The organism is Enterococcus mundtii, assembly GCF_002947535.1.
GTDB lineage: Bacteria > Bacillota > Bacilli > Lactobacillales > Enterococcaceae > Enterococcus_B > Enterococcus_B mundtii_B.
On record NZ_PUAP01000021.1, the window covers coordinates 1 to 115,343 of the forward strand.

Below are 115,343 nucleotides of genomic sequence, written 5' to 3' on the forward strand. Positions count from 1 at the left end.
TTTTATAGGTTTTCCCTGTGGAAAGAATCGCAAAATCTTTTAATCCTAAGTCGATACCCACGCCTTCGGTAGGAGTATCGTTCAGTACTTGAGCGGTACAGTCCTGTTCCACGATGACCGACAGGTAGTAGCGGTTTGCTTGTTGGCTGATGGTGCCACTCTTTATGATATGTTTGTCATCATGTTTTGGAATATAACCTTTTTCTTTCAGTTTTACCCAATCCAAAGAGGGAACTTTTATCCGATGACGCTCACAACGGATGATTGTCTTTTTATCGTTCTTCACGAAATACATCGATACATCTTGGTGCTTCTTCTTTTTAAATTTAGGAAAATTAGCTCTTCCTTGAAAAAACTTTCTAAAGGCTTTTTCTGTCTCCATAATCGCGTGTTTCGTTGACTTCGCATAAACAGCTTTGATCCACAGCTTATCTGGATGGTTCGGAATGTAGTCGTTATTTAACCACTTTGAAAAATCCATACCTGATACAAACTTTCCGTTTGCTTTGTAAACTTCTTGGTTGTGGTAAATGTAAAAGTTCTTTACAAAACGTGCAACGCCAATGGTTCGATTAATAATTTCTTTTTGTTCTTCTGTTGGAAGAATTTCCGTTTTGTATGCCACTAACAACTTAATCACCTTCAATCTCATCTTTATACTTACGTAGTTCCATAAATACGGAAACTAAAAACGTGAATGATTGAAATTAAATCTTCAACTAATTCCTGTTGTGGCTATAATCTGGGTTATAACATACAATAATCGTCATACGAAACTTTGCCCATGTTTTTAACCCGTACAAATCTATCTTTGGATGTGATATAAATGGTGTCTATGTTTCCCGCCATTACTTCGTCTAACAACAGACTCTATTTTTTGCGCTTGTAATTAAGACCACTGCCAATATCCACAAATACATCATCTAAATTTATGCCTTTTCCATTTACATAATTTCTCAAAAACTCCACTTGATTGTTCAAGTCATCTTTTTGTCCGACACTAGACACTTGAGCGTAAGCAATGTTCTTTTTGCCACTTGTTTTATCGCCTTTGATGTAAGTTAAATACTGGTCTTCTGTATACTATCTTCGATTTTTTGGTGTCCGATATGCTTTTAACATGCCATCGTTAGCCCAACGTTGTAGCGTTTGCACAGAACCCCCTAATCTTTCTGCCATATGCTTTGGTGCTCCATCATTATTTCTCCTCTCATAAAAACCACAGCACATAAAACTACTTTTGTGGATATTTGTATATAAAAATTACTGCTGTTTAGTTTCTCCTTATTCGCTCAATTTCTCTGGCATTTCTGGATTGTTGTCTTGAATAATGACATGAAAAGATACTGTCGTTTCTGTAAATGTATCTTTGACCGTCAAATAAACAGGATAGATTCCAGGTGTATCCCAAGCGATTTCTTCTATGATCTCAACATCTTCTATGCCTATTCTCTCTTCACGATCCGACACGGCAATCCCTGCTAATAAATCTGGCTTTTCTTCGCCTACAATGATTCTCTTATCCTCTATCCCAGAAAATACAGGTGGCTCATTGACTACTCGGATGCTCCCAAAAGTTTTTGTGATTTCTCCATGTGTATCTTGGACTTGAAGAGGAAAACGATAGATATTTAATCGGGAAGTGTCGATTTTCTCCCAAAAAGGCAGATCGATTGCCACATGTAATTGATCAACCGGATCTTCACGATCTGCAAGAACTAGTTTTGCCAGATAGCTTTCTTTATTCAGTTCACTAAATACAGGAAGAGTCATGTGCGTATTTGTAACAGTCGGCGCTTCATTCGTTAGGTGAACATAAATCGTGCGCTCTGCCGCTCGTTTGCCATAACGGTCACTGACATTCCCAATTCTTACGAAGTAGTTTCCTGGTACATAGGGGACAAGATCGGATGCCAAAATGTTTTCTGAAGTAAGATTGATCGCACCATCTTCTTGATCATTTGCAGAGAAATAATCAAATAAAGAGAATGATTGATCAACAGGTAAAACGAGCTGGTTCGGCCCCGCGATTATTGGTGCTTCATTGGTGATCGTCATATTACTTATCAGGTTGGCACTTGCTCCAAATTGATCAGTCACAGAATAAATCACTTCATAACTTCCTTCTTTTTCTGTCTGGAGTGTGGTTTTCACTTGAATCTCTGCCGTCAATTCACCATCTTCTTCATCGTGAGCGGAAATGCCAGCCAACAAGTCAATACTTGAACCGATCGTGGCGTGATGACTTTGTCTTGCTTGTTGAATGGTCGGGGAGTGATTAAACAGAAAGGTGACCGTCGCAACACTCACTTTTCCTTTTGAATCAGTTGCTGTGATCTGCATGTCTTGATAGCCAGATTCGTTAGGATCGACGGGCGTATAGTGGATCACTGGAACGGGATCACTTCCTTGAACTATAGTAAAATAGGCAAAAGGATCAATCACTGTTCCTCTGGGTAAGATCTGCAATGGGTCGTTTACATGCACGTAGGGACCTTGCCATTGATTGTCGCTCTCTGGAATTGCTACAACATCCGGTAACGTAACTTTTTGTTCGTCTTCTGCGAAGCGATGCATGAGATTGCCTCTTGATACTGAATTTTCCAGACTTTGAGGTACTGTTGTTGCTTCAAGGTAAGCGATCCTCAGCTGGTTGGTTTCATCCTTGATCATTGCTTCAGTGGGGAGAGCCAATGGTTTTCGAAATTGAGAAGCAAACTCAAACAACTGAGAATAGTTCTCTTCTTTTTTCAGATGACTCTCCTCTGGTGTTTTCACTTTGATTGCCTGTTTCGTTTTGTTTGAAACGGGCCCAACTGTTGGTGGAACTTCTGTTTGTTGCGGTTTACAGCCGCTAACTAATAAAACAACTGAACAACTGAATATGAACAAGCCAAATCTCATGTATTTTTTCTTTTTAGTCATTCAACCCACCCCTTTTTTGTTGATAGATCAAAACGCCGCTCACTCCTAGAAATAAACTACCTAGCCCTACTAGAGAGACAGAAGTACGACTATTCGTTTTAGGTAAATTCCGAGTATTTTCCTGCTTTTTCGTTTCGTCTTTTTGCCCTTCTTTTGGTGTATTGAAATGGACAGTCTGTTCTTGATTCGTCAAGTCATCTTCACGTGCTACCTCATTTTCTTGCTCAGACTCGTAGTATAAAATGTGAGTGGCAGTCAACTGCTCCTTGTCTTTTAGCGTATTGGCTTTCAGTTCAAGAAAAACTTCAAATTGATCTTCTTTACTCTTTGCTGTGTAGGTTGAGATTGCTTCGTTCATGAGTTCTCCGGTGTCACCTTTTCGGTACTGCGTCACTACGGTATACACATGACCGATTTCAATAGCTGCTCCTTTGATCCAAACTACATCTTTCAATTGATTGTCTTTGGTTGGATCAAGCTCCTTACTTCCGTCGATTGCTGTGAACAAACTCGTCAATGTTAATTTTTCGCGTTCGTTATAGGCTTCTAATACGATCAACTCACCGTCTTTTTCAACAGTTACTGAAAAATCTAAAGGTTCTTCTAAAGGTAAATACCCTTCCAAAGGCTTTCCTTCGATAAATTGATAGATGCCATAAGGCAAATCGCTTACTTCGATTCGTCCCTCATCATCCGTGAGATATTCTTCAATAAATTGAAGGTTCTGCTCGCCATTTTCTGCTTTTTCTACCTGATATAAGCCAAATGGTACTTGCGCTAAAGGTTGTTCATTCAAGCGATCTCGTTTGATCAATTCAATGGATTGTCTTGCTAAACGGTTAGGGACTTCTAAGCGAATCAATGCACCATGATTTTCCGCTGTTACACTGAAAATCAATGGTTCTTCTAACGGGAGATAGCCTTCTGGCGCTTTGACCTCATGAAGCTCATAGCGATCCACGCCCCAAGGTAAGCTCTCTGTTGTCACTAATTCCCCTTTTTGATTCGTTTCAAAAATCTCGGTTTTTTCTGTATCATTCGGACGGGTCATTGCTACAAATGCTCCTTGTCCATCATTCGCCCAAGTATCAAAAATCTTGAATTGGGCACCAGCGTAAGGAATTTGTTGTCCTGTTTCTTGATCGATCTTGATGAGATGTACGCGTGATTCGATGATTTCATCTTCTAATAAAAAGAAATGTGTGTAGCCTTCCTCACTGATCGTCACTTCAAATGGTTCAATGATCAAATAGCCATCCGTTCCTTTTGTTTCAGCGATCGTATATGTGTCATAGGGTAAATCTATAAATTTAAAGTAGCCGTTTTTTTCAGTGACATGGACATATTCTTTTCCTGTGTTATGAGCGGTGGCTGTTAGTTCGATTCCTTCGAGTGGTGGTTTATAGTTCGTTGAATCTGTCGTTAACGCGTGTAAAACTTCGAAGATAGAAGTGGGAACAAGAGGTTTTGAACCAAATTTATACCCTTCGACATGACCTTTGATAACGCGATCAGTGACTGTTTTGCTATGGATAGCCACCGTTTCATTTTGTCCTGCATAGGTCAAATGTATAGGGTAGATCGTTGGATCTAAGTTATACCCTTTCGGTGGAATGATTTCTTGTAAATAATAGGTTCCTAGTTTTAACCCTCTTAGCTCAGCTGATACTCTTCCATCCACCTCTTCCATCGTCAATTCCGCCACTTTTTCTCCGTCTTTATCCGTTAATTGATACACAGCTCCAATCAATTGGGCACCTCCTTGAGGCTGACTGCCTGTTTCTTCATCTTCTTTGATGACAATCAAATCAGCTGTCTGTTCTTGATTAGCTAACGTGATACTCGTCAATTCATTCACTTTTACAATGATGGTCTGAGGATCTGGATTTAAAACATAGCCATCTGGCGCTTTGATTTCTTGAATCGTAACGACCGTATCAACGAGTAGATCATGCCAAATAGCAACACCATCAGAATCTGTCGTCAACTCTTTTATCTGTCCATCCGTAGTCGTGAAACGAAAAACGGCGCCTACTAATGGTTGTTTTGTTTGTTGATCGACTTTGCGGATACCTGCGTGTCCATATTTTTGCACGCGTAACTGAAATAAGGTTCTTGTCAGCTGCGGCACTCTACCGACTACCATATTTTGTGTATAAGGATGTTGGTACACGACGATTGCTCCTTGATAGCTACTGGGGATATGATAATCAAATGCGATCTCACTTGTCGCTGGCGCCTCTTTCGATGCAGTGACAGTTACTTGATTCCCTTGCTTTTCAATGGTTATTCCATTGATTTGTTGAACAGGTGATGAGCCATAATTTGAAAATGCTCCTGTTGTGTCGGTCAATGTTTGGCTTTCGCCGACTTTTAGATCCATTATTTGTCCATGAAAACTCGGTTGGGTATAGAACCGTTCCACTTGTTCCATCACTGTTCGTTTGAATATTTGGTAATCGTTCATTGTCAAAACACCAGAAATACTGGTGGGGATGATTCCTTGTTGCTCCCAAGCAAGGAGTTGCGTCATCAATTCTTTTTCCATCGTGTAGTTTGTCGCAATCACCCCATAGTATTTGATCAAAGAGATTTTCTTTAGTAATTCTGTGTTTTGAATGCTTGAAGTATAGCCGTTATTTTCTCCGATATTCAGCGCTACTCCTTGTTCCAGACATAGTGCAATCTCACCCTTCACTCGCTTGCCATACCAGCCAAATTCCCTGCCACCATTGGATAGATGGATATCGATATTAGGGATATGGATCGCTGGATCAACGACCACACTTTCATTCGCAAACGGGTCAGGCAATTTGGGCGATTGCTCATGGATCGCCGCGTCAACATAATTCGTTGAGCCGATAGTAGACAATTTTCCGTTGCGGTCTTGGATCAATTGGTAGTTTTTTTTGAAGTTCGCCCAACTATTTTCTTGTAGGATTGATTGTTCGGTCGTGTGGATCATTTGATTGGAGACAGATGTAGTGATTTGTTGGTACGAGGGTAGGTTGGTCAATGTTGTTGCCGAAACTGGTCTTACATTCATTTGAAAAAAAATCGTAATTAAAATAATGATCGGTAGAATCAAAAATAGTGATTCAGAGGATTTCTTCATTCTTTGACTCCTTTCATTCGTGGAATAAATCAACTGGGAACATGTGCCCTTCTCGTCGCACCTCCTTCACTATATAATTACGATTTTGTCGGAATTCTCTCAAAAAAAATAGAAAAAAAACGACCAATCAATTGATTGGTCGTTGCGTATTTTACGTCAAAACTCCTCAGCTTGTTTTAAGATTTGTTGGATTTCCTCTACTGTTTGGGCATCGCTCAATGCCATCACTTGATCGACATCGGAACAAAAAAAGGCGAGTTCTTGTAAACTTGTTAGTTGCTGGTTTTCTCGCATGATCACTGCAAATAAAATCGTTGCGATTTTCTTTTCTTCGTCGATACCAAAGTCAACGCCATCAGGTACTTGGAACAAAAAAATACCTTCTTCAACGATCTGTTCATCTTTTGCTTTTCCATGAGGAAGTGCCACAAAGTTGCCGATATAGACACTTGCTGCTTCTTGGCGAGCAACCATCGCATCGATATATTCCTTTTGGATGACTCCTTTTTCAAGTAGTTGTTCACCAATCTGCTGAATGGCTTCTTTCCAGCTACCAAACTGTTGGTTCAACCAAATATGTTCAGATGGAATCTCAAGCATCAATAGAGCCCCCTTTATTTTTTTATTTCATCGATCAAAATTTTAGATAACAATTGATAGATGATTGCCTCATTTCCTGATCGAAAAATCTCAGTATTCAAATCATTCATGATCAATGCACCACTTATTTTCCCAAGTAATTTTCCAGTAGCTTCATCAATTGGAGACGGGGCTAGCATCACTAACATTCTTGATAAATCGACTTTCGTTTTGTCCATTCCTTCGATCTCCAATACTTGCTTCAATTGAAAAATACAGAAGAAGGGTTCTGTAACCTCAGAACTAGAAGTATGGAAAAGCCCCATGTTGGTATGAGGTAAACCGATCGGTGCTTGTTGATATCTTTTCATTAAACGCTGATAGACTTTTTCTTTATCTTGGACCACCCCTGTAGGTAAATAGTCGAAAATATCCTTCAACGTAGCTTCTACTGTTTCTGGATTGTCTAATTCTTGAATGAAGAAGTGCTGAAGTAATCGATTGATTTTGCTCATCATCAACACCGTTTCCTCATAAGTATCTTCGATAACAGAAGGTTGATCAGCTAACCGGATATGTTCCGTTCGATGGGCTGTCAAACGAGCAAATTCTACTTTTAATTGTTTGATTTCTTCATCAAGAAGTAATGGTGAAACTAATAGATATTTCCCCTCATAGCCACTTAAGATCGAAGTAGAAATGACGAGATCATACTCTTCTTCTAAATTGATTTTCTTTAGATCAGCGATTCGATAAAAATGGATATGTTGAATGAATGGGAAATATCTTTTTAGTTTTAATTCAAGCATACTTGTCGAAGCTAAGCCACTAGGGGAAAACCCGGCGATCTTGATCGTGCTGTCCTTTGGTGTTTTTTCTAATGAGTTCGCAAAGTGTAGAACCATATAAGCAATTTCTTCTTCGGATAGTTTCTTTTCTTGAAAAATCTGCTCGATTCCTTGACGGATGGCTTGGGCGATCTCTCGATACTGGACCATGATTTTTTCCAAGATCGGATTAGTCAATTGTTCTTCTTGAAGTACCGCTCGAGAAAATACTCCTGATAAATGGGTCAACAACATTTTGTAGAGTGTTTCATCTTGGTAGAATGGATTATTTGTTGCTTCACTGACTACTTGGATCAACTGTTTCACAAGATAAGCGAGTTGCGTATCAAATGTTTCTTCAAAGAAATCCTGATCGAAGGAATTCGAGAAGTCATTTAATAGACTAGCAAAAAAGACGATCTCATTGACTGGATAAAGTTGTTGCGTTTCCTTAGCGATTTTAGAAAATAAAGCTTTGGCGATACGTAATAACTCTTTATTCACTAGTCCAGTGTAGGTTTCATTCGTCAGCACTTGATTTTTTTTGACACGGTCGATCGTAATGCTGAGTATCAAAACTAAATGTTCCAGTTTCCGGTCACTTAATTCTTTCTTTTGCTGGATCAACTCTTCTCGTACCACTTGACGCGCCAGTAATAAACTATCTGTCGTGATAAATTGAAAAAAGAAATTCGTTGTCGTATCAAATTCCAGCAAGTGAAATATTTCATACGCATTGATCTCCAACTCTAAGATATTCGCTATCAGCAATCTGCGGTATTTTTCCGGTCCAGTGATTTCATAGCCACGGTTACGCGTGATCGACAATGGCAGTTGTTTCATACTGGTTTCAAGTTGCTTGATATCAGCATAAAAAGTCGTATTACTAATCAAATACTTTTCTAAAAAATAACTTAAAGACAACGGTTCTTTCGTAAGTAATAGTTCTAATAAAATCGCATGTTGCCTTTCGGTTGTCGATAGTTCCATCTCTTTTTCGTTCAATAGTTGGCGCAATTGTGTCATTGTTTCAGGTGTTGCTTCAATCGTAAATGACCCTCGAGCTATTTTTTTCAGCGAAGCATTTACTTCCTCGAGCGATCGTTCTAATTGCTCCAACTCGCGGTATACAGTCCGTTTGCTGACACGTAAAACATTGACCATTTTTTGTATAGATACAGGTGCTGGACTATTGATGAGTTCTGTCAATAACTCTTTTTCCCTTGGTGACAAATACATCTTAGTCCACTTCCTTTACTAATGATAGATAGGCTTTGGTACTGACAAAATGATCAATGATCAACAAATGCTCCACTTGTTGTTCCAGTTGATACGCCTTTGCCATACTTTCATTCGCAAGATATACCACTTCTTTTTCGGGTACTAGGTCTTCGACGGCTGCTTTTTCTACAGATAGATCGACCTGATATTCCTTGGCTAGATTCATTAAAATCGTCATTCCCATCGTTTGTGAGCCTCGTCGATTTCCTTGGTATAAAAACACAACTCTGGTTCTAGGTTGTTCAACTTCTTGTTGCTTTTTGATTTGGGGTTCAATGTTTCTTTCATGAAGTTGCTGCTTGATCAATGGCAGATACGACTCAACTTCTAAAAAATGTTCAACAGCGATGATCTGACTCTCTTTGGCTTTTTCTTGCGCCAAAGATTGAAAGGCGCTTTGCACGATCACCAATTGTTTCTTGTGATTCGGCAGATCGTAAATCGATGTATAGCTGACAGGTATTGTTATCCCTTGTGCGTTCAGCTTTTTCTTCAGTATTGCTGCACCCATTGCACTAGAACCCATCCCAGCATCGCATGCAAAGATGATTTGGTTGACTATTTCTTGATTCATCGGTTGGCTCCTTTCCGGGATGATCGATGTTACAGGTTTTGTCTTTTTCATTAACAAAATGGCACAAATAAACGTAGTAAGCGCACTGAGAATAATGCCTAAAATGACACCTACTAATTGTGAAGGTGGTGTATTCCCTAAAATAATCACCAATGAACCTGGGGAAACCGGAGCATTCACCCCACTAGCAAACAGTTGGAACACAAACGTTCCTGTTGCTCCTCCAATCATAACTGCAAAAAAAAGAGCGGGCTGCATCAAGACAAAAGGAAAATAAATCTCATGGATTCCTCCGACAGCTTGGATCATCAATGCTCCACCTGCTTTGACACTTTTTTCTCGATCGGCAGCAAACAAGAACGCACTTAAAATCCCTATTCCTGGCCCAGGATTGGCTTCCATCAAAAATAAGATCGAATGCCCCGCATGTTGTGCCATCTCCATTCCTAAAGGTGTCAAGATACCGTGATTGATGACATTATTCAAAAATAAGACCTTTAACGGTTCCAACACTAAACTGACCACTGGTAACAGATGTTGCTCGATGAGCCAATAAACAAAGCGACCAACATAAGACAAACTACCTTCAACAAGTGGCTGTATGACCAGTATGCCTAACAGACAGACAAAGCCACCGATTAGACCGATCATCAAGTTATTCAGCAACATCTCATAGCCAGGCTTGATTTTCGGCGCCAACCAACGATCTACCCAATGAAAAATACCTCCCGTGATCAAACCGATGATCATCGCTCCGAATAGTTGTGGAAGATCAGAAACTACTATAATACCGATGACAGCAATCCCACCTGCTACAGCTGCTTTTTGATCAAAAATCTTTGCTCCAGAGTAACTGATCAAAATAGGCAATAACAAATAAATCAGCCAGTCAGTGACATGTACAAGCGTTTGGCGCAAATCACCTGATACGATATTTGATACAATCGATAACAAACCCCAAGCAATAAAAATACTTAGATTTGGCATGATCATTTGTTTGAAATAATGTAGTAATTGACGAAACCAGGTTAATTTCGCCGCTGCATTAGCAGGAAGCGCATTCAAATTCTCCCCCACATTGATCACCTGCCCTTTCTCATCCAGCAGACTGCGCTTATGCTTTTTTTCAGATAGCTCTATTCTAACAGTTACCGTTATCTATTTTCCACAAAAAAAATTGGGCAAGTAACCGCAGTTACTTCCCAATTCTTTAAAAATAACACTTATATCAAAACAGTCATCGTTGCAGCCGCTAAGATTAGGACCAACCCAACGATCGTGACAGTCATTTCTTTTTTCGTTTTCTTTTGTCCTAAGAACCAGATTCCAGTCAAGGTTGCTAGAACAACAGAAGTTTGCGATAAGATGAAGCCAGTTGCCAAACCATTCATATTTGGTTGCGCAGAAATCAAATAGGTCAATGCAGCAAAGGCAAAAAAGAAGCCAGAAAAAATTTGTTTATAAGAAACAACTTCCGTAAATGCTGATTTTTCATGCCCTTTCATACTTAATACAGCGGTATAGATGATCGCCACTAAAACCATCCCCATTGCTTGTGGCAAGAAAGCGTGCATCCCGTCGATGGATGTTGCTTGAGGTGCTGCTGAATATGCCCAATAACCAATCTCTCCGACTGCTAATAATAAAACCGCTTTTTTCAGTAAACTGCTATTTTCTTTGGTTTTTTTCTCAGTCCAAACAGTCATCCATGCGCCTAAAATAATCAAGATCAATGCTAATCCACCAAGAATCTTCGCTGTCGTTCCTGGCCAGTTACCTAGCGCAAAAACACCCCATAATGAAGCCCCAAGTAATTGGAAAGCTGTGGTGATGGGCATCGCACGCGATGAGCCAATTAGTGTGAAGGATTGAAACGTAATGATTTGAGCAGTTGCCCAACCCACACCGGAAAGAATAGAAAAGACAAGATCCATTCCAGATGGCAGTCCCATACCATTGATCAGGGCAAAAATAAGTGCGAATATCAAAGTTCCTATTGTTGATCCTAAAATCTGGTTAACAGGACGTCCACCGATCTTCGAAGCAATCGTTGGATAAAGTCCCCAACCTAGTAATGGTCCTAATCCGATCAATAATGCTGTTGCATTCATTTATTACATCTCCTTTTTTAGAATACGACGCCACTTTCTAACAAGATATTCGCATAAGGAGTCATCTCACCTGTGCGAATAAATGCGTGACAATTGTTCAACTCGGTTTTCATTTCACTATGCGGAATAAACGTAATCGGTGTATCCGGCATTTCTTTTTGGATTTCTAGAAGAATGTCAGGATTCTCTTTTTTGATTTCCTCTGCTAAATAAATACGTTGTACCTCTAATTCTGACAACACATTGCGTAAGACTTCCATAAAGCTAGGAACCCCTTGTGTAACTGCTAAATCAATTTTTTCAGTGGTCATAGGTACAGGCATTCCTGCATCTCCAATACTTAATTTATCAAAATGTCCCATTTGTGCAATCACTCGTGAGATATCTGAATTGATTACTTTCGTTTTTTTCATTATCTGTTCATCCTTTCCTCAATCAAATTAATTCATGTTTATATGGAATAGACGGTTGAGCACCAAAACGTTGAACGGTCACAGAAGAGGCTTTATTTCCATAACGGATTGCTTCTTCTAGGTTGCTGAAGTCTTTGGCTAATACACTGCTCATCGCACCAATAAAGGTATCCCCAGCAGCCGTTGTATCCACTGCATGCACTTTAAAAGCTAGTACGATCCCACTAGCGCCGTCAGCAATATCATAATACGCGCCTTTACTTCCGATCGTGATGATCACCGCTTCAATACCTAACCCATGAAAGACTTGTGCCGCCTCTTTTAGACTTTTTTCATCGGTAATAGTAATGCCTGTTAAGATCTCCGTTTCTGTTTCATTTGGAATGATCATGTCTGTTACTGCTAATAGCTCGTCTGGAACATTTTCTAGCGCAGGTGCTGGATTCAAGATCGTTTTCACGCCAGCTTCTCGAGCGATTTGGAATGCTTCGATTGTTGGTTCTATAGCGCTTTCAAACTGAGCTATAATAAAATCACTTTTTTGGATGATGGTTTTATTTTCTTGTACTTGTGCTACGGTAAACGCATTGTTTGCACCAGCATGGATCATGATACTATTTTCACCTTGGTCATCAACAATGATATACGCTTGTCCAGTCGCTTGATTTTCTAATGTCGCTACACCAGATAAATCGATTTCTTCTTGTTCAAGTAATTCTGACATTGTTTTTCCTGCTTCATCTTTACCCACGCCACCAATAAAGTAAGTTTTTGCCTCCGAACGTCTAGCAGCAACCGCTTGGTTGGCTCCCTTACCTCCACCAGCTGAAAAAGTTTCTTTCGTATGGATCGTTTCTCCAGGTTTTGGCATATAGGTCACACGGATTGTTCGATCTAAATTGATACTTCCGATAACTGTAACAGTATTCATCGTTTTCCCTCTCCTTTAACAAGAAAATCATTTTAACGTTCTATTAAAACGTTTTAACTCTACGAGAAGAATATAACATATTTTGTAAGTGATTTCAACAAGCAACTTTTCCACTATAAAATAAGCGGAAATTTGTGTTATCTTTGCTCTTATAAATTAGCCAAGTGGTAGCCGATCACGCATCCTAAAAAAGCGCACCAACCAAAAATAGAGAGTCCATTTTCGGCTGGTACGCTTTATTGTTTTAGCTGAACCTATCAGCAACAGTTTATCTTAATTATTTAACTCCTGGCTCAGAAGCGATGATCGAAAGTTCTCCTTGAACTTTCCACTCCGTGATATCGCTTGGTAAGATCGCACTTGTTCCTTTTTCTAATGGGTACGTTTGGTTGTCTATCACCAATTCTCCCGCACCATCAATGACTGTCATCAATGTATACGGTGCTTGTTTTTTAAAGGATGTGATTCCTTTGATGTCCCATTCGTAGACGTTGAAAAACTCCGTTTCTAGGTAAGTGACGATCGAAGAATTTCCTTGACGGATCTCTTTGATCTGTAATTCAGGAGCTTTTGCTGGGACTGTTGTTACATCGATCGATTGTTGGATGTGTAATTCTCGTGCGTTTCCTTGATCGTCTTTACGATCATAATCATAGACACGATAAGTCGTATCTGAACTTTGTTGTGTTTCTAAAATCATGATTCCTTTACCGATTGCATGGATCGTTCCACTTGGTACGTAGAAAAAATCACCTTTTTTGACAGGAACTTTTTTCAATAAATCATCCCAGCGACTATCTTTGATCATTTCGGCTAACTCTTCACGTGTTTTTGCATGATGACCATAGATGATCTCTGCCCCTGGTTCGGCATCAATGATGTACCAGCATTCTGTTTTACCTAGTTCTCCTTCATGTGCCATACCATAAGCATCATCCGGATGAACTTGGACAGATAGATCATCTTCTGCATCTAAGATTTTGATCAATAGCGGAAAAACTGGTTCTGATGGATGACCGAATAATTCTTTATGTTCTTTCCATAGATCATCTAGTTTCCAACCTTTGAATGGACCATTTTCAACGACACTCACGCCATGAGGATGCGCACTGATCGCCCAATCTTCGCCAATTTTATCATTAGGGATATCAAAGCCAAACACACTACGTAAGCGACTGCCTCCCCAGATTTTTTCTTGAAAAACAGGTTTTAAAAATAATGGTTCTTGCATACGTCAAACTCCTCTCGATTTTCAATTGCTATTATAGCATTATTTTCAGTGTAACGCTTTCTCTTGTAAATAAATTTCAATGATTTCATCACGACATTTTAGATATTCTTCACGATGATCGTTTGGATGTAGGCGATTGGACAGAAAAATGAACGCTTCTTGATCGATTGGGTCGATCAATAGAAATGTCCCTGTATAGCCTGTATGGAATAGTAATGGATGCCCGTCCTTTTTATCTTGTTTTAAATCCCATCCGAGTGAGCGACCACCTTTACCAGTTGGCGTATGATCAGCCAATAAGGAACGAATGGTTGTTTCTTCCAAAAAATGACCAGAATCCAGCTTTCCATATTGAAGATACATCTGAACAAATTTCTCACAATCCGCAAGATCAATAAATAGACCAGCATTACCTGCATGTTCTGCTAACACTCGTGCTTTTGGATCATGGGTCAAGCCATGGATCACCTCACCAGAAGGGAGTTGTTCAGTCGGAACGATCCGTTCTGAAGGATATGGTAAGAACAAGCTATTCATCATCCCTAACGGTGCTAGTACTTGCTCTTCAAAAAGCACGACTGCCTCTTCTTGGAAAACCTCCTCTAGCATCAATCCTAAGAGAATCGTGCCTGCATCCGTATAGCGAACTTCGATTCCCAATTGATTGCCTGGTTGAAGTTTCAAATAAGCTTCAATCAACTCTGTTTGTGATAGACGATCTCGATCAGGAATAAATGTCTGGATGTCTGAGGTATGTGTCAACAAATGGCGAATCGTGATCGTTTGATTCTCAAAAGCCGGCAAGTACGTATGCAAAGGTTCATCTAATTCCACTTTCCCGTCTTCGATCAATCGCAAGACAAGGCTTGTCGTTGCAATCACTTTTGTCAGGGAGGCTGCATCAAAGAGCAGATCTTCTGTCATTGGTCTAATCGTTGGAACGATCTGCGCATCACCTGCGACCACTTTTTCAATCTGATCCCCTTTCATAAAAGCAGCGACGATCCCTGGGTAATATCCCTCATTCATTTTTTTTAGTATATGTTCTTTCGTTTTAGCGTACATAGTTTCTCCTTATTTATCTTTGGATGTGCCTGTTTGCTCCCCAAGCATAATTCTTTCTTCCATAAGAATCAATTATTTTTCTCATTTACGCCACTATTTAATGGCTGACATAAAAAAGCAGGAAACACTCAGCATCAGCTGAACTTTTCCTGCTTTTTCCAACGGTCGAGTAATCGACAAATCCTAGCCACTGTTCATTGGACAACATTTGTTGCTTTTGTTTCGTCCACAAACCACCATTCAATGCCAATCGCATCATACAACGTCAAAACTTTCTGTTTTTTGTCAATGTAAAAATCGATCGCTTCTGTGTTCAAATGTGTGATCAGACGTTGCATACTCTCTGGATCAACAACAAATTTCAAAAAGTCTAATCCTAAGATTTCATCCGTCGGTAAGGCAATCACTGGACTCTCGGATTGAGTCAGTCCTACATGAAAATCACCTTTGTTCAAGATAAATTCTTTCTCTTCCTCTTTATGCACAGTCAAGCCTAAAAGCTCTGATAAAAATTCTCGTTCCTTTTCCATATCTAGTACATTTAGATGGACTTTTTGGAAATAAGTACCCGCGGATAATTTCGTAAAGCGTTCATTCGATTCTCTTAATAGTGCTTCTTGGTCTAATTGTTCCACCGCTTGTTGCTGAGAAGTATGAGCCGCTTCATGATAGATCTCTAACATATTGCCTTCTGGATCTTTTAATAAAATACCGATTCTTCCATCACTTTCTAGTGCTTCTTCGATCGTTTGGTTCGTTTGGCGAATACGATAAAGCACATCAGCCATTTCTTCTAACGTTGGAATGATCAAAGAAAAGCGATTGAGCTTTTTGATTTCCCCAAAGTGATCATTTGCTCGTGGACTTTCCTCTAATAATAACATCTCGCTGTCATTTTCTACTGTACCGAAAATCGCTAATTCATTTTCTTCTCTCTTTAAATCGAAACCGATCGTGTCTTTATAAAATTCGATCATTTTGTCACGGTCTTTTACACGTATTGCAATACTTTTCAAATAAGTAGTAGACCCCAAATCAAAAACTTTCATAATTTCTTGCTCCCCTCTACGTTAAGCTTTATTTTAACGATGCTTCTCTTTTCTTTCAAGCAATATCTTAGTTTTTGTTGAATTAATTCTCAGATTGTCTTATTTTTTAGCTAATTATCATAATGAGAAGGGAAATTCATTCTATATGTAAAAAAAGCGGCGAGTCTTTGATAAACCATTTTTATCTTTTAAACGCCGCTTTCAAATAATCCAATAAAGATTATTATAACTTATTTTATCTTATCATGAAGCTTCTTCTGTAAACTGACTATTATATAGATCAGCATAAAATCCATCTTTTTCCATCAGTGTATCATGGTTTCCTGTTTCAACGATCGATCCTTGGTTCATCACGATAATATTATCCGCATCGCGAATTGTTGATAAGCGATGAGCAACTACAAAACTTGTACGATTTTTCAATAAACGATTCATCGCTTTTTGGATCAAGATCTCCGTACGAGTATCGACACTTGAGGTTGCTTCATCCAAGATCAAGACATCTGGATTTGCTAAGAATGCTCGGGCAATCGTGATCAATTGACGTTGACCTTGTGAGATATTACTTGCATCTTCATTTAAGATCGTATCATACCCATCAGGTAATTTGCGGACAAATTCATCGACATGGGCAGCTTTCGCAGCTTCGATCACTTGTTCATCCGTCGCATCATCATTTCCATACTTGATATTGTCATAGATCGTTCCAGTAAATAACCATGTATCTTGAAGTACCATTGAAAATTGTGCACGTAATACATCACGAGAAACATCTCTCGTATCAACACCGTCATAGCGGATGCTTCCGCCTGAAACATCATAAAAACGCTCCAATAGATTGATCAAAGTCGTTTTCCCAGCCCCAGTCGGACCAACAATAGCGACCATTTCACCTGGCTTCACATCCAAATTGAAATCTTTCATCAATAAGTGACCTGGCGTATAACCAAACTGCACATTTTCAAAACGAACTTTGTACGGTGTATTTTCTTCGACTGGTAAACCAGATTTTTCATTTGTCATCTCTTCTTCGTCTAAGACTTCAAAGACACGTTCAGCCGAAGCGACTGTTGATTGGATCGTATTCATCAAACTTGCCAATTGCGTGATTGGTTGAGAAAATTGCGTCGTATATTGTAAGAATGCTTGCACATCCCCTAATGCCATGTTCCCATTGGCTACTTTGATCCCACCAAGAACAGCCACGAAGACGTATCCTAGATTTTTGACGAAGTTCATCAATGGCATGATGATTGCAGAAATAAACTGTGCTTTCCAACCAGAGGCATATAAATTTTGGTTTTCAATCTCAAAAACTGCTTGGTCTTTTGCTGTATGGTTGAACGTTTGGACGATCGTATGTCCAGCATAGGTTTCTTCTACTTGGTTGTTCAATAATCCTAAACTCTTTTGTTGATCCGCAAAGAAAACCTGTGATTTCGGTGCAATGATCATCACGATGATCAAGCTCAATGGAATCATCAACAACGCCACTAATGTCAGTTGCCAGCTGATAGATAGCATCATGACGATGACCCCGATCAGTGTGACCGCACTTGTGACAAATTGAGTCAAGTTTTGTTGTAACGTGCTGGCGATATTGTCCATGTCGTTGATTGCTCGAGACATGATATCCCCATTCGTATGTGTATCATAATAAGAGATCGGCACACGATTCATTTTTGTCTCTAAATCATGTCTTAACTCGTATACCGTACGTTGAGATACGCGAGTCATAATGAATTGTTGCAAGAAGTTGAATACGGCAGAGATCAAGTACATCACAATCACTGTCGCAATGATTTGACCAATTTTGTCAAAATCGATTGGGAATTTCGTGACTTGTTGCCCTTCTTGCATTTGTCTTGCGCCAAGCATCACACCGTTGAAAATTTCTGTGGTTGCTTTCCCTAGTACTTTGGGTGTCTGGATTTGGAAGACGACAGCTGCGATCGCTAAGACAAATACAGCAATGATCGCTACTAAACGCTTAGACATATAGCCGAATAACCGGCGAACAGTGCCCCAAAAGTTTTTTGCTTTTTCTCCTTTAGCACCAATGTTGCGTCCTGGTCCACCACCCATTGGGCCTTGAGGAGGTCGGTTGTTTCCTTTACTCATGCTAAATCCTCCTCTCTCAATTGTGAGTTGACGATTTCTTTGTATGTTTCATTTGTTGCTAGTAATTCTTTATGCGTTCCTTTTCCAACAAGTTTTCCTTCATCTAATACTAAGATCGTATCTGCATCCATGACGGTACTTACTCGTTGTGCAACTAAAACGGTAATACTTTCTGTCATATTTTCTTTTAATGCTTGACGGAGTTTCGCATCTGTTTTGAAGTCTAGTGCTGAGAATGAATCATCAAAGACATAGATATCGGCTTCTTTTACCAACGCACGCGCAATGGCTAAACGCTGTCTTTGTCCACCAGAGAAATTTCCGCCGCCTTGTTCGACGTGACTATCTAAACCATCTTCCATTTCAGAGACAAAGTCTTTTGCTTGGGCGATCTCTAGTGCTTTCCAAATCATCTCATCTGTTGCGTCTTCTTTCCCATATTGCATATTCTCACGAATCGTTCCAGAAAAAAGTACAGCTTTTTGGGGAACGAAGCCCATCAATTCACGCAAGTTATATTGCGTCATATCAGCGATACTCGTTCCGTTGATCGCGATCTCACCCGATTCAATATCATACAATCGCGGGATCAGATTTACTAAAGTCGTTTTTCCTGAACCTGTACCGCCAATGATAGCTACGATATCGCCGGATGACGCTTCAAAGTTGATATCTTCCAACGCTAGTTTTTCTGCGCCATGGTAACGGTAATTCACCTGTTTGAATGACAACCTTGCATCTTTCCCAGCTAAAGCAACCGTTTCTGGTTGTTCTGGATCAACGATACCCGCGTCTTCTTCTAGTACTTCATTGATCCGATCAGCCGAAGCTTGGGCACGAGGAACCATGATAAAGATTGCTGATAGCATCATGAAACTAATCAAAATTTGCATCGCATAAGTCATGAAAGCAATCAGATTTCCGACCTCTAATGTCATATCCGCTATGTAGTGTCCACCGAACCATGTGATCGCTACGTTCGTCCCACTCATGATCAACGTCATCATCGGCATCATCAAGGCAACGATCGTGTTGACTTTGATTGCCGTATTTGTATAGTCTTTATTTGCTAAATCAAAACGATTTTCCTCAAAACGTGTTTTATCAAATGCTCGAATGACACGTACACCGGTTAATCCTTCACGAAAAACAAGGTTTAAGCGGTCCGTTTTCTTTTGCATACTCTTGAATAGAGGAACAGCAAAATACATGATACCACCGATCAAAATGATCATGACAGGAATCACGACTAAGAAAATCCTTGTCAATTGATGGTCCTTTTGATAAGCAAGAATACTTGCTCCAACAAGAGTGATCGGTGCATTGATCATCATCCGTAAAAACATTTGCATTACCAGTTGGATCTGCGTCACGTCATTGGTTGTACGAGTGATCAATGAAGCTGTTCCATACTTATCGAATTTGTCTTTCGTCAAATTTTCGGCTTTTTGATAGACTTCTGTTCGTAATTGTTTTCCTAACTTTTGTGATTCACGTGTAGCAAAAAACGTATTGGCAATGGCGGCTAAAATACTGATCAAAGAAAATCCGATCATGACAAATCCCGTCTGCCAAATATAGTCGACGTCACCTTGTGCTACGCCTTTGTCAATAATATTAGATGTTAACGTTGGCAAATAAAGATCTGCTAACACTTGAATAATCATAAAAACCGTTGCAGCGATTGCTGAGGTCAATGAAATTCGTTTGACAATTTTTAGCATTCGTTCCCCTTCTTTCTATTTATAAGCGCCATTTTTTATCCATGACAGTTTTAGATTGAATTCTGCAATGGCTTGTTCAACAGAATACTCCTCAGAGGTTGAAAATGATTTATAGGCATGAGCAATCGTTGTAAATAGTGTACTCATGACTAATTGAAACAATAATTCCATTTCATGGTCATCTTTTACTCTAAGATTGGAACGATCAATCAAACCAATCAACTCTTTGGACGCTTTTTTATGATTTTTATGTGGTGATGGACGATGTCCTTGTGGATGCGGCACGACTTTTCGTGAGGCGCGGTAATCCATGTGCATAAAAAGATGTTTGTAAAACGCGGCATTTTCACCTTCTAGAATATCTCGAATCATTTTCCCAAAATAAAGTTCAAAACCGATAAATAAGTCTCCGTTCGATTCTTTGATTAGTTGGATCATATTTTTTGTACTATCACTACGAACGGTTTCAAAATAATAAAAATAAAGATCTTCTTTATCTTCAAAATATTGATAAAAACTACCCCTAGAGATCCCCGCAAGTTTCACGATCTGAGCAATCGAAGCTTCATTCAATGGTACTCTTGAAAATTCGACCCTGGCAGCTTCTAATAGTCTTTGCTGTTTTTCTTCAGGTAGATGAAAAAAAGTCTGTGTCGGCATCGCTGATTCCTCCCCACATAAAAATGACACACTGTCATATGACACCTTGTCATTATAACACCATATGAATGTTTTGCAAGTCATTTACATTCTTTTTTCATAATTATTAAAAAAAGAATAAATCGAGTAAAAAGATTTGTTTCTACTATTCTATGCATCTAAAATAGGATCATTATATAAAAAGGAAGAATGCCATGAACAAATCAATCACCGTCCACGAACTCTATTTCGTCTATCAAAAAAAGGATATAGTGATTTTAGATGTCCGTAAAACGAACGAGTATATAAAAAAACATTTAAGTCATTCAATATCCATTCCTATTGCCAGTTTATCCGCTCAATTAAATAATCTGGATACAAAAAAACAGTATTATATTGTTGGGGCAGCGAATCATTTAGCACAAGAAGTTACTAGTTATCTAATAGAAAATGGTCTGCAAGCGACTTATGTCGTTGACAACATGAAACTATTTGAAAATCGTGAATTAACTAGTTCTCTTTGATCTTACTGGAAAATAACTTACTTTTTATCAGTAAAAATACTTGATAGCCTTTTCTGTTTCAAGTAAACTGGTATTGTTAGCAGTAAAGTTAACAATTACGACTAAAGGAGAGAGATTATGGCATCAGTATTAGTAATCAAAGGACATCCATTAACTGCACAAGAATCACGTTCAGTTAACGCATTAACTAGTTTTTTAACTAGCTACAAAGAAAATCATCCAAACGACGAGGTAACTGTTTTAGACCTTTATCGTGATGATATCCCAGAAATTGATGAAGAATTGCTTTCTGGATGGGAAGCGCTTCGTGCAGGTGCAGATTTCTCTAGTCTATCTGAAAACCAACAACAAAAAATTGCTCGTTTCAACGAATTGACAGAGCAATTCCTAGCAGCAGATAAAATCGTTATTGCCAATGCTTTATGGAATTTGAACATTCCTACAAAATTAAAAGCTTGGTTTGATACTGTCAATGTTGCTGGTAAAACTTTCAAGTATACTGAAAACGGTCCTGTTGGCTTAGTTACTGGTAAGAAAGCACTACACATCCAATCAAACGGCGGAATCTACAATGGTCAAGATTTTGCTTCTCAATATGTAAAAGCAATCTTGAATTTTGTCGGTATTGAACAAGTCGACCAATTATTTATCGAAGGTATCGACTATACACCTGATCGTGCAGAAGAATTGATGCAAGCTGCTTTAGATAAAGCAACTGCATTTGGTAAAGACTTCTAGTCACTATTAGATAAACATTTCTCTAAAAATATCGAGAAAAGAAAAAAGGATTTCACTAAACATTCATTGCGAATGTTCGTGAAATCCTTTTTTCTTTGTTGTAAAGTGGCTGTTCGGCGACGCTTAAAGTAATTAATAACCATATCTAATACTAGAAATAGCCATCAGTTCATGTAGCTTTTCGGATTGATGCTCGTTGAGAGATACACCAGCTTTTTTCAATGCATTGGATATATCTAAATTCATACGGCTTAGAATGAACGGCACCGATGCTCCATCATTTTGTAATTTTTCTAGATAAGCTTGTAAAACCTCTCTAAGAGATTCATTTCCAAGGTCTAACGCTAAATCAGCTATCAATTCATTAATGATTGTTTCTGCTCTATTGCGTCGATCGTTTCCACCAGAAAACCATCTTAGATGACTCATTTACGGTTGCTCCTTATCTTAATTTTTCAAGGAATATTACTACGCAAAATAAACTTTGGTTGAAATCAGATGTTAATAAATGAAAGAGCTCAAAAAATATCTATTTGTTTTTTGAACTCTTTCTTGAACCAACTAAATAGGCAATAGAGAATCCTATGAACATACCTAACGTAATCCACCATTTGAATGGTCGATTTAATTGATAGGATAATCCCCAGTTTAAAAGTAGCGACAAAAGAAACGCACTAAAAATCATTTTCAACTCTTTCATACGTCCCCCATTTTTATCCTACTAAATAATTTTGTAATGCGATCGTATTGGTTCAAGATAAAATAGAAATCTTTTTTCTTCAGGCTATATTTCCTTCTTTAATTTTCAACATTACGAACATAATCATCGAAATACTGGATCAAATCACTTTTGATCTTTTGGTATTCTTCTTCGCTATATTCTTTGTCTTCTATTTTCCCTTGAAAAAAAGGAATCTCTAATTCTTCACGTAAACGGTCTAATACTTCTTCTTTATTCATGTCATTACTCCTTAATCAAAGTAAACACAGACACACTCAGGTGCATAGATGTCTTTTTGGATCAATGTCAATTCTCCAGTTGTAGCATCACGTTTATACAAGGTAAGATTATCTGTATTCTGGTTGGCAGATACCACGTAATCATTTTCTGGATCTAAGGCGAAATCTCTTGGGAAATCTCCTTCAGTTGAGATCGTTTGTACGTGTTCTAAATGTGAACCTTCTTCATTCACAGCAAATACAGCAATCGAATTATGTCCACGATTTGATGCGTAGACAAAACGTCCATCGTTTGAAATACGGATGGCAGCACCACCATTTTCCTCGGTGAATCCTTCAGGCAATGTACTGATTTTTTGTACTTCTTTGAATTCACCTGTTGTTTCATCATAGGAAAGAACACGAACTGTACTGTCTAACTCACCAAACAAATAAGCGAATTGATTATTAGGATGAAAAACTAAATGACGTGGGCCAGTTCCTGGCTCTACTTCTAATACAGCTTTTACAGCTAATTTACCATGGGCATCCACATCATATGTGTACACACGATCAGTTCCTAAATCACAGACTGCCAATCGTTGATCAGGTGTTAAGTCTGTGTAATGGACATGGGCATGATCTTGGTTTTTGTGTGGACCAGTCGGTTCTTGATGAAAGACTGCGTCTGTCGCCTCTAAACTACCGTCTTCAGTAATACGGTAAACATTGACTTCCCCTTTATGATAATTTGCGCCATAAACCAGTTGGCGTTTCTCATCAACTGTCACGTAACACAAAGGTGCGCCTGCTTCTGTTACCGCATTCAAAAAATTGTAAGAATCATCATATGCAGCTACCCCACCTAAGCCATCAACACTAGTTACTGAATACAGATTGCCTGCCTGACTTTTTGCCACATACGTTGGGCTATTTTCTTTAGCAACTAATGTTAGATTCTCTAAAGTGCCTTTGTCTGTATCTAATTCGATTTGATAAATCCCTTCACTTTTTCGTCTTGTATATGTTCCTAGAATGATTTTTTTTATCATTTTGATCCTCCTCAAATTAAGAATTCTAATTTATTCTATCATACATCCATTCATGACGTTAATCAAAGAGAATATGTTATACTGTTTTTGTAACCATAGAATCATTGATTTTTTTAGGAGTAAAGGAGAGAAATGAGATGACTCAAGCAACGATAACAGAAATTGGTAGGTCAGCAATCAATCCAGAGGAACCTTTGCTGATTTTATTCGATCAGTCGGCAACATCAGCGTTGCGTGACTATACGATCATTCAAGAATTTAGTACAAAAGAGAATTTTTCACTTCAACAAGGTGATCAAATTTCTTTTGATCATCAAGAATATACCATCGAACATGTTGGTCCGTTGGCCAATGAAAACTTGACTACGGTTGGTCATGTTACTCTGGTTTTTGAAGAACCGCCAGCAGGTGACAAAATCGTCAATGGAATCTATTTGTCCCCCTATCAACTACCAGAAATCACTGTCGGCACGAGCATCGACTATAAGCAGGTGAACTAATGGAAGAGGATAAAAAGAGAAAAATCAAACCTGTTTCTTGGTTTTGGCGTTGGTTCTTGAACAATCAAGTAGTGACGGCTTTATTAGTCGTTCTTTTGGTCTTACTGATCGTTTTCTTATTTACGAAAGTTTCTTATCTTTTTGAACCAATTTGGCAGTTTCTAGCAATCGTTGGTTTACCGATCATTCTATCAGGCATTCTGTATTACCTGATGAATCCTGTTGTAGACTATCTTGAAAAGAGAAAGGTCCCAAGGCTCTACAGCATCATCGGTTTATTTATACTAGTAGTCGCTTTGATCGTCTGGGGAAGTGTAGTGATCATCCCGAAAATCCAGGAACAGACTGTCAGCTTTGTCAGCAATTTTCCACAATACGTCGAGACCATCGATGACAAATTAACCGAGATTTTTCGTGATCCACTATTCAGCCAATTCAGAGAGCAATTGGAAAATACAGGCGACCAATTCATGAATTCTGCTGGTGATATTTTACAGAATCTATCAAAAAGCACGGTTCAAAGTTTAGGTAGTTTTGTTGGTGCTGTAGCTACGATCGTTGTTGCCGTATTGACGATGCCGTTTATTTTGTTTTATCTGTTGAAAGATGGGAAACAATTAGCGCCTTATTTGGTGAAATTCTTACCTACTCGGATGAGAGTCCCCACTTTGAAAGTCTTAGGTGAGATGAATGATCAGGTTTCTTCATATATTCGAGGACAGTTAACCGTCGCTTTTGCGGTTGCAATCATGTTTATGATTGGATTTGCGATCATTGGCTTAGATTATGCTGTCACTTTAGGGATTATTGCCGGTTTCTTGAATTTGATCCCTTACTTAGGCTCATTTTTAGCGATGATCCCTGCGGTATTTTTAGCCATCGTTGCAGGACCAATCATGTTGGTCAAAGTATTGATCGTTTTCGCCTTAGAGCAAACGATCGAAGGACGTTTGATCTCGCCACTTGTACTAGGCAATCAGTTGTCGATCCATCCAGTGACGATTTTGCTTGTCCTATTGACATCTGGAAAACTATTTGGTGTGATCGGTGTGATTTTAGGAATACCTGTCTATGCCGCAGCGAAAGTATTGATTTCTCATATTTTTGAATGGTACACTACGATTTCTTCTCTTTATGAAGAAAAACAACAAGAATAATAAAAACCGAGATGATCGAGAATAGGAAACCTATTCTCAGTCGTCTCGGCTTTTTGATTATTTCATCAATAAGTTAGTCATTTTTTGGATCGCTGCGGAAATATCATCTGTCGCTTGGTCTTGTTTTGCTTCTGACGCATCAAATTGTGCAGCATCGATGCCTTTTTCTGGTTCGATACTTTGAGTCATTTCTTCACAACCAGCCACATAATTTTTGTAGGCTTTTTCAAAGTTCTTATGGATCCCCATTACTTTTGCTGGGGGACGCAACGTACTGATTTTCTTTAGCATATTGCGATATTTTTCAGTGCCTTGATCAAATAGCTCGACCGTCTCAGCTAGCTCAGCTTGCGTTAACTCAGCTGTTTTCTTTTGATCGATCGCTTCTCTGATTTTTTCATATTTAGGGTGCATCGTTTCGCCGATTGCTTCTGTTTCTTTTACGATTTTATCGACAGTTTGCACATAATAACCGAGATTCGGTAACATAGGTTTTCCTACTTTCTTCTTTTTCTTTCTCTATTTTACCTGTTTATTCTAGTAGAAAACAAGTCATTACATCAATAAAATGTTATTTTTATCGTTTATTTTTCATAAAATCCTGCATCCAAACTATATTGTTCTCCTGAAACTAGATCATATTGGATCAAGCGATACGCCTCGTATACTTTCTCTTGCGCCTGATTCAACTGCGCTTCTTTCCCCCATTGGCCATTTTGAAAATACAATTCTCGTTCAAACGCGGGAATAGCCAACTCCATTTCAAGCAACAATTGATAAAAACCAGTGGTCTTTTGATTCGTTTGTTCTAAAAGATTCGCTGCGAAATAAAAAGGGCTAGTGACTGCATCGTTGGTTTCGCGTTTCTCTAACTCACCTGCTGTATCGAACATGAGAAACTCTGTTTGATGTAATGCTTGTTTTTCATTTTTATTTTTGATCTCGTCCGAATAGATACCTGGTAAGTGATCCCCCCAAAAGACGACTAGCGTTCTTCTTGGCGTATCTTTCAGCGCTTCGGTGAATGCTTTCAATGCTTGACTACTATAAGCGATATCTTGTAAATAGTTGTCGAGTGTATCCGTTCCATTGTTATCTTCTGTTGTAGCAGAAAAATCCAATTGCGAATACTTCCCTGCATAAGGCATGTGAGTCTGCATCGTGACTAGATGGACAAACTGTGGCGTTTCCTCATCTTTTAATAAGTCTAAAATTTCTTTATAAGCAGATTCATCTGAAATATAAGGATTATTATCAATGGTATCGGTGTAAGTCATATTTCCCTCGCTGATAAACGAATCAAATCCTAGCGTCTGATAGACATCTTCGCGTTTATACATCGACGTATTATAGGGATGGATCGCCGTTGTTCGATAGTTTTGTGCATTGAGCGTGGAAACAAGTGATGGTAATTGATCAAGCTTTGGAACGAGCATCGTATATGGTGTGGTCATTTGACCATTGAATAGTGCCATAGATAGACCCGTTAAGGCTTCGAACTCAATATTTGCTGTCCCACCACCATAATTTTGCGACAGCATTCGCCCACTATAGGTTTGATTTGCCACTTCACGATAATCAGCTAAGGGATCACCGGTCACCGTGACACCATTTAGATGACTTGGATCAGAAAAGCTTTCACTCATCACATAAATGATATTTGGCTGCTCATCGCTTGCCGTTTGATTTTTTTCGTCTGCGATTGCTTGATATTTTTCAGTGATTTCATTGATTTTTTCTTTTGAATAACCTTCTGGTCGTTCCATCGGTTCAACTTTTAGATTGTACAAAAAACCACCAATGAATCCTGTATTATAATAATTCATTTTTTGACTATAAGGAATCCACAAAGCCGTTTGATTATAGGCTTTACGCAACAAATTATTGGGATTATTGAAGTTACTGAAATAGCCCATCATTGCAACGGTCATCACTAAAGTCAAGACACGATAGATTTGAAATGTCCGATCTTTTTTGAAACTACGGACGATTGCCCAGATCACTCCACCAATGGTAAGTGCCGCTACTAGCATCAGCCCAATAAAAATCGGTGTTCCGGTCATGTCTTTGAGTAAATTGAACTCTGTGATCATCTTTAAATCATCTGGATAGATTGGTTCTTGACGATAGCTCATTTTCAAGTAATTCGCAAAACCTAAAATACCAATACTTACGAGATAAAAAAGCAGACCGAACAAATAGGAACCTGCAAAAGCGACCATAAATAAAAAGACAGTAAGTAATACGAAACAAGCAAGTAAAAATTTTTCTGTGTGCCAAGAAAAAGCAAATTTCAAGGCCAAGTCAACCGAAAGATTATTCTGGCACCATTGCAAAAATAAGTTACTCAAAAGAATCACTACTATGGTTCCCACCACGAGAGTAGTGATCCGTAAAATTTGTTGTTGTTTTGCTGAAAGCTTATCTAAGTATCTTTTCAAGAGAGCGCTCCTTCATTTTTTCTAAACTTCTTTAAAGCTTATTTTATTCTAGTCGCTCTTTAAATGAAAGTAAAGTTCAAAAAACAAGTCATTTCAGCTGCCAATTTTATAAAAAAATAAATAGAAAACAAAAGAAATGGAACTGCGTCTTAGCCTCTCCCACCCTCAAAGAATAAACGGTAATAGCTCAAAATTTGAAGAACAAATTTTAGCTATTACCGTTTATTTCCTGAAAGGATTTATATCACTTTACTTGAAATGACGCTCAAACATCAGCCGAATACGCAACTGGTTCTCCAAAAACCGGGAACCCTTCTGTGTCCCACGAAAATACTTGTGCGTTGGCATGACGATTGGGATTATTCAGAGGATCGATTCCTTCATTTTTTTCTGGTCGTGCATGGTAAACTAAGACATCTTCCTTACCATCTTCTGAGAGAGTAAAGGAGTTATGTCCCGGTCCAAACTGCTTATTTTTCTCCGAAGAGACAAAGACAGGTTCAGGGTTCTTATGCCAAGAATAACCGTCAAGTAGATCCGCTGACTCTTCTGCCCACAGCAAACCCATCGCATAATTTTCATCCGTGGCACTCCCTGAGTAAGTGATGAATACTTTCCCGTTACGAACCAGTACGGCTGGTCCTTCATTGACTGCAAAGCCTTGCTTTTCCCAAGGAAATTCTGGGATGGCTAATAATAGTTGCTTTCCGGTCAGTGTCCAAGGATTTGCCATTTCTGATAAATAGAGATTGGAGTTTCCCGGAATCCGTGGGTCTAATTGCGCCCAAACATAATACAACTTTCCTTGATGTGTAAAAGTCGTGCCGTCTAAACTAAACGTATCTGTAGCAGTGATGATTTGTCCTTTTTCTTCCCAATCAGTATTCATTGGATCAATTGACGTGTTTTCAAGAACGAACATCCGGTGGTGATGATCACGATCACGAATTTCTGCATGATCACTGGCTGCAAAATAGATATACCACTTTCCTTGGATATAATGGATCTCTGGTGCCCAGATCAACTGACTCATGGGTCCGGTTTCAGGTGCATGCCAAACCAGTAACGTTTCTGCATCCTTCAAGCCATCGATCGTTTTCGCACGTCTTAATTCGATAGACTGATAACCAGGTAGAGAACCCGTAAAATAATAGTAGCCGTCCGTATGTTTGTAGATCCAAGGATCGGCTCGTTCAAGGACGATTGGATTAGCATAAGTTGTTTTTTTCATAAAGGTTCCTCGCATTTTTTTAGTCTGATGACATTCCAAGAATATGCTTCAAGCACCATGTGGATCGTGTTCTTTTCATTTACATCGATTACTTGTTCTATCGGCTGGATCGTATTTGGTGCGTCTTTCGTATTTTTATCAAGTAAATGATCACTTTTTACTACTAATTGGACTGCTTTGGTCTCCAGATCAAAATCATGCGTTGTCGTAATGGAGACTTTTTCTTCTGTACGATTGACTAAAAACAATACGATCTCTTGTTCATTTTCGACAACTACGCTATCAATGATCGGTACTTCTTTTCCAGTATCACAGTCATAAGTGGGACAAATCGTTTGTTGGTCTAATACTGTACCTTTCGCATATTTTGCCAGATGTTGCATCACATAATAGGTCGGATTCACCCATGCGATCCCATTTTTCTCTGTTAGGATAAGCGGGATGGTATTGACTAAAAGCGATTGGCAAGCAATTTTCACACGATCTGCATGACGTAAAATCGCAAGACCCAATGTGCCGAACAGCAATGTATCTTCCATAGTGAACTGGCACCAATCGATTGGTGATCCCACTTGGAATTTTTGATAGGCTTGTTCTGGTTGGCTGTGGACATTCCATTCATCAAAGGCTAAGTACATCGTCTTGTCACTGCGTAGATAGCCTTTCACATAGTCACACGTCGCAATGATCTCTTCGATTTGTCGATCAAACCGTTCCGCTTTAGCTAAGTAAGTTTTGGTATCTGCTCGCTCATTTTTTGGAGGTTTAGTCAAATCTTCTTCGTCATATTTATCGATGTAATTATGCAAAGCAATATAATCTACGTTTTCATATGCTTCTTCTAAAGCGATTCGGTCCCATTCAGGATAGGACGCTAAGCGTGGCGTCGAACTACCGACTAAAATCGTTTCGATCGATTCATCGACTAATTTCATCGCTTTGGCAGATTCATTGGCTAAGCGACCATACTCATAAGCACTTTTTGCGCCAATTTGCCAAGGGCCATCTAACTCATTTCCTAAGCACCAAAGCTTTACGCTAAAGGGCTGCTCTTGTCCGTTTTGTTTTCGTAACTCACTCCAAGAGGTCCCTTCAGGAAAATTACAATACTCTACTAGATTACGTGCATCATCGATTCCTTTTGTACCTAGATTCACCGTCATGATCGGCTCCGCTTCTACCATGTCTAACCATTTGAAAAATTCATGCAGTCCGAATGTATTCGGTTCGATTCCTTGCCATGCAAGCTCGATTTTTTTCGGACGCTCGGTGACTGGACCAATCGTATCTTGCCAGTCATATCCTGAGGTAAAATTCCCTCCAGGATAACGGATCACACCTAAAGACAGTTCTTTTACATAAGAAAGTACGTCCTGTCGAAAGCCATTCTTATCCGCAGTCGGATGCTCTGGCTCAAATATTCCGTTATACACAACACTCCCCATATGTTCAACAAAAGAACCGAAGAGTCGTGGACTGATAGCTCCTTTAGAAAATCCTTGACGTACCTTTAGTTCAACTTTTTTCATTGCCACACTCCTTTTCTATTATTGTTTCCCACCAACTGATTGATCAACCACCAAACCCCACCTGATAATACAAAAATAATCGGCGGAAACATAAACACAAGCACAAGAAAAATTAATAATATGCCACAACATACAAGATTTTTCAAAAAATTGGTCAACACCCACAACGTACTTTCTTGAAAAAGTTCCTTTCTGGAAAGAGCGTCATTTTGTGCTAGAGAGCTACACCAAGAAAGTAAAAACATTGTAAAAACCAACATTGTTACATAACCACAAATCACTAACCAAATAGCAGATTCTTGCAAAATAAGATTCATCGCAAAATAACTGATGATGGTCACGACACTCATCACTAATTGAAGGAAAAACTTACGCTTAAAGCCTTGCAAAAAGGAATAGCAAACATGCCCTGATTCGCCATTCTTCCATTTATTCAACGCTGTAAAGACCCCTGTTGTGGCTGGTACTACTGTGACTAAAGGTAAAGAAACGACGACCCATAAAATCCCTAATAAGATATGATCGGAAATCTGGATCAATTGACCATACCATTTTGTTTCGACTAATTTCATCTTCTCACTCTTTCATGCCAGACATTGCAGTTCCTTGTACAAAGTATTTTTGAGCAAAAATATAAATGATCAACAATGGTAACATCGAAATAACTGTTCCTGCCATCACCGGTCCATAAAACGAAATATTTTGTCCGGTGAATAAAGCTAATCCTGCAGGTAACGTCCGCATTTTCGAACTTGTTGTCAAAATCAGTGGATACAATAGATCATTCCAACTGTTCATCAACGTAAAGATTGCCAGTGATAGAAGTGTTGGCTTACTCAAAGGCAACATGATCTTCAAGAAAATCTTGAACTCACCTAATCCGTCAATACGTGCGGCTTCTTCCAATGAATCTGGTAAAGTCACAAAAAACGACCGCATCATAAATATCCCAAAAGCAGTAGTCATCCGAGGAATGATCAATCCGGCATACGTATCTAACATACCTAAAAAGTTTGCTTGGATGAACAGTGGGATCATGAAGACTTGAAAAGGGATCATCATCGTTAACAAAACAAAGTAAAACAACACAGATTTCCCTTTGAAGCGCATCCGAGCAAAAGCATATCCTGCAAGAGAATCAAAGAAAACAGAAGTGATCACTGTCCCGCCTGCAAAGATTACTGTGTTTTTGATGTAATCTAACAACGGGATCGTCGTCCAAACCTTGATATAATTTTCTAAGGTATATTCATCTGCAAAAATTCTCGGGGGAAAAGAAATAATATCTTTTTCATATTTGAACGAGGAAATGATCAACCATAGAAAAGGAAAAGCGATAATCAATAATACGAGTAACATTCCTATGACACGTAGCCATTTCTTTCCATCAAACTTTTTCCGACGATCCGTTGAAACTGCTGTATAACTTTCCGAAAGCATATTATTACTCCCCCCTATTTCATTTGTTTTTCTTTTCTTGACATATACAAATTGGTCGAAATTGCCAACACAGCTACGATCACAAACAATACTGAAGATAATGCGGAAGCATAGCCTAACTCATATGGAGCGGTGAATCCGCGACTATAAATGTATTGGACAGCTGTTTCCGTTTTGAATTGTGGTCCGCCGTTCGTTGCCACATATACTTGGTCAAACACTTGCATGGAACCAATCAGATTGGTCAAGATACAAAAACCAAGAGATGGGACGATCTGCGGTAACGTGATATTAAAGAATTGTTGGCGATTGGTTGCGCCATCCATTTGCGCCGATTCGTAAAGAGAAGGGGAGATTCCTTGAATAGCTGTGATCAAGATCGTCATCGTGACACCGAAATTTTTCCAAACCGTCATCAGTGCCACTGTTGGCATTGCTAATGTTGGGTCACGGAAAAACTGTGGAATCGGTAGACCTACTTGTGAGAAAAGGTAAGGGATAGCCCCAACGTTTGGATCAAGCAACATTGAAAAGATGATTGCAATGGATGTTAAGGAACAAATAACAGGAATATAAAAAGTTGAGCGACAAAAGCGATTGAAACGAGTATTCTTTGACAAGATCACCGCAGCTAATAAACCAACGATAATCTGTGTTGGTGTTTCAAGTAAGGTAAAATACAACGTATGGAACAGTGAGTTGACCGCACGTTCATCCCCAAAGATCCGCAAAAAGTTGCTCATGCCCACGAACTCTCTTGAAGTAAAAAAGATGTTCAAATCAGTAAAACTGATTGCAAATGTACCAATCAGTGGCACCACTGTGAATAACAGTAGAATCAAAAAGGATGGCACTAAAAACAAGTAAGCCGCTCGATCCGGTCGGTTCCAGTATCTGGTAAATGCTTTCATTTCGTCTATTTCCCCTCTTTCTTATTCGATGGATTCCCTTGATGAACAGTTCAAGCGATGAAAAATCAGACCATGAATGGAGAGAAGTGTTTCCCGAAAAAGTAAAGCGAAAGCGATAAATATTTTGAGATTTATAGGACTTTCGCCTTATCTTCTACGAGATTTCTTCTATTTCCTTCGTTGTTTTGATTTCATTGTGAACTGTTACTCGATTATTCCTTCAACAGATCATTGATCTTATCATCTGCATCATTCATTAATTGCTCTGGATCTTCACCAGCCAATAATTTTTCGATCAATGGATTGATGATGTCATTATTGATTGCTGCGATCTTCGTGAATCCTGGTAGATAAGGTTCAGCATATTCCATTTGTTTGGATAGTTCCGATACGATAGGATCATTCTTCACTTCTTCATCTTCTGCAACTGATGATAAGTAGGCAGGGAAGCCATTTTCAATACTCCATTTTTTACCGATCTCACTTGTGTTCCAGTATTTTAGGAATTCATAGATTGCCTCTTTTTTGTCACTATCTGTACTTGCTGGGATGGCATAACCAACGCCATCTAAAATCGCTGTTTTTTCACCGTCCGCACTTGCTTGCGGTAATGTTGTTACACCATAATCGATTTCGTTTGCTTTCAAGCCATTATTCAACCACGGTCCGTTGATGATGATCGATAATTGTCCAGCGTTCATCAAGTTATCCATTTCTGCTCCTGAAATCGATTCTGGCCCTGCTTTATCGACATGGATCATTTTTTGGATAGCTGTTAATGTTTCAAGATTTTCTGGTGAAGCGAACTCAGATTTTGTATAGTCATCGCTGACAAGTTTTCCACCATTTGCCTTCATCCAGTTATAAAGTGGCGCAGTACCGTCTTTATTGAAGACAAAACCTGACACATTTTTACTACTATCGGTCAGTTGCGGAGCCATCTCTGTTAATTCTGTCCAAGTAGTTGGTGGTGTTGTTTCATCCAAGCCAGCTTGTTTGAATAATTCTTTGTTCCAATACATATACATCCCTTGTACTTGCATCGGAATAAAGTACTGTTGATCATCCACCATTCCTAGATCTACCGCAGTATCTTTAAAATCTCCTTTATCCACACCGTCGTAGTCCCAGAAATCATCTACAGGCTGCACAGCCCCATTCTCCACATATTGAGCAAAATCAGCATAGTTCAGTGCAACAAAATCTGGCGCTTTTCTTGAAGAAATAGCCGTTGGTAATTTTTCATTCAAATTTGCCCACGTCATCACATCCATCTCAATCGTGATGTTTTTGTCATTATTCTTATTAAAATCGTTGACGATCTCTTGTAAGATCTCCCCGTCAGAAGCTGTAAACCCATTCCAAAAAGAGAGTGTGACTTCTCCGTCACTTTTACTTTGAGAAGAAGCACCACCGCCACAAGCACCTAATATTCCAGTCGCAGCTAACAACAATGAACCAATAATCAATTTTTTTCCTCGCATCTCTATCTCCTCCTTATTTGTTCGGGGTCAAGCTTGTACGGATCACATTCCAAGATAACGGTTTCAATTTGCAATTCAACTGATTTTCTTTTTGTTCGTAGGCTTTTGAAGGCACAGGTTTGATTTGCTCATTTCCTGCTCGATTGACCGCTTTGATTTCATAGCCAGACATCTCTGAAAACTCGATGACTTCCTCAATCTTCATGTCAGAAAATTGTAGATCTAAACTCATCTCTTCTTCTCCACGATTCACTGCAAAAATCACCAACTCATTTTTTTCTTCATTAAGCACCGCAATACTCTCTAAATATGGGACTGTCTCAAATTCACTCGTCGCATACGTATCGACAGTGATTTCAGGTCGTAAAGCAATACCTTGTCCTAACGTCGCGACTTGCATAAATGGGTAATAGATTGTTTGTCGCCATGCTTCACCGTCTTCTTCTGTCATGATCGGAGCAATCACGTTGACTAGCTGCGCCAGACAAGCAATCTTTACTCGATCAGAATGTTTTAACAAAGTGATCAATAAACAGCCTAATACTAAAGCATCCTCAAAATTATAGTGATCTTCTAATAAAGGTGGGGCAACTTGCCATGGCTTGACTGTTTGATCATGTTCTGTCGAATGATACCAGATATTCCATTCATCAAAAGATAGATTGATTTGTTTCTTGCTGTGTTTTTTCGCTTTGATTGCATCACACATCGCAACAACACCTGAAATGAACTGATCCATATCGACTGAACGCGCTAAATAATTTTTCAAATCATTGGATTGATTGCCATAATACTGATGCAATGAAAGATAGTCGATTTGTTCATAGGCTTGATCCAATACAGTCAATTCCCACTCACCGAATGTCGGCATTTGACTATTCGAGCTGCCACATAAAACGACTTCGATCGACTCATCGACAAGTTTCATCGCTTTCGCTGTTTCTTCTGCCAGCCGTCCGTACTCCGCTGCTGTCTTATGACCGATTTGCCAAGGGCCATCCATTTCATTGCCTAAACACCACGTCTTGATCGCAAACGGTTCGGTTTGTCCATTTGCTATTCTTTGTTCACTCCAATAAGTACCACTAGGATAATTGCAATATTCGACTAGATTTCTTGCAGCATCTAAGCCACGGGTTCCAAGATTGACCGCCATATTGATCTCTGCACCCGCTTCTTGACACCACGCAGCAAATTCATGCACGCCAACTTGATTTGTTTCCATAGAACGCCAAGCAAGATCTAATCTTTTCGGTCGCTTCTCTAAAGGCCCCACACTATCTTCCCAATTGAACCCAGAAACAAAATTCCCACCTGGATACCGGATCAATGGTACCGATAATTCTTTGACCAGATCCATGACGTCTTGGCGAAATCCCTTATCATTTGCAGTCGGATGATCCGGTTGATAGATCCCTCCATACACTGCACGTCCCATATGTTCAATAAACGAGCCATACAAACGACGATCGATTTCCCCTATCTTTTGCACACGACTAACTGACATTACAGCTTCCATATGTCCCCTCCTTTAATTTATACATGAATCATATCTTTCTTTGAAAGCGTTGTCAATAATAATATTATTAAATATAAAATTATTATTGCATTATAATTAACATAAATATTAATTATATATATTAGTTTTATGAAATTAACCTATAAATTAATATTTATGTTAATATAGAGTTAAATAAAAACCTAAATAAGAGGTGAATAATCATGCAACTCCAAATCAATGAAGAATCATTACCTGTTTATGAAGCTTTAGCTAGTAAAACAAGGATAAAAATCATCCAGTTACTTTCAAAAAACAAAATGAATATCAAAGAGCTTGCCCAAGCACTCGGTATCAGTAGTGCGATTACAACAATGCATGTAAAAAAACTTGAAGAAGCAAATATCATCAAATCAGAAAAAATAGGTCAAAAAAAAATTTCCAGTTTACGTGTCGATAAAATCAACATCACGTTTCCAGAAAAAATCTTCAATGCCTTTGATACGAAAGAAACATCGATCCCTATCGGTCATTATACCCGCTATTCGATCGAGCCAACATGCGGTCTGGCAACAGTCCATGATTTTATCGGCAAAGTCGATGAACCACGTTACTTTGCCGATCCACGACGAATGGATGCACGGATTCTGTGGTTTACAAGCGGATTTGTTGAATATCAAACACCAAACTTTCTAAACGAAGAAGATACCTTGGAAATGTTGGAATTGTCCGTTGAACTATCTTCCGAGTTTCCCTTTTCGAACGACAATTGGCCATCGGATATCACTTTCAGCCTGAACGGTGTGGAATTAGGTAACTGGACAAGCCCAGGAGATTTCGCAGACATTCGCGGAAAACACACACCCGATTGGTATCCAGATAACCTAAACCAGTATGGACTATTGAAAACGATTCGTATCACGAAACATTTGACCAATATCAACGGCGAACCATTATCTGAAATCACGATCAATGACATCCCAAGAAACGAAGACGTCTGGACCTTCCGCATCGAAGTCAAAGAAGACGCCAAAAACGTCGGTGGCTGCACCCTATTCGGCAAAGGCTTCGGCAACTACGACCAAGATATCAAGATGAAGGTGTATTATAGTTAAGGTTGTGAAAGAAGCGGTCAGCACTGAGTAATAAGCCAGAACCATCGAAAATGGCTTTTTCATTTTTGATGGTTTTGGCTTATTATTGAAGTGTTGCTTCTTGAACACCGTTTATCTAGGTTGTGAAAAAAGCGTTTTGACCTGAGCAGTAAGATGGGAAATCAGAAAATAGCTTTCCATATTTTTTGATTTTTCAGCTTAATGTTGAAGGTCAGCTTTTTGAACACCGTTTATTAAGGTTGTGAGAAAGCCGTTTAGCTCCAAGTAGTAAGGCAGAACTTGAGAAAATAGCCCCTCATATTTTTTCAAGTTTTGACTTACTATTGAAGGAGTTGGCTTTAGAACACCGTTTATCATAGGTTGTGAAAAAAGCGTTTTGACCTGAGCAGTAAGATGGAAAATCAGAAAATAGCTTTCCATATTTTTTGATTTTTCAGCTTAATGTTGAAGGTCAGCTTTTTGAACACCGTTTATCTAGGTTGTGAAAGAAGCGTTCAGCACTGAGTAATAATATCAATGAAAAGGAGTAATTTTATGGCTATCTATTCTAATAGTGTTATGACAGATTCACCTTTATTATTTATTTCCGGACAGACACCTCAAAAAGAGGATCACATCCCCGATGGTATCGATGAGCAGATACAAATCGTCGTTGAAAAAATAAATTCCATCATTATGGATAACAAAGCGAGTACTCAAAATATTGTTAAAATGAACGTGTATTTAACTGATGTTTCCTTTTTAGGATCGCTTAGAACGACACTTATAAACCTGTATGGAGAAAATAAACCGGCAATGACAGTAGTAATAGTAGCCGGATTGGTTAATCCAAGATTCAAAGTTGAAATAGATGCTATTGTCGCTATCAAATGATTTTCTAAAGGAACATCGATTCATGTGTTTCAGACTGTCGAAGAGTGCCAATCAAGTATAGACGATCCTATTTTGTTTCTTTTAATACTGACTCTTCCAATGTGGACAATTTGTTTTTTAACTTGAAAATACACTGGAGAGCAAAACGCGAATACAAACAAAAAGAAACCGTGATTTCCTTGATCAACCAAGGATTCACGGTTTCTTTGATTCGTTTATTTTACTTCATTTATTTCCAAAAATCATCAAAAATTGAAATTGGCAAATGACGTTTATGCTGTGTTTTATTCCACCATTGCTCGATTTTTTGTTGTGCATCTACTGGAATTTCTTTCCCTTCCAAATAGTCGTCGATTTCATCATATGTGACACCTAATGCGACTTCATCGGCAATCATCGGCTTGCCTTCTTCAAGGTCAGCTGTTGGTACTTTGGTATAGAGATGCTCTGGAGCGTCTAAAGCCTTCAACAATGCTTTTCCTTGACGTTTATTCAAGCGGAACAATGGCAAAATATCTGCCCCACCGTCACCATATTTCGTAAAGAAGCCAGTAATATTTTCAGCTGCGTGGTCAGTTCCAATCACAGCCCCTGCGCATTGTCCTGCAACCGCATATTGTGTGATCATTCGTTGACGCGCTTTGATATTTCCTTTATTGAAATCACTGATTTCTACACCTGCTTCAATCAGCGCTTGCGTTTGCGCATCGACTGCGGGTTTGATATTAACACGTAATTGGACATCTGGTTGGATAAAATCTAACGCAGCCTTAGCATCTTCTTCATCTGCCTGTTCTCCATAAGGCAAACGGACACCGATAAACTGGTAACTGTCATCTTTCGTTTCTTCCCGCATTTCCTCCATCGCTAATTGTGCTAAACGTCCGGCTAAAGTAGAATCTTGTCCCCCACTGATACCTAACACTAACGTTTTTAGGAAGGGATTTTTCTTTAAATATTCTTTCATGAAATCGATACTCACACGAATTTCATTTTGAGGATCGATGACCGATTTCACGCCTAATTCTTCGATAATTGCTTGTTGTAAATGATTCATCTTCCATTCCTCCTATAGTTCACTCGTTAATTGTGTGACACTTTTCTTCATTCGTTCCATGATTGCCATCTTATGATTCCAGCAATCTGTTGATAGATCCACAGGATATTTTTGCGGATTCAAATCACGTTTGTATTCTTCCCAAAGAGAATCTAAGTTTCCTCTGGTATACTCTTTGATTTCTTCTAATGTCGGTAAGTCATAGACTCTCGTTCCTTCAACAAAAATATCTTGTAAAATTGGCCGAGCTGTAAAATCACGAACGGTTTTATTGATAAAGGTATGTGTCGGGTGGAACATGAAGATCTCTTCTTCTTGTCGAGGATCTTCGTCCCATAATGTCACATAATCACCTTCTGATTTCCCATCAAAGTTACGAGTGATACGCCATACTTGTTTTTTACCTGGTGTAGTAACTTTTTCTGCATTACTAGACAATTTGATCGTATCGATCATTTCACCTTGTTCATTTTCGATGGATACCAGTTTGAAGACTGCACCTAAAGCAGGTTGGTCATAGGCGGTGATCAACTTTGTTCCCACGCCCCAAACATCGATTTTTGCTTTTTGCATTTTTAAGTTTAAAATCGTCGCTTCGTCTAGATCATTTGAGGCATAGATTTTCGCTTCTGTAAAACCAGCTGCATCTAATTGTTCTCTGACTCGCTTCGAAATATACGCCATATCGCCACTATCGATACGTACGCCTTGGAAGTTGATCTTGTTGCCAAGTTCTTTTGCCACACGGATTGCACTAGGAACACCCGATTTCAAGGTATCGTAAGTATCCACTAGAAAAACACAATCTTTATGCGTCTTTGCATATGCCATAAATGCCTCATAATCATTCCCATAACTTTGAACAAGTGAATGAGCGTGGGTACCGCTTGCTGGAATCCCGAAAATTTTCCCTGCACGAACATTGCTCGTTGCATCTGCTCCACCAATGTAAGCAGCGCGAGTGCCCCAAACCGCAGCATCCAATTCTTGCGCACGGCGTGTACCAAACTCCAATAATGGATCGTCACCGATCACTGATTTGATACGAGCCGCTTTCGTCGCGATCAACGTTTGAAAGTTCACCATATTCAATAAGGCTGTTTCTACTAATTGACAATGGGCTAATGGACCTTCCACTTGGATCAATGGCTCATTCGCAAAAACAAGTTCTCCTTCACGAGCGGAACGGACAGTTGCTTTGAATTTGAATTCACGTAAATACGTCAAAAAACCTTCCGGATAAACAGCCATCTCGCGAAGATACGCAATATCTGTATCTGTAAATGTCAAATTTTCTAAATAATTCACTAATCGTTCTAACCCTGCAAAAACAGCATAACCATGATTGAATGGCATCTCTCGAAAGTAACATTCAAAAACTGCATGTTTATCTGCTCTATCTAATTCCCAGTAAGTCTGCATCATATTGATCTGGTAAAGATCCGTATGTAGCGTCAAACTGTCATCTGAGTAAGTTGTCGTCATCTTTTTTATTGCTCCTCTTAGCCAATTTTCATTTCTTATCCATTATAACAAAAAAATACCCTAGTAAAAGAAATCTTGTTTTATTTTGTACAAAGTGAAGAAATAAGAGACAGGTTGTGAAAGAAGCGGTCAGTACTGAGTAATAAGACAGGGAAATCGAAAATGGCTTTCTCATTTTTTATTTCCCTATCTTATTATTGAAGTATTGCTGATTGAACACTGTTTATCGAGGTTGTGAGAAAGCCGGGCAGCTCCGAGTAGTAAGGCGGAACGTGGGAAAATAGCTTTCCATATTTTTTGATTTTTCAGCTTAATGTTGAAGGTCAGCTTTTCGAACACTGTTTATCTAGGTTGTGAAAGAAGCGGTCAGTACTGAGTAATAAGACAGGGAAATCGAAAATGGCTTTCTCATTTTTTATTTCCCTATCTTATTATTGAAGTATTGCTGATTGAACACTGTTTATCTAAGTTGTAAAAAAGCGCCTAAATCCCAAAAATCAAACTATCTTGGAATTTAGGCGCTTTACTTCCTATCGTTTATTCAATTTAGGATCGTCTATAGCTTTCTTGCTGTATTGATCAAGCTAGGCAATGGTTGCAATGGCTTGTTCTACAATGACGATATCCTTATTCGGCCGCTTGAACTGAACACCCGCTTCTTCTAATTCTTGCTTGACACCTACATGGATATTGACCGCTGATCGTTCTGTTTTCAACACTTTTTTGATGGCATAATCAATTTCCTGTTTAGTGATTTTCTTTTTTGTATTGATCATCACTAATTGGACTTGATTATAGGTATCGATCAACAAAATCTGTGTACGATCTAAAGAAAATAGTTTATAAAATCGAATAGCAGAATTTCTAAAAAAGAAATCAACGATTTTTGGATAAAAAGTTTTGATATTCAAGTTGCTCGTAATCGGGGTTTCAATCAGTTTCATACTTTTCCTCTTTTCTTGATTTTTTTACTTAACAAAATAAATCGCTTTCATAAAGGCAATAAAAAAACAATTTGATTTCCCTCTCTTTGTTAAATAGTATAACATATAATCAATTAGATAAAAAAGATGATTTTTCACTTGACCTTCTCGTTACGTCAAGGATTATGCTAGTTTTGTCAGGAGGGAAAACAATGGAATATACAATTAAGAAAATGGCACAGCTCTCAGGAGTAAGTAGCCGTACACTACGTTTTTACGATGAAATTGATTTACTCAAACCCAAACGGACGAATTCAGCTGGTTATCGTATCTATGGTTCTCAAGAAATCGATCGTCTGCAACAAATTTTATTTTATCGATCCTTGGATTTTCCACTGAATCAAATTCGCGAATTATTAGATGATCCTACCTTTGATCATCAACATGCACTCATCGAACATCAGAGAAAACTACTAGAAAAACGAGCAGAAATCGATACTCTCCTGGCAACCGTCCAACAAACATTAGCACAATTCAAAGGAGGAAAAAAAATGACTGACCAAGAAAAATTTGAAGGATTTAAAAAACAAAAAATAACTGAAAATGAAGCAAACTACGGCACAGAGATCCGTGAAAAATACGGAGAAGAAACCATCGATAAAGCAAACGAACAATGGCAAAACCTGTCTCAAGAAAAATATCAAGAGATGCAAGAAGTAGAGCAACAATTACTAACGAACTTAACGTCTTATCTGTCTGATCCATCAAATCAGGCACTTGCAAAACAAATTTTTGATGCACATAAAAAATGGCTATTATTTAGTTGGCCAACCTATCAAGCAGAAGCCCACAAAGGATTAGGTATGCTGTATATCTCAGATGAACGTTTTACTGAATACTATGATTCTCGCAGTGGCAAAGGCGCCGCTCTAGCATTAAATGAGATCATTCAAGCAAACGCATAAATAAAAAAAGACAAATCCTTTTTGTGGATTTGTCTCAGACTGTAGACAAAGTACTTGTTTTTAGTACTTTGTCTTTTTTCAGTTAAACACGGAAGTAAAAAATAGAGGTTTATCCAGATGCTCTCAAAACAAGATATGAGTAAGCGTACGCAAATAGGCTTTTTTTATTGAGGACTTAGTCCTTCAAGACCATTTATTACGCTAAATTGAGCATTTTATTGAAATTCTTTTTTATCTTTAAAATCTATACTTATAAAAGACAAACCTTATGCAAGAGTGAGGTTTCTATAGTTATGAAATTTTGATAGTTTTAAATTTCGCAATGCTATTGGTTCACTGTCAGAAATTAAATAGTTCTTGCACAGATAATTTAGTATGAAGTATACTAAGCTCAAATCAAGAACTAATTTTAAGGAGATAGCATACTATGCCTAAATCACCTCAACATGGAAGTAAACTTGTTCAAATCGTTTGGTTATTTCAGCTGTTAACCTTATATACTTTTTTTCTAACAACTAAAAATCAGAATCACCAATTTTCGCACCTACTTATACAATCAATGCTTATCATCTCTTTAGGCTTACATACTAGCTTTATACGCGGGAATAAACGATATACATTAGGAGTTATCTTTACAGATAAAAAATCAACGGCAATGCAGGCAGTCGAAAGAATCATTTGGCTATTGTTGATCATAGGTTATGTTTTTGTAATTTATAGAATCTATTACAAATAAAAAGTATAGAGCTTTCAAGTGATTTATGCAGTCTTCTTTCACAAGAAATTTGGACTCATAATTTTTCGACAATTGTAACCGTTGATTTCCTGTACATCGAATGACCCGAACTCGATAGTTTATTAAGTCAAATTTTTCTAATATTTTTATTTCTACTGGATTATTCACGAACGGAACTTCGCAAAAAGAAATATAGTCGATCTCGATTTCTTTGTATGGCTTTTCTTTCAGAACACTACGACTTACTACTCATTTATATTCTTGCTTATTTAGTATTTTACTTTGCTTGCTCTTTTATAACATCTACCGCTTGTACTAAAAAGCCTTTGTATTTAAGTTTTTAGATTACTTGAACATCAAAACTCTCTTTTATACTTGGTATCGTACAGGAGTAAATTTTTCTAACCTTAGTAGAGTTTATATAATAACCTATTCCAATCTACTACTTAAAGGGATGTTTTTCTAAAGAAAAAACATGCAAATTCTCTTTTATCTTTAAAATCTATACATAGAAAAAGACAAACCTCATTCATATATAAGGTTTGCCTTTTTTTCACGGACGTTGAATAAACGTATATGGAATTTTTACTTGTTCGACTGTATCATTCAAAAACAAACGAAAAGCGGTTTCACCACATTGTTTCAAATGGTGATCGATTGTTGAAAAATTTAATAATTCACTGATCAGCATATTTTCCCTACCAACGATTGGTATTTTTTGTTTTTTGTAGCTTTGTAGGATTCCTGCTGCTACTGTGTCTGAATTCGTGAAAATGCCATCAATTCCTCGTTCCTTAAAAAATTTCCCAGCCAATTTCCCATGTTCGGTATCAATACACTGCCAATAGACATCAGCTTCATTAAATTCAGGAAAAATCTCTTTACACAGTGTCAAGGTGATTTTCGAATTGTAACTCATTCGACCGGTTCTTCCTAAGGTGACGCCTAAACGTTTGACACCTTGATCTTTTAAAAAGGATAAGCCATCAGTAATCGATTGTTTGCGATCAATGTAAACACTCGTTACCTCCAAGTCTTCGATCTTTTCGCAAAAGACGATAGGGCCATAGCGTTGATAATCAAGCAACAACTCTAAGGGATTTGCTCTTGATGTAATGATCAATCCGTCAAATGCTTTCGCCGCAAACTCTTCTAAATATTGTTGTTCCCGTTTTATTTGATAGTTTGTTGGCAACAACGTCACTTTATAGCCCTCACTAAAAGCGACTTCAATGATTCCACTGAGCAACTGATCAAAATATGGGTGATTTGTGTAAGGTAAAATGACACCAATATTTTTAGTTTTTCCAGAACTTAGTTGTCTGGCGTTGGCATTCGGTACATAATTTAATTCTTTGATCACTTTCAAGATCTCTGTTCGTTTCGCTTCATCGACATAAGGATGTTGATTGATTACACGGGATACCGTCGAAACAGAATATCCTGTTCGTTTGGCTATATCTCGGATGTTTGCCATGACTGCTGTTCGCCACCTATACAAAAAGATTTTCTTGTAGATAGTCTACCACAGCAGGTCCACATTCGAAAAATTGATACAACGTTCCTTGATCGTAGAAACTGATTCGTTGACCACCCCAATAATCATCCTTGGTCAAGCCAGAAATATCTGCTAAATTGATTTTTTTGATCACCGATCGATTAAGGCCTTGAAAACTAGACAACACGAGCATGGAATCTTTAAACTCAACAAATGCGTAAAAACATTGATCCTTTGTGCCTTGCGTTGCTTTGATATAGGTATTCATAAGAAGCCCTCCTTTATTTATGCTTTGAGTATACGGTATGAAACGCGTCTCATAGCAAGGAGTTTGCTTCTTTTATTCTTCTGGTTCACCTAGATTAGGATCTAAACGGTTTGCAGCCAAGATAAATGGTGCCCAAATCAAGGCGGCGACTAAGAGATTGACGATCGTCAAGACGATAGCGCGCCAGTCACCTGCAGTTGCTAAGAAACCACTAATGATCGTCGGCATCACCCAAATCACATTTACCACCACCGGACGAACAAGGCCTGCCATTGTCGCGAAGTAAGCGATGGTTGCCGTTACAAGTGGTGCGACGATGAATGGAATCATCAACAATGGATTCAATACGACTGGTAGACCAAACATCACTGGTTCATTGATATTGAACAAACCAGGAGCAATCCCCAGCTTACCGACTGTTTTATAATCGGCACGTTTTGATAAAAATAAAATCATGACAATCAATACCAACGTTACACCAGCACCACCAGGCCATACGAATGCTTCAAATGAACCTGCTACCCATTTGAATGGGATTGGTTCATTATTTTGAAAGGCATTAGTATTTTCGACCATCGCTGTACCATAAAGTGTCTGTAACACTGGTGACATGATATTTGTTCCATGTAATCCAAAGAACCAAAGCACATGTACAAGTAACACGATAATAAACACTGCGCCATACCCTTGCGATAAATTCATCAAAGGTTTTTGAATCGCTTCAGAGATCCAGTCAATCAATGGTACCCCTGCTGTTTGTCGGAAGATATAATTGATCGTTCCCACAACATATAAAGAGACAACCGCAGGAATGATTGCGGCAAAAGCACGTGCAACTGCCGGTGGCACTGATTCTGGCATTCTGATAATAATTTTTTTACGCATCAAGAGTGCAAAAATGATGACAGAAATAAAACCAAAGATCATAGCTGTAAAAAGACCTGAACCGCCCATGTATTTCCCAAAGTTGAAATAACCCCATGCGCCCATCGAAAGCGTCTGTCCACCATCAGCACCATCAGCAATCACGCCACCTGCCGTAGTGATCATATCCATAGCGTCTTGTGACAATTTTTCTGGCAACGTCAAAACAGCTGTGGCAGCATCAGGTAATCCAATAATAAATGCAACTAAAGATACAATACTTCCTGATACAGGGTCCACTTCATATGCCTTTGCCAAATTTGCACCTAGTGACAATGCGAATACGACGGCCATAATCGCTAGCGTACCATTCCAAATCAACCCATTCACACCGATTACTGGTGTAAAGAAAGTCGTAATGGCATTTCCTTCACCTAGATACGTGTTAGGAAAATCACGCATAAACGCATTCAATAGCACCGCAATTGCTCCAGCCATCGTTGCCGGCATGGTTCCGATAAACGCATCACGTAAAGCTACCAGATGCTTTTCCGAACCAATCTTCGTGGCAACTGGCAAAATATATCTCTCCATCCATTCCATCAATTTATTCATCTTCATCCTCCTACGATTCGATCTCTCATCATTATGAATCCGCATACATTATAATGATATCACAAATATAGCATAACTTTGTGAACTTCGCTAGCGAAAGAGTGAAAGAAATATTAAGAGAAATGAAATTTCCATCAAACGGGGTATTTACGAAATAAACATACAGAAAGATGATGATTAGATTATCTATTCAGCGGTTTATGTCGTTTCTATCTAAACAATATGAATGCACTATACCATTACTACACACTCGATTATGCCCAGTTTTCTAAAAAAAAACGAAATAAAAAAAGAAGAACCTTGATTGAACAAGGTTCTTCTGGAGTTATTACATCATGCCGCCCATCATTGATGGGTCCATAGCTGGTGCAGCAGGCGCTGCTGGTTCTGGTTTGTCTGCAACTACTGCTTCAGTTGTTAATAGTAATGCAGAAACAGATGCTGCATTTTGTAATGCTGAACGAGTTACTTTTGTTGGGTCAACGATTCCGGCTTCCACCATATTTACCCATTCACCAGTTGCTGCATTGAATCCTGTTCCTAAATCAACATTTTTCAATTTATCAACAATAACTGATCCTTCGTAACCAGCATTTTCAGCAATTTGGCGAATTGGTTCTTCTAACGCACGAGTAACGATCTTGATACCTGTTGCTACGTCGCCTTCTGCTTCGATCATCGCTACTTTGTTGATCACGTTCACTAATGCTGTACCACCACCAGAGACCATGCCTTCTTCAACAGCAGCACGAGTAGCGTTCAACGCATCTTCAATACGTAGTTTCAATTCTTTTAATTCTGTTTCAGTTGCTGCTCCGACTTTTACGACAGCTACTCCGCCAGCAAGTTTCGCTAAGCGTTCTTGTAATTTTTCACGGTCAAAGTCTGAAGTTGTTTCAGCGATTTGGTTTTTGATCAATTGAACACGTGCATCAATGGCTGTTTTATCGCCTGAACCTTCAACGATTGTTGTGTTGTCTTTATCCACAACAACTTTTGAAGCATTCCCTAAGTTTTCGATTGTTGCATCTTTCAATTCTAATCCTAAGTCATCTGTGATCACTGTTCCACCAGTCAAGACAGCAATATCTTCTAACATTGCTTTACGACGGTCGCCGAAACCTGGTGCTTTTACAGCAACAACATTAAATGTTCCACGGATTTTATTCAATACCAATGTTGGTAATGCTTCGCCATCCACATCATCAGCAATGATCAATAAAGGACGTGATTGTTGTAAGATTTGTTCTAATAAAGGTAAGATATCTTGGATATTTGAAATTTTCTTGTCAGTGATCAACAAGTATGGATTTTCCAAAACAGCTTCCATTTTGTCGTTATCTGTTACCATATATTGTGACAAGTAACCACGGTCAAATTGCATACCTTCTACGACATCTAATTCTGTTTCGATTCCTTTAGATTCTTCAATTGTGATGACACCGTCATTGCCGACTTTTTCCATTGCATCCGCAATCAAACGACCCACTTGTTCTGAACCAGAAGAAACAGCCGCAACTTGGGCAATAGCTTCTTTTGAGTCAACAACAGTTGAGATGTTGTGTAATTCTTCCACTGCTGTTTTAGTGGCTAATTCGATCCCACGACGAATACCTAATGGGTTAGCACCAGCTGTGACGTTTTTCAAACCTTCACGGACAATTGCTTGAGTCAATACAGTCGCTGTCGTTGTACCGTCTCCAGCGATGTCATTTGTTTTAGATGCAACTTCTGAAACTAATTTTGCACCCATGTTTTCAAAATGATCTTCTAATTCGATTTCTTTTGCAATCGTCACACCATCATTTGTGATCAATGGAGAACCATATGATTTTTCTAAAACAACATTACGGCCTTTTGGTCCTAATGTCACTTTTACTGTATCTGCTAATTTATCTACACCACGTAACATTGCTGCACGTGCATCTTCTGCAAATTTCAATTCTTTTGCCATTTTTTCGTCACCTCATCAATTATTTTTGTTTTGTACTTACTCAACAATCGCCATGATATCTTTTCCAGAGACGATCAAATATTCTGTTCCTTCAAATTTCACTTCTGTACCGGCATATTTTTCAAACATTACTTGGTCGCCTACTTTAATAGCTGCAGGAACTTTTTCACCGTTTTCTAGCAAACGTCCCTCACCCACTGCTACAACTGTTCCAGTTTGAGGTTTCTCTTTCGCTGATGAAGCTAAAACGATTCCTCCAACAGTTTTTTCTTCTTCTTGCGCGACTTCAATGATGACGCGATCACCTAATGGTTTTAACACGATAAATCCCTCCGATAACTCTTTTTTTGAATCCATTAGCACTCTATCACATCGAGTGCTAACCTACATTTTTAATAATACTCATTCTCCTATTCTTTTGCAAGCTTTTTAAATCATAGAAAAAAATTTTTTAAAGAAGGTTGTGAAAGAAGCGCTCAGCACTGAGTAATAAGACAAGAAAATCAAAAATGGCTTTTTCATTTTGGATTTTTTTGACTTATTATTGAAGTGTTGCTTCTTGAACACCGTTTATCATAGGTTGTGAAAGAAGCGTCTTGACCTGAGCAGTAAGATGGAAAATCAGAAAATAGCTCCTCATATTTTTTGATTTTCTAGCTTAGTGTTGAAGGTCAGCTTCTTGAACACCGTTTATCTAGGTTGTGAAAAAGCCGATCAGCTCCAAGTATTAAGGCAGAAATTGAGAAAATAGCTTTTCATATTTTTTCGATTTTTGACTTAATATTGAAGGAGCTGGCTTTTGAACACCGTTTATTTAGGTTGTGAAAGAAGCGCTCAGCACTGAGTAATAAGACAAGAAAATCAAAAATGGCTTTTTCATTTTAGATTTTTTTGACTTATTATTGAAGTGTTGCTTCTTGAACACCGTTTATCATAGGTTGTGAAAGAAGCGTTTTGACCTGAGCAGTAAGATGGAAAATCAGAAAATAGCTCCTCATATTTTTTGATTTTTCAGCTTAGTGTTGAAGGTCAGCTTTTTGAACACCTTTATCCGGTTGTAAAAAAGCTGCCCAATACTAACTGATCAGAGAAACATCTTGATATGGTATAATGAATAATGGATAGCATTTAGTAACGCGTACGTTGATTTTTCATCATTTAAAGTTCAACGAACGGTTGCTTTTCCTATATTATTAGAGCAAGAAAGTGATACTTGGCTTTTCTCTTAGCTCAAGGAGGTTTTTTATGTCATTAAAAAAATATAGCTTTTTTAGTATTTTTTGTTACGGACTAGTGTTTGTCTCGCCTTTACTTCTGACATCTGTTGGGCTTGTAAATTCAACGTCTGGTTTGATCAATGCAACAACAGTCACGTATATCTTAGGAGCAATCATTCTGTGGTTCTTGTACTTCAAGCATAAAGAACCAATCGAAATCGAAGCAAGCGTACCGGTTGCTTCTCGCTCAAAAATCATTTTATACGGAGTCGTTGGTATCTTTATCGCTCTGATTTTACAAAGTATTGCGGTTATGATCGAGAGTTTCTTTTTCGGAGAAGTCTCTCCATCTGAAAATACGCAAAATATTATCCAATTGATTTTAGATACCCCTGCTTTTATTATTGCCACAACTATTGCCGGACCAATCATGGAAGAATTCGTATTTCGTCGGAGTATCCTTGGCATCGTTGGTCACTATACCAACTTTTGGGTAGGTGCGGCTGTTAGTTCCTTGCTCTTTGCATTAGCGCATAATGACGGACATTTACTCGTCTATTTCTTTTTAGGATTTTTCTTTAGTTTACAATACCGATCAACTGGGCGAATCTGGGCACCAATGATCACCCATATTGGTATGAACACTCTGGTTGTCATTGTACAATTGGCATTGCAACAAGGTTTACTGTAATATAATAAAAAAAGCCTGTGACTTTCATCATCAGGCACTCCCTATAATAAAATAAATAGTATTCAGGAGGTAACTCCTTATGAAATAAGCGGTAAAGCCCAAAAATTCCTTGGAATTTTCGAACTTTACCGCTTATTTCTATGAACTGATCACTTCCGTCACAATTGATTGATCAAATTGAAAATAATTCTGTTGCAGCATCTGGGTCAGTGTCATACACATCAAAATCATATCCCACACCTAGATCTTTTTCCTTAAGAATATTTTCCATTGTCAAATGGGCCAATTCTTTCATATTGTTTTCTTTACTTAAATGACCTAAATAGATACGTTTTGTACGATCACCAATCACATCAGTCATCACTAGCGCACCATCTTCATTTGATAAATGACCACGATCGCCTAAAATACGTTGTTTCAAATTCCAAGGATAAGGTCCCATACGCAACATCTCTAGATCATGATTGCTTTCCATCAAGTATCCATCAGCATTTTCAATGATTCCTCGCATATGATCACTACAATAACCGGTATCCGTCAACATGACAAACGAACGATTCTCTTTATGGAAACGATAGAATTGCGGTGCAGCTGCATCATGGGAGACACCAAAGCTTTCAATGTCTAAATCGCCAAATGTTTGGACTTTCCCCATCTGAAATAAATGTTTTTGCTCAATTGGGACATTTCCGATCATCGGAGCCATCGCTTCCCATGTTTTTTCATTTGCATAGATATCTAAATGGTACTTACGCGCCAAAACACCTACCCCATGAATGTGATCTCGATGTTCATGTGTCACAAGAATACCGTCTAATTGATCGGGCGTCCGACCGATTTGTGCCATCAAGGAAGTAATTTTTTTCCCACTCAGTCCTGCATCTACCAGAAGTCGCTTTTTGTCACTCTCGATGTATAATGAGTTTCCTGAACTCCCACTTGCAAGGATACTGATTTTAAAAGCTGTATTTCCTTCAGCCATTTTACTACTACTTCCCTTCTTACTTTGTAAACTTTGTTCATTATACCTACTTTTTTAATGATCTTCCACCTTTGGGATCGAATTATTTGTAATAATCGTATTACTAAAGGCATTGACCGTTTCGATCTGATAGGTCTTATCCGGCGTTTCAATTGCGACATACCATACCGGTACATACACATTTTTCTCTCGTACTTTCAAAATACGAGAGTAAGCCAGCTGACGCCAAAGGATTTTCGATCCTCGAGAGATTTTATTATTTACATACAACGTATTGATTGCCTCTTCTTCCGTATGCAATTCTGTTTTTTCTCGCAACTGTTCAATATTTGTTAAATGGGTTTGGGTATACTTCAAAATGCGATACTCATCCCCTTTTTTTTCGAGGGAGAAAATAAGTTTAGCTGTATCATCATAGAATGGCAATCCTTCATACGTTTGGCTCGCTGTGATTTCAGGAGAATCACCTTCTAATACAGAGAAATTTTTCATATAAATATACTCATTACCAAATAAAACATCTTCTTCGTTATCCAAAAAATCATTGAGTGAACTCGCTATACGATTTGGATCAAGCACTTTGCTTTCAGATTCAGGATCTGATAACGTTTTAGTCAATATATTATCATTGATTGAAACTCCGCTCTCCAATAAACCACGTCGATTGTTTTCTTGGCGATACTTGAACAACGTTTGACTCAGTTCCGTCTCTTCGGCACTTAAATAGTAGCCTTGCTTACTTTCTGAAGAAAAATCACCCGTATAGGTAATATCATCATTTGCTAATCGTTTTTTGATCGATTCTGTCTGATCTGAGCGTATTACTGTATGCTCTTGGTTGACCGATTCATGGTAACTACTAAATAAAAAAACATTCAATCCTAAAAAGGCGACGAAGAAAATCCATTCAATTTTTTTGAAGTCCATATTTACTCCGCCTCCTTCCCAGGTAAATTGGTCAATAATTCATTTGCAGAATACCATTCTCCTTGATATTTCACATACCACTCTGGGAATAGATCTACCACCCGATTCGTTTCTTCGATATTTTGCCATGTATAACCTACAATGATCAATTCGATTTTCGATTCCTCTGCCCCATTATCCACTAATTCTTGGTAGACTTCGTCAGTGCTAGGCAACTCGACTTCTTCATCTGAAGGAATCGGAACTTGGATGGTATTTAAACTCGTTTGGATACTTACTTGATTATTTCCTTGCTCATCACCGATCTCGATCCCAACTTTTCCTTTACTACCTGAACCAAATACGGGAAATCCTTCTACAAAAATGCGATAATCGATTGTATTCTTATTACGATCAAAATATCGAACATTGCCTAACGCCCCACCTAGTTTGCTGACATAAGGAAAACTGTCCGTAAAAATATTGTTTGGTTCATCAGTTGTCGGTAAATCCCCTCTAAAATCGACGATCTGATTCTCTGAATGGATCGTCATTGTTTCATTCCCATCATAAAAAATCAATTCCGTACTTTCATCATTGTTTTTAACCGCATCTGGCTGAGAAAAAAAAGCATTCCGAAAGACGGTGTATGGTTGCTGAGATAAGATATAACTGTATTTTTTTAGTTTCATCGGTTCTTTGATACTATGCTGTGTTTCAATACTTGCTGGTGTTTTGAATACAGGTGTCCAGTTGACATCTGAAGAATTCAAATCATGTTCTATTTCTTTCCAATCCATTGATAGGCTAGCTTCGTAAATCGTCCGCTGATCATAATCAATAAAGCTAACTTTTTCTCCTTTTAGATCAAATTGGACACTCGTAAAGTAGATATCTTCATTTTGGACTGAACCTAGATCAATATTCAATCCAAATGCTTTCACATAGCCACTGAGTAGATAAGGTGCATTATAGGAGAATTCGATTCCTTCATTGAGAGACTTCTTTTGATTGAACTTCTCTTGATCTGCTTCTACGACTTCGGTCAACTTGCCAAAACGAGCACCTTCGATCAGTCCATGTATTTGAGAAATCAGGTTCTCACTATTCGTTTCTTTCACTGTCTCTGTTTGAAACCATGTGAGGTGTAAAGGCAGATAAATTTCTGATGCTTTACGATAGCTTTGTGATTCAATCACTTGTGAATTGCTCTCCTCTAAGTTGATTGAAGTTTTTCCTGCTGGACTCAACCAAATTGCATAAGAGAAGTACAGGCTTAATGCAACCATCAAGATCAAACCAATTCGTATAAATTTTTCAGAAATCTTCATTCCCACCATTCCTCCTCATACGGTTCATAAGGTAAAGAAATATAGAAGGTTGAACCTTGTCCCTCCTTACTTTCTGCCCAGATTGCGCCACGGTGTGCTTTCACTACTTCCCGAGAGATTGCTAAGCCTAATCCTGTTCCACCTTGCGCTCTAGCTCTTGCTTTATCCACTCGATAGAAACGTTCAAATACACGATTCAAATCTTTTTTAGGGATACCTAGCCCTTGGTCTGTAATACTTAAAATCACATTGTTATGCGTTTCAAGCAAACGACAAGTGATTGCTCCCCCATCAGGTGAATATTTGATCGCATTGTTCATGATATTGTCAATAACCTGAATGATCTTATCTGTGTCGATCTCGACCCAAAGATCTCGTTGGGTAAATTCTCGACGGATCGTATAATTTTTTTCTTGATTACCGACCATCATATCAAAACGATCTAATACAAAATTAACGAGTTCATTAAAATTGACATACTCTAATTGTAATTGGGTATTTCCAGTATCCATACGAGATAGATTCAATAGATCATTGATCATGCGGATCATACGATCGGTCTCATCTAAGGTCACTTTTAAAAAGTTCGGTGCGACTTCTTCGTCCTTCCAAGCACCCTCACTCAGTGCTTCGATATAGCTACGCATACTTGTTAACGGCGTACGCAACTCATGGGAAACGTTCGATACGAACTCACGACGTTCTCGTTCCGTTTTCTCTTGTTCCGTTACATCATGTAAAACTGCTACTAATCCACTGATAAAGCCAGATTCTCGACGAATCATCGAAAAATCGACACGTAAAATCATCTGGTCTGCTTCCCTCGCACCAGTTGACCGATCTAAAATCATTTCATTCGGATCTTCTAACAGTTTTCGTAACGTGTATTCTTCTTCAATTGCCAAAAGAGTCAAGATTGACTGACCGATTGCTTCTTCCTTTTTCAAGTCTAATAATGAAACAGCCATATCATTGATCGTAATGATCTTCCCACGACGATCGGTTGCAATAACACCATCTGTCATATGTGACAAGACGCTGTCTAACCGATTTCGTTCAGCTTCCATCGTATCTTGCGCTTCCTCGATCCGTTCTGCTAATTGATTGAACGTTTCAGCCAACTGACCTAATTCATCTTGACCATGGACCTTTACTTTACGGCTATAATCACCACGAGCAATGCGGATCGCTTGCTCACGCATTTCACCAATCGGTTGCGTAATGGAACGTGCGACCAGAACAGACACAACCATTGAGATAAATGCAGCAATTAAAGACGCAGTAAAGAAAATCAGTGCTGTATTATTGATTTCTGAATATTTTTGTTCAATATCACTTTTGACGTAAAGAGCCCCGATGACGGCGTCGCCGGTCGGGGACAAAATCGGTTGAATATTGATATTTACTCGTTTTCCGTCATCATCTAATGCGACATATCGTTTGGTTGTAAAATCATTCATATCGACGTAATCATTCTTTTTGCCGACTGAACCTTGTTCACTAACCTCTGTCGTTGCTCGAATGATGCCTTTTTCATCCACGACACGGATCTCGATGATATCACTTGAAGCACTGGTCTCAATGAAACGCTTGATATTCCCATTGACATCATCGATAGCCGCACTTTCATTGCCTTTACCATTCAGTTCTGGACTGATCGTTGTCGCTAATGTTTCGACTGTTTGGTTCATATCTTTGATAAAGGTATTGATCGTTGAACGTTCCAATCCTCTAATAAAGTAAGCACCTATAATTTCAATTGAGATCAGTAAAATCAAAATAAATGTAATAGCTATTTTGAAGTTTACTGATCGAAAAAAACGGACTTTCCCTTTCATCCACTTACTCCTGTTCTTGATTACGCAAGTAGTACCCTACGCCTCGGCGTGTGACTAAATAGCTAGGATGACTTGGATTATCCTCGATTTTTTCACGCAAACGACGAACGGTCACGTCTACTGTACGGACATCACCAAAATAGTCATAGCCCCAAACGGTTTGTAACAAATGTTCCCGTGTCATGACTTGACCAATGTGTTTTGCTAAATAAAAGAGCAGCTCAAACTCACGGTGAGTCAATTCGATCGTTTCGCCACGTTTCGTCACCATATACGCATCGGGATGGATCGTTAAGTCTCCAATGATCAGTTCAGAAGGTGTGACTTCTTCCACTTCTTTGGTAGCAGAAGCGCCACGTCGAAGATTCGCTTTCACACGTGCCACTAATTCACGATTAGAGAACGGTTTGGTCACATAATCATCTGCTCCCAGTTCCAAGCCTAACACTTTATCGATTTCAGAATCTTTAGCTGTCACCATGATGATCGGCATGTCAAACGTTTTTCGTACCTCACGAGCCACTTCTAAGCCATCCATTTTTGGTAACATCAAATCTAGTAAAATCAAATCAGGTTCCACTTCAGCTACTTTTGCTAAAGCTTCTTCCCCATCATATGCTGTATAGACGTCATAACCTTCTTTTGCTAAGTTAAATTTGACGATATCCGAAATCGGTTTTTCGTCGTCGACAACTAGTATTTTTTTCATAAAGAGCCACCTCTTAGTTAGTATTGTCATTCTGTTCTATTATACCGCATTTCTTATCAGGTTTCATCTTTCTAAAAAAATAGGACGTTATTGATAAAATTTTCATGATTGAACAGGCGGATCCAGATTCCTACAAACCTCCACGAATCCCACTTGTAGCTTGTTAAAGTATGCGATTAGATGATTATAAAAATAAACCGCTAACTCGGAAAAGTTTTAGCGGTTTATTCTTGCTTCATTTACTAAAGATCCGTATAGGGTAGCTCAAATCAAATATTTCATACATAAAAAACTATTTCGATTATTGAGAGTCACCAGAAAACATGCCAGTGATCGAATCCCATATGCCACTAAAGAATCCTTTGATATTTTCCCAAAGCCCTTTTGATTTTTCTTGAATTTGCTTGCTTGCCTCAGTCAAGTCTAGTTCTTTCACGAAGTCTTCAAAAATATTTTTATCTTTCATTTCACTCATCAACGAAGTTATTTCTGTGACTTGATCGCTTGTCATTACATCTTCTAGTCCATTATCCTTCAGAGCTTTTTCTACTGTCGTTTGAATATCCGCTTGTGTCAGCTCTTTGCCGTCAGCAGTCTTAGCTGCTAATTCTTCTTTCGCTTGCTCCTGAGCTTTATTTAATGCTTCATCGGAATAGCCATCTTTGTCTTTGTTTTCTTCAGTGATAGACGACAAAACATCCATTTCATTTTGAGCAACGCTGACACGGTCTTGATTAATGATGCCCCCCGACTCTTCCACGATTTTATACACACCAGCTAAAGCACCTGAACCATCGATTGGTACTGCGGATGCGACCGTCAATTTTGCATCGGTGATCCCAGCTGTTAACGCTGCATTTTGATACTGAGCAGCAGTGATCCGTGTGATATTTTCTGGTGTCGCGATATCAACAGTGATCCCTTCGCCTTCAGCGAGCGTCTGCATGCGGACAGAACTGTAAACTGCCCAATCTGTGGTAAAGCCACCATCAGGAATATAGGTCATTAAATCTGTACCAGACGTTTTATAGATCGGTGTTTCTCCTTTGATCCCTAACTTATCTAATGTATAACTTTCTTGTTCTTTCGTTAACGCATTACCGATTGCTACTGCATTGATCTGTAACCGTTCACTAGAGCTGGTTGTCGTTGTTGACTCGGAGGAATCCGTAGCAACTGTCGAGTCGACCGTTCCTGAAATTGGGACAATACTTTGCGTTGTTGCTGTCTCGTCTGCTAATACGATTGGTGTTGCTAGTAAAACTTGGCTTGAAACCAAGAGAGTGGCAATAAGTTTTGTTTTCTTCATACATAACCTCCATGTAGCTGTTTTCTGTTTTAAACATTGTACTATAAGGTCTATAAGATAACCTACGCCTCAAGGCTGATTTGAAAAGAATCTTATACTATCTTTTAAGATTACGGGTGTTTTCTTAGCTATTCCATGTATGTTGATCATCATTTCATCCATCATTTGGGACAATTTTCTTTCATTGGTCTTTCCAGAACCTCAGACATACGTCCTTTCTCCACTAACAAAAAAATGTTTAATAAAAAAGCACCAACCTCCTAAAATCCCCGGAAGTTAGTGCTTAGTTAGCGGGAGTGTATGCTACTGCCACATTCTCCATTTACTCTTGTTATGCTTCAAGTATTTGCACACCGATCCCTAATAAACCTGGGCCAGTATGGACAACCAATGCCGGTGAGATTTGTCCAAAATAAATCTCTTGGGCATTTGGGAATTCACGTTCAAAGCGAGCTTTCATTTCAATTGCTTCTTCTTCCGCTGCACCATGTGCGACTGCCAAGTTGAAGACTTTCGCATCCCCGACAGTTTCTTTCACATAGGACATTGTTTTGTCTAAACTTTTCTTTCTGCCTCGTGCTTTACCTACTGTATAATAGATGCCCTCTTCATTACAAGAGATAATGGGATTCAATTTTAAAGCATTTCCTAAAATTGAGGCAACTAGACCGATACGTCCGCCTTTTTGCAGGTATTCAAGTGTTGCTACATTGAAAAAGACTTTTGTTCGTTCAGCTAATGCAACTAATTCATCGATCAGCGTTTCCCATTCCATGCCTTCTTCAATCCATTTTGCGGCTTGGATTGCTGTAAAACCGGCGCCAATACCAATATTTTTAGTATCTAATACATGCGTTTGGATCCCTTCTTGTTCTTGTGCGACAAGACGAACCACATTATTTGTTCCGCTCAACCCACTTGAAATAGTGATTGCTAGAACTTTATCATAGCCATCATTTTTGATTTGATCAAAAATTTTAGTGATTGATTCTCCATCAGGTAACGAGGTACCCGGAATTTCCTCAGGTAAACGCTTATAAATCTCTTCAGGAGTGATATCGACTTTATCTGTATATTCTCTATCTTTATAAATGATTTTCAAAGGGATCACATAAATATTGTACATATCGATGATCTCTTGTGGTACATCTGTTCCTGAGTCTACTAAAATCGCAATCTTATTCTTCATTTTCTTTCTCCTTTTTTGCCTCTTGTAAATATTCGCTTTCTAGGCTGATCGTTTTTTCTGCTAGTAGCTTCATTGCAAAAGAAATCGTCGCTGAACGAACAGCAACATATTCTAATGGAAGCTCTTGATTTAATAATTGTTCATGTTGTTTTCCTTGGGCTAATTGACTAACCATTCGTATCGCATTTTCTTGTTCGTCACAAAAAAGATTGTATGCTTCACGAATGCCCACTGTTTTTCCTTGAAATAAAATTCCTTCTTTGATTTCAGGAATCGTCAATACTTGTTTAAGCGTTGTGATAGCAATCAGAAATGCCACATGTTGTTTGTTGTATCGCTTTTTGATCGGCGCCGGTACCAAACCTAGTTTCACATAATTATTAACCATTGAAGAAGTTAACAAAGGATGTTTTTCTCCTTGGATCACTGGTGATAAGTGACGATCCACTAGGGTCTTGACTTGATCCATGTATAGCTCCAAGTCTGGAAGTTCTTCCCAATGAGGTAAACGAAACGTTTCGATACTGACAGCCCAATCAATTAATTGCTGGCGCATTTTTTCCATTATGAAAGCTCCTTTAATGTTCTCATTAATATCTTATCAAAGTTTCCAAAAACATTCAATCTAGTTACTCAAACTAGATAAATTAATAACAAAAATAAACACCAATAACAAGTGTTTAAACGAGAATTGTTCTAGGTTCTTCTTGGAATAAAAAAAGACCCGCCATTTTCATGACGGGAAAGGAGTAAAAAAATGAAAAAGTGTTATGGGTTGTTCTTTTGCAAGAACTTTGTTGGTTGGGATACATTTATCATAACGGTCATTTATGAATAAACTATGAATGAATTTCTAGGAAGTAGTAAAGTTTTCGTAGATTTTTTATTGTACGTACCTTGCATTTTAAAATGCTTAGTGCTACTATAATAAAGTACTTTTTCATATGGGCCGTTAGCTCAGTTGGTAGAGCAGCTGACTCTTAATCAGCGGGTCGCGGGTTCGAGCCCCTCACGGCCCATTGGGTGCCAAACCCACGTCACCAGTACACTCTTGGCTACTTCGGTAGTTTGGAAAAGAGTGTGCGTGGTGGCATTTTTTTGTGCTCGGAAAACTTCAAGCCTTCAAAAGTACTAACAAAATAGTTCAATAGCTGTGGATTATAATCATTCGTGTCTTCTTTTACGAACCCTCCAACATTGTCAGATCATTTCTTTTCTCTTTTTTCCTTTTAAATGATTTATATAAATCAATAGAAGCCCTACAGCTATAAATGCTGAACTAACAAGAAACATATTTTGTAAAGACAACGACCTCATTAATATTTTATTGATTAATAAAATGCTAATGACACCGATCTCAGTTATAAAAGAAATCGTTGCTAAAATAGAAGATTTTTTTTCTTCATAAGTAATGATCTCACTTTCCAGCGTAAGTATCGAGCTACTAACAATTCCGATACATACCTCAACAAGAGCAAAAAGCACGATAGAAAGCCAACGATTTTCTAGAACACCAATACCAAACAGGGAGAACGATAAGATACAAAGTGTATAAATCAGTATTACATTATTTGATTTAATACTTGTTGTTAATTGTGAATAGATCTCACTTCCAAAAACGACAGAAATCATACTTAATGTGAACACTGTGGATAAATTAAAATTCAAACGATTAACATAAAAAATCGACCAATAAACTAAAACAAATTGCGTTGCTCCTTCAAAACATAGTGAAATAAATATCGCATATAACACATTTTTCTTGAGTAAAAAAGAAATATCTAAGGACTTAGATTTACTTTTTTTATGTATTCTGGTATTTATATTGGAAAAATCATTATATTTGATCCAACCATAAATAAACAGCGGATAGCAAAGCAATCCTATAATGGAGAAATACAAGGGAAATTGATTATCGATTTGAAAAAGCGAAGTACCGATGTTACCTCCTACTAGAGTTGCAATGTTTTGCAATGCCGTTCTTCTCCCCATCACTTTCTTCTCAAGTTTGATATTAAAATGATTCTCCAAGTCATTCGTATATGCTAGTACTGCCCCTGAATTCATAGCTAGTCCTATCCCATACAAAAATTCTGCTAATGAAAATCCGATGAGATTGCTTGAAAATAAAATAATACAAAAGCTAGATGCAATCACCATTGAAGAAATAATAATGATTTTTACTCTTCCAATTTTATCTGCCAAATATCCTGCTGGTAACAAGCCGAGTAAAATGCCTATATTTTGAAAACTCTTTATTAAGCTGATATTGTTATCTGTCACATCAAAATTTGAGTAATAAAGAGAAAAAATTCCTGACATCGAACTTCTGAAAAAGGTAAAAAACAGTGTGAAGACAATGAATGTAATGGCTATTCTCTTTTTATTATCCATGCGTCAACTCTCCATATATATTCTCGTTAGCACATCGATAACTAAACGCCCCATTAGTAGGAGATAGATTTAAATAATCAATTGATTGCTTTAAATAAACTTCACTATTATTTATGTCGTCCATTCCACAAACTCCTTTCAATTTTGAACAAAAAACTGGCGTAATATTAGCCATATGTCATCTTCTAAACTAGCTAAACACTAAACAATGTGAGAAAACCTTTTGGATCTGTCGCTTGTTCTTTGAAACTGCCCCCTTTCTTCGTGATCTATCCAATCAATTAACTATGGCAGCATCTAAAATTGAATAAATACATTATAACGTAAGATTTTATATATTTTGCAGCTTTCTTCCAACACTTTTATTTTTATGGCTGAACAAATCCTTTATCTGCTAACAGGGGGTCATATCTGTCAATAGTAATACAATGATTGTACCTACCCTATTTCCTCAATTTACATCTTAGCGCTTGATTTAGTAAAGGTTGTATATTTTAATGAGTACATAGCAAAGGAGGGATTTTATGAATTGGTTTGAACAATACAAACAAGACTTTGGGTTTAAGAGCAACTACCAACTGAGTAAGAAAACAGGGATCACTGCTAGTAGCTTTACACGTCTAAATCAATCAGAGGACTGGAACAGTGTAAAATTTGGCACAATGATTTTATTAGCTAAAGCGGTTGATGTAACACTGGATGAATTCGTTAAATATTTACAAACAAAAAAAAGAGTCTTCTTCCAATTAAATGGTTGAAGGCTCTTTCTCTGAAATCAAATCACTGGGTTTTCATACTTGTAAAGCAATCATTTTTTTGATCGCATGGAGCACCGCATCTTCATCGTTCGACTTTGTCACAAATTGTACAACTTCTTTGATTTGGTCAAAGGCATTGCTCATCTCAAAGCTGTATGCTGCACGCTCTAATAATTCGACATCATTTAGACCATCGCCAAATGCCATGGTTTCTTCTGGTGTGACGTGGAGGAGTCTTTGCAATTCTGCCACTGTTGTTCCTTTATGGACATTATGATTTGAACTATCGGTCCAAGCTGCTTCTGAAGCAACGATATAGGCTTTTTTTTATTTTTTCCAATTGTCTGACATGTTCAAAACAGTTCTTTTGCGGATCAAACACGGTGAATTTTACAAAAAAATGACTTTACCGAAACAGTTTTTGTTTCAGTAAAGTCGATTTTTTTATTTACTTAATTTTTCCAACTAGCAACTTTTTCTTGGTTCTTATCGATCCATTCTCTTGCTGCTTGTTGTGGGTCTTTGCCGCTGTTGATTTCCAACATGACTTCTTCCATGTCTTTTTCTGTCCAATTGAATTTGTCCAACACAGCGTATGCTTCTGGTTGATCTTCTTTTAAGCCTTGGCGGACGATCGTGTGGATCTCTTCCGCATCTCCCATCGCATTTTTTGGATCTTCTAGATATTTCAAGTCATACTTCGCAAACATCCAGTGTGGCGTCCAACCAGTAAAGACGATTGGTTCTTGATTTTTGATTGCTTGTCCTAGTGCAACCGTCATCGCACCTGAAGAAGAGGTCTCAACTGTCCAACCCTCAAGATTTGGATATTGGGCAATCGTATTTTCTGCGGCATTCACCACACCTGCACCAGGTTCGATACCGGTGATTTTTTTGCCTGCTTCATCGGTTAGATCCGCGATCGAATTAACATCCATGTATGTTGGAACAGCTAATCCGACTTTGGCACCTTTCAAGTTTGCACCTAGATCATCGACTTGATCTTTGTATTGTTCATATTGAGAACCATGAGTTTTAGGTAACCAAGCAGCCACCATCCCATCTGATTCTCCTTTTGCAACGGATTCCCACATGATCGAATTATCAAGAGGCGTCACCTTCACATCATAGCCCATCTCTTTTAAGACTTCTGCTACGACATTCGTTGAAGCAACTTCTGTATCCCATTCCACATAAGAAAGATTGATGGTGTTTGTTTCTTTTGTTGAAGAACTAAAACTACCAACACCGATCGCACCTAATAAAACGACGACTACTGCACCAATGATCACTCCTTGGCGCTTTTTATTTTTTTGTTTCGCAGTACCTGCTGCTTTTTGATCATTTGGTTGATTCAAGTGTTGCGTAAAACGGTCAATGATAATGGCTAAGATCACTAATGCTACCCCATTGACAAAACCGTTTCCGACTTGTGCACGTTGTAAAGCAGAAAGGACACCACGACCTAAACCAGGCGCTCCGATCATTGAAGCAATCACGACCATTGAAAGAGAAAGCATAGTTGTCTGATTGATCCCTGCCATGATCGTTCCTTTTGCTAGTGGTAATTCAAGTTTCACTAGTTTTTGCCAACTCGTACTACCAAATGAATCAGACGCTTCTACTAACTCTTTAGGTACTTGGCGAATACCTAGGTTCGTAAAACGAACCGTTGGTGGTAACGCAAAGATCACTGAGGCAAACACCCCTGGAACCATACCGATTCCGAAAAAGGCAACCGCTGGAATCAAATAAACAAAACCAGGCATTGTTTGCATAAAGTCAAGAATTGGTTTAATGATTCCTTGCGCTTTATCATTTTTCGCCATTAAAATACCAAGAGGTACACCAATGATGATTGAGATCACACTAGATAGTAACACCAATGTGACAGTATTCATCAAATCTGTCCATAATCCTTGATTATAAATGAACCATAAGCCAATCAAAGTAAATAATGTCAATCCGGGACGTTTTTTTGAAATAAAGAACGCTGCAACTGCCATTAAAAGAATAAATAGTGGTGCTGGTATCACTAATAAAAGATTTGTGATACCTGTCATCACTGCTTGACCAATCGTTTGAAGGAATGAGAACAGTCCTGCGAACGTTGTTGTCAACCAATCAGTGATCGTTTCGACCCAGTCAGCGACGGGTACTTGATAGTTCAATAGATTATTCATGTTCGCTCACCTCACTTGTTGCTGCTAATGCTTCGATTACGCTACCTCGGATAATAACGCCTTTTAATTTCCCGTTATCAACCACGGCTAATGGCGTCGGCGAATCATAAATAATATTGAAGATATCACTAACTAGCATATCTTTACCGATCACGGTAACATTTTCATCAAGGAAATCGATCAATGGACGTTTTTGACGTCTTGCTTCTAATGCTTGATCTGCTGTAATGATCCCTTTTAAGTTACGTTTTCTATCTACCGCCATCAACATGCTGACTTCTTCGTTACGCATACGTGTCAACGCAACGTTTGGACCATCTGATTCGATATTTGTGGTTAATGCAGGAACCATGATGTTTTGCGCCGTCAAGACTTTCGAGCGATCGACTTCTTCAACGAATTCTCTCACGTAATCATTGGCTGGATTAGTCAAGATTTCTTCCCCAGTACCGATTTGCATGATTTCTCCGTCTTTCATCAACGCAATGCGATCCCCGATACGCAATGCTTCATTTAAATCATGTGTGATGAAGATGATCGTTTTTTGCACATTGGATTGTAGTTCCAATAATTCATCTTGCATTTCACGACGAATCAATGGATCAAGTGCTGAGAAAGCTTCATCCATCAATAGGATCTCTGGATCATTTGCCAATGCTCGGGCTAACCCTACACGTTGTTGCATCCCACCAGATAATTGACTAGGGTATTGATCTTTAAAGGATAACAAGCTTGAGTTCTCTAGCGCTTTTTCTGCTTTAGCTTGACGTTCTTCTTTAGGAATACCGCGAACTTCAAGACCATATTCTGTATTTTCTAAAATCGTACGATGTGGGAATAGACCGAAGTTTTGGAACACCATGTTGATTTTGTGACGACGAACTTCACGAAGTTCTTCTTTGCTAAGTGTTGAGATGTCTTCTCCATCAATCAAGATATTGCCAGATGTTGGTTCAATCAAACGATTCAATAGACGGATCAAAGTTGATTTCCCACTCCCCGAAAGCCCCATGATCACGAAGATCTCACCTTCTTGTACATCAAAACTCGCTTCATATACGCCGACAGTTGCGCCGGTTTTTTGTAAAATCTCTGTTTTCGATTGGTGCTTTTTCATCATTTCCAAAGCAGTTTGTGTTCGTTTACCAAATATTTTCGTTAAGTTTTTTACTTCTACTTTTACCAAACAAATTCTCCTTTGTATGTAAATTCATTTTTCTTTCTGAAAAAAGTGACCACACTACGATAACATCATGTAGTCACTTTGTCAAAATCCAAGTATCTGTATTATTAGGGAAACTACACAAAAAAATGGCCAATCCCTTATCAGTATAGGGATTGACCAAAATTAGAATTAAATGAGATTTTTCTTATCCGCTCGTTCACTGGCCATCTGGATAAAAAAAGTTCGTCATTCGTTGCAGCGTATACTCGTTTCCAATGAAGTGGACGGTATCGCCCGCTGAAAATTTAGCATATGGGCCAGGCGAGACCAACAGCTCTTGATCGTGGGAAATAGCAATCACTGTTGCACCAGTTGCTTGCCAGATATTCAATTCGCTGATGGATTGATCTAAGTGAGCCGCTTCTTCTGTCAAAGCAAGTTCAAAAGGCAGAAGTGGGTTCATCTTATGTATTCGTTTCGTTTGACTAACAAGTTGGTCCAATAGTTGCGAAAAATGATTCAACTCTTCTTGTTGTTTTTTCACACTTTCCATGATTTCTGCTTTTGTTTCTTGGATCGATTGCACATCTTGGTATTGCAAAAGGAAATCCTTTGCTTTTTCTTTAGATGCTACAAACGCACCACTGCCATGACGGACTTCCATGATTCCCAGATCGACCAAAACATTGATTGCTTTACGAGTCGTCTCAGGAGAAGCGTTATACGTGCTTGCTAAAGTGGATCTTGCATGGATCTTTTCGCCGATTTGATAACGATTTTCTACGATTCGTTCTGCCAAGTCAACGGCGATCTGTTGATAACGCGGACGAACCAGTTTGGTTTTTTCACTCATTTTATTCTTCCTCTTTCATCTACTTGTCAGCTAACATCTTACTATGGACGCTTCAAAGAAGCAAAAGTAAACTGGTTTTATTTTTGCTTCTATACAAGAAATCCGGTAGTTGTCAGTTGATTTTTCCAAACTAAACAGTTCGTATCACACACTTTGAGAATAAAGCGACAACCACGAAAATCAAAAAATTTTCGTGGTTGTCTTTTTGTTTCTTACGCTAAAAACAAACTTCATTTAACTTGTAAATTTTTTCAAATAGTCAGTACTTACATCAAAATGACGGGTAGGAAATTCTGGGAAATACAGATCACTTGCCCACTGCCAAGCTGCTGTATCTGTATGCAAAGGATTTTTATCAGAAGGATCATACGGCCACTGTGCAACCCAACAATTTTCTTTTCCTAGACGTGTCATATCTAGCTTGTTTTCGGTAAACCAAGAAGCACTCGAATAGTGGATGACGTTTTGATAGCCGCCCTGTTGGATCGCTTTTTGGAAAACCAACGCATTATCTGTCACTTTGTCCAAGTTCATCTTTAGATTTTCACTATCGTTGACAACCACAGTTGATGATGGAAGGTTCAACTCTTTCATATAATCCAATAAGAACTGAGCTTCCCCTTTTGTATCAGCTTCTTCATTGAACCACGCATAATGATAGACACTTACTTTTAGACCTGCCGCAACGGCTGAAGCAATCTGTTCAGGAGCAAGCGGATTTTTATACGAGTCTCCTTCAGTCAATTTCACGACTACACCCTTAATGCCGTAGTTTTTCATCGTTTGGAACTCTTCAATCGATATTTTGCCATTATTAGAAGATATGTCAATAAAATCTTTAGCTGGTCTTCCTGATTCGGCAGCGGAGATTCCTGAATCGTCTGTCAGACTTCGGGTGAGTGATTCTGAGAATTGGCTGCTACTACCTAACACATGTTGATTTTTTTCAGTAATCGTAGGCTTGATTGGAATCGAAGTTGCCTGTGCTGTTCCTCCGATAAAAACCATTAAAGTAAAAGAAATAACACCTACCCGTTTGATCATTGTACGCATCTTGGATCGCTTCCTTTTATTGAATTTTCAAAGCATCAACAAGACGTCCTGTTGGCTCTATTTAAACAAAAATCTAGAAATAAAAAAACAGATAACATGACAATTAATTAAATTTTAAACATAACATTGTTATTAAAAAATTAAAAATATTGTTAGTTCAATTTTTACAACATTTATCATCTTACTACTATTTATAGTGAGTACTCTTTTGACTTTTGCTATTTTGATTCGAGTTTCTCTTTTCGATGATCCTTAGACACTTAATGATCATCTTTCGTTTTGTGAAAGAATTTCTATAAAAAAAATGTATATATAGCTTTTTGTTTTGTCTTCAGACTGCATTTATTCCTTCTTTTATTTACATTTTTTTGCATACCTATTTCGTTTGTGATTTTTCGATCGAACATTCATTTATTAGCCAGCAAAGGTTAAAAAAATATTTTTTAACGGAGTTTTCCACAAGCATTTCTGTATTAATACAAGCGAATCTGCACGAGATACTTGTTTTCATTGTTTTTCAAAAACCACAAAACATAGTATTCCACAATTTCCACAACACAAGATGTAGTGTTTGTTGATTGACTTTTTTACTAATAGATTTATACTATTGATTATAGAGAAAACACACGAGCAAGGAGGCAAATAATAATGAATGTAAAAATCTTTTCAAAAAATAATTGTATGCAATGTAAAATGGTGAAACGCTTTTTAGCTGAAAATAAAATCGACTTTGAAGAAGTAAATATCGACGAGCAACCTGAAGCAATCTCATGGTTAAAAGACCAAGGATTCCAAAGTGTTCCGGTCATCACTTCAGACGCAGCGACTGTCATTGGTTTTAGACCAGATCAACTACGTCACTTAGCTAGCTAAGAATCATTCAAACAGTTGTCAAATAGATCGAGGATTTACTTGATCCTCTGCCACCATGGATTTGATGGACTTACGGATATTGTCCGTAACCTCCCCAAATCCTTTTTTACAGCAATGAACACCACTATATCTTGTGGTCAAACACGTATCATCAAAATCAAAAAGAAGGTTGGGCGTATGTATGAGTCTTAAAAATCTAAAAGATGTCAGCTACTTTAAGCTGAATAATGAAATCAATCGACCAGTCAACGGGCAAATCCCTTTAAATAAAGATAAAGAAGCTTTAGCTGCTTTTTTTGAAGAAAATGTCAAACCAAATACGATGACGTTTCCAACAGTGATCGACAAAATCCAGTATTTGATCGACAACCAATATTTAGAAGCAGAGTTCATTCAATTATATAGTAGTGAATTTATTGAAAAACTTTATCAATTCCTATTCGAACAAAACTTTACATTTAAATCATTCATGGCAGCCTATAAGTTCTACTCTCAATATGCGTTAAAAACAAATGATGGTTCTGCCTACTTGGAATCTTATGAAGATCGTGTCGCATTCAATGCGTTGTACTTTGCGAATGGCGACGAAGAACTAGCCTTAGCTTTAGCTGACGAAATGATCCACCAACGTTATCAACCAGCAACCCCTTCATTTTTGAATGCTGGACGTAAACGTCGTGGTGAACTTGTTTCTTGTTTCTTGACTCAAGTAACGGATGACATGAATTCGATCGGTCGTTCGATCAACTCTGCCTTACAACTTTCACGAATCGGTGGCGGTGTTGGGATCACTCTTTCTAACCTACGTGAAGCTGGAGCGCCGATCAAAGGATACGAAGGTGCAGCTAGCGGTGTTGTTCCAGTCATGAAATTGTTTGAAGATAGCTTTAGTTATTCGAACCAATTAGGACAACGTCAAGGTGCTGGTGTCGTTTATTTAAACGTCTTCCACCCAGACATCATGATGTTCCTTTCAGCAAAAAAAGAAAATGCAGACGAAAAGATTCGCGTGAAGACTTTATCACTTGGTGTGATCGTTCCAGATAAATTCTATGAATTAGCACGTAAAAACCAAGAAATGTATCTATTCAGCCCTTATAGTGTAGAAAAAGAATATGGCGTACCATTTTCTTACGTAGATATCACTGCGGAATATGACAACTTAGTCGCAAATCCAAATATCCGTAAACAAAAAATCAAAGCCCGTGATTTAGAAAATGAAATCTCTAAATTACAACAAGAATCTGGTTATCCATATATCATCAACATTGATACGGCAAATCGTGAAAATCCTGTAGATGGTAAAATCATCATGAGTAACTTATGTTCTGAGATTTTACAAGTACAGACACCTTCTGTCATCAATGGCAAGCAAGAATATGAAGAACTAGGAACAGATATCTCATGTAACTTAGGTTCTACAAACATCGTCAATTTGATGGATAGCCCTGACTTTGGTCGTTCTGTCCGCACGATGACTCGTGCATTGACGTATATCACAGATGCTTCAGATATTGACGTTGTTCCACCGATCCAAAACGGGAACAAATTGAATCATACGATCGGACTTGGTGCCATGGGACTTCACACTTATTTTGCCAAAGAACAAATGGAATATGGTTCCGAAGAATCAATTGATTTTACCAATGTTTATTTCATGTTGTTGAATTACTGGACACTTGTGGAAAGTAACAATATCGCACGTGAGAGAAAACAAGTCTTCCATAATTTTGAAAAATCAGCTTATGCAGACGGCACTTATTTTGATAAATATGTCACTGGCGAATTCCAACCAAAATCTGAACGAGTTGCTGCTTTGTTTGATGGTATCTTTATTCCGACTGCCCAAGACTGGGAAAACTTGAAGCAAGCAATCATGAAAGATGGTTTGTATCACCAAAATCGTTTAGCTGTAGCGCCTAATGGTTCTATTTCTTATATCAACGATACTAGTGCAAGTATCCACCCGATCACTCGTATGATCGAAGAACGCCAAGAAAAGAAAATTGGAAAAATCTATTACCCAGCGCCTTATTTATCAAATGAAACAATTCCGTATTACACTTCTGCTTATGATATGGATATGCGTAAAGTGATCGATATTTATGCCACAGCACAAAAACATGTGGACCAAGGAATGAGTATGACGTTGTTTATGCGTTCAGAAATCCCAGAAGGTTTGTACGAATGGAAAGATACGACAAAACAATCCACACGTGATCTAAATATTCTAAGACACTATGCTTTCCACAAAGGAATCAAATCGATTTATTATGTACGTACGTTTACAGACGATGCAGAAGAAATCGGCAGCAACCAATGTGAAAGCTGTGTGATCTAATTTCACTTAGTGATAGAACCGTTACTGGATTTTAATAAAGGAGCATTCTCATGTCAGAAACTTATTATGCAGCGATAAACTGGAATGAAATTGAAGATATCATTGATAAATCGACTTGGGAGAAATTAACTGAGCAATTTTGGTTAGACACACGTATCCCCTTGTCAAATGACTTAGACGACTGGCGTACGCTTTCCCAATTAGAAAAAGATACAGTTGGTCACGTATTTGGTGGATTGACTTTACTTGATACCGTCCAATCAGAAAGCGGGATGGATCAATTACGTAAAGATGTCCGCACGCCCCATGAAGAAGCGGTATTGAACAATATCCAATTCATGGAGTCTGTCCATGCGAAAAGTTACTCTTCGATCTTCAGTACATTGAATACGAAAAAAGAAATCGAAGAAATCTTTGAATGGACGAATACCAATCCTTATTTACAGAAAAAAGCTGAGCGTATCAATGAGATCTACAAAAACGGTACGCCGTTAGAGAAAAAAATTGCGAGTGTCTTTTTAGAAACCTTCTTATTTTACTCAGGATTCTATACACCACTTTATTATTTAGGAAATAATAAATTAGCCAACGTGGCAGAGATCATCAAGTTGATCATTCGTGACGAATCTGTCCATGGCACGTATATAGGCTATAAATTCCAACTAGGTTACAACGAATTGCCTGAGGAAGAACAAGAAACATTGAAAGACTGGATGTATAATTTGTTATATGAATTATACGAAAACGAAGAGCGCTACACAGAAGAATTATATGATCCAATCGGTTGGACGGAAGAAGTGAAGACATTCTTGCGTTACAATGCAAACAAAGCATTGATGAATCTAGGAATGGACCCACTATTCCCTGATACAGCAAACGATGTCAACCCAATCGTGATGAATGGGATCTCTACTGGTACAAGTAACCACGATTTCTTCTCTCAAGTCGGAAACGGCTATCTATTAGGTAACGTAGAAGCGATGAAAGATGAAGATTACTTGATTGGTTTAGACTAAACGAAAAAGAGCTTGGATATTGCATCCTCGCTCTTTTTTTGTTTCTCTTTAATCAACTGCCAACCTTAGTTCTTCCTATTTTTTATCTAAATAAAGATGTGCTGGATACGTCATATATTCGACAGGTTGCAATTGATCGATCGTGATATAGCCTGCGTTGGAATTGATCACCGTCGGTATCCGGTTGATCAACGTAGCACACGTATGCTTTGGTGTATCTGGTTTGGTCACTTCAAATTGCATACTTGGCGTTCCTTCGATCGACCAAGTACATAGATCTCCTTCGCCTGCCTGATAGACTTTTCCAGTACAACCGACTTCTACAACTGGACCTTGTACTGTTTCGATCGTTGCAACGGCAGACATGCCAATCGCTTCGCCTGCTTTGATCGTCCGTTCCATTGTTTTTGATGGAATATCTTTATCTAAAACGATTGGAACATTCTTTTGAGCAATGCGTTTGATCGTCCAATCCATTTTGGCACAGATGGCTTCTGCGGTCATCCAAGAATAGGAAGGCAAATCGGTTGCATTGGCAATTTCTTTGTCAAATCTTTCTTGGTCATAGCCCACACCATGCGCTTCCGCTAACGCTTTTCCATAGTGTTCGACATCATAACTAACTTCCCCGCTGATTTTTTGTACATCATTCATGCCAGCAGCCATCAGCGTTGGGAACAACACCCAGTAAATATCTTGCATCCCTGTTCCCGAAATCGTAACATTATTGGCTTTTGCGATTTTATCCAAACGATTGGTTTCTGCAACCGAAGTCGTCCAAGGATACAAAGCTTCTTCACCGATCGTTAAAACATTGACTCCATAGGTCAAGGGTATCTCTAAACTCGGCATGAAATCTTTGATATAACTAGCAATCGTGACTAACGCCACATCGGCATCACAGTTTTGAAATACTTCATGAGGATCGCTAGAGATTTTAATACCTAAGGCTTGTTCATAGCCTAAATATACCCCTAGATCTTGACCGATCGCTTCTGGACGATTGTCTACAGCTCCAACGATTTCAATGCCCTTTGCCAAGGCATATTTGATAATCTCCTGCGACATTTTTCCACAGCCGACTTGGACCATACGAATTTTTTTAGTCATTGTATTTCCCTCCCTTTTTTCGAAAATTTTTAAACAAGCTCATGAATATCGACAGCGGTTCGCTCAAAGACTTCCCCCACTTCAGGACAGGTCAGTTTTCCTTCATAGGTACTGATTCCTGGCAAGATCTCTGGATACGTTTGGATGACTTCTGACAGTGATTGGGAGGCTAAGCCCTTGATATATCTCATCGTGACATTCGTTAAAGCTAACGTAGACGTTTGAGGAACTAAACCTGGCATATTCGCGACCGAGTAGTGGATCACTCCATGTTTAACGAAAGTCGGTTCTTCATGGGTGGTTGGCTGGCTCGTTTCAAAACAGCCGCCTTGGTCAATCGCAATATCCACCAAGATCGTTCCTTCTTTCATCTGCTTCACTAATTCTTCTGTGATAAGGTGTGGGGCTTTTTTACCTGGTAATAAGACTGAACCAATCACGATAGCACTAGTCAATGCCATTTTCTCAATATTCGCTGGGCTTGAGTAGAGCGTTTTTACTTTTCCATTGAACATCTCTGACAATTCACGTAAGCGATCGATGTTGACATCTAAGATCGTCACATCTGCACCTAATCCATGCAAGTAATGCGCGGCACTCACTCCGGCGATCCCACCACCTAAAATAGTTGCCTGAACCGGTAAAACACCTGTTACACCTGAAATCAATTTTCCACTTTGCTTCGCTAAAATCTCCGCACCTAATAGACCGCCTAACCGGCCAGCGACTTCACTCATTGGTGCGAGTAATGGGAATGCTCCGTTTTTCGTAACCATTTCATAGGCAATCGCAGTTGTCCCAGACTTGATCAACGCTTCGGTCAATTCAAGATTTGCGGCTAGATGTAAGTACGTAAATAAAATCAAGTCTTTTCTAAAGTATTGATATTCTGATGCTAGTGGTTCTTTGACTTTCACGACGATTTCTGCCGACCAGGCTGCCTCTGGATCAGCTTTGATTTGAGCGCCAGCTTCCCGGTATTGACTATCAGTAAAGCCTGATCCTTCCCCTGCGTGTTCTTCCACATAAACGGTATGACCAGCTGTTACTAACTCTTTGACTCCCGCGGGTGTCACACCAACACGTTTCTCTGAATTTTTTATTTCTTTTGGTACACCAATGATTGTCATATTATACCCTCCTTTGAATTATTGTTGCTTTTGCCACTCCTCAAAACCCATATGGATCGCATCGAATAATTGATCTGCGTTTTCCTTTGAAAAGGTCAGTGATGGCGAAATGATGATCGTTTGTAGTTCATCGCGGAGTAAGACTCCTGCATTGATGGCATAATCAGCAACTGCTTGTACATTTTTTGCTGTTTGTTCCACATCATATTTCCCTGTATTCTCAAAATCGATGGCGATCATCAAGCCTTTTCCACGAACATCACTAATACAGTCATATGTTCCTTCAAGTCCTTTTAGCCGTTCCAATAAATACGCACCGACTTCACGGGCATTTTCAACTAAGTTTTCTTCTTCCACAATACGTAAAGCTTCTAATGCTGCCACACAGCCGAGCGGATGTCCACCGTAAGTATGACCATGGATAATGACATTAGCTCCGTTGGTTGCTGATTCGATGCCTTCAACGATGCGTTTGTTAAAAACAGTAGCCCCTAGTGGAACATACCCAGAAGATAATCCTTTCGCTAGTACCATGGCATCTGGTTTGATGCCCCAGCCACGACTACCAAAAAGATGTCCTGAACGGCCAAATCCTGTCACCACTTCATCTGCAATCAATAAAATATCATAAGTGTCACAAACTTCCCTTAAAGCTGGCCAATAAGAAGTTGGTGGAACGATGATACCGCCAGCACCTTGGATCGGCTCAGCAATAAATGCAGCAATATGATCAGCGCCAATCTGCTCAATCGTTTCAACTAGTTCAGCGATACAGAGTTTTGCCAATTCTTCTGGATCTTGGCAATTCCATTTATTTTTCTTCAAATGCGGGGAAGAAACACGTACACAATCTTGTAAACCAGGACCAATAAATTCCCGATAGATGGGGTTGCCACCTATCGACGTTCCACCGTAGTGCATTCCATGATAGGCTTTTTCCAATGAAAGAAATACTTTCTTTGTCGGTTTACCTACTGCTTGCCAGTATTGTCTTGTGATTTTCAACGCAGTATCCACTGAATCACTTCCTCCAGAAGTAAAGAATACTTTTGCCATCTCTTCTTCTTGCGTCATTTGAATGATTTTTTCTGCCAAGTCATATGCCTTGGGATGGGCGATATTCGTAAACAATTGATAGTAAGATAATTTTTCCATTTGATCAGAAATCGCTCGGTTCATTTCAGGGCGATTATGACCAACGTTCATACACCATAACCCACCGACACCATCGAGTAATTTTCTCCCTGTATCATCATAGATAAAATTCCCATCTCCACGTTCGATAACGATTGTTTCTTCTTCACTTGCTCGAGTATCCGTCATCGGATGCCAAAAATACTTTTTCTTGCGATTGTTCATATTATTCTCTCCTTTATCTGCTTTCCTGTTTACATGTTAAGACTAAAGGGTAGAACAACTCTAAGGTCAATCTTTTTTTATTATTTTAATAAAATCGCTTACATTAAAAAAAGTGAAAAATTACATATATAGAAGAAAAAATACTTTTGTGATTTTATTTGTAAAGCATATTGACCTTAGAACGATTCTAACCTCTAGGATGTAATTGAGGAGGATTGGTAAACATGCACAGCTGATTCAAATAAACAAATTAAAACATTCACAAGAATCGAGGAGGAAAATTGAAATGTCACTATCAGAAACATTAAGCAATGTCATCAACATGGAAATTATCAGTGCGATCACTTCCACACTGTTTATTATATTATTAGGTTACTTTTTAAGAAAGCGTGAGGTTTTCTCATCAGATGTCGGAAAGACATTGTCTAAGGTCGTCTTAACTGTCGCAATTCCTGCATTAGCTTTTAATTCGTTTATGCAGGACTTGAATGATGAAGTATTGAATCAAGGAATCAACATTTTGATTCTCGGAATCTTAGTCCACGTTTTCTTGATTTTTCTAAGTAAATTCTTCTTTTTTAGATATGCACCAAATAAAGAAGACACATTGCGTGTACTCTCTATTTTCGGGTCAACAACATTTTTCGGTATTCCTGTTGTCGGTGCAGTCTTTGGCGCAGAAGGGATTTTGTACGCATCGATTTTTAACATTGGTTATCGTATCTTTTTATACTCTTATGCTTATTTAAAAATGAGTGGATTGAAAATGGCACGCAAGAATATTAGAGAAATGCTCTTGAACCCGATCGTATTGGCAACTTTTATTGGATTATTTATTTGGCTCTTCCAAGATAGCTTACCTCAAATTGCTCAGTCTAGTTCTGAATCTGTTGCTTTTTTAAGAATCGATCAGACGTTGCCGTGGCTATTCAAACCTTTGGCGTTCCTCTCTAGTTTAGCCTCTCCACTCGCTTGGTTAGCAATCGGGATCACTTTAGGCGATCTGCCATTCGGAAAAACCCTCAGCAGTCACACCTCTTGGTACTATTCATTCATCAAAGTCATTGTCTTCCCACTTGTGATTTTACTTTCAATTTTACTGTTAAACGCAATGAATATTTTACCAGTGAATTCAGTTGGTCTAAGTACGATGGTCATTATGATGGCTACTCCGGCTGCAACAGTTGCGGTTGCTTATGCCATCAACTTTGAAAAAGAAGCAATACTTGCCTCTAACGCCTCTTTACTTTCTACACTCTTCTCAATCGTTTTGATCCCTATCTGGATCATCGTCTTAAACTTGCTTGGAAATTAAAGCACATTATATAATTAATTAACGAAAGGAAACTATACTATGAAAAATTTAAATGTTGTATGTTATGGTGTTCGCCCTGCTGAAAGATCACTCTTTCAGCAGTTGAATGTCCACGGATTCAACTTGAAACTAGTAGAAGATTTATTAAATGAGACAAATTACACAGAAGCAAAAGGAATGGATGCCGTCATTCTTAGAGGTAACTGTTTAGCAAATCGCATAAATATCGAACGTTTTGCCCAATTCGGGATCAAGTTCCTACTCACGCGTACAGTTGGGACAAATCACATTGATTTAATGGCAGCTCACGATCATGGAATGCAAGTCGCGTATGTACCATTTTATTCACCAAATGCAATCGCTGAATTATCTGTTACTTTAGCAATGATGCTTTTACGTAGAACAACTCATACAACGAATAAAACAGCTTCTTATAATTTTACCGTTGATCGCTTTATGTTCAGTAAAGAAGTCCGAAACTGTACAGTTGGGATCATTGGTGTAGGGAACATCGGACTAACAGAAGCAAAACTTTTCAAAGGATTAGGCGCAACGGTGATTGGTAATGATCTATATCCAAGTGAAGAAGCAAAAGCATTCATCGAATTTAAGTCGCTTGATGAATTACTGGCAGAAAGTGATATCGTCAGTATCCATATCCCTTACATCCCGGGTAAAAATGAACGTTTCATTAATAAAGATTTTATCGAAAAAATGAAGGATGATGCGATTTTGATCAACACTGCTAGAGGGGAATTACAGGATAATCAAGCAATCCTTGATGCGTTGACGAGCAAAAAACTATCTGGATTTGGTACAGATGTCTTGCCTAATGAAGCACTGATTTTCAACAAAAATTTTGATGAAGATCCATTATTGATCGATGCAACAGCGAAAGCGCTGATCGATATGTATCCGCGAGTGATCGTTACACCGCATATCGGTTCGAATACCGACGAAGCAGTATCAAATATGATCGAAACAAGTTTTGATAATCTCTACAAAATGTTCAATCAATTGGACTGTGCCAACATGCTTTCTAGTTAGGCTGGAGCATTGACGTCAAAGAACTAGCGATCCGATATTGGGACAGAAGTGTTTCCCCCTCAACAAATAAGGCGGCAACCATAAAAATTGCTCTTCCAATTTTTGTGGCTGTTGCCTTATTTTAAAAGAGACTACTTGATTCCCGCTGTTGACTCATTTCTATAATCACAGACGAAAGTGAATCTTACGTGTGTTTTAACTACTTTTCTTTCAATCATCACAAAAAATAGTAAGACAGAATCCCCAGAAAATCAAAGAATACTTTCTGGGGATCCTGCCTTATTTTTCAAAGCTGAATACTTCCGTCCAACCTCAATTATTTTTTACTCGTGTATTTTTCCCTTTGCCGTTAATGCAATAGAGTCATACATATGAGTATTTGGCTCGTTGATCAAAGTTGCAAGGTATTTCCCTACAGTTTGTCGGCTGATTTCACCAATGAGACTTTTTCCGTTTCTATTCTCGATACGAATATCCTCGATAGTTTCATTATCGGTTAGCCAATTAGGGCGGATGATGGTGAAGTCTAGCTGACTGTTCTCAATCAAATCTGCTGCAATACGCTGATCCCCTAAATAAGTATCAGGATCGCGATAGTCGCCCAACTCTGCAACTGCTTCTTCGTCATTGAAGTCAACTTCACCGTAGATCCCAAGTGTTGCCATCCAATATACGCGTTTGATCTTATTCTGGTTCATCGCCTCGATCACATGTTTAGCTAAAGGCACCATATTATAAGGACCTAAGCAAGAATAGACGATATCAATGCCTTTCATTGCATGAACCAAATCATCTAGATTCATCGCATCACCAATGATACTTCGCTCCTTATCAAAGACTTTATCCGGATTTCTCAAAAATAAAGTTATATTCACAGTAGGATCATTTTTTAAAAATTCATAGCTATATTTAGCAATTGGTGCCGATGCACCAAGAATCAATACGTTCTTTTTCAATCTATTTCCACCTTTAGTTTTGATTTTTCACTTGTACAACGCTCCTCCTTTGATAAGATGAGTAAAGTATAAGGCTTAGAACGACTCTAACCGCAAGTATTTATTCGCATCTTTTATTACAATCAGTATTATTCTCAAAAAAGCATCTATTCCAGAAAGGGTTTTAGTTATATGAAAAATACGCAAAAAATAAAAAAATTATTAACCGCCTCCATCATTGCAGGAACCGTTTATGGTCTTTTAGCGCTACTTACGGGATTGATGATCAATTACAATGTCCTCTTGCTTGATGGTGTCTATACGATGGTCGGTGCACTGATGTCTCTAATCGCATTATATATTGCTAAGTTTATCCAGACACAAGATTTTGAACGTTTTCCATTTGGAAAGGAATCGCTGATGCCCTTGGTTGTTTTTATCCAATACAGTGTCATCCTATTGATTTCTTCCTATGGTCTGATTGAGTCTTTTTTCAGTTTGCTTTATGCAGATACCTACGTTGATTTAGCGATTGGCTTGCCCTTTTCTTTGTTTGGGACACTCTTTTGTTTTGTCTTTTATCTTTATTTGAAAAAAAATCCGATCAATCATTCCTTTTATAAGGTAGAACTAGAACAATGGCGCTTCGGTTTTCTATTCAGTTTAGGAGTCGTGGTCTCGATCATCGTCTCTGCTTTACTAGCAAGAACGCCATATCTTGCCATCGCACAACTGATTGACCCAGTGATTTCTATTGGAATCACCATTTTTTATATTTATCTATCGGTGACTGAAATCAAAAATGCCACGTTAGAACTTACTTATGCACCCCCAAAATATGAATTACGCGAAAAAATCTTGTTAGTAGTTGATAAGCTCTTGCAAAATGTCGCCATCGAAACCTATGTCTTACGAATCGCAAAAGTAGGGGATCAAGTCATTCTTGAACTAGATATCGTGATTTTGCCTGATAGTGAATTAGATAGTATCCGCGCGCAAGATCATCTAAGAGATAAACTCAACCGCAAAGTAACTGAAGGTTTCTTAGACTATTCTTTATGGCTGAATATCAACTTTATCGGTGATCTCAAATGGGCTTGAGAAAGACCATACTTTATAAAAAAACAGAAGCTCCTCCAATACGAAAACGATTGGGAAGCTTCTGTTTTTTCTATTGATCTGTGTTTGACTACATGCTTTAAGATCCCTATATTCTCCTCACAGAATACAGATAAATTAGTTTATGATTCGCATTGTTTTAAACTCACGTTACTTAGTCATATTTAATCACAAAAAAATTATCCTGTATGCTAGATTTATTTCAGCTAACCTTATTTAGAAGAATTCCTTACTAAATGTCGGCTGATCTCTTTTTTCAATTCGGTAACAACTTCTTCTTCACTCGCCATAGATAAAAATTCTAGCCATTTAGTCACTTCTTCCGACTTTTGTTCACAGATGGATTTTCTAACCATAATAATACCAAGGTAATCATATCTTTTCGCATTTTCAGCAAAACTATGTGCATAATCTAGTATATTTTTGCATTCAGTATACATAGCGTTCTCTAAAAATATTGTTGAAAAATTAGTTAATATTGACAAACGTAAAATTGATATTTCCTTTAATTTATTATACTTCTCCAAACTTCGTAACATTTTTGGAACAATGCTTTTGATTGTTTCTAAAGGTAAAAAGTAAAAAATAAAATTGATGGTCCTGATATCATCGTATGTCCAAGTATCAATCAAAGAAATCCTATCCCATACAATAGTCGCCAATTTCATACTTATGTCTGAAAAATTTAATTTATTTAGTTCATTTAGTTCTATAAAAATATGTAAAATATGATTTATCTCGTTAATTTTATAATCATTATTATTTTTTAAATATCGTTCACATCGTTTAATTAACATATCTATCTTACTTCGTTGCGCATTAGATACCAAGGAATAAAAATCAACTAATATTTCTTGTCTTTCACTATTATTATATTCATTACAAATATATTCAAATTCATTAAACGATACATTGACTTGTTCTAATAGATACTGCATTGTATCGAATGACGGTACTCTATTCTTACTCTCAAATTTAGAGAGGGTTGAACGTTCTAGATTTCCATTGCATATATTATTTTGTGAGATACCTTTAGATTTTCTTATCATTCTATATACATTTCCATAATTCCAAATCATGATTTTCTTCTCACTTTCTCTGAATTTTCTAACTATGTGACTTTGAGCCACACGATAAATTATACCATTTTTTTAATATATTATATGTTTGTAGAAAAAAGGAAAGGAGAATAATATGAGGTACAAAATAAAATTAAACTGGGGGCATATACTTTGGTTGGTTGGAGGTTAAATAAGCTCAAAGTTTAAGGAGAATTGTCGGGAGTGATCGATATAGGTTGATTATGTTGAATTAGTAAAAGTGAAATTTTTAGATTATCTGATTTAGATTATTATCAAAAGTAGAATACAACCTTTTCACAAGAAAAAGAAGACCAAAGAAAGGTGGATAAAACACATGCTAAAGAAAAAAATTAAAACAAAATTATTAACAGGAATGGTATCGCTCATAACTATAGGAACATTCTTTTTACCAGCTGCAGTAGAAATTACTAATGCTTCAGATATTACTATTTCGGCAGATCAGAGTACCAATAGCACCGAGACTACAATTAACGATTACTTTGCCAAAAATCCAATCAATATCCCTGGCATGAATTCAAATGAGGCAACTAAAATTGTTAAAAGCATGGTAACGTTGTCCGAAACAGCAAAAGGTGTAAGTGATAATGAAAAATCTAATATTACTAATGCGTTTAAAGCTAATCTAGGGAATACATTTTCATTACACGCAAACAATTTTGTGATGGATTTCACTAACGCGACTGTCTTGCAAGTTTCTGGCGAAACTGGAACAGAAGATTACTATACAATCACTGTACCAATAGTTGACAGTAATCTCAATTTCTTTAGTAATGTCACTGCTGTATACGACATGAATAAAAATTTAAAAGGTTATCAAGAAACTCTTATTTCCAAATCAGTAAAAGATACCTTTGAAATCAATTCGTATTCTAATGGGACTCAAACAAATCATCAAATTCTTGAAGAAAAGTTTGTTAGTAATGAAGACTTACAGCAAGAACTTCAAGATGTTCAAAAAGAAGCAAGACAATTACAGCAAACAAGAGGTTTAGTAGAGAAAGTTGCTTGTCTAATGATCGTTTTAAATATTAGTCGCACAATCGCAAATATTCTTGCTCCAGTCTGTGCAGCTGCTTGCTTATCAGTAGTTCCAGTATGTGTTGCTTGTGTAACAGGTTTTGTTGCTTTAGGTGGCGCATCAATTACCGGTGTTATCGGCTGTTTTAAATTATAAAAAAATTTATTTTGATCGAGGACTTACAAATGAAAGGCATTGTAAACAAGAAATTTACTAGCTACTCAATCATGAGCATCCTTTTAATAATCATTGGGTTCTTCTTTTATTCAAAACCATTAGAACCTAAAAATACATTAACTCTAATCAGTAATTCTCAATTGCAGGCAATGGTAGACAAGAAGGAGGATGCTATTATCTATTTTGGTAGGCCCACTTGTCCTCAGTGTCAAGAATTTGAACCTTTATTAAGAAAAACACTAGCAAAAAATAAAACCTCTATTTATTATTACAATACTGATGAAGCTCGGAAAGACAACTCAGACACACTAAGTAATTTTTCAGCTAAGTTAGACGTGGATACAGTCCCAACAGTCATTAAACTTTCAAAAGGAAAGACCATAGATAAAATAGTAGGTATAAAGACTACAGATGCTATATATGAATTTATTATAAAGTAAGTAGGTGGATATTTGGTACACGATAAAAACTGGACTAAAAATGAAATGTTTTTAGCGCTATTAAAACTATCAATTATTATAAATATTGTCGGAAATTTAGTTACTAATCTGAAAGATAGTGGCGGATTACTTTACCTCAATCTATTATTCGGTGTCTGCTTTCTTCATATTCTTAGATATTACAATCTGAAAGTTATAGAAAAGTATTTTTATATAACTTTGGAAATATTATTATCACTAATAGCAATATTTTACTTTATATCATCTACAGTCAATTCTCTCAAATAAGGAATATGTACTGAAATATTAAAAATATAACTTCACTAATGGACCATGAGTGACTTTCTCGTGTTCCATTAGTGATTTTTTCTTATGCAGACATCGGTGATCTCAAATGGGCTTAAGAAAGAGCATACTTTATAAAAAAACAGAAGCTCCTCCAATACGAAAACGATTGGGAAGCTTCTGTTTTTTTCAATTGATCTTTGTTTAATTATGACCTAGAAAGGTAGGTCTATTTGACAACGATCTCTTTACTTTCAAATTGACCGAAATCAATGGTAAATGTATTGGTTTGACTATCATAGACAATCCCCTCACTCATAGACCCCATGTCAGTAAAATCACTTGGTAAACTAAGTGTTACTGGTTCAGTTTGTTGCGTTGGATTGGCAATTGTATAAACTGTTTGTTCTGCCTTCGTTTGTTTTAGTAAAGAAATTGGTTTATTCGTTTTGATCCCTGCCATTTCTCCGCCTTGTTCTTGCCAAAAATTGATGCCTAAGTAACCAGAGGTTTTCACTTCGACTGCTTGGATTTCTTTGGTATTTTGCAAAATCGCAACTGGCTGTTTTGCTGCATAATCTGCTAATTCCGATTGAGTCGTGCCGGGCAACATCACGTAGGCATATTCGGCATCTTTTGGTTGCTGTCCATGGTTGATTGAGAAGGTGCGGTAGTCACCTGCATATTGTGTATCACTAGGAAATGCTTCATTGATTTCTCGATAAGTACCTGTACGTGTCTCACTGATCACATCGACTGTTTCCTTTTGTGGGAAATAATAACCGATCGACGCATGTTGATGATCTGATTCTAACAATAACCAAGAGGCTTCCTTCGTTTGTTGTGACTGATCAATCATTCCTTTATCCGAAAGCACTTGATACGTATACGAATCATTTAATAAACGATTATCGACAATTGTTTCGATTGAGGCAGTTGTATCTCCTGTAATACCGGCACCTAAGGCAATGATTTGCCCATCCAATGTAAACCATGACTTCTTCCCTTGAACATTCATCGGTAAGGTCGTTCCATTGTTTTTTGTTCCTGCTTTGTTCAGTGCCATGCCTACTACACCTTGATCTTCAGCAGCGGCACCGCCTACCCATGTTTCATTTGAAGTCACTGTAGTAAATGCTGAAACTTCATCTGCTAAAGGAACTGTATCAATGGTCGTACCAGGTAAACGATAAGGATCGACTGTTGGCCAATAACTCGGACCAAATTGGACTTGGTCATCATTGTAAAGATAAATCATCCCATCAGACGTATGCCAGCCTCGTTGATTTTCCAGATTTCCTGCTTCAAATGAAGAGATTCGTTTCGAATACATGCTTAATCCTAAATGGTAATTCTCTGTTCGTTGGACAAATCGATCCATTGCATGGTACATCTTTGTTCCGATGAATGGTAGTTGATCGCCTATGATCGTTGTATTAGCCAATAGCTCCGTCGTCATCATCAAATCATTGTAATCTCTCGTATTCGTCAAATAGTAGTTAGGATTAGACAGCATCCAATATTTTACTGCTTCTTGCAAAGCTTTTTGCTGTGTTTCAGGTGCAAATTTCGCCACAATCAATAAATTGTACATCGTTGTCGATCCGTAACCCGTTTTTGTCACAGCGGGCGTTCGAGAAATGGAGCGGCCATTGACTAAAGGCAACATTTCACCTTGATACACTAATGGGATAAATGCCGATTGTACATTATCAACAAAGGACTTTATTTGATCAGCTGTCAACGTATAGCGAGATTCTTTGACAATCGATAAAATTTGTCCTACGCCTTTGACTAGTACATTCCCATAAGAACCTGTGTAAGGGATCGTTTCATGTTGGACAAACGAACCATCTTGATAAAAACCATCTCCATGGTTCACTAATTTAAAGACGTCTGTAATACTCTCAACTGCTTGTGTAACTTTCGCGGGATCATTTTGTAAGAGACCTAGTCCTAAGACAGTTTGCGCTAAATCTGTGCGATTCGCACCAGTTGTTGAAAAATTTGGTATAAAATCAAGCGCGACAAAAGTTCCTTGTGGTTTTGTGTAGAGTTGTTTAAATGGATCGGGTACATATTTACTCAACACAGTCGTATACTCGTGCAGCTTCTCTCCTGGCACTTCTCCATCAAGTATCATCAAAATCGCCACAAATTTTTGAGCCACTCCGATCTGCCAATCCCACCAATTGCCATGATACTTTGTTCCGTCATAGCCTTTTTCTGTGATCATAAAATCTAATCCACTTTGAATCGCTTGACTGATGGCCTCATCTCGATAATAACTTGTCCCATTCGTTCCGTATGCTAACGCTAGTTTTTGCAACTTTGTAAATTGCGTGGTTAAATCTGCCGAAGCGGTATTACCAGATTCTAGTGGCCACAGATACGTGCGGTCAGGATCTTGATTCATTGTCTCGTAAAGTTTTTCTGCATCGTCAGAAAGAACGCTTACATAATTGGCAATCGCTGGATTGGCTAAATCGGTCGTTGTTGACACGAGTTGATTTTTCCAGTTTGCTTTCATTGTTTGAAATTCTTCTGTTGGTTCTTCCACTTGCAGACTATTGACCGCTCCACTACGCATGGAATAAATGGTTAATTTACTCTCATTCCCAAATAACCGAATCCCTGAATAACCCGTCCAGTCCCCATTGATCGTTGTCCCATCAGGATAAAGAACTTCTTGATTTTCATACAACAAACGGTCGTTCAAATATGCTTGGAATGATGTTCCTTCATACCTTAGTAACAATTTATAGGTTTGTCCTGGAATCAATGTAGGGCCTTTGATGGCTGTCAACCACTTTCCCCCAGGCTGCCCCAATTGCCATTCGCCATCGCGCATATAGGCAAACGATTGCCAGTTCGATGTCGTCTGATCATTTCCTCGAAAAACTAGTCCAAAATTGGTTTGTCCTTCATATAGAAACGTGTATTCTAAATCACCTGAGCTGCGGACACCTGCATCTAGTAATAACGACACAGACTCAAATTGTTGATTGACCTTCTGATTGGCGATCTGTAACCGATTTTCGTTGGTATGTTTATCTGCTTTTCCAACTATGTCTTGCCAAGTACCTAAATGCTGCGAAAAATCTGACTCATAGTTTCCTGATGTCATACTTTTTTGTGTTTCAGTTTGTGTTTCTTCTGCACCGACTTGTTGACTGTACCCTAACCCAATACCAACGAATAAACTGCACCCTAATGTCACCACTAATTTTGTTGACCAACTTTTCATTTTTTTCTCCTTTTTGTCCATAGATATTCTTTTGAACTAAAAAATCTGCAAGAAAGGCGCATTCTTATTTCGAACGATTCTTTCTTGCAGATCGGATCACGACCTTGCGATCACTTCATTCATTTTTTATGAATCAGTTAAGCTAAAATCCCAGCCGCACTTAATGCAATCGAAAGAATCAAAATGATCCAGATCACACGAGTTGAATTCAATTTCTTCTGCCCTAACATCCAGTAAGTCAATAAGACTAATAAAACCGGTACTAATGAAGGTAAGATCGCATCTAATGTATCTTGAACAACTAACTCCACACCATTTTGTTTGTAAACGAAAGGAACCGTTGCTTTGATAACAGAAGGAATCAAGGCACCAATAACTGTGATCCCTAAAACAGTTGCCGCGTTGGTGAATGCTGTTAGTTTATTTTTTAGAGTCGTAACTAATTTAACTCCTTGCTTATAGCCAAGTGGTAATAATGCTGCTCGTCCAAAAAGTAAAGCGATATTGGCAATGATCCAGATCACACAGCCAACGACTGATCCGCTTTGTGCCAATGTACCCGCGATTGAACCAAAAATCGTTCCCCAGATGACATGGAATAATGAATCGCCTACCCCTGCTAATGAACCTATCAGCGCTGTTTTCAATGCGACGATCGTATCTTTTGCTTTGTACCCATCTTCTTCTTCAATTGCCACATCGATTCCCATGATCAAGTTCCCAAAAATCGCATTGGTATTGAAAAATTGATTGTGGGTATTCATCATATCTTGTAATTGTGATTTGTCTTCCCCATAGAATTTTTTCAATACAGGTAAGATACCATAGAGATAACCGGTACTCATCATACGTTCATAGTTCCAATTCAATTGGCTACCAAGGATATAGCGCCAACTGATGACATTCAATTCTTTTTTCGTTAACTTTTGATTACTCATCGCCATCAAAACCTCCTTCAAGTGTTCCAGTAGTTGTCACTGTTTGAGCAGTTGCTTCTTTTTCGTTATCACGTTTGAATACTAACATTGCAGCAATGACACCAACGATCGAAATACCAAGCATTGGTACTTGTAGATAGGCTGATAAGAAGAAACCTAAAAGTAAATAAGGAATATACTGTTTTGCTGGTAAATAATGTAAAAGGATGGCTACCCCGACAACTGGTAGTACGCCACCTGCTGTACGTAATCCGTTCATCAACCACTCAGGTGTATTTTCTGTGATTGTTGTGACTGCCGCATCACCGACTAATAACATCAATAAGATCGGGATTGCTCGAGAAAGCCCCCATAGGAATGAACCAGATAATACTAACCGCGGGATACTGTTGATACGCATATCTTCAATCGCACGATCTACACGGTGTAGCAAAAAGACATTACAGAAACGAGCAACGACATCAAGTTGTAGCATCAGTAATGATACTGGTACAGCTAGACCGATCCCATATTCCGCACCTTTGCCAGAAATGACAGCAAATGCCGTTCCTAATACAGCACCAGTAAAGAAGTCGGGTACAGATGCGCCCCCAAAAGCCGCAATCCCTAACCGCATCAATTGGAGAGTTCCCCCTACCATCAAGCCAGTTTCTAAATCTCCCATGATCATACCAGAGATCATTCCCGCAATAGCTGGTTGTGTCAACGTATTTGAAATAAGTGAATCATTGATTGCAATAAAAGCATAAACTGTAATAAGAATAATTTGATACATGGCTAAATGTTGCATGATTATTTCCTCCTAAATCACTTTCTTAGTTTTTCCATAAAATCGACGACTGGATCATTTGGTACCAATTGAGCGGTCACTTTTATATCTTTAGCTGCGATCGCTTCAAACACTGCTTCTTCTTCTTTCATGACTTTGATGCTTTTCGTGATTTCTCTCGCACCTTCTTTATGACTCATATTTCCTACATTGATTGCTGACAGCTCACCGCCCGCTTCTATATACCGCAAGACATCTGTGGGATTTTTAAAAAGTAGAAAAATACGTTGCTTGCCATATTTTCCAGATTGAACATTTTTTGCCGCCGCAGCGATCGTTAAAACGGATAGACGCATAGATGTAGGCGCTGCCATTCTTAATGAAGATTTTTGTAACGAATCCATTGCTGCCTCATCATTGATCACGATGATCCGTTGCGTATTTAAACTCGTAGACCAAATCCCTGCAACTTGCCCATGGATCAAGCGTTCATCGATCCGTACATTGACAATATTCGCTTTGCCTTTAAATTCTTTGTATTGCCCTAGATCTTCTTCTGCTGCTTGCGTTTCTTCTGCTTCTGTTGCGATCATTTTGTTTTTGACGTCAACTATGCCTCCGCGCGCCAGATCGATCAATGCTTCAATCGTCGCTTGTGGGTTGAGCGTCGCTTCCATGACTAAAGGTAAAGACATCCCAGCAATAATTGCAACTTCTTCATCTTCTAAGTAATTTTTCAGCGCTGTGTTGCATGGAGTCCCACCTAGCAGATCTGCAATGATCAAAGTCGATCCGTTAAGGGCTTTCATTTTCTCAGTTAATTCATGTTCAAATTGTAAATTATCGCCATCTGGTCTTAAAGAAAGTGTGTGGACATGTTCCTGCACGCCAACGATCATCTCTAAACTGGCTTTGACTCCATCGGCCATGCTACCATGACTGACCAATAAGATATTTCTCATCTCTCTTCCCCCTTAAATAAATATCTTAGCTACTTAACATGTTAGCTATTGATTACGTACACTATATAACATATCAACTGAAACGTAAACCTAACATCTTAACATATTATATTTTTTTCTTAAAAAATTCTGTTCCGAAATAAATCCATTGCCACAAACAAGTTAACATGTTATGGTAAGGTTAATTGAATACCGCTAAAAAAGGAGGTTTCATTTGGTGATTCCTAAATATGAACAAATTAAGCAAGAGCTATTAGCTGAAATAAAAAATCATTTATTTGTTCCTGGGGACAAGTTTTACTCAGAAGCAGATATCAAGAAAAAATATTCTGTCAGCTCGATCACAGCCGTTAAAGCACTGAACGAACTTACAACCGCTGGCTATCTCTATCGCGTCCAAGGGAAAGGGACTTTTGTCTCAAAATCAAAAGTTTCTCAATCGGTCAAATTCTCAGATATCGAATTACATTCACTAGATAAAGAAAAGGTCAAAGTCATTTCTATAGAAGAAGCACAAGAACCTGAAATTTTAGAAGAACTCGGTCTACCTAAAAATGGTTCTTATTACCGCATCAAACGAGTGCGGTATTTTGAGGATATCCCTTTCCTTGTGCATATCACTCATCTGCCAAAACGTTTGGTCAAGGAACCTATTAGTAAAGACTTAGCCCATTACTCTAGCATTTACGAACGAGTGCGAAAAGATTTCGGGATCGACCTCTTCTCTCTTTCATCTGTCGAGACGAATGAGATTGTTTTTCCTGATGATCCTGAACTATTGAATTTGTTGAAATTAAGCTTCCGCGAACCGGTAGTAAAGCAAATCAAGCATTCTTTCCTAGCCGATCGAAGCGTAGCCGAATATATCATTAGTTATAAGCACTGGAAATACTTTAAGACGAAAATCGAAGTAGAAGCAGAATAAGTAGAACGGTAATAGCCGTAATTTCGCACCCATTGAATGAAATAAACAAAACCAGAAGGAATCCATCAAATCGTTCTTAGAACGTTTTTTTGGATTCCTTCTTCATACCTCTATCCATGATCAGAGTTACCTGCTTAAAAAAATAAATACAGTTATTTATTTTTTAGACTTTCTGTTTTTTTTATTTTGCCATTCGCTTTTTCTGAGCATTTAGGTTATACTAGTTTAAAGTTAATATGTTAACAAATTAAGAGGAGTGGTATGATGGGATTACAACAAACAAAAGATTCCCTTATTTCCATAAGTAAGTCTGTCGATAACACCTGGCTAGCGAAGCAAATCGATTGGTGTTGCCAAAAAATCGAACATAATATGACACGCTACGGTCTAGATTTTCCGTCGGCTTGCGCAACAAATGGGATCTATCGGATCAAACCTAACGATGACTGGACGAATGGCTTTTGGACTGGCATGTTATGGTTAGCTTATGAATGGACTGGCAAAGAGAAATTTCTCGTACGTGCCATGGAAAATATCCATAGTTTCAAAGATCGTTTAACAACACACCACGTATTAGATCATCATGATATTGGTTTCTTATATAGTTTATCTGCTGGTGCAGGTTATCGTTTGACCAACAGCTTATTATGCAAAGAAGAATTGCTTCAAGCCGCAGATGTCTTACTTGCACGTTTCCAAGAAAAAGGACAATTCATTCAAGCTTGGGGCGCATACGGCGATCCTAAAGAATATCGCTTGATCATCGATTCATTGATCAACTTACCTTTATTATTCCAAGCTTCTGAGATTTCAGGTAATGATCATTACCGAGAAGTAGCAAAGAAACATTACGAAACAGTGTTACGTACCGTTGTTAGAGAAAACGCAACAACTTTCCATACGTATTATTTTGATCCTTCAACTGGTACACCAACTCACGGTGCCACACATCAGGGAAATAGCGATGCGTCGATTTGGGCACGTGGACAAAGTTGGGCTGTTCTTGGGATTCCTTTAAATGAAAGTTATTTAAGATCTTCGTCTTTACCTACAAATTATGAAGCAATCGTTGATGTCTTTTTGACACATTTACCAGAAGACCTTGTTCCATATTGGGATTTTGATTTCACAGATGAACACCCTTCGGACAAAGATAGTTCAGCCTTAGCGATCACCGCCTGTGGATTATTAGAAGCCGCAAAAATGGAAGCGTATCCTCAGTCTGAAGAATTAGCAAAAGGAATGCTCTACCAATTAGGCGAACATTACACGTCCTTGTCCGAACCTGATAATGAAGGTCTACTACTACATGGCGTATATGCCCATGCAGAAGGTAAAGGAATCGATGAGCCCAATCTTTGGGGCGATTATTTCTACCTAGAAGCTCTGATGCGTTTAGCAAAACCCTCGTGGAAAAAATATTGGTAAGGAGAAACCAACATGCAAACTTTTGAAATAAAAGAAGACTTTCTTTTAGATGGGCAGCCGATCAAATTGATCAGTGGTGCCATCCACTATTTCCGTCTTCCTCAATCGCAATGGGAAGATAGCTTATATAACTTGAAAGCATTAGGCGCAAATACTGTCGAAACCTATATACCTTGGAATATCCATGAACCCAAAGAAGGTCAATTCAACTTCGAAGGAATAAATGATTTCACTGCTTTTGTTGCACTTGCTCAACAACTTGGACTAATGGTGATCCTACGTCCTTCGGTATACATTTGTGCAGAATGGGAGTTTGGCGGTCTACCCGCTTGGTTATTAAAAGAACCAGGTATTCGTTTGCGTTCAACCGATGAACGGTTTATGACAAAAGTCAAAAAATACTATGATGTCTTACTGCCAAAGATCATACCTTTGCAGATTTCAAACGGTGGCCCTGTCATCATGATCCAAATCGAGAACGAATATGGTTCTTATGGAATGGAAAAAGCGTATCTACGTGAAACGAAACAACTACTAGAAAATGCCGGCATCACTGTTCCTTTATTTACTTCCGATGGTGCTTGGAATGAAGTATTAGATGCTGGAACGCTGATTGAAGATGATGTATTCGTCACTGGCAATTTTGGTAGTCATTCGAAAGAGAATAGTGCAGTGTTGCAAGCCTTTTTTGATAAACATGGAAAAAAATGGCCCTTGATGTGTATGGAATATTGGGATGGTTGGTTCAATCGCTGGGGCGAGCCGATCATCAAACGAGACGCTCAAGACCTAGCGAGTGAAGTCAAAGATATGTTAGAAGTTGGTTCTTTAAATCTTTATATGTTCCATGGAGGCACCAATTTTGGTTTTTACAATGGCTGTTCCGCTCGCGGAAATACCGATTTACCGCAATTGACAAGCTATGACTACGATGCGTTACTCACTGAAGCTGGTGAACCTACAGAAAAATATTATGCTGTCCAACAAGCAATCAAAGAAGTTTGCCCCGACGTATGGCAAGCAGAACCACGTACAAAACAATTAGACTCTCTTGGTAGTTACCCAATTGATACTAGCGTTTCTTTACTAAACACAAAAGAAACACTAGCAAAAACGGTACCTACCGCATATCCTATGACGATGGAACAAGTCAGCAATGGATATGGCTATGTCTTATATTCCTTAGCGCTGAAAAACTATCACCATGAAAACAAAATTCGGATCATCGAAGCAAGTGATCGCGTTTCCGTTTATGTGGACGAAACCTATCAATTGACGCAAGACCAAACAACGATAGGTGAAGAGTTCATGATCCAAGGAAAGACAGAAAATGAACAAATCCAGTTAGATGTACTAATAGAAAATCATGGAAGAGTCAATTATGGCTCAAAATTGAATAACCCGACCCAAACAAAAGGGATTCGTGGCGGAATCATGCAAGATATCCATTTCCATCAAGGCTATCTACATTATCCTTTGCCACTGTCAGCCGAACAACTTCAGCTGATCGACTATCAAGCTGGCAAAAATCCAGCTCATCCTTCGTTTTATCGAGTATCATTTGACGTAGCCGAGCCGATAGATACGTATATTGATTGTTCCGCCTATGGCAAAGGAGTGATTTTTGTCAATGGGATCAACTTAGGACGTTACTGGAACCGTGGACCGATCTACTCACTTTATTGTCCAAAAGATTTTCTTAAACAAGGGGGAAATGAAGTGGTGATCTTCGAAACAGAAGGTGTTGAGATCAATTCTTTAGATTTTCTCGCAGAACCGAAAGTTGAGCAAAGAGTTTGATAATTATAACTAAACAGAGACGAGAGTCATCATCTGATGATCCTCGTCTCTGTTCGTTGACAGTTATTCATGTTCCAATTCAATTTTCTTAGGGTGTTCTTCTTCCGGAACTTGTTCAAATTTCCGCAATAAATAAATCTTACGAATATTCAACACTAGTGTTTTGATCACCGCATATACAGGGATACAGATCAACATTCCCATGATCCCAGCAACACTTCCTGCACCGATCAATACTAAAATGATCGTTAGCGGATGAATGTTCATCGTTTTTCCGAAGAGTAACGGCTTGATCACATTGCCATCCAATTGTTGGATAACAAGAATGGATAGCGCCATGTAGAGTGCTTGAAATGGCGAAATAAACAGTCCGACAATAATCGCTGGTACTGCACCAATAAAAGGGCCAACGTACGGTATGATATTCGTCACGCCGCAAACAACTGCCAGCAACAGACTATATGGCTGCTTGAAAATCGTCATTGCAATAAAACTCATCACGCCAATGATCACTGCATCCACGATCGTGCTACTGATATAAGCAGATAACGTTTCATTCAACTCTCTGACCGTTTGGCGTAATTCTCCTCGGATCGCTTGAGGAAAGAAAGGCGATAACGCATCGATAAATTTATGTCCATCTTTGAACATGAATAATAAGATGAATGGGACAGTAAACAATAAAATAAAGAATTGCATCATAAAAGAAAGAATTCTTGAAACGCTCCCTGTCAGACTCACCAACAAGATATTGAACAAGTTGCTCAACGACAAGTTGGCAGACGCAAACTGTTCTTCTAGATTCAATGAACGAAACTCTTCTCTTTGCATGATCTCAGTCAACCAACGACTTGTTTCGTCTGCATAGGCAGGGATACTTCTAGTTAATTGCACGGCTTGATCAACCAATTGAGGCAAGATGTTCATGATTGTCAAAAAGACGATCACTAATAAAACGATCAATGTCAATAGATAGCCCAACACGCGTGGGATTCGATGTTTTTCTAAAAACAAGACAACTGGATTAAACATGTAATAGAAAAATCCAGCAATGATCAACGGCATAATGATTGCAGATGCCATTCTCAAGATTGGATGAAACACATTTGGCATACGTAAAATAAAGAAAACGCCAATAATCGTTAAGACTAATTCCACTGTCCAAAACAACAATTTTGACTCTTTGAACCTTGAATACATAGATATCCTCCAAATTTCATTCTTACAGATACTCTTATTTTATCATTTATTCATCAGTAAAGCGCTATTTTTTCTTTTATTTCTTGTTATTTAAAAAAAGTGATTACTCAGGCGGACAAACTAACCAGATGTAAGTTGGTAATATTTTTGTACGTGGATAATTCTTCGATCACTTCTGCATACGTCAATCCTTTTGGTAGATCGATCGTATAAACATTTTTATAGATACGGTAATCATCCACAAATTTAACATCAAAATTGACATCCTCGATCGTGATGTTTCTTTTTTCAAAATAATCATTCAAGAAATCTTTGGTTTCTTTTCGATGAATAAATTGGATCACTAATTTTTTTGTTGTTGGTACATGGATGATGCGCTTCACCACAGTCAATGCAAAGACAATACCGACGAAACTAGTGAGTGCAATGGCATAAAAACCCATCCCGATTGCAATACCCAATCCTGCGATTGCCCAAAGTGATGCTGCGGTCGTTAACCCAGTCACTGATTGTTTCGTGACGATGATCGTACCTGCTCCTAAAAAGCCGACGCCACTGACAACTTGTGCAATCAAGCGGGCTTCATCTGAACGGAGGGTCCCAACTAATTCAGGATACTCTAATGCATTTCTCAACGCACCACTGGCAATTTCCACTTGGATCAAGGCAATGATACAAGCCCCCATACAAACCAAAATATGTGTACGCATCCCTGCTGGACGGTTTTTATATTGTCGCTCAAAACCAATTGCTCCGCCAAAAAGCAATGCAATACTCAATCGTATAATAATTTCTGGTATGGATAAAACCATATCCTCCATGACTATCCCCCCTCTTATCAAATATAGCACGACTAAAAAAAACAAACAAAATATAACTATTTTTTATGACCTAAAAAAAGCCACTGTGCCAGATCATCTGATAAAAACCAGATGATCTCCAGTGACTGAAATCTTTTCTATTATAATTTGCTTGCTGCTGCTTCATCAACAATGACTACCACGTCATCATGATTTTGCAAAGCACTTGCTGGCATATCTGTAGTAACAGGTCCGTCAATCATTCCTTTGATTGCATCAGCTTTATTTTCGCCATAAGCCATCAAGACGATTTTTTTACCGTTTAGAATTGAGCCGATCCCCATAGAGACTGCTTTCGTTGGGACGTCTTCCACTTTATCAAAGAATCGTTTATTTGCATTGATTGTTGATTCAGTTAAATCAACAACACTTGTTTTTCCATCAAATGGAGCACCAGGTTCATTAAAACCGATGTGACCGTTTTGACCGATTCCTAAAATTTGGATATCGATTGGATGTTCTTCAATGATTTGGTCGTAGGATTGACAAGCTTGATCTAAATCAGCTGCTTTTCCATCAGGTACGAATGTTTCTTTAAATGGTTTCTTGTCAAATAATTCAACATTCATAAAATGGCGGTAGCTTTGATCATCTGAGCCACCTAGTCCAACATACTCATCCAAGTTAACAGAAGTCATGTTACTGAAATCCATGTCGCTTGAAGTCATTTCTTTATATAAAGTGATTGGCGTACTCCCTGTTGCTAAACCTAGAGCTTTCGCACCATTTTCCATTCCATTTTTAATTATCTCAAAAGCTTTTTTTCCGCCTTCTTCAGCATTTTTCACACGAATGATTTCCATAACGATTACTCCTTTTGTTTTGGTATAGCCCAATTATAGCACCTTTATTTCAAAATGACAATATCTGTATAGACCAAATATAAAAAAATCATTTATTAAGATGTAACTATCATTATTTCGTTTACCAAAACGATCACCTACAAATTTGAAAATAAATAATAGGTAAACAAAAGTTGTCACAAAATTTTGTTCTTATGAGAATGACTCTAGCCTCTCTTGAAATTCTGTTGAAAGGATATGGATTGAGGGTTTCTTTTTAATCTGTACAACGAGCTTTTTAGCGATCAAATATTGATTGATTTGTTTTAATTTAGGATAAGATATATTAAGATGTTTTCTCAATTCAATATCCGTAATATATTCATTTACCTCATTATATAAATGACCTTGAATCAATACAAATAATACTTCAACCATATCTTTATCTTTCAGATCCAATTTTTTAAGATTATTAATTGCATTATCTAGTTTGGCTTTTGCTATCTGTAGCTCTTCAATCACCTTACTTTGTCCATCGATAATCAATTGATACATATTTTGTACAAACAGAGTCAAATCCGCTTTATTTCTCGGATTTGAAACTTCTGCGAATAACTTTCCATAAGCTTTTTTGTCATGCGTGATTGCATTTGAAATTGTGATTCCAGTTAAAAAATCTAATTTTCTAGAAAGATAATTTGAAATTAAAAATCTCCCCATCCGACCATTTCCATCGTAAAAAGGATGGATATATTCAAAATAGTAATGAGTAATCACGCATTTTAATAAAAAAGGAATATCTTTTCTGTTCATAAATAAAACGAGATTATTTAAATCTCTTATGATTGTTTCCTCGTTAGGATTACCTTGATGAACTCGTTTGTTCTCAGAACCTATATAGACTACTTCCTTTCTGAATAGCTGTCCATCTGGTTGATCCTCTTCTGGAATATCTTTACGAAATAATTCATCATATATATTTCGTATTTTCACAATATCGTGAATCTCCTCAAACTCAGACTCGCCCAAGTTCATGTACATATTTACTATTCCTTTAAATCTAACTATTTCATCACTATTTCTTTTCTTTATTGCTGTTCCAATTTCTTTTCTTGTACTTTGTACACCTTCAATATCATTTGTTGATTTTATTTCATCAATGATTTGCGAATTAAAAATGTTTCTCTGGATAATCGGCGGAAGCATACTAATGTATCTTTCAATTTCTGATGAATTTTTTTGAATTTTCTCTTTTAAGTTTTCATGTTCTAATAATGGTATGTAAAATAGTTCATAACTTTCTGTTGTGATACGTTGCTCTCGATCAAAAGGATGGATTTTAAGTCCAGTCTTAAAAGTAGAAAAAAAGTTAAATCTAGAATTATACTCTTCCTCAAATTTGTTTCTATTTTCATAAAAAGTAATTTTTAATGGTTTATAGCTCATTTTCACCACTTCTCCTCCACTCTATTTTAATAAAAATACCATTTATTAAAATAGAATGCAATTTTTTCTTGATAACCAACATATAAATCCATAATTATGCTATAACAAAATATACCAACTAAAAAGAACCTATCTTCTATTTTAGTTGGTATACGAAATTTATATAGTTAATTAATTTATTCTATCTTATTTTTCTTTTATCAGGATAAATAATTGCTTGAAAGATAAATGCGCACAATTGGAAAATCAGTCCCGTAACAGTCACACCTACCCAACCATAATGCTGCCACATCACTGAGCCTAATAAAGAGCCTGTTGCTCCACCGATAAAGTACATAAACATAAAAATCGTGTTGTTGCGATTACTTGTTGCTTCGCCAAGACCTTGTACTCTGCTTTGATTCGCTACTTGCCCGAACTGGTTCCCAACATCTAATAAAATGATTGCAACTAATAGGACAGTAACATAGTCACCCGCAACAAACAAAGCGAGAAAACTAATTGTCTGCATCACTAAGCCCATACCAACGATTCTTCTTTCCGAATAAGTATCCGCCAAGCGACCAACGATCGGTGCAGCTACTGCTCCCGACAAACCAAAAATCGCCAAGATTCCTGCTTCAAAAGTACCCCATCCATAAGCTGGGCTACTGATATAAAAGATCAACGTTGACCAAAAAAGCGAAAACGTTCCAAACATAAAAAAGCCATTGATTGCAGCTTCACGCAACAATCGTTGCTCTTTGACGAGTTTCGGTAAGCTTTTTAATGAAGAAAGATAGGAGACTGTAGATTCTTTTTCCAGCGTTCCTTGTGTTCTTGGTAATTTTAAATAGAGTAGCACAGTTAACGCCCCAACTAGACAAAGGGCAAAGAGATAGACACTACGCCAAGAAAACCAACTAGCAAGAAGTCCTGAGACAGTTCGAGAGAGCAAGATTCCCATCAGTAAACCACTCAATAAGATCCCCATTGTTTTTCCTCGCGCTGCTGGTCCTGCAAGTACGGCGCCGTAAGGAATAATGATCTGCGGAACGATCGACAATAGACCAATCAAGAAAGAAGCGACCGCAAATAAGGCAAAGTTTGGTGCAAAAAAGGCTGCTAACAAGGATAATGCAGATAATCCCGCCATGCGAATGATCAATTTAGGTCGATCGACGACATCTCCTAATGGAACTAAAAATAATAATCCTAAGGCATAACCTAATTGAGTCAGCATCGTCAACAAACCTACAGCACTCGTATTGACTGATAAATTTGCCGCTACTTTGGTGCCAATTGGTTGGATGTAATACATATTGGCGACGACTACCCCACAGGTGATGGCTAATAATAAAATCAATGATTTCGAAAGCGGTGTTTGCTTATTTGTTTCCATTGGATTCCCCCATTTCCTTTCTTAGTTTACAACTTCTAAGAATAATTGAAAACAGGTAGGCTCAAATAAAATAAATAAGGTTATTTAACTAAATGTTTTCTTCGATCACGATAGATGATGACCACTAATACTGTTAAAACTAACACGCTAGCGACCAAAACAAGCGCTTTTATATGTTCCCCATGAAACAATGCTTCTCCGCCACACGCATATAAAAGGGAAGATGGCACTACGCCGATAAGGATCGATAATAATAACTCACGAACTGAAAGATTTAACGAAGTTGCGGCAAAATTCACGACAGAAGACGGAATCACCGGTACCATATAGCCGATCATGACTCCTATTTTCGGATGCTTCATCCGACGTATTGCTTTGACCCAACGATTCTCTTTTTTACTATGATCCATAAAGGATAAATGTTGCATCAAAACGATCGATAAGATATTTCCAAGTGCATTACCTGTTACATTGATAACTGTTCCTAGAAATGGACCATAACTTAGGCCAACGACCACACCGATCACAGAAGTAGGAATACCTGGCACCGCACACATCAAACTGATCAACAGCGTCAAAATAAACGCAGCAGATACTCCGTGTGACCGAATTTCTCGCATCCATTCTTTACGGCTTGCCTGTGGATCTAGTAATAAGTGGATATCTGGTCGATACTCTAAATAAAGTTGATAGCCAACAAACAAAATCAGCAGTAACCCTAAGCCAATCAATGTATTACGTATATATTGCTTTTTCATAGCGACTTCTTCTCCTCCTCAGACTTACTCACTGTTAGTGTATCATTAGATGAGGAAACAGAACAAACGTGATACTTAAAATGCCCGACTTTCTATCACTATTATTCTAAACATACTGAAGGCGATACAATTCGCTCAAAAAATACCGAAACCTCTCATATCAAAGGATTCGGTACATAATAATCAATAGCATAGATTTAATTACTTTTTTCTTGCAATAATTCACTGCTTTTAGTTTGCCTTAGTTGCTTTAATATCTGGCTTTTTAATTTTTCATTTATTGATATTTCCTATTTCTTTCTACATCATAAGGGAATTTTTTCGATTCACCAGACTTTACTATCAGAGAATTTATTGTACATAGAGTCTATAGCTACGTTTAAATTCAATATTTGCCATTTTCATCACAGCTTTTATTGCTTCATCTGAAGAGTCGAACTGGTACTTACCCTTTTCGAATCCATCTTCAACTATTGTATATCGTTTTTGATCATAACTGATAAGTAAATAGCGATCTTTTTTGAACGTAAGAATTTTCAACTTAAAACAGTCCTTCGACTTAAATTTTCTTTTCAAAAATTGCTTTAATTGCTTTTTACAAATCATGCTCATTTTACTATGCCTCTACTTTCTTGATAGACTTAGTAATTCTGTGATTTTTATTGAATCGATGAATAAATTTGTTTACTTCTTTATCAAATAATTCTTTTTTTAACGTTCGACTAATATAAAAAACTTGTACCTTCTTATCCTCTATTATAAAAGCAATTCGAAAGTTTTCTTTTCCTAAACGGATTTTCATTTCATAAATCGATTGTTTTGCAGGTGTATCAACAGGCTTGATTCGATAAAAGTTATGTGTCAAATACTCATTCACTTTATACATGATTATTTCTTGGTATCTTTTTGATTGATTCCCAGAAAATGCATTTAGAATTTCCTTACTGACTTCAACCTCATATGTCATACCTATTCCTTCTTACTTAAATTTCCAATCATTTTCACTTTTCTATGATAGTGACATTTGCTTTTCCACAAGTTAATTCTTGTTCTAATATTGACTTTATTTGCCATGCACATTCTTTTGAAAATGGTTCAGCCTCTTCCCATGATCCTAATAATGGATAATTATGGCGTACCGTTTTAACATACTGTTTATTTTTTACTCCTCGTGTTTGAACTTCTACATAATACATAACTATACCTTCTTTGTTAAATTATTTATGTAAAGACTACTCTTTCAAGCAGCTTAGAAAAAAGTGGCAGAAAACACAGAGGATCTGGCGAGATTAATTGAGGGTTGCAACGACAAGCCTTTTGTCCAACAAGTTGGATAGAAGATCATGTACCACAACATAATTATAGTCTATAAAAACAAGGCTTTCTATTCGTTTTAATTATATCTGTTATAAAAAATACCCCCTAAGTTAGATTTTTTGGTCTAACTTAGAGGGCGCACTTCAGAACGGTATTTTGTTAGGATTTGGTTTGCGCGGCGATTTTAGTATAAAAATTATTCAGAACATTAATTGAAAAACGGAAAACATCTCACAAGTATCGATGAGGGAGATTTTACTTTTATCTACTCTTCATAAAACCAACTTCTATTTCTTTCAGTTATCTTTTAAACGTCATCACCCCTGTTTCTTCAGAAGAGCTTAAAACAAACATGGTTGCTTTACCATTACCTATCTTTTGTAGCATTTCCTTTTCAACTAAGCTATTTATATTTTTTCTAACAGTATGATCTTTATAGCTTGTAGAATTTACTATATCTTTAATTTTAAAAGCAGGTTTTTCCATGGCAAATTTAATTATGCTAGTTTCTACTTCGTTTAGACCACTTAAACTTCCTAACATATTTATTTTCCATATCCTGACTTCAGTAGAATCAAAATTGGTATCAAATTCTGGAGTACGCAAGCTGTTCTTTGTAGCTACCTCAAAAATTCTAGGTCCTCCTGACCCTCCTTTTTCAGCAATTCCTACTCTTCTAAATAACGTTGAGATAATCGAATTTCTTGTTACAGAAAAACTTCCATTTATAAATTCTTCTTTAGAAACTTTCATTTCTCCCGGGTTGTAGAAACTTACGTAATCAGCACAATCGATTATTTTTATTACTTTATCAGAATCATAATAAGCATGCATTAATGTATTTACTAATGCTTCTTTTAATGCAAGTAATAAGTCTGTTCTATAGGACCCTCTCGTCATATTTTCTTCTTGTCTATAAGAATCTGGCACACTAAGCTCTATTTTTTGAATAACTAAATTGTAGAACGAAAACAAGTTCATCTCAGGATAATTCATATCTCCACTTGATACCCTATCTCGCCAGTCAGTATCTAAAAAGCTTTGTTTTTTGAAATAATCTAATTGAAATTTTTTAAATCTATCAGTTATAGAATTGTATTTGCCAAAAAATAATAATCCGCCTACTGTTAGTCTATATGGCGACTTAGAATCCTGTTTTTATAAAGTAGATTTCTATAATTGTTCACTGTTTCAAGATTTAAATCGTCTATGTCATAGTTCTGCAACAGCTCACTATCAATATCATTCTGCGAGTCTACGATTAGATATTTAAATTGTGCATCATCTGCAATACGATCTCCATCGTCTGTTCTAATATATGTTTTACTTTTGTTATTGTTTATATAAACAGGTCTTCTTTCATACGATGCTTTGGGTACATTTATTTCTATAATAGATTTACCTGATACTTTGAATGTTTGAACATCTTCATTAGTAAGTAAATTAACACTAACTTTTTGTTTATCATGAATACAATTCCAAAATTCCGTAATAACTTTTTCTGGGTTGTCGACTCCAACTATTTGGTATTCTTTTTTGGATACTAGCTCTTCTATACCTAAAATTATAATTCCGCCATTAGTATTTGCAAACGCACTATAAGTTGACCATACATCATTCGATAGTTTAGTTTGAGATTTTTTAAACACAAGTTGGAAATTTTCTCTCGGTTCTGTGAAGATTTCATCTTTCAATTCAATAAACTTAATTTTTTACACCCCCTGATCTTAATTCAAAAGTATTTCAAAAGTATTCTTCTTTGAAAAAAGTTGCTATTTCAACCTTTCCAAAATAAATATACTCAATAGTCTAGATAAATCAAAAGTATTTCAAAAGAATTGACAATATAAAAATTCGAGATATAATTTTAGGTTTAATATATTTTAATCTGAATATTATGCCCATCATTAGATGGAGAATAACTTTAATGAGAGGTTTTTTTGTATACTCTAGGACTCGAACCTACACCCCTTCTATTATGAGCTAAATACTCTATCTAACTAAGCTAAAGGTACAGGTTGTTACCACTAATTTATTTTTGAGTATGTAAATGAGAAATCGCGGCAACAAACTTGTTATCATAATAAAGGTACGTGTATGGACGATTATGAAATTGATTATTTTGATATGATGACAAAAATATTTTGTTGAATACTTTTTACCTTCGTCACTAAGCATTAGTTTATATAAGCTATTCACATATAGTATTATGTACTTTTATTATGTTCTTCTCCATTATGCAAATAAACATATACAGGGGTTTTATTTTGAAGAATTTATGGCAACGTCCTATACTTAAATTATCAAATAAAAGGACGTGAAGATAAATGTCAGATTTAGAACACAAAGAAGAAAAAACTTTAGACAAAATTGTTGCTACAGTCAATAAACTGGATAAAGAATTAAATGAACTTGATACGTTATCTGAAAATCCAGAAAAAAAACACAACCTAAAAAAATGGTTAGTTGAACGTAAGGCGATCCATGAAATCAAAAAAATTCTTCATGAAGCTGATAAATACGAAAAATATGATGAAAAAGAACTCGATAAAGAGTTTAAAGAAATTAATGATCTATTACAATAATCTATTTAAACGACTCAAAATGAGTCGTTTTTTTTATACAAAAACACTATCAGAAATCGTCTGGATAATAGTTGAGTTATAAGAAGAATGTACATGAACCGAAATACCTTTTATCTACTATCATCTATCGTCAACTATATCTAATATCGAATAAGTTTTAGCAATAGATTTGATAAACGCCTTTATTTTCTGCTCATGATCAGATGGTGTTTGTATTTTCACTTGTGTTGCTACGGTTTAGAACTAGAAACAAAAAGCATTTCAAAAAACAAAAAAAGGCTAAAAACCTTAATAAATAAGGTTTTTAGCCAATCAAAAATCGATAAAATTATTTAACTGTTACAGAAGCGCCAACTTCTTCAAGTTTAGCTTTTAATTCTTCAGCTTCTTCTTTAGAAACGCCTTCTTTAACTGGTGCAGGAGCGCCATCAACTACAGCTTTAGCTTCTTTCAAGCCTAAGCCAGTTGCTTCACGAACTGCTTTGATAACTTTAACTTTTTGGTCTCCAGCTGCAGTTAATTCTACAGTGAATTCAGTTTGTTCTTCAGCAGCAGCACCGCCACCAGCAGCAACTGCAGCTACAGGAGCAGCAGCAGATACGCCAAATTCTTCTTCAATAGCTTTAACTAGGTCGTTAAGTTCTAGGATAGTTGCTTCTTTTAACTCAGCAACGATGTTTTCAATGTTCAATGCCATTTTTGTTTCCTCCATTTAAATGTTCTTTTTTTATTTATTGTTTATGCTATGCGGCGATTAAGCTGCATCTCCATCTTCTTTGTCTGCGACTGCTTTGACAGCGTAAGCCACGTTGCGGACTGGCGCTTGTAGTACAGATAGCAACATAGATAGAAGTCCTTCGCGGTTTGGCAATTTTGCCAATGCTGTGATTTCTTCCAATGTAGATACTTTACCTTCGATGATACCGCCTTTGATTTCTAATGCTTTTGCATCTTTAGCAAATTCGTCCATGATTTTCGCTGGTGCTACTACGTCTTCGTTACTGAATGCAACGGCTGTAGGGCCAGTGAAAACTTCGTCCATGCCGTCTAGGCCTGCTTTTTTAGCTGCACGTGAAAGGATTGAGTTTTTGATAACTTTCATTTCAACGTTAGCTTCACGAAGTTGTTTACGTAAGCGTGTTACTTCATCAACAGTTAATCCACGGTAGTCAACTACGACTACAGAAGCTGCTTCTGTAAATTTTGCACTTACTTCGTCAACGATTGCTGCTTTTTTTGCGATAATTGCTTCACTCATTTTTGAGTTTCACCTCCTGAATTTTGATGGAAGAGTTTTTTACGACTGGATCGTTTGTTCATCATCTAATCACTTCGTTTTAGTGATTCTACTCGCTTGCGCTCGAAAGGAGACTCCTTTCGCTCAACTCAACGAGTATTGTTCATCATCTAATCACTTCGTTCTTAGTGATTCACAACAAAAAACTCTATGCCACCGTAGACATAGAGGGACTATTGAATATATTCAATAAACGTCCTCGGTAGGAAATTAAGGCTAAGCCACCTACTGTCTTCGGTACAAGTTAATTATTAACCTCAACTAGCTTAGCACGCTAAACTAGTTGAGTCAAGAATTATTTTTCAGTTGGATCAATCAACGTTCTAATCTTTGGATTAGAAAGAAGCTTGGTCTACATGGATACCAGGTCCAAATGTTGTTGTTACAGTAATGTTTTTCATGTATTGACCTTTAGCTGCAGATGGTTTAGCTTTCACTAATACATCATGGATCGCAGCAAAGTTTTCAACTAATTTTTCGTTGTCGAAAGAAACTTTACCGATTGGTACATGGATGTTTCCAGCTTTGTCAACGCGGTAAGTTACTTTACCAGCTTTTACTTCGTTGATTGCTTTTGTTACGTCCATTGTTACAGTACCAGTTTTAGGGTTTGGCATTAAGCCTTTAGGTCCTAATACACGTCCTAGACGACCAACAGTAGCCATCATATCAGGTGTTGCAACAACTACGTCAAAGTCAAACCATCCGTTTTGGATTTTTTGAACCATGTCGTCGTCACCAACGAAGTCTGCACCAGCTGCTTCAGCTTCTTTTGCTTTGTCTCCTTTAGCAAATACTAAAACAGTTTGTGTTTTACCAGTTCCGTTTGGTAATACAACAGCTCCACGAATTTGTTGGTCTGCTTTTTTAGGGTCTACGTTTAGACGGTATGCAACTTCAACTGTTGCATCAAATTTTGCAATGTTTGTTTCTTTCGCTAATGCTACTGCTTCAGCGACAGAATAAACTTTACTTGAATCCACTTTTTTCAATGCTTCTTGCATTTTTTTGCTCTTTTTAGCCATTTTGGTTCCTCCTTGATTGTGGTTATAACGGTTGTACCTCCCACGTGTCCTATACCTTTCAATACAGGGCCAACTGAGAAGCTACTTTCTTAGGGTGCAGATTATTCTACAGTGATCCCCATGCTTCGTGCAGTTCCTTCAACCATGCGCATTGCTGCTTCAACGTTAGCTGCGTTTAGGTCTTCCATTTTTAATTCAGCGATTTCTTTTACTTGATCGCTAGAAACTTTAGCAACTTTATTTTTGTTTGGTTCGCCTGAACCTTTTTCGATTTTCGCTGCTTTTTTCAATAATACTGCAGCTGGTGGTGTTTTTGTAACGAATGTGAATGAACGGTCTTCGTATACAGAAATCACAACTGGAATGATCAAACCTGCTTGATCAGCTGTACGAGCATTGAATTCTTTTGTGAATCCCATGATATTGATACCCGCTTGACCTAGTGCAGGACCTACTGGGGGAGCTGGAGTTGCTTTACCTGCAGGGATTTGCAATTTAACGATTTTTTCTACTTTCTTTGCCACGAGACATACCTCCTTAAGTCCGTGATGTGGTTAATTGGAGATGCATATTTCTCCTCCCACGTATTGTCAGTTGATTATAAAATCAATTGACATATCATGTACATAACGAATGCACACTGATACAGTATAGCAAATTTTTCCTTTTTTTCAACAATTTTTTCTGATTATTTTTACCTTTATCCAAAAAAAAGCTAAATTTCTGGTTAAAACGTGAAGAAAACACTTTATAAATCGCTTATTTATGCTAAACTTACGCCTGTATAAAGGCAATCTATAAAAATAAACAAGTCTTCTATTCTAATGAGGTGAAATAATGAAAGAGCTAAAATACAGAAGTGTATTTGATATTATTGGTCCTGTCATGATTGGACCAAGCAGTTCGCATACCGCTGGGGCTGCAAGAATCGGAAAGGTCGTCCGTAGTATTTTTGGCGATCAACCTGATTCTGTTGACATCTACCTTTATGAGTCTTTTGCCAAAACCTATCGTGGACATGGCACTGATATTGCCTTAGTTGGAGGATTGTTGGGTATGGAACCAGATGATTCTCGTTTAGCGGATTCGCTAAGGTTCGCTCATGAAGCAGGCATGGAAGTATTATTTGTACCTAAAAGTGAAAAAGCCGATCATCCTAATTCCGTCAAAATGTTGTTAAAAAAAGGCAATCGAAAACTTTCGGTTACAGGTATCTCGATTGGTGGAGGCAATATTCAGATCTCTGAATTGAACGGCTTCAAGATTTCATTGAGCATGGGGACACCGACCTTGATCATCGTTCACCAAGACGTTCCCGGCATGATTGCTAAAGTCACTAATATTCTTTCAGAAACCAATACCAATATCGGGACCATGACGGTCACTCGTGAATCAAAAGGTGAAAATGCCATCATGATCATTGAAGTGGACGATCCTCAAGTAGAAGACACCGTAAAAAAACTAAAACAGCTACCAAATATTGACAGTGTCAATTATTTCGAGTAAAGGAGCAGACCAGGTATGTTTTTATCAATTGAAGAATTAGTCCAACAAGCCCAAGCCTATCCTAACGTTGCCGAGTTGATGATCGCAGTCGAAATGGAAATGAGTCATCGTTCTCGTGAGCAGATCATCGAGATCATGAAAAAGAATCTACTCGTGATGGAACAGTCGATCGCCGAAGGAAATGCTGGTGTGACCTCTGTTACAGGAATCACTGGCGGCGATGCAAAAAAAATGGATAACTACCTTTCTCACGCTGATTTCCTTAGTGGTGAAACAATCTTGACTGCGGTTCGTAATGCGATTGCTGTGAATGAAGTCAATGCCAAAATGGGATTGATCTGTGCAACGCCTACTGCGGGCAGCGCAGGAGTGGTCCCTGGTGTCTTGATGGCCGTACGTGATCGTTTGCAATTAACCCATGAACAACAACTCGACTTCTTATTTACAGCAGGCGCTTTTGGCTTGGTCATTGCGAACAACGCATCGATCAGCGGGGCTGAAGGTGGTTGTCAGGCAGAAGTCGGATCGGCGAGTGCGATGGCTTCCGCTGCCTTGGTTTGCGCGAAAAACGGCACAGCTCATCAAGCCGCTCAAGCTGTGGCAATCACGCTTAAAAATATGATGGGTTTGATCTGCGATCCTGTCGCTGGCCTCGTCGAAGTCCCTTGCGTCAAAAGAAACGCTTTAGGTTCGTCACAAGCATTCATCTCTGCTGATATGGCTTTAGCTGGCATCGAAAGTGTGATCCCACCTGATGAAGTGGTCGCTGCCATGTATCAAGTTGGCAGACAGATGCCTTCGATCTTCAAAGAAACCGCAGAAGGCGGACTTGCAGTGACACCTACCGCGAAACGATTGACGAAAGAAATCTTAGAAAAACAAGTATAGTTACTTCTTATATAAAAAAGCTGAATCAGAAAATGCACAAAATTCATTATCGCCAAAGACATGCCGAATAACCATGGTAGCAAATTCGTTGCCATAGTTATTCGGCTTATTTGTTTACATCCTCTGCTTTGCTTCAAACACAAATTGCCCCATTTGTTCATAGAGGTCAGCTTTGATTTTTTCAAAGTCATGATGGACTAACTGATGATCACGTACAAGCTGTCTGCCATCTACCCATACATGTGCTACATTGGAAGCATTCGCTGAATAAACTAAAGCAGAGTATGGATCAAAAATCGGAAACATATTCACAGACTGCGTCTCAACGATAATAAAATCTGCCTTGTTCCCTACAACAAGCTGACCAGTCTCTTTAAAATCTAACAACTCCGCCCCACCTCTAGTGGCTAAACGGACAATTTCCTTTGCTGGGAAAAGCGCACGATCTTTTTCAAAAGTTTTATGGAAATTGGCAAATAACTTCATTTGTGCAAAGAGATCCAAAGTATTGCCACTACTTGGACCGTCTGTACCTAACCCGACAGTTAAACCTGCAGAAAGCATAGCTTTAACTGGTGCTACACCTTTCGCTGATTTTGTGTTCGCACCAATGCAGTGAGCAATTCCGACTTGCTCTCTTGCTGTAGCGACTAAAGCAATATCCGCTTCTGTCATATGGATACAATGGGCCATGATCAACGGTCTGTTCATAAAACCTAAGTCTTTCAACAACTCGAATGGTGTTTGTTGATACTGCTCCGCTAATTCCTGCATTTCATAGTCCATTTCTGCCACATGTAAGGTGATCGGCACATCGAATCGTTCACTCAATTCAACTGTCCGCTTCAACCCTTCAAAGGTATTGGTATTCGGCGCATGAGGAGCCAACGCAGGCGTAATCAATGGATGGTCTTTCCACTTTGGCAAGAATGTCTCACAATAAGTCAAGCCGCCAGAAGGCTCTAGATTATCACACACAGGCATATCAATGATCGTTTCACCAAGGATTGCACGTATCTTAAACTGATCACATACTTGCGCGACTTGATCTTCAAAATAATACATGTCACAAAAACCAGTCACACCACTAAGCAACATCTCACTGATTGCATAGGCTGTACTCGCTGCCACTAGCTCTGGGGTCATGAACGCTTCTAATGGAAATAAGAACCGACGTAATCGATCTGGTACATCATCTCCTAAAGATCGAAAAGGAATCATCCCAGCATGGGTATGTGTATTCACAAAACCTGGCAATAAGATACCGCCTGCTCCATCGATGACTTCCTCCGCAGAAGCTATCCCTTCCTGCCATTCTCCTATCTCAATGATACGATTTTCTTCAATCCGTACATACCCGTTTTTGTATTCAGTCAGTTGATCATCCATCGTTAGAACGTGGACATTTTTTATCAATGTACTCATAACAAAACACCATCACTTGGAAAAACCAGCGGATAAAATTCCTGTGTTTTCGTATTCATCATTCCTTTATCTGTCATTTTGATCGCAGGTGAAACTGGTAGTGACAAAGTAGAAAACGACATGATCTCATTCATGTTTTTATAGCCTAGATTTTGCATTTCTCTACGCACAGTTTTTAAATCTTGCCCTAACTCTTCAATCGGTGCTTGTGAAACGATCCCACCAATCGGTAACGGACAAGTTGCTGTTAACTTGCCAGCATTTACCACCACATAGCCACCTTGCAATTCCAACAATTTTTGCTGAGCCAGCAGAATGTCTTGGCAATTATTCCCCATCACCATCACGTTATGATGATCATGCGCCCAAGTCGTCGCAATACTTCCTGGTTTCGAAATAGGTTCTTCCATCAAAGCATACGCCACATTGCCGTTCTTCCCATAGCGTTCCATCACAAGCAATAAGGCGCAATCCGAATTTTCCCAATCGAGGTACCCATCTTTCACTGGAATGTTCTTCGTGATCCGTTCCGTAAACGTTCCAACCTCATGCTTACGAATAACATTACAACGAACACTTGGTAAATCCGTTTTGACTGGCAACCGTAGATCGTCTAAAGAAATCTTTTTACAATGGACCGTTTGACTGTATGAAGCAGGAAATTGTTCGATTTTTTCTGGATAAGTGATCGCCTCACCGTGTCGGTAGACTTCTTTACCCGATTTGAAGACCGCAGAAATAGCGAATGTGGATAAATCATCTAACAAAATAAAATCAGCCATTCTTCCAGGTCCAATCAATCCCCGATCATTCAAGCCCATTCTACGTGCTGGTGTATAAGTCGTCATATAGATTGCTTGTTCGACTGGTAGCCCCGCCTCAACTGCTTTTTTCAAATTTTCATTTAAATGCCCAGTGAGTAAATCATCTGCCATCACATCGTCTGTGATGATACAAGCATAGTCATAATACTCATTTTCCGTGATTACCGCCATATTTTCCGGTGTGATCGACTTGTTTTGGAATTGGATGAACATGCCATTTTCAATTTTTTCTGCTAAGGATTCCGGAAACTGATGCGTATGATCAGAAGAAATCCCGCTATACATAAATGCTGCCAATTCTTCTTCGTAAATTTTAGGACAATGTCCTTCCAACGGCATCGTTGGGCGTTTTTCTTTACATAGATCAATGATTTGACGAATCAGCGAAGTTGGTTCATGGGCAATACCGTGGAAATTCATTGCTTCGCCTAAACAAATCACTTTTGGATTGTCTAACAACTTTTCTGTTTCAGCTAACCCAATGATTCCACCGGTAGTTTCTAGTTCAGGTGTGGTGGAAGGAACGGACGATGGGATTGCATGGAAAATATCTAATTCCGTTTCTGCAGCCATAAATTCAGTCAATCCCTCAAGACCAAAAACATTTGCCATCTCATGCGCATCCGCAATCACTGTAGTCACACCAAATGGTAAAACGACCTTGGAAAAAATACTTGGCGTAGTCATTGAACTCTCAATGTGCATATGGCTGTCGATCAAACCAGGAATCATATATTTCCCTCGACCATCAATTTCTTGAAGGATCTCCAAGTGACTCAGATCCTTTGTTGTGATGTAATAAAATTTTTCACCGCTGACTGTGACATGTTTCTTCTCAAAACATTGTTTGGCTGTGTTGTACACTTGAGCATCTCTAATCAGTAAGTCAATCTTCACATTTTTCCCTCACTTTTATTGTCCTTAGACAAGAATAGGGGGCTGTGCGCTTCCGACACAACCACCCCAATGTTTATTTTTTCAATGATTTCCCGTTATAGGAAAATGTTTATTGGTTGATCAAACGATTCCAACGGTCGATCCAGTCAGTCATTTGACTATTCACGAAATCAAAGTCGATGTTTTTTGCTCGGTCAGCAACTGCACCATAAGTCATATTACCAGCTTCTTCTTCACTTAATTCCACTTTATCATTCGTCGGTGCTTCATTTAATGAAAGTGCCTTTGTTTTTTGTGATTCTTCGCTAATTCTATAGTTGATGAATGAGTAAGCCAATTCTTTGTTCGCTGCTTCTTTTGGAATATTGATCGTATTGTAGTTCGCATATGTGCCACTCTCAGGGACCACGTATTCGATCGTGTCAGAATCTCCTTTGACGATATCATAAGCAAAATCCATCACGATCGCTGCTTCAATTTCTCCTGCTTGGAACATATTTGCTAAGTCAGAAGATCTTGCATAAGTCTTAACGATATTTGGTTTCAATTCTTCTAAAGCTTCAAATGCTGCTTCTCCATTGTCATCTTCAATCGCTACACCCGCATGGTCACTTGCAATATACATCATCAAAGGTCCGGCAGTCGTCGTGATTTCCGGGATCGAGATTTTTCCTTCTAATGCTGAATCCCAAAGATCTGACCAGCTAGTAATTTCTTTTCCAACTTTTTCTCTGTCGTAAACGATACCTACACTGTTTACGGCAATCGGAACACCTGCACCACTGTCAAAGACTTCCTTCGCTCCTTCAGTTAAGTCCGCTAAATTCGGGATTTTTGATTCATCTAGTTTTTCAAATAATTCTTGAGAAGCCCCATCCGCTGAGTTCGCTTGCGCTAACTCAATAACGTCGATTCCTCTAGGATTACTGATTAATTTGTTGAAGCGATCGCCACTGTTACCTAGATCCATAGTGATCTTCGCATCGAATTCTTTTTCAAAAGGATCCATCACATCGCTTTTCACGATATCTTCGCTTAAACCAAATGTTGATACAACTAGATCTTTTGACTCTTTCGCTTCGGAAGAATTAGTTTCAGATCCTCCACCGCAAGCTGTCAATACAAACATACTTGCTAAAACTACTGAACTTACTAGAAAGCCTTTTTTCACTGATTTTTCCCCTTTTCTCTACTTATTTATCTTCCAAAAGAACGATTTTATCTTTTGGGAAATGCAGGTTGATTTGATCTCCTGCTTGGTAAATTTGTTTATCCGTACCGTTTACTAAGAACTTACCTAAATCCGTTGTCACTTCATACTGGTAACTTTTCCCTAAAAATGTTCTGACTTTCACTTCACCTTTTACACCGTTATGTGTCGCATCAGAGGCAATCTCGATATCTTCAGGACGGATCGTCGCTACTAATCGCTCTGCTATCGGTTGCTCATAAGGTGTCTCAATGACATTCCCAGCGGCTTGATAGCGGATGCCTTCGATTTGTTCAACTGGAAAGAAATTTTCAAAACCGATAAAATGTGCAACAAAACGAGTTTTTGGATGTCGGTAGATTGTTTCCGGTGTATCATATTGCTCGATGACACCATTATTCATGACCGCGACTTTATCCGAGATCGAGAAGCATTCTTCTTGATCGTGGGTCACAAAAACTGTTGTGATACCAAGTTGTTGTTGGATACGTTTGATTTCGATCCGCATTTGGACACGTAGTTTCGCATCTAGATTACTTAATGGTTCGTCTAGGAGTAGTAACTTAGGTTCAATAACCAAAGCTCGAGCCAAAGCCACTCGTTGGCGTTGCCCACCTGACAGTTGTTTCGGGTAACGATCACCCAACTGTTCCAAGCCACAGATCGCTAGCATATCTGCTACTTTCTTGGCGATATCTGCTTTATTTTCTTTTCGCAATTTCAAGCCAAAAGCGACATTCTCAGCAATCGTCAAGTGAGGAAACAGCGCATAGCTCTGAAATACCATACCAAAATTACGTTTATGCACAGGAACTTTCACTAATTCTTGATCTTCCAAAACAAAAGAGCCATCGTTCGGCGAAATCAATCCAGCAATCACACGTAGCGTCGTTGTTTTACCGCAACCACTAGGTCCTAGCAAAGAAACTAGCTCTCCTTTTTCCATTGAAATAGACAAATCTTCTAATATATTTTGTTTTCCGTCATAACTCACACGGATATTGTTCAAATTTACAAAACTCACGGTTCTCCCCCTCATAGTTTCCAGTCATTCTCAAGTACTGTTCGATTTCTTCATTCAACAGTTAAGCGATCGAAGCCAATCCTAACGTTTTCTCAATAATAAACATCAAGAAAACGGTTAATACCATGATCATCACTGAAATCGCCGACACAGTCGGATCATACGTATATTCAATGTAGCTCAATAATGAAGTGGGCAACATCGTTACTCCTGGTCCAGATAAAAACATTGAAACTGGTACATTATTGAATGAGTTGACAAAAGCCAGCATAAACGCCGCAAATATTCCAGAAGAAACATTTGGTAAGACGACTTGCATAAAAGCGCGGGTTTTTGTACAACCTAATGTCCAGGCAACTTCTTCAATCGAAAAATCTAATTGCTCCATACTTGAACCTACGACGCGAATGATATACGGTAGGCTGATCAAAAAATGACCAATCAACAAAGCTTGGATCACTGGCAAGTTAAACTTGATCACGATGTATTGGAACAAGGAGTAACCGACAACGATACCCGGAATCATCGTTGGAGACAAAAAGAAATTTTTAAAAAGCTGTTTACTATTCATGTGGTAACGAGAAAGTGCGTAAGAAGTCGGCACACCTACTAATAAAGCTAACAGAGTAGCCCCTATGCCAATACTTAAACTCAATTTAAAGCTGTTCATAAATGTTTCAGAACTTAACGCTTTCTTGTACCACTCTAATGAAAATCCATCAATTGGAAATTGTATCGTTGATGATTGTCCGAAAGACGTCACAACAATAATCACTAGTGGTAAAAACAAAAACGCAAAAACTAATACTGCGATGATCGTCATCCCTTTTTGCTTACGCATGATTCATTTCCCTCCGATCCAAACGTGCAGCAATCATATTCAATCCTTTATTCACGATCAGAGTAGTGACGATCATGATCAATGCAATGACACTTGCTGAAGTCCAATCACCTAAAGTCGATGCTTTCTGGTATAAGAAAGTCGCCATCATCATATTTTGGTTTCCACCTAAAAGTTGTGGTGTCGTATAAGCCGTCAACGTGCCTGTAAATACTAAAATACTGCCAACGATCACTCCAGGTATACAAAGCGGCATGACAATTTTATAGAACGTTTTAAACGGACTCGCACCTAACGTTTCGGCAGCTTCCAGTGTTTCTTTCTCAATATTTTCCATCACACCGACAAGTGTCATGACCATGGTAGGTAGGAACAAATAGACAGACCCGATAATAATTGCAAACTCCGTATATAGTAAGGCGATGGGTTGTTCGATCAGTCCTAAGCGAATCAAGAAATTATTGATTACTCCTGTCCTTCCTAGAATGTTGATCCAGGCAAAACTACGGATGACTGAATTGGTCAATAATGGAAACATCGTCATTGCCATCAATAAACTTTTCCACTTTTTCCCCACGCCTGCAATAAAATAAGCAGTTGGAATACCTAAAACGGCAGAAATCAAAGTCACAATGACAGAAACGCGAATTGTTCGAAGAAAAATCCTCAAATTGAAATCATCTGTCAAAAAACTAGTATAAGCACTCAGACTAGCCCCTGTTTCAGTAAAAATAGTTGGCCATATGATATTGACCAATGGCAAAATCATAAAAAATAGTAATAAGATCGTTCCTGGTGCAATGATCAAATACGGAACATTCTTCCTCATTGTTCTCCCCCTCATTCGTGTTCTGTCTCATTATAAGAAAAAATACGAACATTTTCAAGAAAACTTTGTAATATATTCAGAAAAAAACTCAAGTTATATGAAATAACTCATAGAAAACCTGTCTTTATCCGTTTTATTCAAAAACATTCACACTCACTTTACTTGTTTTTTAGTAGTTCATGTTTATTAGACGAACGATTATTATCAAATAATGAGAATCAACTATCAAAAGCGTTGAGAAATACATCTCAATTGAAAGAGAAAACCAAATTTCCATAAAAACAAAAAGAGCAATTACCGAACATTCGTCCAAAACGTTCGCTAATTGCTCTTTTTATTAGACTCAACTATTCCATAAAAACTGACTAACTTCTCGATCCACTTCTGTCCCAATCTCGTGAGGCATGTCATTAATCATTTGAGCTATTCATTATTCCAGAATTTTAAATTCATTTATAAAACAACAATTACATTTTCCAATAACGTCACAATAAAACTATTATTTCAACAACGAATACATATTAAAAAAAACAAAAAAACTCAATGAAAAGGTTTACGTTTTTATATTGATATGATATATTTTTTTTGGATATATCCTAAAAAATAGCTGGAAGTCAAGAACATGATTCTATCAAAGAAAAAACAACTATTACTACCCACATTACAAGTATTTTAGGAATTTTACTTTTAGGTGGTACAAAACGAGTTGAAGCTGAATCTTTTGGAGGAACAACTGCATATACGTATACAGCAGTATCCGCAAATGTAACCAAAACTTCATCAAGTGCTACTACATACGTTAATTGGAATAGTTCCAACCAAAAAAGTCACAAACAATGGTTCGCTCTTTATCAGAATGGATCAAGAAAAGGACAAGGATTATTTAATTATCTTACAAATTCTGCATTTCCTGGGAACGGTTCAGCGGGTTCGACTGTCCATTTAGCTTCG

100 protein-coding genes, 1 tRNA gene, 2 pseudogenes and 1 other annotated feature are annotated in these 115,343 nt (G+C 38.0%); of the genes and pseudogenes, 24 read left to right on the forward strand and 79 right to left on the reverse strand.

The genetic code is table 11. The features are described from left to right. The 16 genes and pseudogenes from CUS89_RS06430 to CUS89_RS06505 all read right to left on the reverse strand — a co-directional run. Positions 1-640: RNA-guided endonuclease InsQ/TnpB family protein (locus CUS89_RS06430; protein WP_181055327.1), on the reverse strand; the 640-nt coding region annotated here is incomplete at its 3' end. Then, positions 633-1,230, reverse strand: a pseudogene (locus CUS89_RS06435) (IS607 family transposase). The pseudogene CUS89_RS06435 and the gene CUS89_RS06430, both read right to left, overlap by 8 nt. A 54-nt stretch (positions 1,231-1,284) precedes the next feature. After that, positions 1,285-2,925, reverse strand: coding sequence for a DUF5011 domain-containing protein (locus CUS89_RS06440; protein WP_258082393.1), 1,641 nt, complete (start codon positions 2,923-2,925; stop codon positions 1,285-1,287). After that, entirely contained in the window at positions 2,918-6,040 is a 3,123-nt protein-coding gene (locus tag CUS89_RS06445) for an MSCRAMM family protein (RefSeq protein ID WP_104871505.1), read from the reverse strand. The genes CUS89_RS06440 and CUS89_RS06445 overlap by 8 nt, the downstream gene beginning before the upstream one ends. Positions 6,041-6,196: 156 nt before the next feature. Then, the gene (locus tag CUS89_RS06450; protein ID WP_062806196.1) at positions 6,197-6,640 is read right to left on the reverse strand and encodes a PTS sugar transporter subunit IIA; all 444 of its coding nucleotides are present in this window, start codon (positions 6,638-6,640) and stop codon (positions 6,197-6,199) included. Between the two features lie 14 nt (positions 6,641-6,654). Continuing rightward, positions 6,655-8,685, reverse strand: a complete 2,031-nt coding sequence (locus CUS89_RS06455) for a BglG family transcription antiterminator (protein ID WP_104871506.1) — start codon at positions 8,683-8,685, stop codon at positions 6,655-6,657. A gap of 1 nt (position 8,686) precedes the next feature. Then, on the reverse strand, positions 8,687-10,294 hold the full coding sequence (locus CUS89_RS06460) for a PTS transporter subunit EIIC (protein ID WP_258082398.1): 1,608 nt from the start codon (positions 10,292-10,294) through the stop codon (positions 8,687-8,689). Positions 10,295-10,524: 230 nt separating this feature from the next. Continuing rightward, positions 10,525-11,412 (reverse strand): ribose/proton symporter RbsU, encoded by an 888-nt coding sequence (rbsU, locus tag CUS89_RS06465; protein ID WP_104775805.1) that lies wholly within the window; start codon positions 11,410-11,412, stop codon positions 10,525-10,527. 17 nt (positions 11,413-11,429) lie between these two features. After that, entirely contained in the window at positions 11,430-11,825 is a 396-nt protein-coding gene (gene rbsD, locus CUS89_RS06470) for a D-ribose pyranase (protein WP_104775804.1), read from the reverse strand. Between the two features lie 22 nt (positions 11,826-11,847). Further along, complete coding sequence (gene rbsK, locus CUS89_RS06475) at positions 11,848-12,756, reverse strand: ribokinase (protein WP_104871508.1); 909 nt, start codon at positions 12,754-12,756, stop codon at positions 11,848-11,850. Positions 12,757-13,033: 277 nt separating this feature from the next. After that, positions 13,034-13,987 carry a mannose-6-phosphate isomerase, class I gene (gene manA, locus CUS89_RS06480; RefSeq protein WP_104871509.1) on the reverse strand — a complete coding sequence of 318 codons (954 nt, stop codon included), beginning with the start codon at positions 13,985-13,987 and terminating at the stop codon, positions 13,034-13,036. Positions 13,988-14,032: 45 nt separating this feature from the next. Further along, entirely contained in the window at positions 14,033-15,052 is a 1,020-nt protein-coding gene (locus tag CUS89_RS06485; protein ID WP_104871510.1) for a serine hydrolase domain-containing protein, read from the reverse strand. A 194-nt stretch (positions 15,053-15,246) separates the two neighbouring features. Then, the gene (locus tag CUS89_RS06490; RefSeq protein ID WP_104871511.1) at positions 15,247-16,101 is read right to left on the reverse strand and encodes a VOC family protein; all 855 of its coding nucleotides are present in this window, start codon (positions 16,099-16,101) and stop codon (positions 15,247-15,249) included. Positions 16,102-16,344: 243 nt separating this feature from the next. Continuing rightward, a complete protein-coding gene (locus tag CUS89_RS06495) occupies positions 16,345-18,222 on the reverse strand; it encodes an ABC transporter ATP-binding protein (protein WP_104775799.1) in 1,878 nt (625 codons plus the stop codon). Next, a complete protein-coding gene (locus tag CUS89_RS06500; RefSeq protein WP_104871512.1) occupies positions 18,219-19,946 on the reverse strand; it encodes an ABC transporter ATP-binding protein in 1,728 nt (575 codons plus the stop codon). Before CUS89_RS06500 ends, CUS89_RS06495 begins: the two co-directional genes overlap by 4 nt. A gap of 15 nt (positions 19,947-19,961) precedes the next feature. Continuing rightward, positions 19,962-20,606 (reverse strand): TetR/AcrR family transcriptional regulator, encoded by a 645-nt coding sequence (locus CUS89_RS06505; RefSeq protein WP_071867849.1) that lies wholly within the window; start codon positions 20,604-20,606, stop codon positions 19,962-19,964. Positions 20,607-20,800: 194 nt separating this feature from the next. On the opposite strand from CUS89_RS06505, the gene CUS89_RS06510 reads away from it, so the two are divergent. Continuing rightward, positions 20,801-21,109, forward strand: a complete 309-nt coding sequence (locus CUS89_RS06510; protein ID WP_074799396.1) for a rhodanese-like domain-containing protein — start codon at positions 20,801-20,803, stop codon at positions 21,107-21,109. A gap of 117 nt (positions 21,110-21,226) precedes the next feature. Beyond that, positions 21,227-21,847, forward strand: a complete 621-nt coding sequence (locus tag CUS89_RS06515; protein ID WP_034686954.1) for an NAD(P)H-dependent oxidoreductase — start codon at positions 21,227-21,229, stop codon at positions 21,845-21,847. Between the two features lie 132 nt (positions 21,848-21,979). Here the strand turns inward: CUS89_RS06515 and CUS89_RS06520 are convergent, their stop codons facing one another. From CUS89_RS06520 to CUS89_RS06525, 3 genes are all read right to left on the reverse strand, one after another. After that, positions 21,980-22,276, reverse strand: coding sequence for a bacteriocin immunity protein (locus CUS89_RS06520; protein ID WP_104871513.1), 297 nt, complete (start codon positions 22,274-22,276; stop codon positions 21,980-21,982). Between the two features lie 369 nt (positions 22,277-22,645). Next, entirely contained in the window at positions 22,646-22,807 is a 162-nt protein-coding gene (locus tag CUS89_RS16070; protein ID WP_010736663.1) for a hypothetical protein, read from the reverse strand. Between the two features lie 11 nt (positions 22,808-22,818). Next, on the reverse strand, positions 22,819-23,838 hold the full coding sequence (locus CUS89_RS06525; RefSeq protein ID WP_104871514.1) for a lactonase family protein: 1,020 nt from the start codon (positions 23,836-23,838) through the stop codon (positions 22,819-22,821). A 137-nt stretch (positions 23,839-23,975) separates the two neighbouring features. Here CUS89_RS06525 and CUS89_RS06530 point away from each other — a divergent pair, with 137 nt between their 5' ends. Together CUS89_RS06530 and CUS89_RS06535 are read left to right on the forward strand one after the other, a co-directional pair. Continuing rightward, positions 23,976-24,338, forward strand: coding sequence for a PTS glucitol/sorbitol transporter subunit IIA (locus tag CUS89_RS06530; RefSeq protein ID WP_104871515.1), 363 nt, complete (start codon positions 23,976-23,978; stop codon positions 24,336-24,338). Continuing rightward, the gene (locus CUS89_RS06535; protein WP_104871516.1) at positions 24,338-25,495 is read left to right on the forward strand and encodes an AI-2E family transporter; all 1,158 of its coding nucleotides are present in this window, start codon (positions 24,338-24,340) and stop codon (positions 25,493-25,495) included. The genes CUS89_RS06530 and CUS89_RS06535 overlap by 1 nt, the downstream gene beginning before the upstream one ends. 57 nt (positions 25,496-25,552) lie before the next feature. Here CUS89_RS06535 and CUS89_RS06540 read toward each other — a convergent pair whose 3' ends face one another. The 9 genes from CUS89_RS06540 to arfA form a co-directional block, all read right to left on the reverse strand. Further along, positions 25,553-25,984 (reverse strand): hypothetical protein, encoded by a 432-nt coding sequence (locus tag CUS89_RS06540; protein ID WP_104871517.1) that lies wholly within the window; start codon positions 25,982-25,984, stop codon positions 25,553-25,555. A gap of 95 nt (positions 25,985-26,079) precedes the next feature. After that, positions 26,080-27,936 carry an LTA synthase family protein gene (locus CUS89_RS06545; protein ID WP_104871518.1) on the reverse strand — a complete coding sequence of 619 codons (1,857 nt, stop codon included), beginning with the start codon at positions 27,934-27,936 and terminating at the stop codon, positions 26,080-26,082. Positions 27,937-28,201: 265 nt separating this feature from the next. Continuing rightward, entirely contained in the window at positions 28,202-29,167 is a 966-nt protein-coding gene (locus tag CUS89_RS06550) for a glycoside hydrolase family 43 protein (protein WP_104871519.1), read from the reverse strand. Further along, on the reverse strand, positions 29,164-30,696 hold the full coding sequence (locus CUS89_RS06555; RefSeq protein WP_104871520.1) for an alpha-N-arabinofuranosidase: 1,533 nt from the start codon (positions 30,694-30,696) through the stop codon (positions 29,164-29,166). Before CUS89_RS06555 ends, CUS89_RS06550 begins: the two co-directional genes overlap by 4 nt. Next, entirely contained in the window at positions 30,693-31,268 is a 576-nt protein-coding gene (locus tag CUS89_RS06560) for a DUF624 domain-containing protein (RefSeq protein WP_104871521.1), read from the reverse strand. The genes CUS89_RS06555 and CUS89_RS06560 overlap by 4 nt, the downstream gene beginning before the upstream one ends. Positions 31,269-31,272: 4 nt before the next feature. Then, positions 31,273-32,136, reverse strand: a complete 864-nt coding sequence (locus CUS89_RS06565; RefSeq protein WP_019723597.1) for a carbohydrate ABC transporter permease — start codon at positions 32,134-32,136, stop codon at positions 31,273-31,275. Positions 32,137-32,150: 14 nt separating this feature from the next. Beyond that, the gene (locus CUS89_RS06570) at positions 32,151-33,047 is read right to left on the reverse strand and encodes a carbohydrate ABC transporter permease (protein WP_104871522.1); all 897 of its coding nucleotides are present in this window, start codon (positions 33,045-33,047) and stop codon (positions 32,151-32,153) included. Positions 33,048-33,259: 212 nt separating this feature from the next. After that, positions 33,260-34,531, reverse strand: coding sequence for an ABC transporter substrate-binding protein (locus tag CUS89_RS06575; RefSeq protein ID WP_104871523.1), 1,272 nt, complete (start codon positions 34,529-34,531; stop codon positions 33,260-33,262). Between the two features lie 13 nt (positions 34,532-34,544). Beyond that, positions 34,545-36,050, reverse strand: a complete 1,506-nt coding sequence (arfA, locus tag CUS89_RS06580) for an arabinosylfuranosidase ArfA (protein ID WP_104871524.1) — start codon at positions 36,048-36,050, stop codon at positions 34,545-34,547. A 203-nt stretch (positions 36,051-36,253) separates the two neighbouring features. Here arfA and CUS89_RS06585 point away from each other — a divergent pair, with 203 nt between their 5' ends. Beyond that, a complete protein-coding gene (locus CUS89_RS06585; protein WP_104871525.1) occupies positions 36,254-37,144 on the forward strand; it encodes an ArsR/SmtB family transcription factor in 891 nt (296 codons plus the stop codon). Between the two features lie 534 nt (positions 37,145-37,678). Beyond that, the gene (locus CUS89_RS06590) at positions 37,679-38,017 is read left to right on the forward strand and encodes a RidA family protein (RefSeq protein ID WP_104871526.1); all 339 of its coding nucleotides are present in this window, start codon (positions 37,679-37,681) and stop codon (positions 38,015-38,017) included. Between the two features lie 229 nt (positions 38,018-38,246). Here CUS89_RS06590 and nadE read toward each other — a convergent pair whose 3' ends face one another. The 3 genes from nadE to CUS89_RS06605 all read right to left on the reverse strand — a co-directional run bounded on the left by nadE (position 38,247) and on the right by CUS89_RS06605 (position 41,503). Continuing rightward, entirely contained in the window at positions 38,247-39,074 is an 828-nt protein-coding gene (gene nadE, locus CUS89_RS06595) for an ammonia-dependent NAD(+) synthetase (RefSeq protein ID WP_104871527.1), read from the reverse strand. A gap of 12 nt (positions 39,075-39,086) precedes the next feature. Beyond that, a complete protein-coding gene (locus tag CUS89_RS06600; protein ID WP_104871528.1) occupies positions 39,087-40,559 on the reverse strand; it encodes a nicotinate phosphoribosyltransferase in 1,473 nt (490 codons plus the stop codon). Between the two features lie 584 nt (positions 40,560-41,143). Then, a complete protein-coding gene (locus tag CUS89_RS06605; protein WP_023520312.1) occupies positions 41,144-41,503 on the reverse strand; it encodes a DUF1827 family protein in 360 nt (119 codons plus the stop codon). Between the two features lie 191 nt (positions 41,504-41,694). On the opposite strand from CUS89_RS06605, the gene CUS89_RS06610 reads away from it, so the two are divergent. Next, positions 41,695-42,447: a MerR family transcriptional regulator gene (locus CUS89_RS06610; protein WP_104871529.1), complete on the forward strand. Its 753-nt coding sequence runs from the start codon at positions 41,695-41,697 to the stop codon at positions 42,445-42,447. A gap of 1,289 nt (positions 42,448-43,736) precedes the next feature. Here CUS89_RS06610 and CUS89_RS06620 read toward each other — a convergent pair. The 5 genes from CUS89_RS06620 to groES form a co-directional block, all read right to left on the reverse strand. Beyond that, positions 43,737-44,660: a LacI family DNA-binding transcriptional regulator gene (locus CUS89_RS06620; RefSeq protein ID WP_104871531.1), complete on the reverse strand. Its 924-nt coding sequence runs from the start codon at positions 44,658-44,660 to the stop codon at positions 43,737-43,739. Positions 44,661-44,676: 16 nt separating this feature from the next. Beyond that, positions 44,677-44,949, reverse strand: a complete 273-nt coding sequence (locus CUS89_RS06625; RefSeq protein ID WP_104775715.1) for a hypothetical protein — start codon at positions 44,947-44,949, stop codon at positions 44,677-44,679. A gap of 72 nt (positions 44,950-45,021) precedes the next feature. Then, complete coding sequence (locus CUS89_RS06630) at positions 45,022-46,428, reverse strand: PTS sugar transporter subunit IIC (protein ID WP_104871532.1); 1,407 nt, start codon at positions 46,426-46,428, stop codon at positions 45,022-45,024. Between the two features lie 328 nt (positions 46,429-46,756). Continuing rightward, entirely contained in the window at positions 46,757-48,382 is a 1,626-nt protein-coding gene (gene groL / locus CUS89_RS06635; protein WP_010736685.1) for a chaperonin GroEL, read from the reverse strand. Between the two features lie 36 nt (positions 48,383-48,418). Further along, complete coding sequence (gene groES / locus CUS89_RS06640) at positions 48,419-48,703, reverse strand: co-chaperone GroES (protein ID WP_019723198.1); 285 nt, start codon at positions 48,701-48,703, stop codon at positions 48,419-48,421. A 924-nt stretch (positions 48,704-49,627) separates the two neighbouring features. Between groES and CUS89_RS06645 the strand changes: the two genes are divergently transcribed. Further along, entirely contained in the window at positions 49,628-50,290 is a 663-nt protein-coding gene (locus CUS89_RS06645) for a CPBP family intramembrane glutamic endopeptidase (RefSeq protein ID WP_104871533.1), read from the forward strand. Between the two features lie 172 nt (positions 50,291-50,462). On the opposite strand, the gene CUS89_RS06650 is transcribed toward CUS89_RS06645, so the two are convergent. From CUS89_RS06650 to CUS89_RS06685, 8 genes are all read right to left on the reverse strand, one after another. After that, entirely contained in the window at positions 50,463-51,272 is an 810-nt protein-coding gene (locus tag CUS89_RS06650; RefSeq protein WP_104871534.1) for an MBL fold metallo-hydrolase, read from the reverse strand. Between the two features lie 54 nt (positions 51,273-51,326). After that, on the reverse strand, positions 51,327-52,199 hold the full coding sequence (locus CUS89_RS06655; protein ID WP_104871535.1) for a two-component system regulatory protein YycI: 873 nt from the start codon (positions 52,197-52,199) through the stop codon (positions 51,327-51,329). 2 nt (positions 52,200-52,201) lie between these two features. After that, positions 52,202-53,509, reverse strand: coding sequence for a YycH family regulatory protein (locus tag CUS89_RS06660; protein WP_104871536.1), 1,308 nt, complete (start codon positions 53,507-53,509; stop codon positions 52,202-52,204). Then, complete coding sequence (gene walK, locus CUS89_RS06665; protein ID WP_104871537.1) at positions 53,506-55,347, reverse strand: cell wall metabolism sensor histidine kinase WalK; 1,842 nt, start codon at positions 55,345-55,347, stop codon at positions 53,506-53,508. The genes CUS89_RS06660 and walK overlap by 4 nt, the downstream gene beginning before the upstream one ends. Before the next feature lie 4 nt (positions 55,348-55,351). After that, positions 55,352-56,056 (reverse strand): response regulator YycF, encoded by a 705-nt coding sequence (yycF, locus tag CUS89_RS06670; protein WP_019723593.1) that lies wholly within the window; start codon positions 56,054-56,056, stop codon positions 55,352-55,354. 301 nt (positions 56,057-56,357) lie between these two features. Continuing rightward, on the reverse strand, positions 56,358-57,365 hold the full coding sequence (locus tag CUS89_RS06675) for a DUF1002 domain-containing protein (protein ID WP_104871538.1): 1,008 nt from the start codon (positions 57,363-57,365) through the stop codon (positions 56,358-56,360). Positions 57,366-57,696: 331 nt separating this feature from the next. Then, positions 57,697-58,554, reverse strand: coding sequence for a DegV family protein (locus CUS89_RS06680; protein WP_066025551.1), 858 nt, complete (start codon positions 58,552-58,554; stop codon positions 57,697-57,699). Next, positions 58,544-59,119, reverse strand: a complete 576-nt coding sequence (locus tag CUS89_RS06685) for a DUF1836 domain-containing protein (RefSeq protein WP_010736696.1) — start codon at positions 59,117-59,119, stop codon at positions 58,544-58,546. The genes CUS89_RS06680 and CUS89_RS06685 overlap by 11 nt, the downstream gene beginning before the upstream one ends. Positions 59,120-59,500: 381 nt before the next feature. Here CUS89_RS06685 and CUS89_RS06690 point away from each other — a divergent pair. Then, a tRNA-Lys gene (locus CUS89_RS06690) sits at positions 59,501-59,573 on the forward strand. A 181-nt stretch (positions 59,574-59,754) separates the two neighbouring features. Here the strand turns inward: CUS89_RS06690 and CUS89_RS06695 are convergent. Next, positions 59,755-60,948 carry an MFS transporter gene (locus CUS89_RS06695; protein WP_104871539.1) on the reverse strand — a complete coding sequence of 398 codons (1,194 nt, stop codon included), beginning with the start codon at positions 60,946-60,948 and terminating at the stop codon, positions 59,755-59,757. Between the two features lie 524 nt (positions 60,949-61,472). Between CUS89_RS06695 and CUS89_RS06700 the strand changes: the two genes are divergently transcribed. After that, on the forward strand, positions 61,473-61,706 hold the full coding sequence (locus CUS89_RS06700) for a helix-turn-helix domain-containing protein (RefSeq protein WP_104871540.1): 234 nt from the start codon (positions 61,473-61,475) through the stop codon (positions 61,704-61,706). A gap of 33 nt (positions 61,707-61,739) precedes the next feature. Here CUS89_RS06700 and CUS89_RS06705 read toward each other — a convergent pair. The 5 genes and pseudogenes from CUS89_RS06705 to CUS89_RS06725 form a co-directional block, all read right to left on the reverse strand. After that, positions 61,740-62,103, reverse strand: a pseudogene (locus tag CUS89_RS06705) (HAD family hydrolase); the annotation flags it as partial. Positions 62,104-62,158: 55 nt separating this feature from the next. After that, entirely contained in the window at positions 62,159-63,889 is a 1,731-nt protein-coding gene (locus CUS89_RS06710) for an ABC transporter permease/substrate binding protein (RefSeq protein WP_104871541.1), read from the reverse strand. Continuing rightward, entirely contained in the window at positions 63,882-65,075 is a 1,194-nt protein-coding gene (locus CUS89_RS06715; protein ID WP_181055329.1) for a quaternary amine ABC transporter ATP-binding protein, read from the reverse strand. The genes CUS89_RS06710 and CUS89_RS06715 overlap by 8 nt, the downstream gene beginning before the upstream one ends. A 196-nt stretch (positions 65,076-65,271) precedes the next feature. Next, a complete protein-coding gene (locus CUS89_RS06720; RefSeq protein ID WP_086335156.1) occupies positions 65,272-65,907 on the reverse strand; it encodes a GntR family transcriptional regulator in 636 nt (211 codons plus the stop codon). A 234-nt stretch (positions 65,908-66,141) separates the two neighbouring features. After that, a complete protein-coding gene (locus CUS89_RS06725; protein ID WP_104871543.1) occupies positions 66,142-66,960 on the reverse strand; it encodes a GH25 family lysozyme in 819 nt (272 codons plus the stop codon). 648 nt (positions 66,961-67,608) lie between these two features. Here CUS89_RS06725 and nrdH point away from each other — a divergent pair. The 3 genes from nrdH (at position 67,609) to nrdF (ending at position 71,190) form a co-directional block, all read left to right on the forward strand. Further along, positions 67,609-67,833, forward strand: a complete 225-nt coding sequence (gene nrdH / locus CUS89_RS06735) for a glutaredoxin-like protein NrdH (protein WP_010734318.1) — start codon at positions 67,609-67,611, stop codon at positions 67,831-67,833. 181 nt (positions 67,834-68,014) lie between these two features. Next, entirely contained in the window at positions 68,015-70,174 is a 2,160-nt protein-coding gene (nrdE, locus tag CUS89_RS06740; RefSeq protein ID WP_104871544.1) for a class 1b ribonucleoside-diphosphate reductase subunit alpha, read from the forward strand. A 50-nt stretch (positions 70,175-70,224) separates the two neighbouring features. Beyond that, positions 70,225-71,190: a class 1b ribonucleoside-diphosphate reductase subunit beta gene (nrdF, locus tag CUS89_RS06745; RefSeq protein WP_010734316.1), complete on the forward strand. Its 966-nt coding sequence runs from the start codon at positions 70,225-70,227 to the stop codon at positions 71,188-71,190. Positions 71,191-71,265: 75 nt separating this feature from the next. On the opposite strand, the gene CUS89_RS06750 is transcribed toward nrdF, so the two are convergent. The 3 genes from CUS89_RS06750 to CUS89_RS06760 are packed head-to-tail and all read right to left on the reverse strand — an operon-like array spanning position 71,266 to position 74,789. Then, complete coding sequence (locus tag CUS89_RS06750) at positions 71,266-72,300, reverse strand: NAD(P)H-dependent amine dehydrogenase family protein (RefSeq protein WP_104871545.1); 1,035 nt, start codon at positions 72,298-72,300, stop codon at positions 71,266-71,268. Positions 72,301-72,329: 29 nt separating this feature from the next. Then, positions 72,330-73,430, reverse strand: a complete 1,101-nt coding sequence (ald, locus tag CUS89_RS06755) for an alanine dehydrogenase (protein WP_104871546.1) — start codon at positions 73,428-73,430, stop codon at positions 72,330-72,332. Between the two features lie 18 nt (positions 73,431-73,448). Then, positions 73,449-74,789: an aminotransferase class III-fold pyridoxal phosphate-dependent enzyme gene (locus CUS89_RS06760; RefSeq protein ID WP_104871547.1), complete on the reverse strand. Its 1,341-nt coding sequence runs from the start codon at positions 74,787-74,789 to the stop codon at positions 73,449-73,451. Positions 74,790-75,075: 286 nt separating this feature from the next. Between CUS89_RS06760 and CUS89_RS06765 the strand changes: the two genes are divergently transcribed. Then, complete coding sequence (locus tag CUS89_RS06765; protein ID WP_104871548.1) at positions 75,076-76,104, forward strand: AEC family transporter; 1,029 nt, start codon at positions 75,076-75,078, stop codon at positions 76,102-76,104. 39 nt (positions 76,105-76,143) lie between these two features. Beyond that, positions 76,144-77,151, forward strand: coding sequence for an NAD(P)-dependent oxidoreductase (locus tag CUS89_RS06770; RefSeq protein ID WP_104871549.1), 1,008 nt, complete (start codon positions 76,144-76,146; stop codon positions 77,149-77,151). A gap of 323 nt (positions 77,152-77,474) precedes the next feature. Here CUS89_RS06770 and CUS89_RS06775 read toward each other — a convergent pair whose 3' ends face one another. After that, positions 77,475-78,107 carry an NAD(P)H-binding protein gene (locus CUS89_RS06775; protein ID WP_104871550.1) on the reverse strand — a complete coding sequence of 211 codons (633 nt, stop codon included), beginning with the start codon at positions 78,105-78,107 and terminating at the stop codon, positions 77,475-77,477. A 171-nt stretch (positions 78,108-78,278) separates the two neighbouring features. Between CUS89_RS06775 and CUS89_RS06780 the strand changes: the two genes are divergently transcribed. Then, positions 78,279-79,187 carry a cation transporter gene (locus tag CUS89_RS06780; protein ID WP_104871551.1) on the forward strand — a complete coding sequence of 303 codons (909 nt, stop codon included), beginning with the start codon at positions 78,279-78,281 and terminating at the stop codon, positions 79,185-79,187. 230 nt (positions 79,188-79,417) lie between these two features. Here the strand turns inward: CUS89_RS06780 and CUS89_RS06785 are convergent, their stop codons facing one another. Continuing rightward, positions 79,418-80,284 (reverse strand): helix-turn-helix domain-containing protein, encoded by an 867-nt coding sequence (locus CUS89_RS06785; RefSeq protein WP_104871552.1) that lies wholly within the window; start codon positions 80,282-80,284, stop codon positions 79,418-79,420. 337 nt (positions 80,285-80,621) lie between these two features. Between CUS89_RS06785 and CUS89_RS06790 the strand changes: the two genes are divergently transcribed. Both CUS89_RS06790 and CUS89_RS06795 read left to right on the forward strand, forming a co-directional pair. Then, positions 80,622-81,482 (forward strand): hypothetical protein, encoded by an 861-nt coding sequence (locus CUS89_RS06790; protein WP_104871553.1) that lies wholly within the window; start codon positions 80,622-80,624, stop codon positions 81,480-81,482. Between the two features lie 29 nt (positions 81,483-81,511). Further along, positions 81,512-81,943: a thioredoxin family protein gene (locus CUS89_RS06795; RefSeq protein ID WP_104871554.1), complete on the forward strand. Its 432-nt coding sequence runs from the start codon at positions 81,512-81,514 to the stop codon at positions 81,941-81,943. Between the two features lie 514 nt (positions 81,944-82,457). On the opposite strand, the gene CUS89_RS06805 is transcribed toward CUS89_RS06795, so the two are convergent. From CUS89_RS06805 to CUS89_RS06820, 4 genes are all read right to left on the reverse strand, one after another. Beyond that, positions 82,458-85,475 carry a polysaccharide lyase 8 family protein gene (locus tag CUS89_RS06805; protein WP_104871555.1) on the reverse strand — a complete coding sequence of 1,006 codons (3,018 nt, stop codon included), beginning with the start codon at positions 85,473-85,475 and terminating at the stop codon, positions 82,458-82,460. A 137-nt stretch (positions 85,476-85,612) separates the two neighbouring features. Further along, positions 85,613-86,413 (reverse strand): PTS system mannose/fructose/sorbose family transporter subunit IID, encoded by an 801-nt coding sequence (locus tag CUS89_RS06810; RefSeq protein WP_181055330.1) that lies wholly within the window; start codon positions 86,411-86,413, stop codon positions 85,613-85,615. Next, on the reverse strand, positions 86,406-87,203 hold the full coding sequence (locus CUS89_RS06815; RefSeq protein ID WP_065096035.1) for a PTS mannose/fructose/sorbose/N-acetylgalactosamine transporter subunit IIC: 798 nt from the start codon (positions 87,201-87,203) through the stop codon (positions 86,406-86,408). Before CUS89_RS06815 ends, CUS89_RS06810 begins: the two co-directional genes overlap by 8 nt. Before the next feature lie 17 nt (positions 87,204-87,220). Further along, a complete protein-coding gene (locus CUS89_RS06820) occupies positions 87,221-88,144 on the reverse strand; it encodes a PTS mannose/fructose/sorbose transporter subunit IIAB (RefSeq protein ID WP_104871557.1) in 924 nt (307 codons plus the stop codon). Between the two features lie 217 nt (positions 88,145-88,361). On the opposite strand from CUS89_RS06820, the gene CUS89_RS06825 reads away from it, so the two are divergent. From CUS89_RS06825 to CUS89_RS06835, 3 genes are all read left to right on the forward strand, one after another. Further along, on the forward strand, positions 88,362-89,069 hold the full coding sequence (locus CUS89_RS06825) for a GntR family transcriptional regulator (protein ID WP_104871601.1): 708 nt from the start codon (positions 88,362-88,364) through the stop codon (positions 89,067-89,069). A gap of 264 nt (positions 89,070-89,333) precedes the next feature. Next, complete coding sequence (locus tag CUS89_RS06830) at positions 89,334-90,497, forward strand: glycoside hydrolase family 88 protein (protein WP_104871558.1); 1,164 nt, start codon at positions 89,334-89,336, stop codon at positions 90,495-90,497. Positions 90,498-90,509: 12 nt separating this feature from the next. Then, entirely contained in the window at positions 90,510-92,297 is a 1,788-nt protein-coding gene (locus CUS89_RS06835) for a glycoside hydrolase family 35 protein (RefSeq protein WP_104871559.1), read from the forward strand. 63 nt (positions 92,298-92,360) lie between these two features. Here the strand turns inward: CUS89_RS06835 and CUS89_RS06840 are convergent, their stop codons facing one another. From CUS89_RS06840 to CUS89_RS16350, 10 genes are all read right to left on the reverse strand, one after another. Continuing rightward, positions 92,361-93,497, reverse strand: a complete 1,137-nt coding sequence (locus tag CUS89_RS06840; RefSeq protein ID WP_104871560.1) for an AI-2E family transporter — start codon at positions 93,495-93,497, stop codon at positions 92,361-92,363. Between the two features lie 107 nt (positions 93,498-93,604). Continuing rightward, positions 93,605-94,318 (reverse strand): MgtC/SapB family protein, encoded by a 714-nt coding sequence (locus CUS89_RS06845; RefSeq protein WP_104871561.1) that lies wholly within the window; start codon positions 94,316-94,318, stop codon positions 93,605-93,607. A gap of 140 nt (positions 94,319-94,458) precedes the next feature. Then, complete coding sequence (nagB, locus tag CUS89_RS06850) at positions 94,459-95,160, reverse strand: glucosamine-6-phosphate deaminase (protein ID WP_104871562.1); 702 nt, start codon at positions 95,158-95,160, stop codon at positions 94,459-94,461. 192 nt (positions 95,161-95,352) lie between these two features. Then, positions 95,353-96,585, reverse strand: coding sequence for a Fic family protein (locus tag CUS89_RS06855; protein ID WP_104871563.1), 1,233 nt, complete (start codon positions 96,583-96,585; stop codon positions 95,353-95,355). Positions 96,586-96,766: 181 nt separating this feature from the next. Then, the gene (locus CUS89_RS06860) at positions 96,767-97,966 is read right to left on the reverse strand and encodes an MFS transporter (RefSeq protein WP_104871564.1); all 1,200 of its coding nucleotides are present in this window, start codon (positions 97,964-97,966) and stop codon (positions 96,767-96,769) included. Between the two features lie 80 nt (positions 97,967-98,046). Further along, positions 98,047-98,724, reverse strand: coding sequence for a TVP38/TMEM64 family protein (locus CUS89_RS06865; RefSeq protein ID WP_086335168.1), 678 nt, complete (start codon positions 98,722-98,724; stop codon positions 98,047-98,049). Positions 98,725-99,340: 616 nt separating this feature from the next. Then, complete coding sequence (locus CUS89_RS06875) at positions 99,341-99,691, reverse strand: hypothetical protein (protein WP_104871566.1); 351 nt, start codon at positions 99,689-99,691, stop codon at positions 99,341-99,343. Between the two features lie 34 nt (positions 99,692-99,725). Continuing rightward, positions 99,726-99,920 carry a hypothetical protein gene (locus CUS89_RS06880; RefSeq protein WP_065096026.1) on the reverse strand — a complete coding sequence of 65 codons (195 nt, stop codon included), beginning with the start codon at positions 99,918-99,920 and terminating at the stop codon, positions 99,726-99,728. Positions 99,921-100,341: 421 nt separating this feature from the next. Next, the gene (locus CUS89_RS16345; protein WP_258082394.1) at positions 100,342-101,037 is read right to left on the reverse strand and encodes an ATP-binding protein; all 696 of its coding nucleotides are present in this window, start codon (positions 101,035-101,037) and stop codon (positions 100,342-100,344) included. A 131-nt stretch (positions 101,038-101,168) separates the two neighbouring features. After that, positions 101,169-101,735, reverse strand: coding sequence for an AlbA family DNA-binding domain-containing protein (locus tag CUS89_RS16350; RefSeq protein ID WP_258082395.1), 567 nt, complete (start codon positions 101,733-101,735; stop codon positions 101,169-101,171). Between the two features lie 633 nt (positions 101,736-102,368). Here CUS89_RS16350 and CUS89_RS06895 point away from each other — a divergent pair. Beyond that, entirely contained in the window at positions 102,369-102,626 is a 258-nt protein-coding gene (locus CUS89_RS06895; protein WP_019722300.1) for a hypothetical protein, read from the forward strand. A gap of 328 nt (positions 102,627-102,954) precedes the next feature. On the opposite strand, the gene rplL is transcribed toward CUS89_RS06895, so the two are convergent. The 4 genes from rplL to rplK form a co-directional block, all read right to left on the reverse strand. Beyond that, positions 102,955-103,323, reverse strand: a complete 369-nt coding sequence (gene rplL / locus CUS89_RS06900; RefSeq protein WP_010734285.1) for a 50S ribosomal protein L7/L12 — start codon at positions 103,321-103,323, stop codon at positions 102,955-102,957. Positions 103,324-103,380: 57 nt separating this feature from the next. Beyond that, positions 103,381-103,884 (reverse strand): 50S ribosomal protein L10, encoded by a 504-nt coding sequence (gene rplJ / locus CUS89_RS06905; protein ID WP_071866450.1) that lies wholly within the window; start codon positions 103,882-103,884, stop codon positions 103,381-103,383. A gap of 169 nt (positions 103,885-104,053) precedes the next feature. Beyond that, positions 104,054-104,179, reverse strand: a sequence feature (ribosomal protein L10 leader region). 79 nt (positions 104,180-104,258) lie between these two features. Continuing rightward, entirely contained in the window at positions 104,259-104,948 is a 690-nt protein-coding gene (gene rplA / locus CUS89_RS06910) for a 50S ribosomal protein L1 (RefSeq protein ID WP_010734283.1), read from the reverse strand. Between the two features lie 101 nt (positions 104,949-105,049). Then, on the reverse strand, positions 105,050-105,472 hold the full coding sequence (rplK, locus tag CUS89_RS06915; RefSeq protein WP_010734282.1) for a 50S ribosomal protein L11: 423 nt from the start codon (positions 105,470-105,472) through the stop codon (positions 105,050-105,052). Positions 105,473-105,785: 313 nt separating this feature from the next. Here rplK and sdaAB point away from each other — a divergent pair, with 313 nt between their 5' ends. Further along, positions 105,786-106,454, forward strand: coding sequence for an L-serine ammonia-lyase, iron-sulfur-dependent subunit beta (gene sdaAB, locus CUS89_RS06920; RefSeq protein ID WP_104871567.1), 669 nt, complete (start codon positions 105,786-105,788; stop codon positions 106,452-106,454). Between the two features lie 15 nt (positions 106,455-106,469). Beyond that, positions 106,470-107,342 (forward strand): L-serine ammonia-lyase, iron-sulfur-dependent, subunit alpha, encoded by an 873-nt coding sequence (sdaAA, locus tag CUS89_RS06925; protein ID WP_104871568.1) that lies wholly within the window; start codon positions 106,470-106,472, stop codon positions 107,340-107,342. Between the two features lie 114 nt (positions 107,343-107,456). On the opposite strand, the gene CUS89_RS06930 is transcribed toward sdaAA, so the two are convergent. The 6 genes from CUS89_RS06930 to CUS89_RS06955 form a co-directional block, all read right to left on the reverse strand. Then, on the reverse strand, positions 107,457-108,767 hold the full coding sequence (locus CUS89_RS06930; RefSeq protein ID WP_104871569.1) for an amidohydrolase: 1,311 nt from the start codon (positions 108,765-108,767) through the stop codon (positions 107,457-107,459). Beyond that, the gene (locus CUS89_RS06935; RefSeq protein WP_104871570.1) at positions 108,764-110,488 is read right to left on the reverse strand and encodes an adenine deaminase C-terminal domain-containing protein; all 1,725 of its coding nucleotides are present in this window, start codon (positions 110,486-110,488) and stop codon (positions 108,764-108,766) included. Before CUS89_RS06935 ends, CUS89_RS06930 begins: the two co-directional genes overlap by 4 nt. A 109-nt stretch (positions 110,489-110,597) precedes the next feature. Further along, complete coding sequence (locus CUS89_RS06940) at positions 110,598-111,659, reverse strand: ABC transporter substrate-binding protein (protein WP_023520403.1); 1,062 nt, start codon at positions 111,657-111,659, stop codon at positions 110,598-110,600. Between the two features lie 22 nt (positions 111,660-111,681). Continuing rightward, positions 111,682-112,722 carry an ABC transporter ATP-binding protein gene (locus tag CUS89_RS06945; RefSeq protein ID WP_104871571.1) on the reverse strand — a complete coding sequence of 347 codons (1,041 nt, stop codon included), beginning with the start codon at positions 112,720-112,722 and terminating at the stop codon, positions 111,682-111,684. A gap of 61 nt (positions 112,723-112,783) precedes the next feature. Then, positions 112,784-113,563 (reverse strand): ABC transporter permease, encoded by a 780-nt coding sequence (locus CUS89_RS06950; RefSeq protein ID WP_104871572.1) that lies wholly within the window; start codon positions 113,561-113,563, stop codon positions 112,784-112,786. After that, positions 113,556-114,392 carry an ABC transporter permease gene (locus tag CUS89_RS06955; protein ID WP_104871573.1) on the reverse strand — a complete coding sequence of 279 codons (837 nt, stop codon included), beginning with the start codon at positions 114,390-114,392 and terminating at the stop codon, positions 113,556-113,558. Before CUS89_RS06955 ends, CUS89_RS06950 begins: the two co-directional genes overlap by 8 nt. Positions 114,393-115,343: the final 951 nt, after the last annotated feature.

What these genes read in the sequence shown, in the direction of transcription:
- CUS89_RS06645 (WP_104871533.1), top strand. Translation starts at nt 49,628, where the DNA reads ATGTCATTAAAAAAATATAGCTTTTTTAGTATTTTTTGTTACGGACTA.
- CUS89_RS06700 (WP_104871540.1), top strand. Translation starts at nt 61,473, where the DNA reads ATGAATTGGTTTGAACAATACAAACAAGACTTTGGGTTTAAGAGCAAC.
- CUS89_RS06585 (WP_104871525.1), top strand. Translation starts at nt 36,254, where the DNA reads ATGCAACTCCAAATCAATGAAGAATCATTACCTGTTTATGAAGCTTTA.
- CUS89_RS06505 (WP_071867849.1), bottom strand. Translation starts at nt 20,606, where the DNA reads ATGCCGACACAGACTTTTTTTCATCTACCTGAAGAAAAACAGCAAAGA.
- nrdE (WP_104871544.1), top strand. Translation starts at nt 68,015, where the DNA reads ATGAGTCTTAAAAATCTAAAAGATGTCAGCTACTTTAAGCTGAATAAT.
- CUS89_RS06860 (WP_104871564.1), bottom strand. Translation starts at nt 97,966, where the DNA reads ATGGAAACAAATAAGCAAACACCGCTTTCGAAATCATTGATTTTATTA.
- CUS89_RS06685 (WP_010736696.1), bottom strand. Translation starts at nt 59,119, where the DNA reads ATGGAAAAAATGCGCCAGCAATTAATTGATTGGGCTGTCAGTATCGAA.
- rplA (WP_010734283.1), bottom strand. Translation starts at nt 104,948, where the DNA reads ATGGCTAAAAAGAGCAAAAAAATGCAAGAAGCATTGAAAAAAGTGGAT.
- CUS89_RS06600 (WP_104871528.1), bottom strand. Translation starts at nt 40,559, where the DNA reads ATGACGACAACTTACTCAGATGACAGTTTGACGCTACATACGGATCTT.
- groL (WP_010736685.1), bottom strand. Translation starts at nt 48,382, where the DNA reads ATGGCAAAAGAATTGAAATTTGCAGAAGATGCACGTGCAGCAATGTTA.
- ald (WP_104871546.1), bottom strand. Translation starts at nt 73,430, where the DNA reads ATGACAATCATTGGTGTACCAAAAGAAATAAAAAATTCAGAGAAACGT.
- CUS89_RS06610 (WP_104871529.1), top strand. Translation starts at nt 41,695, where the DNA reads ATGGAATATACAATTAAGAAAATGGCACAGCTCTCAGGAGTAAGTAGC.
- rplJ (WP_071866450.1), bottom strand. Translation starts at nt 103,884, where the DNA reads ATGAGTGAAGCAATTATCGCAAAAAAAGCAGCAATCGTTGACGAAGTA.
- CUS89_RS06490 (WP_104871511.1), bottom strand. Translation starts at nt 16,101, where the DNA reads ATGAAAGTTTTTGATTTGGGGTCTACTACTTATTTGAAAAGTATTGCA.
- CUS89_RS06625 (WP_104775715.1), bottom strand. Translation starts at nt 44,949, where the DNA reads ATGAATACCTATATCAAAGCAACGCAAGGCACAAAGGATCAATGTTTT.
- CUS89_RS06815 (WP_065096035.1), bottom strand. Translation starts at nt 87,203, where the DNA reads ATGCAACATTTAGCCATGTATCAAATTATTCTTATTACAGTTTATGCT.
- CUS89_RS06805 (WP_104871555.1), bottom strand. Translation starts at nt 85,475, where the DNA reads ATGAAAAGTTGGTCAACAAAATTAGTGGTGACATTAGGGTGCAGTTTA.
- CUS89_RS06930 (WP_104871569.1), bottom strand. Translation starts at nt 108,767, where the DNA reads ATGAGTACATTGATAAAAAATGTCCACGTTCTAACGATGGATGATCAA.
- CUS89_RS06795 (WP_104871554.1), top strand. Translation starts at nt 81,512, where the DNA reads ATGAAAGGCATTGTAAACAAGAAATTTACTAGCTACTCAATCATGAGC.
- CUS89_RS06540 (WP_104871517.1), bottom strand. Translation starts at nt 25,984, where the DNA reads ATGTTACCGAATCTCGGTTATTATGTGCAAACTGTCGATAAAATCGTA.
- nadE (WP_104871527.1), bottom strand. Translation starts at nt 39,074, where the DNA reads ATGAATCATTTACAACAAGCAATTATCGAAGAATTAGGCGTGAAATCG.
- rbsU (WP_104775805.1), bottom strand. Translation starts at nt 11,412, where the DNA reads ATGAATGCAACAGCATTATTGATCGGATTAGGACCATTACTAGGTTGG.
- CUS89_RS06770 (WP_104871549.1), top strand. Translation starts at nt 76,144, where the DNA reads ATGAAAAATTTAAATGTTGTATGTTATGGTGTTCGCCCTGCTGAAAGA.
- CUS89_RS06565 (WP_019723597.1), bottom strand. Translation starts at nt 32,136, where the DNA reads ATGCTTTCGGAAAGTTATACAGCAGTTTCAACGGATCGTCGGAAAAAG.
- yycF (WP_019723593.1), bottom strand. Translation starts at nt 56,056, where the DNA reads ATGAAAAAAATACTAGTTGTCGACGACGAAAAACCGATTTCGGATATC.
- CUS89_RS06660 (WP_104871536.1), bottom strand. Translation starts at nt 53,509, where the DNA reads ATGAAGATTTCTGAAAAATTTATACGAATTGGTTTGATCTTGATGGTT.
- CUS89_RS06495 (WP_104775799.1), bottom strand. Translation starts at nt 18,222, where the DNA reads ATGAGTAAAGGAAACAACCGACCTCCTCAAGGCCCAATGGGTGGTGGA.
- rbsK (WP_104871508.1), bottom strand. Translation starts at nt 12,756, where the DNA reads ATGAATACTGTTACAGTTATCGGAAGTATCAATTTAGATCGAACAATC.
- arfA (WP_104871524.1), bottom strand. Translation starts at nt 36,050, where the DNA reads ATGGAAGCTGTAATGTCAGTTAGTCGTGTGCAAAAGATAGGGGAAATC.
- CUS89_RS06725 (WP_104871543.1), bottom strand. Translation starts at nt 66,960, where the DNA reads ATGCGTACAATGATCAAACGGGTAGGTGTTATTTCTTTTACTTTAATG.
- CUS89_RS06820 (WP_104871557.1), bottom strand. Translation starts at nt 88,144, where the DNA reads ATGAGAAATATCTTATTGGTCAGTCATGGTAGCATGGCCGATGGAGTC.
- CUS89_RS06440 (WP_258082393.1), bottom strand. Translation starts at nt 2,925, where the DNA reads ATGACTAAAAAGAAAAAATACATGAGATTTGGCTTGTTCATATTCAGT.
- sdaAB (WP_104871567.1), top strand. Translation starts at nt 105,786, where the DNA reads ATGAAAGAGCTAAAATACAGAAGTGTATTTGATATTATTGGTCCTGTC.
- CUS89_RS06675 (WP_104871538.1), bottom strand. Translation starts at nt 57,365, where the DNA reads ATGAAGAAAACAAAACTTATTGCCACTCTCTTGGTTTCAAGCCAAGTT.
- CUS89_RS06455 (WP_104871506.1), bottom strand. Translation starts at nt 8,685, where the DNA reads ATGTATTTGTCACCAAGGGAAAAAGAGTTATTGACAGAACTCATCAAT.
- nrdF (WP_010734316.1), top strand. Translation starts at nt 70,225, where the DNA reads ATGTCAGAAACTTATTATGCAGCGATAAACTGGAATGAAATTGAAGAT.
- CUS89_RS06830 (WP_104871558.1), top strand. Translation starts at nt 89,334, where the DNA reads ATGGGATTACAACAAACAAAAGATTCCCTTATTTCCATAAGTAAGTCT.
- CUS89_RS06855 (WP_104871563.1), bottom strand. Translation starts at nt 96,585, where the DNA reads ATGAGCTATAAACCATTAAAAATTACTTTTTATGAAAATAGAAACAAA.
- CUS89_RS06875 (WP_104871566.1), bottom strand. Translation starts at nt 99,691, where the DNA reads ATGACATATGAGGTTGAAGTCAGTAAGGAAATTCTAAATGCATTTTCT.
- CUS89_RS06620 (WP_104871531.1), bottom strand. Translation starts at nt 44,660, where the DNA reads ATGGCAAACATCCGAGATATAGCCAAACGAACAGGATATTCTGTTTCG.
- CUS89_RS06950 (WP_104871572.1), bottom strand. Translation starts at nt 113,563, where the DNA reads ATGCGTAAGCAAAAAGGGATGACGATCATCGCAGTATTAGTTTTTGCG.
- CUS89_RS06555 (WP_104871520.1), bottom strand. Translation starts at nt 30,696, where the DNA reads ATGAAAAAAGTTGAACTAAAGGTACGTCAAGGATTTTCTAAAGGAGCT.
- CUS89_RS06535 (WP_104871516.1), top strand. Translation starts at nt 24,338, where the DNA reads ATGGAAGAGGATAAAAAGAGAAAAATCAAACCTGTTTCTTGGTTTTGG.
- CUS89_RS06510 (WP_074799396.1), top strand. Translation starts at nt 20,801, where the DNA reads ATGAACAAATCAATCACCGTCCACGAACTCTATTTCGTCTATCAAAAA.
- CUS89_RS06695 (WP_104871539.1), bottom strand. Translation starts at nt 60,948, where the DNA reads ATGGATAATAAAAAGAGAATAGCCATTACATTCATTGTCTTCACACTG.
- CUS89_RS06895 (WP_019722300.1), top strand. Translation starts at nt 102,369, where the DNA reads ATGTCAGATTTAGAACACAAAGAAGAAAAAACTTTAGACAAAATTGTT.
- nrdH (WP_010734318.1), top strand. Translation starts at nt 67,609, where the DNA reads ATGAATGTAAAAATCTTTTCAAAAAATAATTGTATGCAATGTAAAATG.
- CUS89_RS16345 (WP_258082394.1), bottom strand. Translation starts at nt 101,037, where the DNA reads ATGAATTATCCTGAGATGAACTTGTTTTCGTTCTACAATTTAGTTATT.
- rbsD (WP_104775804.1), bottom strand. Translation starts at nt 11,825, where the DNA reads ATGAAAAAAACGAAAGTAATCAATTCAGATATCTCACGAGTGATTGCA.
- CUS89_RS06575 (WP_104871523.1), bottom strand. Translation starts at nt 34,531, where the DNA reads ATGCGAGGAAAAAAATTGATTATTGGTTCATTGTTGTTAGCTGCGACT.
- CUS89_RS06570 (WP_104871522.1), bottom strand. Translation starts at nt 33,047, where the DNA reads ATGAAAGCATTTACCAGATACTGGAACCGACCGGATCGAGCGGCTTAC.
- CUS89_RS06445 (WP_104871505.1), bottom strand. Translation starts at nt 6,040, where the DNA reads ATGAAGAAATCCTCTGAATCACTATTTTTGATTCTACCGATCATTATT.
- CUS89_RS06525 (WP_104871514.1), bottom strand. Translation starts at nt 23,838, where the DNA reads ATGATAAAAAAAATCATTCTAGGAACATATACAAGACGAAAAAGTGAA.
- CUS89_RS06810 (WP_181055330.1), bottom strand. Translation starts at nt 86,413, where the DNA reads ATGAGTAATCAAAAGTTAACGAAAAAAGAATTGAATGTCATCAGTTGG.
- CUS89_RS06785 (WP_104871552.1), bottom strand. Translation starts at nt 80,284, where the DNA reads ATGATTTGGAATTATGGAAATGTATATAGAATGATAAGAAAATCTAAA.
- CUS89_RS06520 (WP_104871513.1), bottom strand. Translation starts at nt 22,276, where the DNA reads ATGAGTCATCTAAGATGGTTTTCTGGTGGAAACGATCGACGCAATAGA.
- CUS89_RS06710 (WP_104871541.1), bottom strand. Translation starts at nt 63,889, where the DNA reads ATGAATAATCTATTGAACTATCAAGTACCCGTCGCTGACTGGGTCGAA.
- CUS89_RS06880 (WP_065096026.1), bottom strand. Translation starts at nt 99,920, where the DNA reads ATGTATTATGTAGAAGTTCAAACACGAGGAGTAAAAAATAAACAGTAT.
- CUS89_RS06485 (WP_104871510.1), bottom strand. Translation starts at nt 15,052, where the DNA reads ATGTACGCTAAAACGAAAGAACATATACTAAAAAAAATGAATGAGGGA.
- CUS89_RS06955 (WP_104871573.1), bottom strand. Translation starts at nt 114,392, where the DNA reads ATGAGGAAGAATGTTCCGTATTTGATCATTGCACCAGGAACGATCTTA.
- CUS89_RS06630 (WP_104871532.1), bottom strand. Translation starts at nt 46,428, where the DNA reads ATGAATAAATTGATGGAATGGATGGAGAGATATATTTTGCCAGTTGCC.
- CUS89_RS06560 (WP_104871521.1), bottom strand. Translation starts at nt 31,268, where the DNA reads ATGAAATTAGTCGAAACAAAATGGTATGGTCAATTGATCCAGATTTCC.
- CUS89_RS06460 (WP_258082398.1), bottom strand. Translation starts at nt 10,294, where the DNA reads ATGATCATGCCAAATCTAAGTATTTTTATTGCTTGGGGTTTGTTATCG.
- CUS89_RS06835 (WP_104871559.1), top strand. Translation starts at nt 90,510, where the DNA reads ATGCAAACTTTTGAAATAAAAGAAGACTTTCTTTTAGATGGGCAGCCG.
- CUS89_RS06760 (WP_104871547.1), bottom strand. Translation starts at nt 74,789, where the DNA reads ATGAACAATCGCAAGAAAAAGTATTTTTGGCATCCGATGACGGATACT.
- CUS89_RS06780 (WP_104871551.1), top strand. Translation starts at nt 78,279, where the DNA reads ATGAAAAATACGCAAAAAATAAAAAAATTATTAACCGCCTCCATCATT.
- CUS89_RS06515 (WP_034686954.1), top strand. Translation starts at nt 21,227, where the DNA reads ATGGCATCAGTATTAGTAATCAAAGGACATCCATTAACTGCACAAGAA.
- CUS89_RS06550 (WP_104871519.1), bottom strand. Translation starts at nt 29,167, where the DNA reads ATGAAAAAAACAACTTATGCTAATCCAATCGTCCTTGAACGAGCCGAT.
- CUS89_RS06865 (WP_086335168.1), bottom strand. Translation starts at nt 98,724, where the DNA reads ATGAAAAAGCAATATATACGTAATACATTGATTGGCTTAGGGTTACTG.
- CUS89_RS06765 (WP_104871548.1), top strand. Translation starts at nt 75,076, where the DNA reads ATGTCACTATCAGAAACATTAAGCAATGTCATCAACATGGAAATTATC.
- CUS89_RS06680 (WP_066025551.1), bottom strand. Translation starts at nt 58,554, where the DNA reads ATGAAGAATAAGATTGCGATTTTAGTAGACTCAGGAACAGATGTACCA.
- walK (WP_104871537.1), bottom strand. Translation starts at nt 55,347, where the DNA reads ATGAAAGGGAAAGTCCGTTTTTTTCGATCAGTAAACTTCAAAATAGCT.
- CUS89_RS06530 (WP_104871515.1), top strand. Translation starts at nt 23,976, where the DNA reads ATGACTCAAGCAACGATAACAGAAATTGGTAGGTCAGCAATCAATCCA.
- CUS89_RS06605 (WP_023520312.1), bottom strand. Translation starts at nt 41,503, where the DNA reads ATGAAACTGATTGAAACCCCGATTACGAGCAACTTGAATATCAAAACT.
- CUS89_RS06845 (WP_104871561.1), bottom strand. Translation starts at nt 94,318, where the DNA reads ATGGAGGATATGGTTTTATCCATACCAGAAATTATTATACGATTGAGT.
- CUS89_RS06720 (WP_086335156.1), bottom strand. Translation starts at nt 65,907, where the DNA reads ATGAGTGAAAAAACCAAACTGGTTCGTCCGCGTTATCAACAGATCGCC.
- CUS89_RS06650 (WP_104871534.1), bottom strand. Translation starts at nt 51,272, where the DNA reads ATGGCTGAAGGAAATACAGCTTTTAAAATCAGTATCCTTGCAAGTGGG.
- CUS89_RS06840 (WP_104871560.1), bottom strand. Translation starts at nt 93,497, where the DNA reads ATGTATTCAAGGTTCAAAGAGTCAAAATTGTTGTTTTGGACAGTGGAA.
- CUS89_RS06750 (WP_104871545.1), bottom strand. Translation starts at nt 72,300, where the DNA reads ATGACTAAAAAAATTCGTATGGTCCAAGTCGGCTGTGGAAAAATGTCG.
- CUS89_RS06790 (WP_104871553.1), top strand. Translation starts at nt 80,622, where the DNA reads ATGCTAAAGAAAAAAATTAAAACAAAATTATTAACAGGAATGGTATCG.
- sdaAA (WP_104871568.1), top strand. Translation starts at nt 106,470, where the DNA reads ATGTTTTTATCAATTGAAGAATTAGTCCAACAAGCCCAAGCCTATCCT.
- CUS89_RS06655 (WP_104871535.1), bottom strand. Translation starts at nt 52,199, where the DNA reads ATGGACTTCAAAAAAATTGAATGGATTTTCTTCGTCGCCTTTTTAGGA.
- rplL (WP_010734285.1), bottom strand. Translation starts at nt 103,323, where the DNA reads ATGGCATTGAACATTGAAAACATCGTTGCTGAGTTAAAAGAAGCAACT.
- nagB (WP_104871562.1), bottom strand. Translation starts at nt 95,160, where the DNA reads ATGGAAATCATTCGTGTGAAAAATGCTGAAGAAGGCGGAAAAAAAGCT.
- CUS89_RS06590 (WP_104871526.1), top strand. Translation starts at nt 37,679, where the DNA reads ATGGCTATCTATTCTAATAGTGTTATGACAGATTCACCTTTATTATTT.
- manA (WP_104871509.1), bottom strand. Translation starts at nt 13,987, where the DNA reads ATGCAAGAACCATTATTTTTAAAACCTGTTTTTCAAGAAAAAATCTGG.
- CUS89_RS06450 (WP_062806196.1), bottom strand. Translation starts at nt 6,640, where the DNA reads ATGCTTGAGATTCCATCTGAACATATTTGGTTGAACCAACAGTTTGGT.
- CUS89_RS06500 (WP_104871512.1), bottom strand. Translation starts at nt 19,946, where the DNA reads ATGCTAAAAATTGTCAAACGAATTTCATTGACCTCAGCAATCGCTGCA.
- CUS89_RS16070 (WP_010736663.1), bottom strand. Translation starts at nt 22,807, where the DNA reads ATGAATAAAGAAGAAGTATTAGACCGTTTACGTGAAGAATTAGAGATT.